General features: G+C 53.8%; 98 protein-coding genes and 1 tRNA gene (2 of these 99 running past the window's edge). 58 read left to right on the forward strand and 41 right to left on the reverse strand.

Annotation, left to right across the window (positions count from 1 at the left end; genetic code table 11):
• Nucleotides 1–402: the beginning of a transaldolase family protein gene (locus SH678x_RS18595; protein WP_496919950.1), read on the reverse strand. Its footprint begins 654 nt before the window's first position; 402 of the gene's 1,056 nt are visible here — the first part of the coding sequence; it begins with the start codon at nt 400–402; its stop codon lies beyond the left edge, outside the window.
• 298 nt (nt 403–700) lie between these two features.
• On the opposite strand from SH678x_RS18595, the gene SH678x_RS18600 reads away from it, so the two are divergent.
• The 4 genes from SH678x_RS18600 (at nt 701) to SH678x_RS18615 (ending at nt 8,028) form a co-directional block, all read left to right on the forward strand.
• Nucleotides 701–1,987: a hypothetical protein gene (locus SH678x_RS18600; protein ID WP_496919951.1), complete on the forward strand. Its 1,287-nt coding sequence runs from the start codon at nt 701–703 to the stop codon at nt 1,985–1,987.
• Nucleotides 1,988–2,091: 104 nt separating this feature from the next.
• On the forward strand, nt 2,092–5,280 hold the full coding sequence (locus SH678x_RS18605) for an efflux RND transporter permease subunit (protein WP_496919952.1): 3,189 nt from the start codon (nt 2,092–2,094) through the stop codon (nt 5,278–5,280).
• 64 nt (nt 5,281–5,344) lie between these two features.
• Nucleotides 5,345–6,673 (forward strand): S41 family peptidase, encoded by a 1,329-nt coding sequence (locus tag SH678x_RS18610; protein WP_496919953.1) that lies wholly within the window; start codon nt 5,345–5,347, stop codon nt 6,671–6,673.
• Nucleotides 6,674–7,272: 599 nt separating this feature from the next.
• Nucleotides 7,273–8,028 (forward strand): DUF2071 domain-containing protein, encoded by a 756-nt coding sequence (locus SH678x_RS18615; RefSeq protein WP_496919954.1) that lies wholly within the window; start codon nt 7,273–7,275, stop codon nt 8,026–8,028.
• Nucleotides 8,029–8,068: 40 nt separating this feature from the next.
• Here the strand turns inward: SH678x_RS18615 and SH678x_RS18620 are convergent, their stop codons facing one another.
• The 4 genes from SH678x_RS18620 to rsfS all read right to left on the reverse strand — a co-directional run bounded on the left by SH678x_RS18620 (nt 8,069) and on the right by rsfS (nt 13,651).
• Nucleotides 8,069–9,322, reverse strand: coding sequence for a tetratricopeptide repeat protein (locus tag SH678x_RS18620; protein WP_496919955.1), 1,254 nt, complete (start codon nt 9,320–9,322; stop codon nt 8,069–8,071).
• Between the two features lie 79 nt (nt 9,323–9,401).
• Nucleotides 9,402–10,748 (reverse strand): AAA family ATPase, encoded by a 1,347-nt coding sequence (locus tag SH678x_RS18625; protein ID WP_496919956.1) that lies wholly within the window; start codon nt 10,746–10,748, stop codon nt 9,402–9,404.
• Between the two features lie 133 nt (nt 10,749–10,881).
• The gene (argS, locus tag SH678x_RS18630) at nt 10,882–12,858 is read right to left on the reverse strand and encodes an arginine--tRNA ligase (protein ID WP_496919957.1); all 1,977 of its coding nucleotides are present in this window, start codon (nt 12,856–12,858) and stop codon (nt 10,882–10,884) included.
• A 181-nt stretch (nt 12,859–13,039) separates the two neighbouring features.
• Entirely contained in the window at nt 13,040–13,651 is a 612-nt protein-coding gene (gene rsfS, locus SH678x_RS18635; RefSeq protein ID WP_496919958.1) for a ribosome silencing factor, read from the reverse strand.
• Here rsfS and bcp point away from each other — a divergent pair.
• Nucleotides 13,612–14,085, forward strand: coding sequence for a thioredoxin-dependent thiol peroxidase (gene bcp, locus SH678x_RS18640; protein WP_496919959.1), 474 nt, complete (start codon nt 13,612–13,614; stop codon nt 14,083–14,085). The genes rsfS and bcp overlap by 40 nt on opposite strands.
• A gap of 589 nt (nt 14,086–14,674) precedes the next feature.
• On the forward strand, nt 14,675–15,046 hold the full coding sequence (locus tag SH678x_RS18645; RefSeq protein ID WP_496919960.1) for a hypothetical protein: 372 nt from the start codon (nt 14,675–14,677) through the stop codon (nt 15,044–15,046).
• A gap of 130 nt (nt 15,047–15,176) precedes the next feature.
• Here the strand turns inward: SH678x_RS18645 and SH678x_RS18650 are convergent, their stop codons facing one another.
• The 6 genes from SH678x_RS18650 to SH678x_RS18675 all read right to left on the reverse strand — a co-directional run bounded on the left by SH678x_RS18650 (nt 15,177) and on the right by SH678x_RS18675 (nt 22,246).
• A complete protein-coding gene (locus SH678x_RS18650; protein ID WP_496919961.1) occupies nt 15,177–17,405 on the reverse strand; it encodes an ABC transporter permease in 2,229 nt (742 codons plus the stop codon).
• Between the two features lie 36 nt (nt 17,406–17,441).
• The gene (locus SH678x_RS18655; RefSeq protein WP_496919962.1) at nt 17,442–18,758 is read right to left on the reverse strand and encodes an efflux RND transporter periplasmic adaptor subunit; all 1,317 of its coding nucleotides are present in this window, start codon (nt 18,756–18,758) and stop codon (nt 17,442–17,444) included.
• 11 nt (nt 18,759–18,769) lie between these two features.
• Entirely contained in the window at nt 18,770–19,264 is a 495-nt protein-coding gene (locus SH678x_RS18660) for a MarR family winged helix-turn-helix transcriptional regulator (protein ID WP_496919963.1), read from the reverse strand.
• Nucleotides 19,265–19,409: 145 nt separating this feature from the next.
• Complete coding sequence (locus tag SH678x_RS18665) at nt 19,410–21,002, reverse strand: efflux transporter outer membrane subunit (protein ID WP_496919964.1); 1,593 nt, start codon at nt 21,000–21,002, stop codon at nt 19,410–19,412.
• Between the two features lie 618 nt (nt 21,003–21,620).
• Nucleotides 21,621–21,821, reverse strand: a complete 201-nt coding sequence (locus tag SH678x_RS18670; RefSeq protein WP_496919965.1) for a hypothetical protein — start codon at nt 21,819–21,821, stop codon at nt 21,621–21,623.
• The gene (locus SH678x_RS18675; RefSeq protein WP_496919966.1) at nt 21,779–22,246 is read right to left on the reverse strand and encodes an SDR family oxidoreductase; all 468 of its coding nucleotides are present in this window, start codon (nt 22,244–22,246) and stop codon (nt 21,779–21,781) included. Before SH678x_RS18675 ends, SH678x_RS18670 begins: the two co-directional genes overlap by 43 nt.
• Nucleotides 22,247–22,568: 322 nt before the next feature.
• Between SH678x_RS18675 and SH678x_RS18680 the strand changes: the two genes are divergently transcribed.
• The 6 genes from SH678x_RS18680 to SH678x_RS18705 all read left to right on the forward strand — a co-directional run bounded on the left by SH678x_RS18680 (nt 22,569) and on the right by SH678x_RS18705 (nt 28,526).
• Entirely contained in the window at nt 22,569–23,306 is a 738-nt protein-coding gene (locus SH678x_RS18680) for a hypothetical protein (protein ID WP_496919967.1), read from the forward strand.
• A gap of 10 nt (nt 23,307–23,316) precedes the next feature.
• Nucleotides 23,317–24,213: a formylmethanofuran--tetrahydromethanopterin N-formyltransferase gene (fhcD, locus tag SH678x_RS18685; protein WP_496919968.1), complete on the forward strand. Its 897-nt coding sequence runs from the start codon at nt 23,317–23,319 to the stop codon at nt 24,211–24,213.
• Between the two features lie 243 nt (nt 24,214–24,456).
• Nucleotides 24,457–25,950 carry a 30S ribosomal protein S1 gene (locus SH678x_RS18690; protein WP_496919969.1) on the forward strand — a complete coding sequence of 498 codons (1,494 nt, stop codon included), beginning with the start codon at nt 24,457–24,459 and terminating at the stop codon, nt 25,948–25,950.
• Between the two features lie 154 nt (nt 25,951–26,104).
• Nucleotides 26,105–27,202 carry a DUF1570 domain-containing protein gene (locus SH678x_RS18695; protein WP_496919970.1) on the forward strand — a complete coding sequence of 366 codons (1,098 nt, stop codon included), beginning with the start codon at nt 26,105–26,107 and terminating at the stop codon, nt 27,200–27,202.
• A 112-nt stretch (nt 27,203–27,314) separates the two neighbouring features.
• Nucleotides 27,315–27,387 (forward strand) — tRNA-Lys (locus SH678x_RS18700).
• A 110-nt stretch (nt 27,388–27,497) separates the two neighbouring features.
• Entirely contained in the window at nt 27,498–28,526 is a 1,029-nt protein-coding gene (locus SH678x_RS18705) for a tyrosine-type recombinase/integrase (RefSeq protein ID WP_496919971.1), read from the forward strand.
• Here SH678x_RS18705 and SH678x_RS18710 read toward each other — a convergent pair.
• Nucleotides 28,483–28,773 (reverse strand): helix-turn-helix domain-containing protein, encoded by a 291-nt coding sequence (locus SH678x_RS18710; protein ID WP_496919972.1) that lies wholly within the window; start codon nt 28,771–28,773, stop codon nt 28,483–28,485. The two genes, SH678x_RS18705 and SH678x_RS18710, sit on opposite strands and share 44 nt — an antisense overlap.
• 191 nt (nt 28,774–28,964) lie before the next feature.
• On the opposite strand from SH678x_RS18710, the gene SH678x_RS18715 reads away from it, so the two are divergent.
• The 10 genes from SH678x_RS18715 (at nt 28,965) to SH678x_RS18760 (ending at nt 38,646) form a co-directional block, all read left to right on the forward strand.
• Nucleotides 28,965–30,014, forward strand: a complete 1,050-nt coding sequence (locus tag SH678x_RS18715) for a hypothetical protein (protein WP_496919973.1) — start codon at nt 28,965–28,967, stop codon at nt 30,012–30,014.
• A gap of 126 nt (nt 30,015–30,140) precedes the next feature.
• On the forward strand, nt 30,141–30,773 hold the full coding sequence (locus SH678x_RS18720) for a winged helix-turn-helix domain-containing protein (protein ID WP_496919974.1): 633 nt from the start codon (nt 30,141–30,143) through the stop codon (nt 30,771–30,773).
• 41 nt (nt 30,774–30,814) lie between these two features.
• On the forward strand, nt 30,815–31,774 hold the full coding sequence (locus SH678x_RS18725) for a ParB/RepB/Spo0J family partition protein (protein ID WP_496919975.1): 960 nt from the start codon (nt 30,815–30,817) through the stop codon (nt 31,772–31,774).
• A 448-nt stretch (nt 31,775–32,222) separates the two neighbouring features.
• Nucleotides 32,223–32,522 (forward strand): hypothetical protein, encoded by a 300-nt coding sequence (locus SH678x_RS18730; protein ID WP_496919976.1) that lies wholly within the window; start codon nt 32,223–32,225, stop codon nt 32,520–32,522.
• A 3-nt stretch (nt 32,523–32,525) separates the two neighbouring features.
• Nucleotides 32,526–33,800, forward strand: a complete 1,275-nt coding sequence (locus SH678x_RS18735) for a hypothetical protein (RefSeq protein WP_496919977.1) — start codon at nt 32,526–32,528, stop codon at nt 33,798–33,800.
• Between the two features lie 240 nt (nt 33,801–34,040).
• On the forward strand, nt 34,041–35,180 hold the full coding sequence (locus SH678x_RS18740) for a hypothetical protein (protein ID WP_496919978.1): 1,140 nt from the start codon (nt 34,041–34,043) through the stop codon (nt 35,178–35,180).
• Nucleotides 35,181–35,343: 163 nt separating this feature from the next.
• Nucleotides 35,344–35,727 carry a hypothetical protein gene (locus SH678x_RS18745; protein WP_496919979.1) on the forward strand — a complete coding sequence of 128 codons (384 nt, stop codon included), beginning with the start codon at nt 35,344–35,346 and terminating at the stop codon, nt 35,725–35,727.
• A 200-nt stretch (nt 35,728–35,927) separates the two neighbouring features.
• Nucleotides 35,928–36,638 carry a hypothetical protein gene (locus tag SH678x_RS18750; protein WP_496919980.1) on the forward strand — a complete coding sequence of 237 codons (711 nt, stop codon included), beginning with the start codon at nt 35,928–35,930 and terminating at the stop codon, nt 36,636–36,638.
• Complete coding sequence (locus SH678x_RS18755; protein ID WP_496919981.1) at nt 36,635–37,999, forward strand: TraM recognition domain-containing protein; 1,365 nt, start codon at nt 36,635–36,637, stop codon at nt 37,997–37,999. Before SH678x_RS18750 ends, SH678x_RS18755 begins: the two co-directional genes overlap by 4 nt.
• The gene (locus SH678x_RS18760) at nt 37,996–38,646 is read left to right on the forward strand and encodes a hypothetical protein (RefSeq protein ID WP_496919982.1); all 651 of its coding nucleotides are present in this window, start codon (nt 37,996–37,998) and stop codon (nt 38,644–38,646) included. Before SH678x_RS18755 ends, SH678x_RS18760 begins: the two co-directional genes overlap by 4 nt.
• A 349-nt stretch (nt 38,647–38,995) precedes the next feature.
• Here SH678x_RS18760 and SH678x_RS18765 read toward each other — a convergent pair whose 3' ends face one another.
• Nucleotides 38,996–39,214 (reverse strand): hypothetical protein, encoded by a 219-nt coding sequence (locus tag SH678x_RS18765; protein ID WP_496919983.1) that lies wholly within the window; start codon nt 39,212–39,214, stop codon nt 38,996–38,998.
• 46 nt (nt 39,215–39,260) lie between these two features.
• On the opposite strand from SH678x_RS18765, the gene SH678x_RS18770 reads away from it, so the two are divergent.
• The 6 genes from SH678x_RS18770 (at nt 39,261) to SH678x_RS18795 (ending at nt 44,142) form a co-directional block, all read left to right on the forward strand.
• Nucleotides 39,261–39,722 (forward strand): hypothetical protein, encoded by a 462-nt coding sequence (locus tag SH678x_RS18770; RefSeq protein WP_496919984.1) that lies wholly within the window; start codon nt 39,261–39,263, stop codon nt 39,720–39,722.
• Between the two features lie 31 nt (nt 39,723–39,753).
• Nucleotides 39,754–40,692, forward strand: a complete 939-nt coding sequence (locus tag SH678x_RS18775; protein WP_496919985.1) for a hypothetical protein — start codon at nt 39,754–39,756, stop codon at nt 40,690–40,692.
• 367 nt (nt 40,693–41,059) lie between these two features.
• Nucleotides 41,060–41,488 carry a DUF6573 family protein gene (locus tag SH678x_RS18780; protein WP_496919986.1) on the forward strand — a complete coding sequence of 143 codons (429 nt, stop codon included), beginning with the start codon at nt 41,060–41,062 and terminating at the stop codon, nt 41,486–41,488.
• Nucleotides 41,489–41,493: 5 nt separating this feature from the next.
• Nucleotides 41,494–42,078 (forward strand): hypothetical protein, encoded by a 585-nt coding sequence (locus SH678x_RS18785; RefSeq protein ID WP_496919987.1) that lies wholly within the window; start codon nt 41,494–41,496, stop codon nt 42,076–42,078.
• A gap of 313 nt (nt 42,079–42,391) precedes the next feature.
• A complete protein-coding gene (locus SH678x_RS18790; protein WP_496919988.1) occupies nt 42,392–42,664 on the forward strand; it encodes a hypothetical protein in 273 nt (90 codons plus the stop codon).
• A gap of 503 nt (nt 42,665–43,167) precedes the next feature.
• The gene (locus SH678x_RS18795) at nt 43,168–44,142 is read left to right on the forward strand and encodes a tyrosine-type recombinase/integrase (RefSeq protein WP_496919989.1); all 975 of its coding nucleotides are present in this window, start codon (nt 43,168–43,170) and stop codon (nt 44,140–44,142) included.
• Between the two features lie 464 nt (nt 44,143–44,606).
• Here the strand turns inward: SH678x_RS18795 and SH678x_RS18800 are convergent, their stop codons facing one another.
• The 5 genes from SH678x_RS18800 to SH678x_RS18820 form a co-directional block, all read right to left on the reverse strand.
• Entirely contained in the window at nt 44,607–45,929 is a 1,323-nt protein-coding gene (locus SH678x_RS18800) for a trypsin-like peptidase domain-containing protein (protein ID WP_496919990.1), read from the reverse strand.
• 199 nt (nt 45,930–46,128) lie between these two features.
• Nucleotides 46,129–46,587: a hypothetical protein gene (locus SH678x_RS18805; protein WP_496919991.1), complete on the reverse strand. Its 459-nt coding sequence runs from the start codon at nt 46,585–46,587 to the stop codon at nt 46,129–46,131.
• A 180-nt stretch (nt 46,588–46,767) separates the two neighbouring features.
• Nucleotides 46,768–47,556, reverse strand: a complete 789-nt coding sequence (locus SH678x_RS18810) for a hypothetical protein (RefSeq protein ID WP_496919992.1) — start codon at nt 47,554–47,556, stop codon at nt 46,768–46,770.
• A gap of 49 nt (nt 47,557–47,605) precedes the next feature.
• On the reverse strand, nt 47,606–50,797 hold the full coding sequence (locus tag SH678x_RS18815; RefSeq protein WP_496919993.1) for an efflux RND transporter permease subunit: 3,192 nt from the start codon (nt 50,795–50,797) through the stop codon (nt 47,606–47,608).
• Nucleotides 50,798–50,821: 24 nt separating this feature from the next.
• Nucleotides 50,822–52,138 carry an efflux RND transporter periplasmic adaptor subunit gene (locus tag SH678x_RS18820; RefSeq protein ID WP_496919994.1) on the reverse strand — a complete coding sequence of 439 codons (1,317 nt, stop codon included), beginning with the start codon at nt 52,136–52,138 and terminating at the stop codon, nt 50,822–50,824.
• A 1,062-nt stretch (nt 52,139–53,200) separates the two neighbouring features.
• On the opposite strand from SH678x_RS18820, the gene SH678x_RS18825 reads away from it, so the two are divergent.
• Both SH678x_RS18825 and SH678x_RS18830 read left to right on the forward strand, forming a co-directional pair.
• Nucleotides 53,201–53,539: a hypothetical protein gene (locus SH678x_RS18825; RefSeq protein WP_496919995.1), complete on the forward strand. Its 339-nt coding sequence runs from the start codon at nt 53,201–53,203 to the stop codon at nt 53,537–53,539.
• A gap of 133 nt (nt 53,540–53,672) precedes the next feature.
• Nucleotides 53,673–54,482 carry a hypothetical protein gene (locus SH678x_RS18830; RefSeq protein WP_496919996.1) on the forward strand — a complete coding sequence of 270 codons (810 nt, stop codon included), beginning with the start codon at nt 53,673–53,675 and terminating at the stop codon, nt 54,480–54,482.
• A 454-nt stretch (nt 54,483–54,936) separates the two neighbouring features.
• Here the strand turns inward: SH678x_RS18830 and SH678x_RS18835 are convergent, their stop codons facing one another.
• The 8 genes from SH678x_RS18835 to SH678x_RS18870 are packed head-to-tail and all read right to left on the reverse strand — an operon-like array spanning nt 54,937 to nt 64,557.
• A complete protein-coding gene (locus SH678x_RS18835) occupies nt 54,937–56,343 on the reverse strand; it encodes a TolC family protein (RefSeq protein ID WP_496919997.1) in 1,407 nt (468 codons plus the stop codon).
• Nucleotides 56,344–56,374: 31 nt separating this feature from the next.
• Nucleotides 56,375–58,585: a heavy metal translocating P-type ATPase gene (locus SH678x_RS18840; protein WP_496919998.1), complete on the reverse strand. Its 2,211-nt coding sequence runs from the start codon at nt 58,583–58,585 to the stop codon at nt 56,375–56,377.
• 41 nt (nt 58,586–58,626) lie between these two features.
• Nucleotides 58,627–59,769: an ABC transporter permease gene (locus SH678x_RS18845; RefSeq protein WP_496919999.1), complete on the reverse strand. Its 1,143-nt coding sequence runs from the start codon at nt 59,767–59,769 to the stop codon at nt 58,627–58,629.
• 2 nt (nt 59,770–59,771) lie between these two features.
• Nucleotides 59,772–60,482 (reverse strand): ABC transporter ATP-binding protein, encoded by a 711-nt coding sequence (locus SH678x_RS18850; RefSeq protein ID WP_496920000.1) that lies wholly within the window; start codon nt 60,480–60,482, stop codon nt 59,772–59,774.
• A gap of 21 nt (nt 60,483–60,503) precedes the next feature.
• Nucleotides 60,504–62,153 (reverse strand): efflux RND transporter periplasmic adaptor subunit, encoded by a 1,650-nt coding sequence (locus tag SH678x_RS18855; protein WP_496920001.1) that lies wholly within the window; start codon nt 62,151–62,153, stop codon nt 60,504–60,506.
• Nucleotides 62,154–62,172: 19 nt separating this feature from the next.
• Nucleotides 62,173–63,342, reverse strand: coding sequence for an ABC transporter permease (locus SH678x_RS18860; RefSeq protein ID WP_496920002.1), 1,170 nt, complete (start codon nt 63,340–63,342; stop codon nt 62,173–62,175).
• A 31-nt stretch (nt 63,343–63,373) separates the two neighbouring features.
• Nucleotides 63,374–63,907 carry a hypothetical protein gene (locus SH678x_RS18865; protein ID WP_496920003.1) on the reverse strand — a complete coding sequence of 178 codons (534 nt, stop codon included), beginning with the start codon at nt 63,905–63,907 and terminating at the stop codon, nt 63,374–63,376.
• Nucleotides 63,904–64,557: a heavy-metal-associated domain-containing protein gene (locus SH678x_RS18870; RefSeq protein WP_496920004.1), complete on the reverse strand. Its 654-nt coding sequence runs from the start codon at nt 64,555–64,557 to the stop codon at nt 63,904–63,906. The genes SH678x_RS18865 and SH678x_RS18870 overlap by 4 nt, the downstream gene beginning before the upstream one ends.
• 1,043 nt (nt 64,558–65,600) lie before the next feature.
• On the opposite strand from SH678x_RS18870, the gene SH678x_RS18875 reads away from it, so the two are divergent.
• The 7 genes from SH678x_RS18875 (at nt 65,601) to SH678x_RS18905 (ending at nt 71,747) form a co-directional block, all read left to right on the forward strand.
• A complete protein-coding gene (locus tag SH678x_RS18875; RefSeq protein ID WP_496920005.1) occupies nt 65,601–65,912 on the forward strand; it encodes a hypothetical protein in 312 nt (103 codons plus the stop codon).
• 67 nt (nt 65,913–65,979) lie between these two features.
• A complete protein-coding gene (locus tag SH678x_RS18880; RefSeq protein WP_496920006.1) occupies nt 65,980–68,637 on the forward strand; it encodes a methyltransferase in 2,658 nt (885 codons plus the stop codon).
• 425 nt (nt 68,638–69,062) lie between these two features.
• On the forward strand, nt 69,063–69,926 hold the full coding sequence (locus tag SH678x_RS18885; RefSeq protein ID WP_496920007.1) for a transporter: 864 nt from the start codon (nt 69,063–69,065) through the stop codon (nt 69,924–69,926).
• Between the two features lie 112 nt (nt 69,927–70,038).
• On the forward strand, nt 70,039–70,698 hold the full coding sequence (locus SH678x_RS18890) for a 3'-5' exonuclease (protein WP_496920008.1): 660 nt from the start codon (nt 70,039–70,041) through the stop codon (nt 70,696–70,698).
• A 57-nt stretch (nt 70,699–70,755) separates the two neighbouring features.
• Entirely contained in the window at nt 70,756–71,055 is a 300-nt protein-coding gene (locus SH678x_RS18895) for a hypothetical protein (protein WP_496920009.1), read from the forward strand.
• Nucleotides 71,052–71,252: a hypothetical protein gene (locus tag SH678x_RS18900; RefSeq protein WP_496920010.1), complete on the forward strand. Its 201-nt coding sequence runs from the start codon at nt 71,052–71,054 to the stop codon at nt 71,250–71,252. The genes SH678x_RS18895 and SH678x_RS18900 overlap by 4 nt, the downstream gene beginning before the upstream one ends.
• A 135-nt stretch (nt 71,253–71,387) precedes the next feature.
• Nucleotides 71,388–71,747: a hypothetical protein gene (locus SH678x_RS18905; RefSeq protein ID WP_496920011.1), complete on the forward strand. Its 360-nt coding sequence runs from the start codon at nt 71,388–71,390 to the stop codon at nt 71,745–71,747.
• Between the two features lie 72 nt (nt 71,748–71,819).
• Here the strand turns inward: SH678x_RS18905 and SH678x_RS18910 are convergent, their stop codons facing one another.
• Complete coding sequence (locus SH678x_RS18910; protein WP_496920012.1) at nt 71,820–72,578, reverse strand: hypothetical protein; 759 nt, start codon at nt 72,576–72,578, stop codon at nt 71,820–71,822.
• A gap of 900 nt (nt 72,579–73,478) precedes the next feature.
• Here SH678x_RS18910 and SH678x_RS18915 point away from each other — a divergent pair.
• Complete coding sequence (locus SH678x_RS18915) at nt 73,479–73,766, forward strand: hypothetical protein (RefSeq protein ID WP_496920013.1); 288 nt, start codon at nt 73,479–73,481, stop codon at nt 73,764–73,766.
• Between the two features lie 412 nt (nt 73,767–74,178).
• Here SH678x_RS18915 and SH678x_RS18920 read toward each other — a convergent pair whose 3' ends face one another.
• The gene (locus SH678x_RS18920) at nt 74,179–75,612 is read right to left on the reverse strand and encodes a replication initiator protein A (protein WP_496920014.1); all 1,434 of its coding nucleotides are present in this window, start codon (nt 75,610–75,612) and stop codon (nt 74,179–74,181) included.
• Between the two features lie 686 nt (nt 75,613–76,298).
• Here SH678x_RS18920 and SH678x_RS18925 point away from each other — a divergent pair.
• The 4 genes from SH678x_RS18925 to SH678x_RS18940 all read left to right on the forward strand — a co-directional run bounded on the left by SH678x_RS18925 (nt 76,299) and on the right by SH678x_RS18940 (nt 78,971).
• The gene (locus SH678x_RS18925; RefSeq protein ID WP_496920015.1) at nt 76,299–76,973 is read left to right on the forward strand and encodes a division plane positioning ATPase MipZ; all 675 of its coding nucleotides are present in this window, start codon (nt 76,299–76,301) and stop codon (nt 76,971–76,973) included.
• Nucleotides 76,974–77,001: 28 nt separating this feature from the next.
• Complete coding sequence (locus SH678x_RS18930; RefSeq protein WP_496920016.1) at nt 77,002–77,379, forward strand: hypothetical protein; 378 nt, start codon at nt 77,002–77,004, stop codon at nt 77,377–77,379.
• A gap of 111 nt (nt 77,380–77,490) precedes the next feature.
• Nucleotides 77,491–78,099 carry a type IV toxin-antitoxin system AbiEi family antitoxin domain-containing protein gene (locus SH678x_RS18935; protein ID WP_496920017.1) on the forward strand — a complete coding sequence of 203 codons (609 nt, stop codon included), beginning with the start codon at nt 77,491–77,493 and terminating at the stop codon, nt 78,097–78,099.
• A 119-nt stretch (nt 78,100–78,218) separates the two neighbouring features.
• Nucleotides 78,219–78,971 carry a nucleotidyl transferase AbiEii/AbiGii toxin family protein gene (locus SH678x_RS18940; RefSeq protein ID WP_496923085.1) on the forward strand — a complete coding sequence of 251 codons (753 nt, stop codon included), beginning with the start codon at nt 78,219–78,221 and terminating at the stop codon, nt 78,969–78,971.
• 126 nt (nt 78,972–79,097) lie between these two features.
• Here SH678x_RS18940 and SH678x_RS18945 read toward each other — a convergent pair whose 3' ends face one another.
• Complete coding sequence (locus SH678x_RS18945; protein ID WP_496920018.1) at nt 79,098–80,402, reverse strand: TolC family protein; 1,305 nt, start codon at nt 80,400–80,402, stop codon at nt 79,098–79,100.
• 935 nt (nt 80,403–81,337) lie between these two features.
• Here SH678x_RS18945 and SH678x_RS18950 point away from each other — a divergent pair.
• From SH678x_RS18950 to SH678x_RS19000, 11 genes are all read left to right on the forward strand, one after another.
• On the forward strand, nt 81,338–81,886 hold the full coding sequence (locus tag SH678x_RS18950; RefSeq protein WP_496920019.1) for a hypothetical protein: 549 nt from the start codon (nt 81,338–81,340) through the stop codon (nt 81,884–81,886).
• Between the two features lie 658 nt (nt 81,887–82,544).
• Nucleotides 82,545–83,054, forward strand: a complete 510-nt coding sequence (locus SH678x_RS18955) for a hypothetical protein (protein ID WP_496920020.1) — start codon at nt 82,545–82,547, stop codon at nt 83,052–83,054.
• Nucleotides 83,055–83,143: 89 nt separating this feature from the next.
• On the forward strand, nt 83,144–83,653 hold the full coding sequence (locus SH678x_RS18960; RefSeq protein WP_496920021.1) for a hypothetical protein: 510 nt from the start codon (nt 83,144–83,146) through the stop codon (nt 83,651–83,653).
• Nucleotides 83,654–83,761: 108 nt separating this feature from the next.
• Nucleotides 83,762–85,768, forward strand: coding sequence for a hypothetical protein (locus SH678x_RS18965; protein ID WP_496920022.1), 2,007 nt, complete (start codon nt 83,762–83,764; stop codon nt 85,766–85,768).
• Nucleotides 85,769–85,858: 90 nt separating this feature from the next.
• A complete protein-coding gene (locus SH678x_RS18970; RefSeq protein WP_496920023.1) occupies nt 85,859–90,202 on the forward strand; it encodes an efflux RND transporter permease subunit in 4,344 nt (1,447 codons plus the stop codon).
• Nucleotides 90,203–90,226: 24 nt separating this feature from the next.
• Complete coding sequence (locus SH678x_RS18975) at nt 90,227–90,577, forward strand: hypothetical protein (RefSeq protein ID WP_496920024.1); 351 nt, start codon at nt 90,227–90,229, stop codon at nt 90,575–90,577.
• A gap of 14 nt (nt 90,578–90,591) precedes the next feature.
• Nucleotides 90,592–91,149, forward strand: a complete 558-nt coding sequence (locus SH678x_RS18980; protein ID WP_496920025.1) for an RNA polymerase sigma factor — start codon at nt 90,592–90,594, stop codon at nt 91,147–91,149.
• Nucleotides 91,150–91,221: 72 nt separating this feature from the next.
• Entirely contained in the window at nt 91,222–93,699 is a 2,478-nt protein-coding gene (locus SH678x_RS18985; RefSeq protein WP_496920026.1) for a heavy metal translocating P-type ATPase, read from the forward strand.
• Between the two features lie 86 nt (nt 93,700–93,785).
• Nucleotides 93,786–95,117, forward strand: a complete 1,332-nt coding sequence (locus SH678x_RS18990) for a PQQ-binding-like beta-propeller repeat protein (RefSeq protein WP_496920027.1) — start codon at nt 93,786–93,788, stop codon at nt 95,115–95,117.
• A 79-nt stretch (nt 95,118–95,196) separates the two neighbouring features.
• Nucleotides 95,197–96,099 carry a hypothetical protein gene (locus SH678x_RS18995; protein WP_496920028.1) on the forward strand — a complete coding sequence of 301 codons (903 nt, stop codon included), beginning with the start codon at nt 95,197–95,199 and terminating at the stop codon, nt 96,097–96,099.
• Nucleotides 96,100–96,183: 84 nt separating this feature from the next.
• Nucleotides 96,184–97,461, forward strand: coding sequence for an aminotransferase class V-fold PLP-dependent enzyme (locus tag SH678x_RS19000; protein WP_496920029.1), 1,278 nt, complete (start codon nt 96,184–96,186; stop codon nt 97,459–97,461).
• Nucleotides 97,462–97,584: 123 nt separating this feature from the next.
• On the opposite strand, the gene SH678x_RS19005 is transcribed toward SH678x_RS19000, so the two are convergent.
• The 11 genes from SH678x_RS19005 to SH678x_RS19055 form a co-directional block, all read right to left on the reverse strand.
• Nucleotides 97,585–100,035: a multiheme c-type cytochrome gene (locus tag SH678x_RS19005; protein WP_496920030.1), complete on the reverse strand. Its 2,451-nt coding sequence runs from the start codon at nt 100,033–100,035 to the stop codon at nt 97,585–97,587.
• 57 nt (nt 100,036–100,092) lie between these two features.
• Complete coding sequence (locus SH678x_RS19010) at nt 100,093–100,896, reverse strand: anti-sigma factor (protein WP_496920031.1); 804 nt, start codon at nt 100,894–100,896, stop codon at nt 100,093–100,095.
• A gap of 44 nt (nt 100,897–100,940) precedes the next feature.
• Nucleotides 100,941–101,534 carry an RNA polymerase sigma factor gene (locus SH678x_RS19015; protein WP_496920032.1) on the reverse strand — a complete coding sequence of 198 codons (594 nt, stop codon included), beginning with the start codon at nt 101,532–101,534 and terminating at the stop codon, nt 100,941–100,943.
• A 342-nt stretch (nt 101,535–101,876) separates the two neighbouring features.
• Nucleotides 101,877–102,947 (reverse strand): tellurite resistance/C4-dicarboxylate transporter family protein, encoded by a 1,071-nt coding sequence (locus SH678x_RS19020; protein WP_496920033.1) that lies wholly within the window; start codon nt 102,945–102,947, stop codon nt 101,877–101,879.
• Nucleotides 102,948–102,966: 19 nt separating this feature from the next.
• Complete coding sequence (locus tag SH678x_RS19025; protein ID WP_496920034.1) at nt 102,967–103,197, reverse strand: DUF6755 family protein; 231 nt, start codon at nt 103,195–103,197, stop codon at nt 102,967–102,969.
• The gene (locus tag SH678x_RS19030) at nt 103,194–103,733 is read right to left on the reverse strand and encodes a QcrA and Rieske domain-containing protein (protein ID WP_496920035.1); all 540 of its coding nucleotides are present in this window, start codon (nt 103,731–103,733) and stop codon (nt 103,194–103,196) included. Before SH678x_RS19030 ends, SH678x_RS19025 begins: the two co-directional genes overlap by 4 nt.
• Nucleotides 103,734–103,744: 11 nt before the next feature.
• Nucleotides 103,745–104,401 (reverse strand): 4Fe-4S dicluster domain-containing protein, encoded by a 657-nt coding sequence (locus tag SH678x_RS19035; protein WP_496920036.1) that lies wholly within the window; start codon nt 104,399–104,401, stop codon nt 103,745–103,747.
• 12 nt (nt 104,402–104,413) lie between these two features.
• A complete protein-coding gene (locus SH678x_RS19040) occupies nt 104,414–106,660 on the reverse strand; it encodes a molybdopterin oxidoreductase family protein (RefSeq protein WP_496920037.1) in 2,247 nt (748 codons plus the stop codon).
• An 11-nt stretch (nt 106,661–106,671) separates the two neighbouring features.
• The gene (locus tag SH678x_RS19045) at nt 106,672–107,748 is read right to left on the reverse strand and encodes a hypothetical protein (protein WP_496920038.1); all 1,077 of its coding nucleotides are present in this window, start codon (nt 107,746–107,748) and stop codon (nt 106,672–106,674) included.
• 117 nt (nt 107,749–107,865) lie between these two features.
• Complete coding sequence (locus tag SH678x_RS19050) at nt 107,866–108,201, reverse strand: cupin domain-containing protein (protein WP_496920039.1); 336 nt, start codon at nt 108,199–108,201, stop codon at nt 107,866–107,868.
• The gene (locus SH678x_RS19055) at nt 108,201–110,423 is read right to left on the reverse strand and encodes a nitric-oxide reductase large subunit (protein ID WP_496920040.1); all 2,223 of its coding nucleotides are present in this window, start codon (nt 110,421–110,423) and stop codon (nt 108,201–108,203) included. Before SH678x_RS19055 ends, SH678x_RS19050 begins: the two co-directional genes overlap by 1 nt.
• 420 nt (nt 110,424–110,843) lie before the next feature.
• Between SH678x_RS19055 and SH678x_RS19060 the strand changes: the two genes are divergently transcribed.
• The 3 genes from SH678x_RS19060 to SH678x_RS19070 are packed head-to-tail and all read left to right on the forward strand — an operon-like array spanning nt 110,844 to nt 112,453.
• Nucleotides 110,844–111,302: an Rrf2 family transcriptional regulator gene (locus SH678x_RS19060; protein ID WP_496920041.1), complete on the forward strand. Its 459-nt coding sequence runs from the start codon at nt 110,844–110,846 to the stop codon at nt 111,300–111,302.
• A 3-nt stretch (nt 111,303–111,305) separates the two neighbouring features.
• On the forward strand, nt 111,306–112,121 hold the full coding sequence (locus SH678x_RS19065; protein ID WP_496920042.1) for a class I SAM-dependent methyltransferase: 816 nt from the start codon (nt 111,306–111,308) through the stop codon (nt 112,119–112,121).
• A complete protein-coding gene (locus tag SH678x_RS19070; protein WP_496920043.1) occupies nt 112,118–112,453 on the forward strand; it encodes a cupin domain-containing protein in 336 nt (111 codons plus the stop codon). Before SH678x_RS19065 ends, SH678x_RS19070 begins: the two co-directional genes overlap by 4 nt.
• 99 nt (nt 112,454–112,552) lie before the next feature.
• Here SH678x_RS19070 and SH678x_RS19075 read toward each other — a convergent pair whose 3' ends face one another.
• Nucleotides 112,553–112,933: a putative zinc-binding protein gene (locus SH678x_RS19075; RefSeq protein ID WP_496920044.1), complete on the reverse strand. Its 381-nt coding sequence runs from the start codon at nt 112,931–112,933 to the stop codon at nt 112,553–112,555.
• Between the two features lie 481 nt (nt 112,934–113,414).
• Between SH678x_RS19075 and SH678x_RS19080 the strand changes: the two genes are divergently transcribed.
• Both SH678x_RS19080 and mobB read left to right on the forward strand, forming a co-directional pair.
• The gene (locus SH678x_RS19080; protein WP_496920045.1) at nt 113,415–114,809 is read left to right on the forward strand and encodes an alginate export family protein; all 1,395 of its coding nucleotides are present in this window, start codon (nt 113,415–113,417) and stop codon (nt 114,807–114,809) included.
• 453 nt (nt 114,810–115,262) lie between these two features.
• Nucleotides 115,263–115,343, forward strand: the 5' portion of a protein-coding gene (mobB, locus tag SH678x_RS19085; protein ID WP_496920046.1) for a molybdopterin-guanine dinucleotide biosynthesis protein B. It continues 435 nt past the right edge of the window; 81 of the gene's 516 nt are visible here — the first part of the coding sequence; the start codon lies at nt 115,263–115,265; its stop codon lies beyond the right edge, outside the window.

Consider the following 115,343-nt stretch of genomic DNA (forward strand, 5'->3'; position numbering starts at 1 on the left):
GCCTCGTGACCATTTTGTTCCTTCGGCCACGTAGCGAGCCACTCGCTCAACGTGCGGCAGATCTGCCGCGGGATCTTCCAGTAGCGGATCAACTTCAAAACTCACGTAGCCGTCATCGCCAGCAGTTTGTTCCCAAACGGGCAGGAACTTTTGCTGCGCCGCGCCCACGACTTCATCGGTTAACTCCCACGCAGCAGCTTGCGCCGTGCTCCCTGGTTGCTTGGTGAGTTCGGCCAGTTGCGCGTCAAAGCGACCTGTTTTCACGAGGTCGCTAATAATGATGGGATTGGAGGTTGCCCCCGTCGCGCCGAATGCCAAATTCTCGATAATCAGGTCTGGATCTACCGAGTCGAGCCACAGTTTCGTACCACACTGAACCAAGGATGCGAGTGAAGAAGCCATGCTTCGATCATCTCCGTCTTATAAGAGGAATGCGTGCTAGCGATGCAGACGCTAATCGTCGCCGCCATTCTAACAATTCCCGCCTCGTTAGGCTGCTAGCGGATGCGACTCGCTAGTTTAGCAAAACTGCGAAACTTAACGACCGCTTTTCTGAATGGGAGACTTCTGACGATTTTTCCGATTTTGACGGATATTCCTGCATCTCTGCGGCCCGGAAGTCGATGATTTCCCTGTCCGAGAATACAGACGCGCCCGGTGCGCAACGTTGAGCATTTCGTTCGTGTGGGAGGTTTCTCCAGTGAAAAAGTTCGTTGTGATCCTGATGATGGTGGGACTGGTGGTTTCCAGTCGAGGGGCAACCGCGCAGGACCTATTCGAGTCTCAGACTTTGGGCGAATTGCCGCCTCAAATGATGATGCCCGACCCTGCCGAACCAATGTCGATGTCCTCGAGCAAGCTTGAGTTGCCGAGCGAAGGCCTTGAGCCAGTTCCCGCGCAGGAACCGCTTTCGTTGCCATCCACGAATTCCGACGATTCGGCGCCAGCCTGGGACTACTTCACTGGGCAAGATTTGCAGCTTTTCAGTTGCCAACCGGCAATCTTGGAAAGCACGGGAACTTGGCTCCGGCGCGGCTTTTGGTCGGCCGAGGTCGATGCCGTCATTATGAACCGGACATTTGAGCGCAATCCGATTATTCTGGTTTCTGATGATACGGCAAATCTCAATACACTGGGTATTCGCGGGGATATCCCTGGTGCCGAAGGAACTCCACGCCTCACGCTTAGTCGATTTCTGTTCCGTGATGATGCCAACCGCGACCACAACCTTGAGTTTGTGGCTTGGGGCGGCGGTAACTGGAGCCAACAGGGCCAGTTGACCGGCGAAGATCTTAGTGTTCCCATTCAGATCGATGGATTCAACCCTTCATTCGATGGTGCGCAATCGACAAACTATAAGTATGACAGCTGGTTCAACAATTTTGAGCTCAACTATCACGTCAAACAACGCATGCTCAAAGATCGCATGGAACTTGAACCGAGCGGGCACTGGGTCCGCCGAGCCAACCCGACACGATCCAACGCTTTCTTGGCTGGCCTTCGGTTGTTCAACTTGAGCGAGCAACTCTATTGGAATGCCTTTGGCATCCCCGATGCGAATGACGACAATGTGACCGAAACAGGCAACTACTACGTCAACACCAACAATTTGCTAATCGGCACTCAACTTGGTGCCAGCAGCACTTACGAAACAGCCCGGTGGAGTGGAGGAGTATGGTGTAAGGGAGGCATGTATCTCAATATTATGGACCTTCAATCAGACTTTGCTGTGACGAATAACGTGACCTCAGGAAATGCCGACCTGCAAGGCGATAATATTGCGTTCATCGGACAAGCGGGCGTGCTTGGCAAGTATCATATTCGCCCCAACTTGTCATTGCGAGTCGGTTTGGAAGCCATGCTGATCAACCATCTGGCCGTTGCTCCAAAACAACTCGACTTCGTCCCGAGCGGCAACACCACGATCTCAAGTGGTAGCGACAACTATTACCTGGGTGGAAGCCTTGGCTTCGAGAGCTATTGGTAGACCGCAAAACGAACGGGGTGTCTGTGGCCAACCCATACCGTTTGGCCCTTTCAACTATTCATATCTTCTTCGTGACGGATTACGAAAGACGAGAACCTAGCTCAGTGACAGCTCCCCAAAACACATCGCGAACTACCATTCTGGCGCGCAGCACGTTCGGCCTTCCCAATTATTTGGTGTTGTCGCTGGCAGCCGCGTTCCTGATCGCCCTGATACCCGTGGGCGCTAGGCGTGCGATTCAATCGAACGCCAATCGAGTTGAGGACTGGCTCCCTAACACATCTTCTGAATCCGCAAATCTCCAGTGGTTTCGTAACCATTTCACGGGAGAGCAGTTCGCCCTCGTAAGCTGGGACGGTTGCACCCTCGCCAACACCGAAAAACTCGATCAACTTTCTCGCAAACTCGCGCCGAGTCAGGACGCTATTTCGACTGCGGCTGAGAATTCCGACCTTCGTCAACGAGCACGTTGGTACAATCAGGTCGTCTCGGGTCCTAGTGTTCTTGCGCAACTCACTGCTGCTCCACTTAGTTTGAGCTATGCCGAAGCTTCATCCCGATTGGAAGGAGCGTTGGTTGGGCCCGTGCGACGCGATGCCGAGGGCCGCTCGCTGGGAGATCACACCCGCACGACTTGCTTGGTAGTGTATCTCTCTGCCGAAGCAACCAAAGACAACAAAACGATGCGGCAAGCTGTCGAGAAAATAACCGACATTGCCGCCAACGAATGTGCGATTCGCCGTGAAACGATTCACATGGGGGGACCGCCCGTCGAAAATATTGCCATCGACTTCGAAGCCACACATACCATCGTACAGCTTTCCAGTTGTGCCGGTTTATTCGGCTTTGGACTAGCCTTCATCTGTTTCCGCAGTTTCAAGATCGCAACTCTTGTCTTTGCCGTCGGCGTTCTGAGTGCTGGCTTGAGCCTGGCCATTGTGTTCTATTTCGGTGTTGCGGAGATCGCACTACTGAACTTGGGTGAGCCTCATCTTGGTAAGATCGATGCGATTCTGATGTCGATGCCCGCCGTGGTTTATGTCCTCGGACTGGCCGGCGCGATTCATTTCATCAATTATTATCTCGATGCTCGCCGTGAACAGGGAACGACTGCCGCAGTGGAAACAGCCGTTCGCAGTTGCTGGTGGCCCAGTATGTTGGCATCCTTGGCGACTGCCCTCGGATTAAGCACGCTCATTGCCAGCGACATCTTGCCGATTCAAAAATTCGGCCTATTTACGACAGTCGCCGTGTTGGCAATGGTGTTGGTCCTGTTCTCGATCTTGCCAGTGGTTCTGTATCGCTTTCCGCTCGACGATCGCAAAATCCAACGCTCCAGCAGCACGAACCTGCCAGATTGGCTCCTTGATCTGTTTGGTTTTGTCGTGGGACGGCACGCCCTCGTGAGCGTGATTTGTGTGATCGTGACGGCTATCTTTGCGCTTGGCTTCACGCGGATTGGCACTTCGGTGCAGCTCTTGAAACTCTTCAGCCCTAAGACGGACATCATTCAAGACTACGCCTGGCTGGAAGAAAACCTGGGTAATCTCGTTCCCATGGAAGTCGTTGTAACCGTACCGCCCGAGAAAATTCGCAACGCTGATGTCCATGCCGAACAAGACGGCAAGCAATATCGGATGACGATGCTCGAACGGCTCGAAATGATCCGCGAAATCCAATTCCGCGTCGAAGCCCTTCCGGAAGTCAGCCGCGCCATGTCGGCCGCGACGTTTGCTCCGACCAATACTGATACAGGAATCAGCATAGCTGCGGATCGCAGCAACGATTATTCGATCAATAAAGGCATCGAAGAGCAAAGTGCCCTGCTGTTGACCGGCGATTACTTGCGCAAAGAGAGGCTCACCGACGCTTATTCCGAATCCGGCCGCGAATTGTGGCGGGTGAGCGCCCGGGTCGAAGCTTTGGCTAATCCCAAGGGGCGCGTTAAGGAAATTGACTATGGCCAATTCGTGGAACAATTGAAATCGGCCGTCGATCCGGTACTCGTTGCTTATCAACAACGGGATATCATCGTCGAACAATTGCACAAGCAGGGCAAAAAACTCGACGGGGCGCAGATATGCATTCTCTATCGCACACCCGATGCTGCTCCGGAACCGATTCTCAACAGCCAAGAATCGGTGCTAGCGAATTTGCTACTCAAAAGCGGCGTGCGGCCCAGGACATTACCTGATGGGCAGCGCTTGCGCGGCGTGACGTTCTTCAATCTGACGCCATTCGATACGCAGATGGAAGAACCTCATTACCTGGACAAAGCCGTAGAAGCCCTGGGGGCTCAGGATGCCCTGATTCTTGTGTCGGCGGGAAGTGACCCTACTGCCAAGAAACTTGCTGACGGTGGCTTCAACATGATTGACGTCACCAACGTGGAGGTTAGCAATTTGTCTGCGGCTGTCGACGTGCAAAAATCCGTCGAACCGCGGCCGATTGGTTCGGTTTACACGGGCGTAGTGCCGGTTGTTTACAAAACGCAGCGGCAACTGCTGCAAACACTCAACTACAGCGTCTTCTGGGCCTCGGTTGGCGTGACGGGAGTAATGATCATCATCCTCCGCAGCGCTGTGGCCGGTCTCACAGCAATGATTCCGAATATGTTCCCGTTCGTGGTGATCTTTGGAACTTTGGGTTGGCTCGGCATCAAAGTCGACATCGGCATTATGCTGAGTGCGAGCATCGCACTGGCACTGGCACTGTCTCACACGTTTCATTATTTAACTTGGTTCCGTCGCGGTACTGCCTTGGGACTCAATCGCATTGAAGCCGTCATGTTTGCCTACGATCGTTGCGCTCCGGCCATGTTGCAAACGGCAATCATCGGCGGGCTCGGTCTAGCCGTATTCGGCCTGAGCGGCTTTACACCGACGCAGCAGTTCGGCTTCTTGATGGTCGGCACACTGGCGGTGGCTTTGGTGGGGGATCTCATTCTGTTGCCCGCTTTGCTAGCTGGTCCGCTTGGTTACTATTTTGGCGGCAAAGAGTCCGTGACCGATACGGCTGCCTTGGCTGTGCCTGGTGCCTTCGCCGAAGCCACCAAGCGAGTCCTGAAAAAGCTCCGGTTAACCACCGAATTCGAGTTGCCGTCGACTGCTGAAAAAGCCACTCCCGTGTTCGTCGATGTTCCTGCTGAACCTGCCCCCACGGCCGCGTTTGCGGCTCGTATGGCACCCGCAACGGAGCAACGCACGGACGTCATCGACGGTGCTCACGCCGATTTGCACGCCCGTTTGCGTAATCTCCGCCGCGAATCTTCTCCCCGTCGGCACCCTTCATAATCTCGTAGAACACTGATACGATACGAACAGCATTTGTTCGCACCGTGTTCTTTGAGGCTGAGTCGTGTCGCTCCGCAACCTGCTTTTGTTCATGACGATCGCGGTCGTCTCCTATGCTTGCTACGTGCGGGCCGAACAAAACCCGTTCGCCCGTTATGTTTCTTCTAGTTATTCGGTCATCGATCGCTGGTCGTTGGTGAATCCTTCCGATCAGGAACTCTTCGACGGCGCCCTGAACGGCATGGTCGAAGTGCTGAACAAGCGGGGGGACGAGCATTCGATGTTCGTCGACGAGACCGACCGCGATCTGTTTCAGGAAGATCTCATCCAAGAATTTGGTGGCATCGGGGTTCGTATTTTGCAACTGGGCGACCCTCCGCAGTTGACCATCGTCGGTCCTCCGGAACCGGGAACTCCCGCGTTCAACGCCGACATCCGCTCGGGCGATCTGGTCGTGGCCATCGACGGCAAGCTCACCGAAGGCCTTGAGATGCAAGAAGTGCTCGCACTCATGCGCGGACCCATTGGTTCGGCGGTCATTCTCACGGTGATCCACCCTGACGAAGACGAACCGGTCGACATCGAAATCGTCCGCGACGTCATTACCGTCGAATCGATCCTCGGCGATTACCGCGATGAAAACAACAAGTGGCAATATCACCTCCTCAACGATACTCGTATCGGTTACATGCGGATCACCAAGTTCGGCGATAAGACCGAAGAGGAACTCACCCGCCACTTGGCCGAACTCATGGCTGAAGGGGTTCAGGCCCTCATCTTGGACGTCCGCGACAATTACGGTGGCGCGCTCGACGCGGCGGTAGGCATTAGCGATTTGTTTCTCCGTGCGGGACTTCCCATCGTGACCACGCGTGATCGCGATGAGCAGATTCGTGAACGGTATGTTTCAACTGGCCGCGGAGGATACCTCGATATCCCACTGGCCGTATTAATCAATCACAACAGCGCCAGCGCCAGCGAAATCGTCGCCGCGTGTTTGCAGGACTACAAACGTGCGGTTATCGTTGGTGAGCGCACTTATGGCAAAGGGACCGTCCAGCGGCTGATGCCAATCCAATCAGGTCGTAGTTTGTTGAAACTCACCTCAGCCACTTACTGGCGGCCAAGCGGCGACAACATTCACCGCATGCCCGGCGATACCGACGCCGATCCTTGGGGCGTGAAACCGGATGAAGGGTTCGACATTCCCATGGATGACGAGCAGTATCTGCTATGGCGCAAGTATCGTTATCGCCGCGACTTGCTTGGCCCGCGTCAGGAAGGCTCGCTCGCCGAACAGTTCGACGAGCAGGACGGCAAACTGCCCGAGAATTTTACTGATGAAGCTCTCGAGCAGGCCGCTGGCTACTTGCAAAGTCAAATTGGTGAGTAAGGATTTGATTTTTTCCCTCCCTTCAACTTGGCAAACTTTGCCAAGTTGATTTCTCACAGTGACCCCCGTATTTCTCGGGAAAAACGTCAACTCTTCCAACTTGGTCAACTTGGCAGACTTTTTTGCGCACTTTTGAAATGATTGTGTTTTTTTCATCGTGATTGCCTTCTGTCTGGACCTCCGGCGTCGCCAGTGATGAAGCCGTACAGATTTCATCGCTGGTGGAGCGTTAGTATTATCCCCCTCCCGGTACCCCGGGAGGGGCTAGGGGAGGGTCTATGAGAACTGGTCTTAAAATTTCTGCCCGTTCGTAACTCCCCCCGCTTACGCGGGAGGCTCGCCATATTTTTATTCCGTAATCCGAAATTGAATCACTCGCTCCGCGTTGCTTCGCAGCACGTCGCGGCTAACGATAAGACCCCATTATCGTGATTTGCGAGCGCGATGTTACCACGATTTTTGGCCATCAAGGATTTTCACGCTGAGACGCAGTGAGCGCGGAAGCTTATTGGCATTCAAAAATCACGAAAGAAGTTAATTTCTTTGTGTAGTTCCAGTTTATCGACTATTCTTTGTTGCCCGCCTATGCCGAGGTTGTCATGCGAATTCCGATTGTGCGAGGAGTCATCGCGAGGCGAATTCTCGTTAATTATCGTATTGATCCAGCAATCTTTGCTCGAGTTCTGCCTGCTCCCTTTCGCCCTCTTCTCGTCAACGGCTACGCGTTAGGAGGCATTTGCCTTATTCGTCTTCAAGGGATCCGGCCGCGATGGATTCCTGGGCAGATTGGACTCACCTCGGAAAATGCTGCGCATCGGATCGCGGTTGAATGGGAAGCGGACGGCCAAACGCAACACGGCGTTTACATTCCACGACGTGATACCAGCTCGCGAATCGCGGTATGGGGAGGAGGCTCTATTTTTCCCGGCCTGCATCATCGGGCCAAATTCAATGTGCAAGAAACGAGCAATCGATTTTTAGTTTCGCTCGACAGCAGCGATGGCGAAACTCACGTTCAGGTGGCTGCCAACATTACCAGTGGTTTAACGGCCTCGGTCTTTGCCAGCTTGAGTGAAGCGGTGGAATTTTTTCAACAGGGATCGTTGGGATATTCGCCAACACAAATCGAGGGAGATTACGACGGGCTGGAGCTCCGCTGCCAGGATTGGTTGATGGAGCCGCTGGCCCTCGAAAAATTGTCTTCAAGCTTTTTCGAGAATGAAGCCATGTTTCCCAAGGGATCGATTGAGTTTGATTCCGCGCTACTCATGCGTGGTATTCACCATGAATGGCACGGGAGAAAAAACTTGTGCTGTGAAACCCAGGTTCCTCGGACCGCGTGGCAGTCCGGCTAGGGAAGATATGTCAAATTGTCATTTTGGTAGTGTGTGCATTTCAACGTTTGACGGTCACTCCCGCGAGGGCGTTGGCGATCCAGGGTGTGGCGATGAAGCCCAGCAGGAACGCGATCCCCAACGAAGAGGCGACTTCCAAACCGGCTGCGTGGGCTGCAATCCCTGCGGCACCGACCAAGGCCATTCCCGCCGCAAACATGGTCATGCCTTTGCGCGGCCAGCCGGCTTCCACATTGAAAATCGTCACCAATGGCAAGGCCAAGCCTAGCCCATAGCCCGCGATATACAGGCCGATGTCGTGGCCCGACAATTGGACGATGATTCCTCCCACAACAACGGCCAGACAGGCGGCGAACCAGTTGGACGAGGTTCTTTGCTGGCGTGATAACGCATGTCGGCCGAACTTGTTGAATCTCAGTAAGAGATTGAATAACGGAACCGCAAACCAGGTTAACAGGACAAACACAAAGTACAGGATCAACAAGGGAGCGATCCAGGGAGCCAGCTCAGGAGAATTTCGAGCAATCCGACTCAGAGATTTGGAAATGAAATATAAAGCTAAAATCACGGCCCATTTCGCGCGATCGCTCAGCCGAGACATCCACAGGAAATATCCCAACACCCAACGGTAGATAATGTTGCGGGCCTTGAGTGCTTCGACAATTCCCGCTTGGGCATATTCGAAGTTGGGATCGAGGCGCAGGGCTTCGCGAAAATGCTCCAAAGCGGCATTCGGTTGTCCTTCGTGCAGGAGTGCCCAACCTTTGTTCGCGTGGGCATACTCATCATCGGGATCACGGGCGAGTGAACTGTCGACCGCGTTGATCGCATCCTGTTGGCGCCCCAGTTGGGTGAGCGCCGAGGTTCGCAGATTGTTGCAGCCGGCATGGTCGGCATCAAACGACAAGCCCTCGAGGCCCATCTCCAGGGCGTCTTGCCATTTTTTTTGGCGGAACAACACAAGGCCGAGTTGCGCGTAATAATCGGCGTTGGCCGAGTCGAGTTGCAGGGCTTCGCGAATCGAAGCCTCGGCCTCGGCATAGCGACGGCGATGCTCCAGCACAACCGAACGGCAATAATGAGCGTGCCCATCATCGGGCGCGAGCGCAATCGCCTGCTCAACTTCAGCTTGCGCCTCGTCGAGCTTGTCTTGCCGCATCAGGCACAGCCCTAGGAGCGAATGAGCCCGCGCATCGTGCGGCGTTTGGGTCAGCACGGCGTGCAGTTCTTGCGCCGCAAGATCGTAGCGCGATTGATTGTAGAGAAGTACGGCGCGGTCGAAGTGGGAAGGCATGGCGTGTTTGTCTCATTTATTGCGTGTGCTAGAAATTGCTACAACTGGCCGCGATTGAAATGCTGTCCCATGCGGTGGCTCACGCAAGCTTGAGATACTTGAGAATATCGTCGTAAACACCCCCTTGATTGCTGTAGAGGGCGTAGTTGCGGGCCGTGGCGAACCATTCACGGGTCGAAGGTTTCACTTGGCCTGCCGATGCGACCAAATCTTTGGTGCGCAGGGGTTCGAGCTTGCCCGATTTCATCGCGTCGCGGAGTTTGGCTTCCACGGCGATGTCGACCACCGCCTTGAGGTCAGCCCCTGAAAAGTCATTCGTCTTTTTGGCCACTTGGTCGAAGTCGATCCCATCGGCAGGCTTGCCGATGAGCATGAGCTTGATGATGTTCGCGCGGGCTGCCTGATCGGGCGGCGGCACAAACAGGATTCGATCAAAACGCCCTGGGCGGCGAAAGGCGTTGTCCAAATGCCAGGGGGCGTTCGTAGCCGCCAGAATCAGGAGACCATCATTGGCGTCTTCGATGCCATCGAGTTCCGAAAGAAACTGATTGATCAGGTGCCGGCCCCCTTGATGCCGCATGTCGCTGCGGCTAGCCCCGAGCGCGTCGACTTCATCGAAGAAAAGCACGCAGGGCTTATTGCGACGAGCCTGCTCGAAAAGTTCGTGCAGGTTTTTTTCGCTGCTGCCAATCCACATGTCCAGCACGTCGCTAATGCCCACGGCCAAGAAGCCCGCTTTGACTTCACCCGCCGTGGCACGTGCGAGAAATGTTTTGCCGCAACCAGGCGGACCGTACATGAGAATCCCACCGCCAATTCTTTTGCCGTAGGCCTGGAACAATTCCGGCTGCGACATGGGCAGAATGATCTTCATGCGGATTTCGTCTTTGACTTGATCCATGCCCCCCACTTCGGTGAATGTGGTCGAAGGGCGCTCCAAGTCGTATTCCTGAGGACCAGTGGGAATTTCACCTGCTCGAGCACGAACGCGACCGTCGAGTTCGTCGCTATCTTCGTAGGCAACGATGCCTAATTCTCGCGAGAGTTCAGCATCGGCGACATCGGCATCAATCTCAATCGCTTCCCGATATTGATGGGCGGCCCGTTGCGGCTCGCCTGCTCGCAGCAGCAAGCGAGCATGTAGAAGATAGGCTTCTGCCGGGGGATCGCTTTGGCCGATCATGTCTTCGACAATCACCAAGGCTGGGGAGTTCTTTTGTTGCTGAAAGTAGGCGTTGGCCAAACCCAGCTTAAAATCGACATGGTGGGGAGCAATCGCCAAAGCTTCACGAAACGCGGTTTCGGCTTGATCGAATCGACCCATGCGCAACAGGCTTTCGGCCAGATGTTTATGCAAGGGAATATTAGTGGGTGACACCGCCAGCGATTCACGGAGCGCTGCGATCGTTTCGTCGGAGGGAATCAAGGCCAGACTCGCAATAGAGAAAAAGTTCGTAGGTGCGTTTAGTCTAACCCATCGCGCAACGAAGAAAAATCTCAGAATCTCGATTTTTCGAGCGATCGACACCGGATCAGGATAGTTCGGCTATGCGTATCGCCTACATCCGCTCAACGACTTCAATACCCAATAGGTTCAAGCCATGGGCAATCGTGCGGGCGGTGAGATCGCAGAGGAGTAGGCGGCTCGTGCGTGTTTCTTCGCTCGCGGCTTTGAGCACCGGGCAATTTTCGAAGAACGATGAGTACTTGCTCGCCAGATCGAAAAGATAAGCCGTAAGATGATTGGGGCGATAATCGCCGGCGACCCGCTCGAGGGCTTCGCTCAATTGGAGCAGCGACAAGGCCAAGGCACGCTCGGCGAGTTGGTCGATTTTTACCTCCGCGGCTTGCTTACGGAGTGCGGCCACATCGACGGAGCCTTTCGCAAAAATGCTGCGCACCCGGGCGTAGCTGTATTGCATGTAGGCTGCGGTGTTGCCTTGCATGGCGAGCATTTTGTCGTAGCTGAACACGTAATCGCTGGTGCGATTGTGCGACAGATCGGCGTATTTGATCGCACCGATGCCCACGCGCTCGGCGACGAGTTGCCGTTCTTCGATGGACAAAAGCGCCGTCTCACGGGCATCGTCGTTGGCGCAAACAATCGCGTGTGCTCGTTCGACGGCTTCGTCGAGCAAACCGTCGAGCCCCACGGCGGTGCCGGAACGTGTTTTGTACGGCTTGCCATCTTCGCCGAGCACCGTGCCGAAACTGACGTGTTCGAGTTCGATCTTGTCGTAGCCCCACTTACGCGCGGTGGCGAAGAGTTGCTCGAAATGGAGCGACTGCCGATGATCGACCACATAGGCAATCGCATCGGGCTGCCAGGTTTCAACGCGGTACTGAATCGTGGCCAGATCGGTCGTGGCGTAGAGAAACGCGCCATCCTTTTTCTGCACGATAAAGGGGGCGTCGATCCCCGGCAGAAAGACGCACTTGGCCCCGTCGCTTTCCGTGACAAGACCTTTCTTCGTGAGATCGGCAACGACACCCGCCAAGCGATCTTCGTAAAAACTTTCGCCGAGCGTGTGGTCGAACGTCACGCCGAGCCGACGGTAAATCCGTTCGTTGGCTTCAAGGCAGGCGGGCAGGAAACGCTCCCACAGGCCGCGATTTGTTTTGTCGCCTGCATGCAGTGCAGCCGTCTCAGCCAGCACGGCGGAGCCAATTTCAGGGTGCACCACAGCGAGTTGTGCGAGCTCGGGATTTTCGTCCACCGTTGCCAGTTTCTTGCGCAGCTCGTCGAGCGTTTCGCGCAAGGTTGCCAGTTGATTCTCGGCGAGCTGAATCTTTTTGTTGTGGTCTTTGCGCTGCTTAGGATCCTCAAGCTCCGTGCCGTCGTGCAAATTCTCCAGCCGATGAGCTTCTTCGACGATCTGCTTTTCGACGGTAGGGAGCTTGTGCCGTTTGGTTTCTTGATATTCGACCAGCTGATTCACGAGCCGATAAATGCGGCTCAATTCAGCGACGGGTTCTTTGGCAATGACCTCTTCATCGGCGAAATGCTTATAGCCGTAGATGATCATGCCGAACTGCGTGCCCCAATCGCCGACGTGATTATCGCTGATCACGCGATGGCCCAATTCCTTGAGCACGCGATAGAGGGCCGCCCCGATGACGGTTGAGCGAATGTGGCCGACATGCATCGGCTTGGCGACGTTGGGGGCGGAATAATCGAGGACGATAGTTTTCGGCTCGGACTGCGGCGTGACGCCCAGATGCTGCTGGTCGGCGAGCATCTGTTGGAGCTGATCGATCAGGAATTGCGGCTTCAATCGCAGATTGATAAACCCAGGGCCAGCGATCTCGAGCGTTTCGCAAAGGTCGTCGAGCTTGAGGGAGGCGACCAGCTGCTGGGCAATTTCGCGCGGCGGTTTGCCAAGCTGTTTACCCAGCGGCATCGCACAGTTGGCTTGATAGTCGCCGAACTTGGCGTCCTGGCTGGGGAGCACCATCTCAGCGAATTGGCTGGCATGAGGATCGAGCGCCACGAGCGCCTGGCGAAAACGGTTGCGAAGTTCAGCCTGGATATTCATGCAATTCGCTGATGGGGAAAGAGTTTCACGCAGAGACGCAGAGGACGCGGAGAGTAGCCACGGAATATCACGGATTAAACACGGATGAGGAGAAGCTATTTCTTTCTGTGTTCAATCCGTGGCTCTATAATTTGAAATTTTTACTCACCGCGATCTCTGCACCTCTGCGTGGAATAAAGTTTTAGTTTGCGGATTCCTCGGAAGACTTTCTGGTTTCAAACGGCAGTGGCACTTTTTGGGCGGCGCCCCAGAATTGTTCGAGCGCGTAGAAATCACGCGTCTCTTCGTCGAACAAGTGAATCACGACCGTGCCGTAGTCCAACAGAATCCAGCGGCTTTCGCTATAGCCTTCGATGCCCATCCGCTTGTCGCCGAGCTCTTTTTCCAGGCAGCGGTCGATCTCTTCGCTGATGGCGTGCAACTGGCGGCGGCTGTTGCCGGTGGCAATCACAAAGTAATCGAAGACGGGCGTGATCGAACGCATGTCGAGCACGACGATATCGAGTCCGCGGTTGTCATCAGCCGTGCGCGCAGCGGCCATGGCCAGTTGTAGGCTGCGCTCAGCGGCACGTTCGGCGTTGGGTAAGGTTTCGACGATGGTTAACTCTACTCTCGTTCTAGCGGTTATTGGAGCCTCCCATTTTAGTCGGTCCCGTGGCCCATCGACAGGGGGCTTGTCGGGACGAAAAATGTGCTGCAAAACATGCTGGTTACGATGCTTACAGACACGCGGCTGGAAAAAAGGATCACACAATGAGCGAATGGCTTGAACCGGGTCAGAAGGCCCCCGCATTTACCCTGACGTCCGATGATGGCAGCAAAGTCCGCCTGAGCGATTTTGCCGGGAAACCGGTTGTGCTCTATTTTTATCCCAAGGATGACACTCCCGGTTGTACCAAGGAAGCCTGCGCATTTCGCGATGCCCAAGCGCCGCTGAAGAAAGCTGGCGCGGTTGTGCTGGGGGTGAGTGCCGACGATACGGCCAGCCACGAGAAATTCCGCGACAAGTACAAGCTGAATTTTCCGCTGCTGTCGGATGCCGATCATAAGGTCGCGGATAAGTATGGCGCTTGGCGCGAGAAGAACATGTATGGCAAGGTGTCGATGGGCATACAGCGGAGCACCTATCTGATTGATGCCAACGGCAAAGTGGCCAAGGTTTGGAAGCGGGTGCAAGTTGACGGGCACGATGAGCAGGTGCTGGCGGCGCTGAAAGAGTTAGAATAATCGGTTCAGCGCAAAAGAAGTGCAACAAATTGTCATCCCCGCGCAGGCGGGGATCCAGAAATCTCCCGGACTGGATTCCCGCCTGCGCGGGAATGACAGACAAATCGATCGGCATCGGGACGATGCCGGCTAACGGTGATGCGCGCGTTGATTTGATTGTGATGCGTAGTCGCACAATCGGCGTGTTCGTTCGTAAATACTTGATCGCACCACGATTTGTTAAAGCCTGACGGACCTGTCGGTTGTTGCTCGCGGCTTGAATAAATTTCGTTGCGAATTCTCAAAATATCTCCGCCGCGCTTTTCGTTGCCGTGTAGATTTGCTCAGAACACAGCAGCGACGCAACGAACGAACTTTAGAATGGCTCCTCTTAATCGTTCGCATGCGTGGCTAATCAACGCAGAGTCTCTTTGTCGCTTCGTGCTCGAGCGGCAAGCGGGTTGGCAACAACTCAAGAGCGATGCGTGAACTTGGCCTGCCGATGGGATGGGGGTCCCGTCGGCAGGCAACTTTTAACTTTCACGACAGCGTGTTTCCAAACAACTGTCGCTTTTCCTTGACTTATCGTTTTATGCTTGAGGGCAGCCGTATGACTCACGATGATGATTGCTGCGATGTCGATTTCGACACGGATCAAGACCAAGAAGCGGGCTTGATCAATTTGACCGAGTTTCCTCAACAATCGCTGCCCAGCAGTGCGTTGCGGGCACGGGTCACACCACTCGACGAACTGGGCCGCCCCGCGGCGCCGTGGACGGTGGTTGTCGTGGAAATCGACGAACGCACGATCGCTTTCAATCATTTGGTGCCCCTCACGGCAAGACACGTCATCGTGACGTTTGAGAAGCGCGGCATGAGCACCCACTCGGTGAAAGTGGAGCTCACGTGGTGCCGCTTCGATCAACGTCATCGCTATACCAGCGGCGGACGATTTATCCTGCCGCTTGGTCGAACCGCTTAGTAAGCAGACGGCGCGTGCGGTGTGCGTGGCACTGTGCGAGTCGGGTTTCTCCCCTCCCTCAGAGCGGGTGGTTGCCAAAGGCGACCGCCCGCTTTGTTTTATTGACGATCTCAATATCTTTGGTTTAGAACTATTCGTAGCGCAGTGCTTCAATCGGGTCCAGCCGCGACGCTTTCCAGGCGGGATAGAAACCGAACGCAACTCCGATTGTCGCGGAGACGATAAAGGCGGCTGCAATCGCGGGGAGTGAGGCAGCGATCGGCCAGCGCAGAAAATACCAGACTGCGAATGAGGCCGTGCGACCGATAAGAATCCCGATTGCCCCGCCGGCCACGCAAAGGACGATCGCTTCGATCAGGAACTGCCGCAGTATATGATAGCTGCGTGCCCCGACGGCCATGCGTAGGCCAATCTCTCGGGTGCGCTCCGTAACGGAGACGAGCATGATGTTCATGATCCCGACTCCGCCGACAGCGAGGGAGATCAGGGCCACGATTAGCAGCAGACCTCCCATCATCTCTGACATCGAGCCCATCATTTTGACCATCTCGGTCATATCGCGGAGATTAAAATCGTCACTTTCTTCGGGCCTAATGCGATGGCGCTGGCGGAGAGTCGATGTAATCTCGTCCATCGCTTGGGCAACTTCTGCCGCAGACCGGGCTTTGACCATAATCTGATCGACATTCGTAAACCGGACCGGCTGTGGTGTATTTGCTGCTTGGGTCGCCGATTGCTGCGGGTAGAGCGATGACGAGCCCGGATAAAGTTCGCTGAGGGAGTTCACCGCTTGCGAGGTAGCATCGCTCGTGGCTGCAGCGGTTTCGGCCGTCGCAGCCGAATTGTCAGCAATCCGATATTTGATCGTGGTCCATGGTGCGATGAGCACGTCGTCCTGATCCATGCCCATCATATTCGAGCCTTTTCGGGAAAGAACGCCGACAACTCGCAAGGAAACATTCTTGACGCGTAGATTTTCGCCGATGGGGGACTGTCCATCGAACAGCTCGCGGGCCAGGGTCGTCCCAATGACACAGACTTTGTTGGCGTTGCGAACATCGCGGTCAGTGAACATCTCGCCTTCTTCCATCGTTTCCCAATCGCGAACGCGCAGGTAAGCACCAGTGGTCCCCATGGTATTCATAGGGATCCAGTTGCGATTGCCGTAAACGACTTGACCTTGGATTTGTAAAACGGGTGCCGCCGCCTCGACGGCAGACGCCTCCGCAATTTCGTCCGCATCGCCAGGCGTGAGCGTCAACAGGCTGCCTTGTCCAAAGCTGATACCGCCGCTCGCTGCCGCACCCGACCGGACCATGATGTTGTTAGCACCCATGGTGGACATCGATTGCATGAGCGACGTGCGCGAACCTTGGCTGATCTCGACCATGGCGATTACAGCGGCCACGCCGATGATCACGCCCAAAGCGGTCAGGGCCGAACGCATTTTGTTGCGGCGAAGCGCCGTGAGTGCCGTTCTCAGCGGGGCGGGCATCATGCTCATTGCACTCCAGCGGCGAATCGGAGACTTCTCTGAGGCTGTTTTCGTTTTAGCCGGCTGCGTTGTGACACGTTGCGGCGCAACAAGCGTGGCGACTCCTCCCGCCTCATGGGTTTCTTGAATAGCAGGCGCCGAGCCATTGGTTTCCAAATTCAGGCCGACGTTGATCGTGCGACCTCCGTGATCGTCTTCGACGATCAAACCGTCGACGACGCGTATAACCCGGTCTGCATAAGCGGCCACCTTCGGATCATGGGTGACCAACATGACGGTCAGGCCCGAGGCGTTGAGTTCTTGGAACATTTCCAAAATCTCGATGCTGGTGTGTGAGTCGAGATTCCCCGTTGGTTCATCCGCCAGAAGCAATTGCGGATCATTCACCAGCGCCCGAGCGATGGCCACACGTTGCTGTTGTCCACCGGACATTTGGCTGGGAACATGGTCGATACGATCGCCTAGACCAACGCGTTCCAACAGAGTACGACCTCGTTGAATGGCTTCGACGTCAATCGTACCGCTGGAATAGTCCAGCGGCATAAGGACGTTATTAAGGGCCGTTGTTCGTGGCAAAAGGTTAAAGCTCTGAAACACGAAACCAAGCTTCGACGTGCGGACGAGTGCCCGCTCGTTCGATGACAAGCGACTGATGTCTTCACCATCCAGCCAATATTTGCCAGCCGTCGGCCGGTCGAGACAACCAAGCACATTCATCAGAGTGCTCTTGCCTGAACCCGACGCCCCCATCAGTGCCACGAGCTCGCCCCGTTGCACCTTGAACGAAATCCCCTTCAAAACGGGCACGTCGATCTCACCAAGATGGTAAGTCTTCGTTATGTTTTCGAGCTTAAGGAGATCCACGGCAAACCTTTGCGTGCTTGGAAAGCCACTGAAGACCTACGAACGGGGGCGTGAACGTGGCATGCGTGGCGCAAACGGATTGTTGACTTGCTCGGTGGCTTGCCCCGCTTGAATTTCGCCCATGACAATCTCGAGGCCTTCTTTCAATTCGGGCGACTCGATTTCTGTCTTCGTGCCATCGGTCACGCCCGTCTTGACCTGAATCGGCGTGACGCGTTCTCCACGACGAACCCATACAATTGCGTCATTGCCATTGGAATCATCGCTTTCATGAGTTTCGGAATGCTCTGCCGAGGGGTCGCTGTATTCAACGAGCTCCGCTCGAGGCTGATATCGCAGGGCCGCGTTGGGAACCGTGAGAACTTGATTTCGGCGGTTGACTTCAAAACTCACATCGGCTGTCAAATAGGGAAGCAGCTTAAGGTCAGAATTATCGGTGGCGACCACGACGGTGTAAGTGACCACGTTCTGCGTCATCGAGGCATTCAGACGAATTTGTTTGACGTTTCCTTCAAAATAATCATCGGGAAATGCGTCGACGGTGAACGTCACGGGCGCTCCGAGTTTGAGTTGTCCGATATCCGCTTCATTGACGGAGGCCCACACTTCCATGCGTGTTAAATCTGTCGCGATCAGAAACAAGCTTGGAGCGTTAAGGCTCGCCACCACGGTTTGGCCCATGTTAACTCGACGGTCGATAATCGTGCCTTTGACGGGCGACGTGATTACGGTGTACCCAAGATTGGTTTCTGCCAGATCGAGTGCTGATTGGGCTTGTTGCACCGAAGCCGTACCCAACTTGATATTGGCCTTAGCTACTTCAAAGTTGGATTTGGCCAGCACGAAATCAACGTCTGAAATACCACGAATCTGCACGGACAAATCCTTGGAGACTGGTAATTTTCCTGTCGCTTTGGGTTTCGTGGACAAATCCTGGAGTCGCTGAGCACGATTCCATTCGGCTTCGGCCTGGGCAAATCTGGCGTGCATTTGCAGCAGATCCGCCTCAGCCCGTTCGAGCGCTGCCTGCGCTTGATCACGCTGCGCAACATAAACGGCGTCGTCGATCACTGCGAGAACGGTTCCTGCCTGGACCGTAGAGGTATAGTCAACTCTCTTACCAGATGGATCGGTGCCAAATTCCTTGATCCGGCCGACGACTTGGGCGCCCACATCAATCAACTCTTCAGGCTCCAGCGTGCCCGTCGCGGCGACGGATTCGACCACATCGCCGCGCTCGATCTTGGCCACGCGAAATTGCACGGTGGAACCAGATTTCTGATAAACGCCGTAGAGCTTTACGCCTCCCGCGACGAGGGAGATCAAGAGGATTGTCGTGATAAACGTCTTCATGGAGGTGATCTTCAGGATTGAGTTTTTGTGGACGCCCGCAGGCAGACGTCTTGGAAGAGCTTTAATCCGGCAATGATTTTTGTGCGAGTTGCTTCGTCAACTCCCTCGAACACGCTAGCTAGGCGTTTCAGGCGAGTTGCATCGTGCGTTTGAAGTGCACGACGGCCCTTCGCGGTCAAACTTAAACACCGAACACGGCGATCCGTATCGTCGGAAAGCCGAGTGATTAAGCCGGTTCGTTCCAAGCGGTCCGCGAGCTGTGTCGCGGCACTCATCGAGCAGCGCAGCTTTTCGCTAAGCTGCGACATCGAGAGGGGACCGCGTGTGAGAAGAATACATACGTGAAATTGTCGAAGTGGCAGCTGAGCGGCCTTATCGCCGACGTCAATGATGTTCCCCAAAATGATACGTAAGAGGTCATCAACCTCGACGACACCCGTCGGAAGGATTGTGCTGCCTCCCAAGCGCCGATTGGGAGCATTGACTTTGGTAGAGGATTGTTTCATGCCCCTATAATATTCATGGGCATAAACTAAAAGTAGTCTGGGCCGATGGCTTGTGGGGAACCACAGGCGGCAGCATCGCGATGATTGAGCGGTTTCCAGCCTATGCCACAGTGACGAATCTCACTCTCCTTTGCACACCCACAAATTATTCGACCGGTGGCAATTCCTCGACCTCGACAGGCAGGTCGTCGCCCTCGATGGCTTCCGGATCAGGACCCAACGGCGACAGTATGCCCTGCTTGTCTGGTGGTGGAGCCAGTCGGATTTGCCAGCCGCCGCCAAGCCCGCGATAGACATCAATCAAACCCTGGGCGATTTGGCCGCGCGATTGGGCCCATAAATCCTGCTGTTGAATCAGCGACTGCTGGAGAACCGTGTAGCGATTAAAGTCGACCGCACCTTCCTCGTACTGTCCGATCACAATCCGCAAGGCGAGGGCCGATTCCTCGACGCTGAATTTCAAATTGCGGGCACGGTCCTGAGAATTGAGGAACGTGACGATGGCATTCTCAACCTCGAGATCAGCTTGCAGCACGGTATTTTGGTAAGTTGCAACTAAAGCCTGGAACTGGGCCTCTTGGAAACGAACATTGTTCTGAATACGGCCATAGTTGAGAATGTTCCACTGAAAACCAGGACCGACGGCGGCATTGAGGGACGTATCTTTGAACAGATCAGAAAAATTAGCAGCCTGCCAACCGAGCGTGCCGGTTAACGTCAGGGCAGGATAGAAATCGGCCTCCGCGATACCAATCTGTTCGGCCTGAGCAGCCGCGATCCGTTCGGCCTGTCTTACATCGGGTCGTCGCCGCAGCAGGTCGGCGGGTATACCCACGACGACATACTCTGGTGTGGTGGGGATATTTGTTTTTTCATTGTCGTCGCCATCGAGCAGCAACGTCAGATCTTGAACCGGCATGCCGAGCAGGATGCACAAAATGTTGGCCACTTGTCGACGCTGAATTTCCAACTCGTCGAGCGCAGCACGGCTCTGAGCGAGATTGCTACTGGCTTGGGCGCGATCGACCTCGGTGATTGCTCCCGCTGCCAACCTTTCGGTAATGAATGAAAGCACGTCTTCTTGGACAGCGATGTTGTCTTCGAGCAGGCGAATTCGTTCCTGTGTTGTCCGATACAACACGTAGTTGTTCGCCACGTCGCCAAGTAGCGTCACAAGCACGGCATCGTAGTTCTCGACCGAGGCATCAAGCGTGGCTTCTGCTGCCCGCACGGCTCGGCGGAAGCGGCCCCAGAAGTCGAGTTCCCAACCGAGATTGAAACCAAAATTCCATTGGTCGAAGAACTGATCTCCTAGGCCGAACCGTGTATATCCACCGTCCGCGGTTTGGAATTGTGGAAAGACGTTTCCGACGGCAAAGCCGAGTTGAGCACGCGCGGCCAAAATGCGAAAACCAGCTTCTCTGAGCGTCAAGTTTTGCTGGTAGGCCGTATCGACCAAATAGTTGAGTTTGGGATCACCCAGCACGGTCCACCATCCGGCCAGATCATCTCGATCGTTCCGCACGCGTGAATCGGTGGCAGCATCAATCCAGTTTTCTGCAACAGGTGCGGCTGGCTGACAGTACTCGGGCCCCACCTTGAGGCCATTCCGCACGTAATCTCTGAAACTGGTGCAGCCCGTGCAATCGAATAACAAGGTGAGCGTGACGACCGCGACAATAAATCGAGGAAGCCACGCTGAACCGTGTTGATCGAATGTTTTGGAGATTCTTCGCATAAATTTCAGCCACTTCCCACAGGCCTGGGCGAAGTGACGGTCAGCAGACGGGTCAATTTAGCGCGATAGTGCGTTGGGGGCGCAAACCGACTGGGGGAAGGTGCAAGGCAAAGGTTTACGGCAATAGGCCCCGCATGTGCATTCCGCGGCAAGGGGACAGCACGGGAGAGGCTTGGAGACATAGCAGTCACACGTGGGGCGATAACCGCATTGAATGCAGGGCTCAGGCTTAGATGCGTAGCAGGACCTGCAACACAAATAGCGTGGAGCAAACAGCACAAGTCCAGGCTGAGTGCTATCGCATGATCCTGCTTGTTTTTGCTCAGTGGCAATGGGGTCCAAATTGTCCTGAGCCTGCACTCCACTCAAACCGCTAGCAGTCAGTACAAGGCCGACTGCTACTATGAAGCGCCATAGAACTTCCATGTAACAACTCGCCGGTTGTGAAGGTCGTACCGTTTATGACTTTGGTATCGGATACTCCAGCGAAGAGAAGTCAGCCTGTCAGAGTTAGAACGAAAAAAGCGGTTATTCCACAGCCGTAGAAGCGTCATATCCGTCAAAGTTTGACAGTCTGTCGTCGGAAATAGGAAAGTAAGAAGTGGAGTATTTGTTACCTCAACGGTTGCTGTACCACTGCTCGAAATTGATTTTGCCGATGCGGGCACCTTCGTCGGGGACGAGCGACCGTTTTTCCAGCTGCGTGCCGAAGTAGCGGGCGTTGGGATCGGCGACAACTTCGCGATTGTCGTTCGTCGCGGCGAGGCAGCGACGAATCAACTCGTCGAGGGGGGTCGCTTCGGGACCGCCGAGTTCCACGATTTTATTCTGCGGCTTGTCGAGCGCGATGTTCGCCACCGCAGAATCATGTATGGAATCTCACCTGCTTTGATCAGCTCTTCTTGAGCGACTTTCGCGCGCATGTACCCGCTGTCGGGGAGGCGATCAGCTCCTACGACCGACAACGCAACGTGATGTTTTACGCCAGCGGTTTTTTCCGCGGCGAGCAGATTGGTTGTCGAGGCCTTGAAAAACTCGAGCACGTCATCATCGGCAAATGGCGGCGAGTTCGACACATCGACCACCACATCAGCGCCAGCAAGCGCGGTGGCCAGGCCTTCGTTGGTGACGGCATTAACGCCTGACCGGGGCGAGGCGGCCACCACCTCATGACCCAACTCGCGGAGCTTGTTCACGACTTGGGAACCAATCAAACCACTACCACCAACGATGACGTACTTCATGACACACTCTCCTTACCGCCCGCGAACGGGCGGCGAATACGTTAAAGATTTCAGTGCTGAGAGTAAGACGGGCTAGGTCCTACAATTGTGACAGAGTGCGATAAACTTCTGCCGAGTTTTTAACGGAGGTTTTGGGGTCGATTTTGGTAAGCCTGGGGGAAATGTTCGGGAACTGCAAGGTTCATTAAAAGTCCTCGAAATTTCTTTGACACGAACACCCTACCGGGAGTAAGCTATCCGGCGCTGCAGGCTGCGTGTCCGGAACCACGCGCCGAATTTTTCCCGACGTTCGCGCAAATCTAGCGCGAGAGAGGAGCGATGTATGTCGCGGGTCTTAATGGGGGCTTGGTTGGCGGTTGTTGTTTTGACTTTCTCATCGTCGTTACGAGCCGAGTCCGACAAGGATTCAAAATCAGAGGCTCTATCGTTCGCTTCGCCGGAAGATATCGAGGTGCTGCTCGATTCACCACTAAAATCGCCTCTTCAATTTTCGGAGATACCCATCAACGAGGTAATGAATCATCTTCAAGAGGAATATCAATTTCCAATTGTTTTTGATTCAGCGGCGCTGGATGAAGTCGCGATCTCTCCTGAAACAGAAGTGACTGTCAATCTTCGAAACGTCACCTTGCGTTCGGCACTCAACCTGATGCTTCGCCAACCTGGACTCGAAGACATCACCTATATGGTCAACGATGAGGTGCTGATGATCACAACGCAAGAAGAGGCAAATTCGCATCTCGTGGTCGCGGTCTATCAAGTCGATGACTTAGTCGACAATACCTCGCCGCGAAAGAAGGCTGAAAAGAGCCCTTACACGTCGCTCGTGAAAGTGATCACCGATTGCGTGGAGTACGACTCTTGGATGACGAACGGGAGCGGGGAAGGGGTTGCCCACCTCGTGAAGCCGGGAATGCTGGTGGTTTCACAAACTCAGCCTGTTCAGGATAAGATTGCCGCGCTGCTCGAGAAGTTGCGGACTACTTCGGCGAGCATGCCGAAAGCCGAGCCGGCAAATCGGGCGATCTCGTCTTTGCCGCTCTCACCAAACGTGCGATGATGCACGGACTATGCTGCTCGGTTCCACGCTGATTGTAGACACCTTTGCCGAAGCCTTTCGGATGCGGTACGTTCGTTTGATCGTCACCGCGACGGATGACTATTGGCTGGATATTGCGCTCGGCGAAGTGACCGGTTATGGCTCGTCGGTGATTGGTTGCGATGCCGAGATTGGCCTCGAGCAATTGCTCGCCCCCCACGAAACCCCCGACGGTCGGCCGGGCGCGGCGGTGTTGGCGTTTGGATTCAGCACGCAGGCATTGGCCAAGGCGATTCCCAACCGTGTTGGCCAGTGTCTGATGACTTGCCCCACGACGGCCGTGTTCGATGGCTTGGCGGAGGGGGAAGAACAAATTCCGCTGGGGAAATATTTGCGCTATTTCGGCGATAGCTTTCAGAAAAGCAAAGTCCTCGGAGAACGGCGGTTTTGGCGAATTCCCGTGATGGATGGAGAGTTCATCGTTGAAGAGCAGATCGGCGTCGGCAAAGGGGTCGCCGGGGGCAACATTATCTTGCAGGCAACCACCGCCGAGGTGGCACTGGCTGCGGCGCGGCGTGCCGTCGAAGCGATTGGCGTTCTGCCCGGCGCGATCACGCCGTTTCCGGGTGGGGTTGTGCGGAGCGGCAGCAAAGTTGGGTCGAAATATCAAGGAATGGTGGCGTCGACAAACGATGCCTTTTGCCCGACGCTGCGTGGCCGCGTGACAACCGATTTGGTCGAAGGGGCCAACTGTGCTTACGAAATCGTGATCGACGGCGTCGATGAACTGGCCGTGGCCGACGCCATGCGTGCGGGGATGCATGCAGCGGTAGGGGAGGGCGTGCTTGCCATTTCGGCAGGCAATTATGGTGGTAAGCTCGGTAAGTTTCATTTTCCGCTGCGGGGATTGCTCGCCACGGCTTCATAAAGCTGTCTATTTCTGGAACACAGCAGGGCCCAACTTGCGTGACTGACACGCAAGTAACATAAAATCTTCAAATTTGGCAGGCAAAAGTACCGTTGGTTAGCCCGTGGCCCCTAGAAAACCAGCCCGGGGGTGGTCAAGATAAACGCTGAAATAGTTGCGTCGCGTCGGCAAGGGTTGGTAAACTTGCGACTTTGGTTACCGCCGACGTTAGCGTGAGATTCTCCTCAGGACTTTGTAATTAGTATGACTTCGAACACCGATGCCCCCCAGTCAACCAGCCCCGCCACGGATACCGCGACAAGTTTGTCGGAGACCGAGACTCAATCAGCGGCTGTTGATGTTGTGACTGGCGAAAGTTCCGACCGCCCGAGTGAGCGGATTCAAATTGGTTCGCAGCGCGAGAGCGAAGCCGATGCGCAGCCGAAGGCCAAGCCAATGCATCCGGGGTCATCGACCACGCCTGAACCCAAGAAGTCGAACTTTCCCCCGCCGAATGTGCGCGATGCGCTCACGCCCGAATTAGAAGCCGAACTTGCCGCGGCCTTGGGTGGCGAATCGCTCGACTCGATCATCGATAACACGACCGGCCCCACGGTGACCGGTGCGGAGCTGGCTTCCGACACACGACTGACCGGAACGGTGGTGAGCATTCACCGCGACGATATTTTTATTGATTTGGGCAATCGCAATCAGGGCGTCTTGCCGCTCAAGCAATTTGAGAAATCCACGCCGCCTGAAGTGGGCGCGCAGATGGAAGTCGTCGTCGCGCGTTTCAATGCCGAACAAGGTTTCTACGAGTTGTCGCTGACCAATGCGGCGGTCGACGTCGGCAATTGGGATGAAGTGCAAGCGGGTCAGGTCGTCGAAGTGGCCATCACCGGCGCGAACAAAGGGGGCTTGGAATGCCAAGTCGCCAACATTCGCGGCTTTATTCCGATGGGTCAGATTTCGATCTATCGCGTTGAGAATCCTGAGGAGTTCGTTGGCCAACGACTCACCTGTGTCATCACCGAAGCCAATCGCAGCCGCAAGAATCTCGTGCTCAGCCATCGGGCATTGATGGAGCGCGAACGCAAAGATCAGAAGCAAAAATTGCTGGCCGAACTCGCGCCAGGACAAATGCGTGAAGGAACCGTCCGCAGCCTGCAAGACTTTGGCGCGTTCGTCGATCTGGGCGGCGTCGACGGCATGATCCACGTGAGCCAATTGAGCTGGGATCGCGTGACGCATCCCAAGGACGTACTGACAGTTGGCCAAGCCGTAAAGGTGAAGATCGAAAAGATCAACACCGAGACCGGCAAGATTTCGCTCGGCTATCGCGAACTCGCCGCCAATCCTTGGGACGATGCCCAACAAAAGTTTCCCGTCGGTGCCCGCGTGAAGGGGACGGTTTCCAAGCTGATGCAGTTTGGTGCGTTCGTGAGATTGGCCCCCGGCGTCGAAGGTTTGATCCATATCTCAGAAATGGGCCACGGCCGGGTGCAGCGTTCCAGCGACGTAGTGAGCGAAGGCCAGGAAGTGGAAGTGAAGGTTGTTTCCTTTGACCGCGATGCCCAGCGGATTGGGCTGTCGCTCAAGGCCTTGCTGCCCGCTCCCGAAAGGCCAAAGCACGAGCCCAGAGAGCCGGACCATCCGCCCGTGGAGTCGCTCCAACGTCGTGAACGGGAATCTGATAAGAACCTGAAGGGTGGGATTAGCGGCCCCAGCGGCGGCGAAAAGTTCGGGTTGAAGTGGTAATACCGCCGTCTTTTGCCGGTCATCGGCCAATGGTGCGAACCACACGGGGCCGAGCGGGGTTACAATAGAGATGGTGAATCCCTGCACTCCTATTCGTCGGCCCATGTCCTTGCGATCGACTCTTATCTTGTTCCTGGCTGTGGTTTGTTGGCACATGCCTCGCGCGCAGGCCCTCGAAACCGTGTTGGTGAACGTTGAGGGCCGGTCGAAGCAGTATTCCGGCAAGGTCGTCGTTGAAGACTCTGTGGGGAGCATGCTGCTGGAAACCGACGAAGGGGCCATGGTGCAAATCATGGCCGACACGATTCAGAGTCGTGAAAGCAACGCTGCAGAGCTCAAACCGCTCGACAAGGACGAATTCGCCGAGCGATTGCTTAAAGAAATGGGGCCCGGATTTCAGGTTTATCAATCCAAGCATTATGTGGTTGTTTACAACACAACCCGTAAGTATGCCCAGTGGACGAGCTCGCTGCTTGAGCGTTTGCAAAAGGGCTTTCTGGCTTATTGGAAGAAAAAGGGTTGCGACATCAAAGAACCCGAAGCCCCCTTGGTGGTTGTGATCTTTGCCGACAAGGCGAGCTATCTCAATTACGCTCGTGAGGAACTCGGCCCAGCCGCAGGGTCGGCCATCGGCTTTTACAGTTTACAATCCAACCGGATCACGATGTACGACCTGACCGAAGTTCAGGCACTTCGGCGCGAAGAAACCCGGCGTGGATCTTTAGGCGATATCAGCGCGATGTTGAGCGATCCCGCCGCCGCGCACCTGGTCGCCACGATCGTTCACGAAGCGACGCATCAGATCGCTTTCAACTGCGGTCTGCAAAAACGGTTCGCGGACAATCCCATCTGGCTGGCCGAGGGGCTGGCCATGTTTTGTGAGACACCGGATTTGTTCAGCAATCGGAGTTGGGGGGGCATCGGAAAGGTTAACTACGACCGCTGGGACCGCTATCGCAACAATGCCAATGCCGACAAAGTTGGCACGCTGCGGAGCTTGATCGTCGACGACAATGTTTTTCGCAACTCGCGGACTGCCGTGGACGCTTATGCCGAGGCGTGGGCATGGACCTATTTTCTGATCACGTGGCACACCGACGAGTATGTGGCGTATCTCAAAGCGATCGCCGAGAAACCATTGCTCACCCCGTCGGATAAAAAGCAACGTCTGGCCGACTTCACACGGCACTTCGGCAACGATTTTACCAAACTCGAAGACGAGTTTTATCGCCGCATGTCGCGGATCGAGTAAAAAAGCACGTCTCTCACGGCATTCTCACCCCCTGTCGCTCGGGGCGAAGTTCGCTAAAATGCTGAACTCGGCATGATTCTTTGTGTCGATCATCTGGAAAGCATTCTTGCGAGCTCCCTTAGCTCAATTGGCAGAGCAACTGACTCTTAATCAGTAGGTTGTTGGTTCGATTCCAACAGGGAGCACTGATATAATACCCTTGCCGCAATTGCACTTGCGACAAGGGCTCTGAGAAACAGAAGCCTCAAAAGAAGCCCCTGGTCAGGAATCAGGTCAGGATTCGTGAGGTTTTTGTATGTCTCGACGTGCGCAAGTTTGGTGGAACGACCACAAGGGAACATGGTGTACCGAGCTTGGCGGTACGCGCCATACGCTCGCCAAAGGCAAGACCAATCGTCGGCAAGCGGAAACGGCGCTGCGACGGCTGCTCGATGAGCGCCAACTTCTGGCCGATGTCAACGGCGCAATCTCGGTTGCTGGACTCTGCGAACATTTCTTGCAGGATGCCGAGCAACATCTGGCCCGCTCGACTTATGTTTCCTACGCCTACTCGCTCCAAAAGCTGGTCGACGTATTTGGCCTGCGGCTCGCCCATACCATCGAACCACTCGACATCGCCAAGTTCACGCGCGAATTGCAAAGCACCCTGAATCCCACCTCGCAGGCCATCGTTTTGCGTGTTGTCCAGCGATGTTTCAATTGGGGCGTCGAGAATCGGTTGATCCCGCCCCATAAGCTCGGTCGGATTCGAAAACCCCGACCGCTTCGCCGAGACCGCTTTCTGACCGACGCCGAGTTCCAGACACTGTTGCGATCGACCAACGGCAGCAATCATCACCGCGACGGAGCTGCGTTTCGGCGATTTCTCTTGGCAATGGAGTGGACATTGTGTCGGCCAGGCGAGCTCGCGCGTTTGGAATGGAAGCATATCCATTTTGATCAGCAACTTGCGTTGCTCCCCGAACACAAAACCAAGCGTACCGGTAAACCCAAAGTCATCCCTTTAATCCCCAAGTTCGAGCGATTGCTTCGCTGGCTGCAACATCATCAAACAGGTGATCAGTGTTTACTGAACGCTCGCGGCAAGCCGTGGACGCCCAGTTCTCTCAACCTTCGCATGCGACGGCTCCGGAAGCGGACTGGGCTTGCCGACGTCGTGCCGTACACGCTGAGACATCGTGGGGCGACGAATGCTATTCTCAAGACCGGTGATCTCAAGATGACCAGTCTCGTTCTGGGCCATTCGTCCGTTGCGACCACCGAACGCTACCTCCACCTCGCTAACGAGGCACTCGTCGAGTTTTCGCGGCGAGCGCTCGGCTAAGGTTCACATGTCGAAACGCCGTGACACGACGCTTTTGGAATTCGCTCGGCGCTTGGGCAGTAATTGTGTCCGGCTGACGCGATCCTGCTAGAAACCTTTCCAGATCGGTCTGCGAAACGCGGATGCCTCCGCCATGGGGACCAATCCGATGTGCACGTAACTGACCCGTTGCTACGAGCTCGTAGAGCGCGCTGCGGCTCAGCTTCAGAGTCGAAACGAGTTCGGTAATGGTGTACCAAGTGTCCATTGGGGCGGTCCGCAACAATGCCAGTTGATCCACTGAAGATAGTCTCGCTTGTCCTACACAGTCGATGACCAACTAGTGACAAAGTCGTTCCTTCGTGGCCCTTTCCGCACAGGATCACGTCCTGGGGGTCGATGTGCTAAACTGTCGCAAACGACCTGTGATCCACCGAAGATGACGGAAGGAGAGTCTTTATGGCCCATCAACCCATCAAGCGTTCGCGAATTCGCGCGTCGGCTCCCAAGCCGTCCCCCAATAGAGCCAATGCCGAGCGAACATTTACCGTCGAGGCCCACGACAACTTCTTCACATACGTTGATCATGCGATTGAAGCACGGCTTGTCCAGGAGCGCCTGGAGAAGTTATCCGAGAATCCGGTCCTCGCAGAGGCGATGCACGCCCTGCGGGACACGATCTGTACGAAGGGGCAACGAAGCTTGGCCGCGAATGCTGAAAACTTGACGACACTGTTTCAAGCCGTTCCGGAATTGTTCGATCCCTTTCCACAAGCCGAGAGAACGTTGCTTCGAGCAAGATTAGGATTTCATTCCAAGTTGCCAAGTGACCCCGCTAAGCTCGCGAAATACTTCAAAGTCGCCAACGACGAAATCGTCGTCGCAGAATGCAACTCACTGGCGGCGTTTCTGCAATTTCTCCCGCCGACGGAAAAATTGACTTCCGCCATGCACTCGCGCTACGCTCCTGAGACAAATAGAACGACAACGTCCAGGAGAACGATGCCTTCCAAAGAGCAGCGCAGAAAAAGCACCGATGCTGAGACCATTGAAGAAGGGGGAGGTGATCTTTCCGATTTGAAGATCCCAACGATCGTTCGCCGGCCTCACACTCCATCCGATGTGGATATTTCCTCCGCTACGTTAAGTCGGGAAGTCACCGACTACCTCGAGTGGTACCGAATACAAGTCGAGGCGATCGTCAATAGCCCCTTACTCGTCTCCGAGCAGGAACAACTACTCAAGATCCTCGCACGTGTACCCGCTGAACTGAGCCAGTTCTTGATTAGAGAATTTCATGATTCCGTAGTTGATGATTTGCCGCGACGCCAACCCCGCCTTGTCGGCATTCTCGACGCGAAGCGGGAAAAGAACTGTGCCCGCACCACGCTACACCGCTATGTCAACAGCGGCGAAGTGGGGATCAAGCTCGGCGAGACCCATTATTTTCTGGGTTACGAGCTGGAAACCCTGAAAATCCCCCAACGGGGACGCCCGAAGACTTCTTAAAGGTCGCCCCCAAAATTTCATTTGACAGAAAATGTGGCACGGTCCTATTATAAATGTGTCAACGTACCATTTAATGGAGCGTGTAACATCCGGGACTTTGAGGCTCTCGCCGCAGAAGGCATTACCATGCACTCGACCGAACGACTTTCCCGCCGCCACACCCATCTTGAGTTAACTGGGCAACTGCTCAACGGCCGCCATGTAGTTAAAGTCGACGATGCCCCGCGTTATGTCAATCAAACTCAGTACGACTCATTATTGCTACTGACCGAAGCTGCCATCCTGGGTAGCGGCGAAGGAGTGTCACTGGACGACCTCTTCTCTGATCGCGACGACCTCAATGGGAGCCGTAAGTACATTCAGCGGCTACGACAAGAATTACGCAATCCTGAGCTCATCGTTAGCTCGGCCAAACGCCGTTATCGACTCAATGTCGAAGCGCACCATATTGCGATCCGAAAGTCGTTCTGGCAGCTGGGCCCGTCTTCTGTTCCTGTCAAACTCCGAGATCGACTCCAGCGCGCCTATGCTGATCGCGCTGCAGTTTACCCAGAGGTAGATTCCGCTCAGCTTTGCTTTTGTCTTTTCGTGGTCACACCTTTGTCTTCGACGGCGCAATTCGGCTTAGATACGCTGCCAATTATGCCACAGCAATTGCCATCGTCGACCGGTCAGATTGTGCCGCTTCCTACTACAGCAATCTCGGCTGACAACAGTAACTCGGCTCTTGCATCGTGCATTATTGCCTGCCCGTCCTGATCGAGATTGCTTACATCGCCGCTTCAGTCCCAGGTTCCGCCATGAGTAATGCGAAAAACACCTTGCACGCAGTTGAATCGGCGAACCTTCCCCTGAGCTCGCCGGCAGGTACCGGTGACCGCGAAGAAGCACGTGTCGTGCATATTCTCTCGCCGGAGAGATTGTCTTTACTTCTCGACAATGTCCATCCCGCGTGCGAGTGCTTCTCGATTTCAGACGGCGAAATTGCGTCGATGGTGGAGAGCTTAAAACTATCCGGGCCACGCCACCCCATAGAGGTATTGGACGACCAACTGCTCGATGGCCGCCGACGGATTTATGGCGCCCTTAAGCTTCAGCGATCGTTGCCAGCAATTTATCTCTGCCATGAAGATCTTGGGCAACTTTCACCGTTTGAGTATGCCCTGAAGGCGAATCGTGCCGCCGGCTGCGGTCGCCAGCTGACTCCTATCCAGATCGCCCTTGCAGCGGTGCGCTACCACGGTAAGTGGATCGACGAGCTCAAAGAATCGGCTCTCCAGCGGAAGAGAAAAGGAGTGGCTGCTTCGCCTGAGGAAAAAGGGGAAACACTCGAACATGCCGCTTCCAAACTCGGCGTCTCAATTCGTGCCTTGAGCATTGCGCTGAAGGTGCTTCGTACAGCCGATCCGAGTCTCTACCTAGCGACCCACAATGGGCAAATATCCCTCGCTGAGGTGGAGAGACTCGCAGCTCTGTCTAACACTGCCCGCCAATCGCGTCTCGCAGAACTTCACGCAGATGCAACCCGCACACCTCGCACCCGTCCGCTGAAGGCAAATCGCACGGGTGCAGAAGTCGCTGAAGATCTTCAGCGCGAATCTGAATCGATTCGCAAATATCTGCAGCGAGTAGAAACAGTGATTGCTTCCAATTCAGACGTGGCCTTCGATCTAACATCCCTCAAGAAAGAACTTGGCAGATTGAACAGTTTTATAGCACATCTGGCGGTACGGTTTTCTTCATCCAACTCAGGAGCCTAGCATGAACTTTCTCACTCCCTATCGATCAAATTCTATGCCATCCCACGCCGGGGATGTTCCCGCTCTATCCCCGAGCGTTTTGCGTCGCCCGAGAACAGACGCCCAGCACATCGTGCTGACAGGTCTCGATAATTCTGGATCTGTATTCGGCTCTGGCGCCATCACTGAATTGAAGTTGGTACTCCCGAAGTACATAGCCGATTTGCAACAAGACCCTGCCATCCGTTCTTCAGTCCTAGCGACATTCTCTGTCTTTGTCGATCCAGACAGCTGGTGTGTGACGTCTCCGTTTTGTCCAGTCATGGAGTTGGTGCCCCCATCGCTTACTTCGACCGGCCGCTCACCCGTCTGCACACGGTTGATCGAATCGATCAAGCTTCTTAGAGCCCGCCGGCAACTCGTTCAATCGGTGCTCCACGTCGATCAGCGGCATTCATGGCTGATTGAGATGACCGATGGATTTCCTTCCGACAGCCATCGTGCTGATGAGGCCCGACGTGCAATTCAGGAAATTGCAGTGGCAGAGGGTATCGAAGTTTACCTGTTCGGATTGGGGGAGGGCGCCGACATGCGTTTCTTGCAATCGATCGCTCAAGAAGGGCGGCCTGCGGAATTGCTTAACTCGGATCGGGACTTCGCCACGCTGTTCGCATGGCTAAAGAAATCACTGCGCATCGTTAGCCGCAGCATCATGGGAACGGTCACAGAGTTCGAATCCTTGAGCGGGCGGATAATTCGGACGGAGTAACAGATGGCAATCCTAATCGGTTCAGATCGCGTTCTGTTGTCGAAGGTAATCGGGCAGGGTGGAGCAGCGACTGTCTACGAGCACCCGCTCTACAACGATCAATGCGTGAAGATTCACAACGACGCGGACAAGGTCGAAGCAGAAAGAATTCGCTTTCAGATTGCCAATCCTCCTCCTCAACTTGTCGTAAGCGGTATTCCGCTTTACGCATGGCCACGTGCAGCGGCTTACGACGAACAGTCCGGCGCCTTGGTAGGCTTTTCAATGCCCCGCTTGCATAAAGTGCTGCCGGTACAGGCAATCATCGATCCGAGCTCATGCGGCTCCGCAATCACGCGCCGGTGGCGGTGGAAAGTGGCAATCAATATTGCTGAGTTAGTACACACGCTTCATTTGATGCATCCGCCACACATCATGGGGGATGTGAATCTGGAAAACTTTCTCGTACACCGTGATGCCCGAGTCACAGCGATTGACATGGACTCCACGCATTTCACGATTCCGGGAATTAAAACATTTCTTTGCGACCGGCATCGTCCAGAGATGCAGCCACCGGAACTCGTGAGCGCTACCGCTCCCGTGATCGAGCGCGATCAAGATCAAGACGCGTTCTCTGTATTCATCCTTGTTCACCGCTTGCTTCGAGAAGGCATCCATCCATTTGATGCCATTTACACCGGCTCCAGCTCGCCACTGCGGTTGTATGAACGCATCGAGCAGGGGATTTGGCCTGACTCAGGGTTACATGCCGATTACCGGTCTAAAGCGGGCACCATTCCATTTACGTCACTGCCAACAGACATCCAAGACTTGAATCGGCGGATGTTTTTGGACGGAATTACCGACCGATCGAAACGTCCGAACGTGACCGAGTTGCTAACAGCGCTCCAATTGCACCAACCGCTCCGGAGCCGCTACGCACGAATAAGCCGCCGAGCGTGGCGACGCGAGATTCACCCCAATCCCAAACCATTTACGCGATTCCATCGAAGCGCTGAATTCTGTCGTGCTCACATTCACAAGGCGGGGCTATTGGCACTGTTAGGAGTAGCTATTGCTACAAGAAGTCTGCCATCGGATGACCATGAGGGTCTCAACAGGCCGACAAAACCACAGCTGCGACACCCAGATGCTTTACCGAAAAGCGTCGCTCCGGTGATCAAGCCGCCGACAACCTACAACCAGGTTCTGCCGGAGCCACCACGACCTTCCCAATTCACCCGTCCCTTAATGGAGACGCCACGGCTTTGGCGCCTCGCCGAAGGTAGCAGCGATTAAAATCCCGTCAATCTCACAAGGAGATAAGTCATGAACTGTGTTAGTCCCTTCCTTAAGCAACACGTCCTTTACCCTCTAGTCGTCATATCCGCAAGTCTGCTCGCAACTTCGTGTGCCCTCGCACAGTCGAACTCGCATGACCGGGACGAGATAGCTCAGAGCCTAATTGCACAGATGCAAGCCGGTGTGGAGCAAAGGACAACCCCTTCGACACTTCATCATGAAGCTCCGGACCCATTCATGAAGGCTTATCAACTGAAGTCCGAACTGGAACAAAAACAAAGAGCCTACGAACGCAGTGAGGCAGAGTTGCGACAGGCACTTGAGGCAGCGATTGATAACATCCCTAGCGACGAACTACTGACCGATTTTCACTTCGAGCGTGAGGCACTTCACCACCTAGAACAGCGGACCCGCCAACTAACATACAATGCGGACATGCTGATTTCAAAAATTGATCAGCATCGTAGGGTCGGTGGTGTTTATCTAACGGCACTTACAAACACAACACCAACCTACGCAGCATTGGCGGTCCAGTTCCGGCAGTATGCAGCGGAGGAACAATATCAAGACCGACGCGAGGACTATCTTGTACTCGCTTCCGTCTTCGATCAGCTGGGCGAGCGCTTCCGGACCGCTCCGACCCTCGTGACGGCGGATGTGAACGCCATTGATGAACTCTATCCGTATTTGAAAAGCACACACTTACTGCTGAAACGGACCTATAGTGTGCTCACTGTGCTGCCGACAGATTCGCATGCGGCGACGGGCTCGGAACTGGACGAGCAGTTGCGGAAATTTGTGAATACTTTCAATGGTTTTCGCAGTGAAATTCGTAAGTTCAACGAACGGTTGGGCGGACAGTCAGCTAGTGATTCCATCGACTCGCAGGAGTCTTCTCCAGCTCCTGCAACAAATCGAAGCACCGATCAAACAGCTTCCTACTACTTTTACAGCCCTGCTGAGCGACGAAAGCCAGCTGAACATCGCGGGGTGAAATCGAGCTACGCGTCCTACCACCAGCCTCTCACCTCAGAACGCAACGCGCAACTTTCAACTCGCCAGTCATTCGCCGCTGGGGCGCCGGGTACAACCCCGTCGGCATGGACAGCAGCGGAGCATTTTCATGAAAAGAATATTCTTGCCTTTCACGTCCCCGGAGTTTCTGGCAACGACATGTTGCGACGAGAGGTGACTAGCCTCTCCGTCGTGCAAGAGGGCGACCTTTTCTCCATTTCGTTAAACACAGGTGGGAAGATTACTGTTGAGGTAAAGCGGCGAATGCCGACTCTTTCGTCGCGTTACGAGACGGTATGGCTGGCAGAAGTGGTTCAATCGAACAGATCGCAGGTCGCTAGCAGACTGTCATCCCGTCCATAAGCAAAGTTAGTGGTTGATGTTGGCTATGTTGCGTGAAATGCAATCCATGGTGAGTACTGCAGCGAGAGCATCCGTGCCCTCGCTGGAGCAATCAACTCGCCGTATCTCGCTCCAGATTCCATGCCGGAATTGTTTTGAGAGCGGCGAAATCTATGGAGAACTTATGTTCACAGCATTACGCAAACATGCTCGCTTTGCCTCCCGCCAACCGGACCACGTGGCTGCACTCACGCCCACGTTGTCGGTGTCGGTCTGGCAAAGCGTTGATTCGGAGACCGGTGGCGTTCGCATGCATTGGGATGTCAGTCGGATTGGCAGCGAGGATCCTTCGCGTACCTATCGAACGTTGAAGATCGAATCGCTGCTGGAATTTCCGGCGTTCCTGTCACGCGTTGCTACCGGTTTTGCTCAGACGGACGCCGTGGGACCGCAACTTCGCAACGAGCTGCTGCAGTTCGCCAAAGACATGGAACTGCTGGCCGTGCGACGTGACGCCAATGGCGTTGATCGAGCGGAAAAGAAGGAAGCGGAGCCCATCCACTTCTAGCACATCGGCATCAACCACTTGGGGCGAGGGCTGCGACGGACCTGCGGGTCTACTCGCAGCCCTCGGGCCCACTTGCGGTCGGTCGAAGTACGTCCGTCGGCACGCACGTGACGTGACGACACAGTCGAAGTCACAAACGTGCTCCACGCTGTAATTGTCGAGTCAAAAACCACATTCCCTCTTCCGAGCGAGACCTACCTATGCCGACTTATACACCAGCCCAATATGCTCGCCGCGATGATTGCGTGCTTCGCATGACCGCGTGTCATCGCATCCTCTTGCCCCGCTGCGCCGCTGCTGCGCTCACAGATCACAAGCCCCTCACACATGCCCTCAACCGCCTTACCGACGACGGATCTCTCGTCCGTCACGAACGGCTCCTTCCCGGCGGTCTGACCATCTACACGCTATCGCCCACATCCGCTACCCGCCTTGGCCTCCCACGTGAACGAGCTGAACTGCCGACCGCAGCCGCTCTCGACGCCGCCATAGCTGTACAGGTCTTTTGTCACCTCGGTCGTCGCGCACGTTTCCGATTGACGGCTGATGAGGTAGATGGAATCTTCCCGAAAGCGGCACCCAACAACGTGCCGTTTGTCATCTCCGGCGAATTTGGTTCCGTCGCCATCTTTCGCGCTCTGCTGGTCGCTGACCGATCTCCCGCAGAGGCTATTCGTTACTTGCGCACCCTCATCGAGCAGGCGGAACGCCACAAGACACTTGCCAGCGAGCTGGCCGAGCGGCAGCTAGGCTTTGCGCTGTTGGCGTCCACTCCTCAGCAAGTTGCCGCATTGGAGAAAAGTCTAAACCGCTCCGGACTCTTGCAGCGGGCAGCAGTCATCATTGATATCGGTCCCGACGCCGAGCATCTGGCGGCAGCGCTCAAAGCACAGCATGGGGCGGGTGCATGAGCCAACCTCTCATCGAACTGGGAAAAGATGTGGTCACGGGAAAGTCTGTGAGCCTACCGCTTGCGCTCTTCGAACGTCACGGCTGGATCCAGGGAATGACCGGCGCTCGCAAGACGATTATTGCCACTAAGATCTGCACGCATCTGATGCGACTGGAGCCCCAAGCCGCTCTTGTAATATGCGATCTTGGAGGAGACCAGTACTTCTTTAACCAGATGCGGGAGCATGCTCGCCAACTCGGCAGGCCGTTTCAGTTTCTCTCAGTGAATCGGGACGACGACTGGGATGCACTCGATCCCATGGCAGCGATTACGCCGCTGCAGGATCTGTCTGTCGCAGTCTCCTATCTGCACACGATTCTTGGCGGTGATCATGGCGAAGGCTACGGGGCAGGGTACTTTGGCCGTTACTCGTACGTCTCTATCCAGCGCATTTTGATGGGCTTCGTCGCCGAGGGACTGCATTCGCCAACGCTCCATGACTTTGCCAGGCGGTTCGCCGGCAACAAAGGTAAGCTTTCCGATCAGAGCGAAGCGCAGTTGGCTGCGGAGATGATGCTTAGCTACGACCAAGTGCAACCGAGCGCGTGGGGACACAAGCAGATCGACGTACCGACGGCCGTCGAGCGCGCGCAGGTGACGTATGGGTTCTTGCCCACGTTGATGCATCCGGGCGCGAGAATGTTGGCCTCTACGCTTGTTTTTTCTTTCGTGCTCGAAGCGATGCGGCGTCACTACCTAGGATTGCCCGTACGCCCCATCTTCTTGATTATTGATGAATTTCCTTCCGTAGCGCAGTCCAAGCAGTGGTCCGACCTCATCACCCTGGCACGCAAATATCACATCCGAATTCTGTGTTTGACACAAACTAGCGAACAAATGAAATCTCGCGATCGCGATCTGCTGCCGGTGCTGTTTGACAACACGGCCATAAAGATCTGGCTGACGCCCACGTCCCAGGAGGACATCGATACGTTGCGGAATCTTTCCAAGGATCAGCTCAAGCAGCGCGGCGTCACGCAAGGTTTTCGCGCCGGTGTTTCCTCAGTCTCGATGAGCGAAGTCTATGAATCACGTCTGGAGGCCAATGAGATCCGTGACGTGGCCTATGCCGGAGACCAGGGATTCTTGATCGTGAACGCCTTTCAGGGACACACCGAACCGATTCGCTTTCGATTCACTTCTGATTCGTCGCCAGAAGAGTACGCGCGGCTGGCTACGCTCCCGCTTCCTAAGCGTGAACCATCAGTGCGACGTTCTCACTTGGATATCACGAATCCCGACCGCGCACCCCGACAGGCGCGATTGGATCAGCTTCTGGCGGCAAAACAGTCACAACTTCTATGGGAACAATCACCATGAATGACCGAATTGAACGCGCCAGCGAAACTGCCCTGCAGAGTGATTCCACTGCCCAACTGCTGGAGGCGGCCACCATCGTCCAACTTCTGACCCAGTGCGTGCGAGTGCTTGGCGCTCACCAACTTCGAGGCTTGGATGAGCGGCAATCGATCAGGCTCCTCAAACGACTACATACACTCGGTATGGTCTCGGTGCGAACGGTCATCGTGCCGCCCGATCTCTCGCTCATAGCTCCGCTCTTTCGCTGGCAGCCCGGGACCGCTCCGCCCATGTTTGATCGGCTCGCCTGGCAATTGGCGGCCCGCTGGCGAGGCAAGCCACATAAGGCGTTTATCGCCAGCGCGACCGCCGAAACATGTTACTCCGTGGGGAGTTCCTTTGCCGGTCGTGTGCCACGACGTACCGAAGTCAGCCACGATCTCCACGTGACGGCAATCTACCTAAAACTGGCGCGTGAGGCCCCCGACCTCGCCCGGAAGTGGATACATGAAGATGCGCTCCGTGCCACGCGCGAAGCCGGACAACTCATTCCCGATGCAATGATCGGCGACACCGCGATTGAGTTTGGCGGGCGATACCGAGCGGACAAACTACGAGCCATTCATCGCGGTCATGCAATCGCAGGCCGCCCCTATGAAATTTGGTAATGACACGCAGAAGTGATTTTCTTTGGTGCTCCACAAAACTGCTGAGGCTGTGACAGGAACACTAACGATTGTTCGGCTTTTCGTTGCAAAGGGCTGCGGCCACGAGCATAGCGAAAGCCAATCAAGGAGGAACTTATATGGAACGGAGAACAAGAAAGACCCACCGAAGACGGGAAGTTGAAAAGCTACTCAATGAAATTGCCTTTCGCAGCATGATCATCATGTTGCTGGGATTCTTTGCAGTACTTTGTGCGACTCGTCCGTGGTGGGCCGTTAAGACAGTGCGCCTGCTACTTGACGCTGCAAAGGGCGTAGGGACCTATCTTTAGGTCCCTCGCCCCGCGCGGGTTTACCGCCAGAAATCGTCATCCTCAAAGTCAAAATGAGAGTACGCCTCAAGCAGCAACAGGAAAACTACTACGCCCACAGAAAATCCAAACACCAACACCACCAGACCCGTGTCTCCAGTTGCAAAATACACCGCCGCCATCACTGCCGACGCAACCAAGCAATCTTTGACATGCACAAAGTAGGAACTAGAGCGCGACATTCGTTCGTTCTCATCCATGGCACATCGCTATCACATGAAAGGATCGTAAACAAGGAACTTCTTTATGACCAAACAGATCATATATCTCAGACATCCCCTGACCAGCGTTGAAGAGGGTGCCTACCAGACCTTTGGTGACATGGTGTTCTATCCCAATGGAGGAGTCCGCCTCGGGCCCGCATGGTTTGCTTACGGCACACCGATTCATCGCCATCGCTTTGGGGCAAATCTGATTGCCGTGCGCAGGATCCATGACCCCAACCTGCTTGAAATCGAAATGCCCGCAGGTGGACAGCTGAGATTCCTTTATCGGCCACTATTTCGAAAGTGGTATCAAATGGTTGAAGCAAATGATCCCCGGCTCTACCTCCACCAACAGCGATACGGCACTCATGTAGCCGTTGTCTTGTATTACGTCCGCTGGAGTATTTGCTGGGGCTTTTTCGAGACAATCAACTTTCTTGGCTTCATGCTGCTAGCCTTTCTTGTAGTGCTGGCCTTTTGTCTGGCAAATGCGATGTTTTGACTAGCACAGGAGAAGCAGGCAGGATCGACCTATGAATCCTATTTCACAAGCTGATTCGAGTCTGGCACCGGAGGTAAGAGAATTCGTGGGCACGCTCTTTCTCCCAGAAGATCTGGTCGAACTTCGGCTGATTGAAACATGGACCGAATCCGGTAAACATCGTTCAGAAGTTGTGGAACGTTTGTGGTTACAAGCTGACTCATTGGTTGCGTCGTATCCTACTCTTCACCAAAAGAATCAGCTCGGAGCAAACATCTTCTACGGAGTTAATCCAAGAAGTAGTCGCGGCAGTACAAAAGCAGATGTCGCGATCTGTCGAACTCTATGGGCGGACTTAGATGACGCCAGGCCAGATGACGATCAACGCTGGAGAATGCTTCCATCGCCGTCGCTCATCGTCGACTCAGGACGAGGAGTACATCTCTACTGGCGACTCAGCCAACCCGTTGTCATGAATTCACAGGCGACTCAGTTCCAATTCGAATCGATTCTTCGAGGAATGTATCGCGAGCTTACGTCGGATTCTGTGCAGGACGTTTCACGTTTGATGCGGTTGCCAGGATTCAATAATGTTCGCAACTTTCGAAATGGCATACAACCTTCGATCTGCAAACTGGCCGAAATCCATCCTGATCGTGCTTATGAGTTGTCAGAGTTCCAGCACTTTGCTGCAGACGGTCACCGAGAAGGGCAGGGCGAAGAAGGCACTAGCGATTGGCCACCGAAGGGAATGTATTATTCTGCCAACCGTGATATGCGCCGAGTGCGAGGACTGGTGCGACTGCTTACAAAAGATTCCATCGATCGTTCAAAGCGTGACTACTTTGTCGTCACTAAGCTTTTGGAACTTGGCTGTTCCCAAGATGAAGTTGCTTCCATGGTGTCAAACTACTCAAAATTTTGCGGCAATGAAACCTACCTCCACCGAACCATTGAAAACGCCATGCGCGCCGTCAGACAAAAGCAATGATCTGCGGTGGTACTTTGTTTGCATCGACTGCAATGCTAAGTGGTTTTGTCGGCTTGCAACAGCTAAGTGCCCACGCTGCCATGCCACCTGCAAGTCAACTGAGCAAATCACTCCGCCATGGAAAGGGCCGATAAGTTCAAACGCCTCAAATGTCACACACTTGTCATTTTAGACACCTGATAATGTTAAGTAGGATTCGTTAGTTTCGCTTTCAAGCAACTTCATTCTTGGATGTCTCGTGTCGCTTCTGCTCAAGGAGCTAGGCAGCACGAATATATTCTGTGGAGCAACTGCGGTCGCACCACAGCGTTGAGTGTGCATGAGGCATTACCCAACGTAAAAAGACCGCAATCATGGAGGAAATGCGATGACTACTACCACTAATAAACCCACTGACAGAAAGGAGGAAAATGCTGGACCGGAATCTTGGCCAATTATTGACAGCTATTCAAGAGCCGAAGCACTAGACGATGGAGTTCTGATAGCCGTCGATGCAGACTTGGCCGCAAATGCCGGATTTCGCGCGCCAGTGGCTTTGACGCATGCCGTTTTTGAAACATGCGTGCGTGTTCCCAATGGTGTGCATTGCCAGGATGAGACAGGCCGGTTGTTTGATGTCCTATGGATGGCGTCCCAAGCCTTCCGTGATGTCGACAGGAAAGAGTCGAGAGTCGGCGTGCAGCTCTATGTCCGAAACGACAATCAAGCCCCACGTCTGATTCGCCTGACGGCAGACATTGGTCCAGGTGACAACGGCGAGCCCGTGGTCACGATCGGCTATCCCGATGAGATGTAGTACCGATGGGCAGGCCTTATCATGGGCCTGCCATCGCCTTTCAAATGTATGTCCTTCTCCCTGAGATGACCTTTCTTCGACGCGACGGAAGTGGCGTGGAAGAGGGGAAATTAACCATCAGCGTCTCCCTTCGATTCTGCGACGCTGATGATTTAATGGGAGGAATGCTTATGGGCATGGATGTATTTGGAATTGATCCAGCGGGAGATGCTGGGCACTACTTTCGGGCGTCAATCTGGCAATGGCGACCGTTATGGGAGCGAATGAAGGAGCTGTGCAGTGATTTTCTCAGTGCGGAATTGCTTGCGGCAATGGCCTTTAACGATGGGGCTGGGCCACAGGACCAATCCACCTGTACGAAGATCGCCGATCGGTTGGAGCAGTGGCTTCACGCCGAATCGCGTGCTGAATACAGGTTGGAGGAAACCGCGTCCGCTCTGCGAATTACGTCCGATGGAACATTGGTGAATTGCGTAGAACTCAAAGCCGATGCGGCCGGCTTGAGTAGATCACCATATTCGGTCAGACGGGACGAGATCACTGAGTTCATCGAGTTCCTGCGAAACTGCGGTGGATTTAGCGTGTGGTAGTGCGGTTGGTCTGTCCCTGCGGGGGCAGACCGCCGTTTTTCTTCACCTCAAGCATGTCACGTCATAAATATCGTCATCGATAAGTCACATTCATATCGTCTTACCCATAACGTTTGTATTGGTTCCTCTGAGGAGCCCGACGAATAGGGGTAGAAGCTCAACCATCTGTCCTCGCTGACGCGACACATCGCCGCGCGAGCGAGAGACTGGTGGCGCCATTTCACGGTCTTTTGTTTCTGGCAAAGTGCCCGAGCGGATTTGTGTCCGAACGGAGTATGACTTTGCTTCTGTTTCTTGGAAAGGAGATAGCCCTATGGCTACAGCTCAAGCGACCGCTCCTGCGGTCAAACGTCCCGTGCATGAGATTCGTTTTGGTCGGGTTAAGGCAGCAATCTGGGAAAATGAAACGTCCCAAGGCGTTCGCCACAACGTGACCTTCCAGAAGATCTACCGCGATGCAGATACGTGGAAGATAAGCGACAGCTTTGGTCGCGATGACTTGCACTTGGTTCAAAAGGTGGCAGATCTTGCCCACACTTGGATCTATGAGCAGGCCCAGGAAAGCAGCGAGCGCAGTTCTGAATAAGAACCAGCGACGCTCTACACAGAGAGAGGTTCCTTTGATGGTTGGCGCCACCGGATCTCTCTTTTGTGTGCGTGGTTAATCAGGCTTCTTGCTGCGGCGCCAGCCGCAAGGAGGTGTTTTGATGTTTTTTGTGCAGTGTCCGCAGTGCGGTGCTGTTGTCGAGCTTCCCGCAGATTCTGTTGGAACTGACCGCAGCGACCCGTGGAATGTGGCTGAGTGCTTGGAGTGCGATGCATCGTTCGATTTCGACGATGAAGAAGTGCACTTTGAGCCCGATGTTAAAAACGCGTCCTAAGGTTACTTCACACTCCGCTTGCCCGTCGGAAAGGAACGGGCTCCTTGGTCAGATTAGAATAGCCATTCTATTGCGCTCGATTTTAGTTGCTCCCTACTCCTAACTTAGTGCATCATAAAGGACGTTATGATGCACCAACGGATCGGTAGGGACTCTAGTTCAACCGCTGTTTGTGCATTGCAAATGAGGCTGACAAAGTACGGACTGAATGGCAAAAGAACTTGTCGCATACTCTCAAAAAGAACTGACTCGCATCGGACTAGTTTCCCTGCCGTCAGCGATTCAATCCTCTGGTGACTCAGGCATTCGCCGCTTCCTTGAGTTCTTTGCCGTCACCATTCGCAACAAGAACACGCGGCTTGCCTACGCTCAAGCCATCAAGCAGTTCTTTGATTGGTGCCAGGCACGCGGCGTCACGAAGCTGGATCGGATTCAACCAGTCATCATCGCAACCTACATCGAGCAGCACGGCGACTCACCGCCGACAGTCAAGCAGCATCTCGCCGCTATTCGCATGCTCTTTGATTGGTTAGTCACCGGGCAAGTTGTTCCAAGTAATCCATCAACTTCTGTTCGTGGTCCAAAGCATGTCGTAAAGCGCGGCAAGACCCCTGTTCTTACTGCCGACGAGGCTCGCAAACTGCTCGACTCGATTGACACATCGACTGCAATCGGGCTAAGAGACCGTGCTTTAATCGGTGTAATGGTTTATTCATTCGCTCGCGTTAGTGCAGCAGTCACAATGAAGGTTGAGGATTTTTACGCCGAGGGGAAGCGGTGGTGGCTTAGGCTCCATGAAAAAGGTGGCAAGCGACACGAAGTCCCTGCCCATCACAACGCCGACGAGTATCTTGATGCCTATCTCAAAGCCGTTGGGATTAATGAGCAGAAGAGGTCTCCCCTCTTCCGCACCATGGACCGAAATGGGCGACTGACCGAGCGAGGACTCACTCGCAACGATGCGCTTCGCATGGTGAAGCGTCGTGCAGCCGCCGCCGGGCTTTCAAGCAAGACTTCCTGTCATTCTTTCCGAGCGACCGGAATCACCGCCTATCTGGAAAATGGCGGCACTATTGAAAATGCCCAAGCGATTGCCGCGCATGAATCGCCCAGGACAACAAAACTCTACGATCGGACGAGCGATGAAATTACGCTCGATGAAATTGAACGTATAATGATTTAAAAGTTAATTGATAGTGATTGATACAAGGCATTTGTAACCAGCCCGAATCTACGGCAAGCATATTTTGACATTCTCACGGTCTTTTCAGCTGTCGACAATTAGTTTTCACCTTCCCTATTGCGTATGTGCCTCGCTTGAGGGCCCCGCAGGACAAAACTTAGTAAAGATCCATAACTGAGCAGCTAGCCATGCTTACAGCGAGCTGTTCAACGAAAATGATGTTGCACTGCACGCACGACTAACATCATTACTGAGGAGTCAACGCCAAGGATAAACACTCACACAGAATAGCTTGAGAGCACGCAACATTCTTTTCAGCTCAGTGTAGCCTGCTTCTCCACGAGCTTCTTTGTATGCATCAAAGGCTGATTTGCCAGTCGTCAGTAATTGCTAAAACTTCAGGGACTTCGCCGGCATGTGTTTCTACAACGCTCATGGCTTCGCCTAGTACAGGGTGGTTTGCGCTATTTTTGCAGTAGTACAAAATGCTGTTGCTGTGGAGTAGCGACCAAAATCAAAACTCGCTTTGCGTTGTTATTCGCCTTCATCGCCTCTTCAAAGTCTTTGGTGCTCAGTACTGTCTTACTGCCAACACGCAAGACGATCATGCCGGCACATACACCTTCTTTAGCCGCCTTGCTATGTGGTGATACGTTGGTAACAACAACCCCTTGCGAGTGATGGTCGAAACCAAGTTCGTTGATTTCGACTGCCGATCTTTCGTCGACTGTAAGGCCGTATTGCAAATCGTTCAGAGCGGACTTTTGATTAGCAATATCCGTTGTTACTTGTTCACCGGTGCGAATTTCAAAAGTTTCAGGAGATAGTTTTACCGAAATAGTTTCTCCAGCCCGATTGAGTATGATTGGTAGCAGTTGGCCGGGCATTGCTTTCTCGATGGCAGTCACAACATCACAACTTTTGTGAATTGGCGTGTTGCAGATATTCGTAACGACATCACCGACATCAATGCCTGCCTTCTCCGCCGGACTGTCCGGCACCACGGAGCAAACTAAGAGCCCGTCATCGGGTTTGAGGCCTAGATAGTCAGCCACTTTTCTTTCCAAGGGTTCCGTATCAAAGTCTAGGCGGACATGAGTAACCGCGCCTTTGTTAATAAGCTCCTTAGCAGTTTTCAGGGCTGCGTTGATTGGTATCGCAAATCCGATCCCCTGAAATCCTTCGTGGCTGCCATAGCCTCCTTCGCTGATGCCTACGACTTGCCCCTGCAAGTTAACTAAGGCGCCTCCCGAATTTCCTGGATTTGAAGCCGCATCAGTTTGCAGCAAATGAGTTCGTGGTGATGTCGGCAGATGACGATCCGTTGCGCTTATAATCCCAGCACTAATCGACAGTCCCAATTCATAGGGATTCCCAATCGATGCAACCCAGTCGCCGATATGTAGTTCGTCGGAATTGCCCAGTGGAGCTTCTGGTAAAGTGTCTGGACTCGCAATATGTATGATGGCTAAGTCGATCACTGGATCGGCCAAGATTTTAATCGACTCGAAACGTCGTCCATCAGCAAGCCGGACAAAAACATGGTCCGCAGACTCGACAACGTGATTGCATGTGAGAACATAGCCACGCCGGTCGATAATAATCCCGGAACCTGAACCATCATGTGCAAAATCTGTTGTCTGCTCGCTTGGGTCATGAGGATGTCCTGAGTGAGCCGATTCATTCCCATTCCGCCATGGCGGAAGATTTCGCGGTCCTCGTTGCACCTCGACCGTGACTACAGCCGGCAGGACTGCTTCAACCGAACGTCGAAATCCTTCGCTCAACTCAGGCCGATTCTCATTAGATTGCCGTAAAGTTGCTGGTGATTGGCATCGCGCGTGGTCAACATAGACTACGCAGAACATAATTACCCAATACGGCATCCACCACTTCGTTGAACAATACATCATGAATGGTGCTCCGAACATTCGCAGGAAGCTTCTACTAAATTCGACGAACTAGGTAATAGGTTAGATCGGCCAGCTAGGGCGTCTCTTCACTTCCATGTTCGTGACTCTCATGCTCGTGACCTTCATGATCATGCTGGATGTCGCCCCGATACTGCTTACCGTTAATCGCCACAACTAGCTGTCCCTTAGCGTGTTCGTGGCACAATTCTTCACAGACTTCTGCGTCCGTCGAAACGAAACGTGATGCCTTACCAGCAGTGTCAGATTCCTGTGGACTAGCAACTAAGGCAAACTGCTCTGCTTGTCCCTCATGACTCAAATTGACTTTGAGTTCAGTTGCCTCGATAGGCACAAGTTCCTTGGCGGCTGAGTCAAGTAGATAGATAGTGACCGTTTCGGCCGCGTCATCATGCACCAACTCGGCGTGGTATTCCTCACTTCCAAGCTCAATGAGACTGCCTCCATGGGGACCCTCAGCGGGGTGGTCATGGTCGTGTCCCGTCTCGACTGTAGCGGGTGGACCTGCGGTCACGGTGTTTTGAGAGGGGGCAGATTTTTTCGTTGGAGCCTCACCGCACCCGACAAGTCCGGCTACAACAGTTGTGATTAATAAGAGCAACGTATTAGAAAAAAGATAATGGTTCATTTTTGAACTCCGGTTGGAATGAAAGCAGATTGATTTACGTAAAACGCTCGGACAAAGCCGCGTCATTTAATCTTCGTGTTTGGTCTCAAAACCGGCTTTGGTGAGCCATTGCTGCCATAATTCGGCAGCCTCATGGGAAGGCAGCTCTAAGTGCTTCCATTCCGAACAGCGAACAGTGAGTATCGGCTCGCCGCCTTGCTGAGACTCTTGCACTTCACAGCCGAGTGCTTTGACAATCGCAATGAGTTCCTGAGAGTCAATTCCGTCTTGAGGTGGCAAATTCACCCAATTTACTAGACGAAACTCGACTTCTTCATGTTCTTCGCCGTGGGCATGCTCCTCGGCATGACCTTCATGTTCTGGGTCGTGCTCTGCTTCGCTGAGGGCGTGGGGATGTTCCTCGGCGTGATTTTCTTCATGCTCAGCATGGTCCTCCTCGGAATGTCCATGCAAAGTTTCAAATCCGGCCGCCTCAAACCATTCTTCCCACTGATGCGCGAGTTCATCAGTCGCAACCGTCAGAGACTTCCATTTCGGACAGCGATAAGTAACATCGTTATGCCCATCATGCCCGGCAGGAGCGACCTCACAACCCAACTTCTTAACCGCCTCTAGGTGCTCGCTGGCCTTTTGCAGTTCATCAAAGTGCAACGTCTTATTTTCAGGTAGACGATAGGCGATTGTCGACTCTGTATGAGGTTCTTGCCCGAAGGCTCTTGTGTTTATTCGAAGCGCGGCGATCGCAGCTAGTCCGGCGACTAGGTAAATCAATATAAATCTGAGACGGCGTTCGTGCCGACGGAAACGCTCTTGAGGGCGTTGGCTGCTGTAACGGTAAAAGTTTGCTTTTTGCATGTTCGATTCCTTTCATAAATTTCAACTTAAAAGTTATCCCGAGTGATTGTTAGTTTGTTGGGTATGCGAACGTCTCCTTATCCACGAGCGAGATATGCTGCTCCTCTGCTTCTACCACGCGGCGCGCTGATCCCAGGCCCATCGTCCAGAACAAAGCGGGGTGAACAAAGAAATCGAGCAGTGTTGAGCTAATGAGACCACCGACGATCACTGTCGCAACGGGATACAAGATTTCTTTTCCCGGTTCCCCTGCTGAAAGAGTTAACGGAATCAGCGCGATGCCGGCGGTAAGTGCCGTCATCAGCACGGGGGCTAGTCGCTCCAGCCCGCCGCGGACAATCATTTCTTTTGTCCAGCCTTCACCTTCGTATTTCACTAGGTGCAAATAGTGATTCAACAAGAGGATTCCGTTCCGAGAAGCCACGCCGACTAGGGCAATAAACCCGACCATTGCAGCGACTGTCAAAGTCTGCTGAGTAATCACAAGGGCTGCTACGGCCCCGATGAATGCCATCGGCAGCGCGGCCATGACTTGCAGTGACAGATTGACCGAGTGAAACATCGTGAATAGCACCAGGAAGATGCCCACCAGCGATGCCAGAAATAGTAAAGCAATGGTTCGTGATGCCGACTGCTGACTCTCGAATTGTCCGCTGTATTCCAGGAAATATCCGACGGGCAATTTGGCCTCAATCGGTGCCAAGCGTTGCTTGATTTCTTCAACCACGTCGACAAGCCCACGGTCACGAACATTGCACTGCACCACAATTCGGCGGCGAACCTGCTCGCGGCTTACCGTGTTGGGTCCGCCTGCTTTGTAAATTCGAGCAACATCCTCAAGTTTGACTGAGCCCCCCGAGGGGGTTTCTAGGACTAATCGCTTGAGGGCCTCGATGTCTTCGCGGTACTCTTCATCGAGTCGCACAAGTAAGTCGAATGTTCTTTGACCATCGAGAACCTGCGAGACAATTTCTCCTTGCATGGCTGTTTCAACGAAATCATTGATATCGTTTCGTCGCAGGCCAAACTGTTCCAGTTTGTAGCCATCGGCTTCAATACGCAGCTGCGGAATAATGACTTGCTGTTCGACTTGCAAATCACGCACTCCTTCAATCCCGGCAATCGCTGCCTGCATCGTCTGCGCTTGCCGTCGGAGAACATCGAGATCGTCGCCGTAAAGCTTGATCGCCACCTGCGCTTTCACACCAGAAAGCATATGTGAAATCAAGTGTGCTAACGGTTGCTCGACGGCGGTGACTATCCCCGGAATGTCTGCCAGGGCCTCGCTGATTTCCTCGATAACTTCTTCGCGAGAGCGTTCGGTTTGGGGAGAGATTGTGGCGATAATCTCCGTGACATTCACTCCCTCGGCATGTTCGTCAAGCTCCGCGCGTCCGGTCTTGCGAACGAACGCCGTGATATCGCCAATTTCTTGAAGTCGCTTTTCGACTTGGCCCGATACTTCGTTCGATTTTTCCAGGGAACTTCCTGGTGGCAGCAATACGTTGACTTGGATGGCACCTTCGTTGAAAGGCGGCAGGAAATCCCGGTCGAGCCGCAGCAAGGCCAGCATCGAGATAACGACCATCGCAACCGTGACTAGTAGAATCAGTTTGGGGACACTTAAGCTGAACCGAATCACTCTCGCCGCGAGCCACTTCAAGCCGCGTAGGACAAAGCTATCTTTTTCGTGCTCTACAAGTTTCGAGTTTCCGAGAAGCCAATAGGAAAGTACGGGAGTCACTGTCAAAGAAACGAGCAGTGATGCCAGAATCGAGACGATGTAAGCGACTCCCAATGGCGTGAACAGTCGACCTTCCATTCCCGAGAGAGCAAACAACGGGACAAACACCAGCACTACGATCATTGTGCTAAACACAATGGAATTACGAACTTCGACGCTGGCCTGAAAAACGACTTGCAGTGGATGCTTAGGATTGCGGCTATGCCTGTTTTCTCTCAAACGCCGGAAGATGTTTTCTACGTCGACAATCGCGTCGTCCACGAGTTCGCCGATAGCGACGGCCAACCCGCCGAGTGTCATCGTGTTGATCGATAACCCGAAGGCGGCAAAAATAAGTGTTGTCATCACAATCGAAAGCGGAATCGCGGTCAAAGTGATGAACGTGGTACGGAGATTCCAGAGAAACAGAAACAAGATAATCACGACTAGTATGGCACCGTCTCGCAAGGCCTCCATAACATTCTCGATTGCCAAATCGATGAACGTCTCTTGTTGATAGAGTTCTGGCAGAATTCTAATATCAGCAGGCAAAGACGGCTTGAGTTCTTCCAGAGCAGCGACGACAGCTTGTGTTACCTGCCGCGTATCGGATTTGGGTTGCTTATTGATCGTCAGGACGACCGCAGGACCACCGTCAAACGTGCCGTCCTCTGAGCGGTTATAAGCCGCGCTATCTCCCCGCTTAACTTGGGGCCCCTCCAGAATTCGAGCGACTTGCGACAAGGTGACTGATTGTCCATCACGATGGACCACAACAACTCTGCCGATTTCCTCAATCGTTTTGATCCGCCCCAGTGCTCTGACAAGGAATTCGTTGGGACCTTGCTCATCAAGATATCCGCCAGCGGTATTCTGATTGCTTTCACGGAGGGCCGTCTTCACCTCTTGCAAGGTGACGCCAAAACGTAGCAATTCATTGGGATCGACCAATACCTGGAATTGCTTGCGCTCTCCTCCCATCACAACCACTTGGGAAACACCGGGGATTGTGAGCAGCCTTTGGCGCACCACCCAGTCCGCCAGTGTCCGAAGTTGCATGGGATCTGTTTTGCCACCCTCGCTATACATGCCGACGATATGAATCTGGCCCATGATCGACGAAATTGGAGCCAACTGCGGCTTAATACCTTCGGGAAGTTGATCGGCGACAAGTGCCAAGCGTTCGTTAACAATTTGGCGATCATTGAAGATGTCGGTTCCCCAGTCAAATTCGACATAGACCACGGATAGCCCCACTCCCGACGAACTCCGCACGTCTTGCACGCCGGTCGCTCCATTCAGGGCAGTTTCAAGGGGAAACGTGATCAACGTCTCTACCTCTTCAGGGGCCATCCCGAGCGCTTCGGTCATAATAACGACGCGAGGTCGATTGAGGTCGGGGAAAACATCGATGGGCAACTGCGTAGCGTGCCAGCCACCATACACCACGAGGAATATGGAAATGGCGATAATGAGCAGGCGATTCTGTAACGAAAAACGTATGACGGCGTTTAGCATTGCCGGGCTTCCTTTCTCGGCAAATTAGTGATTGTGGCCGGCATGGGGATCTACTCCACCACCGGCCTTATTCTTGAGTGCCAGGTGCATTTGATAGGCACCTTCTCCCGCAATAATGTCACCGGGAAATAGCGAGCCATTGTTAGCGACAACGACCTTGTCGCGATCACGATGCTCGATGTGGACTGACACGCGATCAAAATGGTCACCGTTTTGCCGATAGACATAAGCTTCGGCACCTTCATCGACAATCGCTTCAACGGGCAGAACGAGTTGCTTTTCCCAAGTCTCCACGGGAACGCGAAGTTCCATGCGTTGCCCAGGTTTAAAGCGCCACTCAATAAATCGCCGACCGGGAAAGGGTTGCTGGTCAAGGACAATTTCATTGGGAAGACGTAGATAGAAACGAAAAGCACGCGATTCGGGGTCGATATGGTCCGCCAAATATAAGAGCTTCAGACCATTAACGACTTCCTTTTGCTTATCGCCCACTAAGAGCACTCCTTCAACATTCCAACCCTCTCTGGCTGCTTCGCGAACTCTCGCTGCATCATCTTCAAACGCACGTCCTTCGACAAAGAGTTCGCAATGGTCTGCGAGTACAGCAAGTTCTTGACCTGTGGCGACTTGTTCGCCTTGTGACACAGGCAAAGACTGGACATGAAAAAGGTGCTCTCCTTCACAGCCGTCGTCCTCGTGTGTGTGATCGGGTGCAGAGATCGTGATAGCGCGAAGCAATTGACGAGTGTCAAGGATGTTTTTGACTTGCTCCTCGCTAAGTCCGTGGACGACCAAAGCTTGTTGCTCGGCCAGGAGTGAAGCTTCTAACTTCTGCTTTTCATACTCTTGATCGAGAATTCTTTTGCCCGGAATGACACCTTCGGGAAGAGCGTTGAGTCTGGCCAACTCTCGATTAACCACGTTGAGATTCTCTGACGTGCGAAGAAAATCACGTTGGGCGGTGACAACATCTTCATTGGTGATGCGCAGCTCGAATAGCGGACTATCCTCCTCCACGGCTTGTCCCTCGACTGCAAATATCTCTGTGACAACACCGGTGATAGACGCCGTAATGTGGATGCGGCTTCGTCCCGGACGCTCGGCCACAATCGCTGGCAAGGTTAGTTTCTTTTCAAAGTTGCTTATCGTGATTTCGAAGGGTTTGAAGCCAATGTTCTTGAGACCGTTGGCGCTCAGCTCAATCGAAGTCGCTTCATCGTGGCCGGCATGATCGTGATTGTGCTCGTCCTCTTGTGCAACCTCGTGCGCGTGAGGATCTTCAACAGCCGAAGTCGCTGATAAGTGTGCGGAATCATCTTTCGCGCCTAGAACCAACGGCAACCATTTATCGCGAGTTATCCCAGCCAGCACAGCGAAACATAGGAGACCTATTCCAACTACTAGAGGTTTGTAGTTTTTGGGTTTTAAAGGCGTGGTTTTAGACATGCGAGTGAGTTCCCCTCGAAGCATGCCGCGATTACAGGCATGTTACGAGGAATGAGGAAAGCTGATGCAAGGAGCACACTACGCAGACCAACTGCGCGGGTGTCGTGAGCAAGGGCACTAATTTGCCCGAGGCTCGGTAAAACGGTGAAGAACCACCGTCATCAGATTAAGAGAATGCCGAGCGCTAAATGCGAGCGCACCGGTAGCGGGGGTGGAGATTCCGCGGCTGATGACAAACTCTGCGTCACAACGGCGGCAAGTGGGATTGAATTGTCATCATCCAGAACTGAGCTGCAATGAAATGGCGACGCAAATTCAAGGTTGACGCCGACCGTGGAAGCTAACCACTGGCACTGGGAGTGCCGACAATCGTGGTCCTCACCCGGAGCATGATCACAAGGTGGTGCTCCATCGTGGCTGTGATGATGATGACTGTTTGATGCCTCATGCGCACTGTGATCACTCGTCGTTGAGGCAGGTTCGTGACAGGCAGCAAAATGCACTGTATGCGAACAACATCCCAGTAAGGCATGTGCCAGCACGTTGGCAGAGATCAGAGTGGCAATCAATCGGCTCATACGGCCCTTTGTAATCGGTAAACGCAATGCCAAAGTATTCCCTCGACTGTCCGCCGGGTCTACAGCAGTTTTCTCTGACCCGCACTTGGAATGCCAAGCTTCGCTAACTCTATATCTGTCGTTTGATAGTGATCTAGCCCTCAAGTTAGGTGACCTGGAATGCACTCAAATTGATCCGCTTCGGGTCAATTTGACCTCACCTGCCATAGTGCTGTTGGTTGCTCGGCATTGCCGAGTTAATTCTTTAAGTCTCTTTCCCAAAAGTACTTACTGCATCCTCAGCTAGCTGACGGTATGGGATTCGCCATCATAAGATTTCGACTCACTGGAGTCTATTGCTTGGCCCAGAATGGTTGGTTCTTTGAGGGGAGTAGTTGAGATGAAAAGGATTTTGATTTCGTTAACGGCGTTTGTCGCACTTTTAAGTTTCGGTGCGATTGCTCAAGATGCCGATGCCCAAGGCTTTCATTTCCAGACCCGTCGCGTGCATGTCGATATCGGTAATTCGCATGGATACTACGGCGGAGGAAACAACTGGGCTGGCGGATATGGCAGTGCGTACGGCGGCGGATATCGATCGCATGGACACAACGATTGGCACGACACGACTCACCTCGACTACCATCAGGGCGGCTATCAACGCCACTACAACCATTTTGATTATGTGCCTCAGCACTATGACGTGCATTCCAGCGGTCACTGGGACCCCCATTTTTAGTCCAATTTGAATGACACGTTCAAGCTCACCTCTCACTACCGATCCTCATCGGCATGCGTGAGCTGCAATTAACAGATTCCGTTTCGTGCCTTTGTTCATTCCAGTCGATACTCATAGTAAAAGGAGAAAGCGAATGAACAGGCGCTGGTTGGTAATGTATGGACTCATGCTGTGCTGGCAATCTCCCAGCGCTTGGGCACAACATGGTCACGGCCATGGCGGTCACAGTGGAGGTCATGGGCATGGAGGACATGGCCATGGGAGCTTTCACGGTCACTACGGCGGACATGGACACTATGGTGGGCATGGCCACGGGTTCGGCCACGTTGATATCCATTTGGGGCACCATTACTTAATTCCGCACATCAGCCACCACCACCATGGCAGCTATTGGGTAGATTCCGGGTTGTACTACTACCAACCTCGCACGTTTGTCACTGGCTCGAATGTTTATGTTGCTAGCAGACCCACCGCAATCGAATTTGGGAGCTACGCGCATGTCGATGACCTCACGGGTCGCTTGAGCCTGCTCGCCAATGATCTCTGTCTTGATATGCACTACAACTATCAACACAATCTGGGCTTTGCCGACATATATGGCGAAGCATATCAAATTCTCGACTTATCCAAGTCAATTCAAACGCTTTCTCAGAGTGGCGATCGAGCGGAGCTTGTTCGCTTGGTTCAGGATCTCGATCCTTTGTTTCATCATGTGCAGAGTGAGGTTGTGAGTTGGAACCGCCGGCATCAACGACAAGTTGGTCAATCCGGTTTGATGACCAAAATCGAAGTGATGGAGTCCTTGTTACACCATCTGATGTACGATGTCGGTATACAGCCACACAGTCCATCCATGGAAGAAGCGCCTTCTCCTGCTTCTAGCGAAGTCGCTCCACCGCCAGTGTCTCGTGCAGTCAGTACCCCTCCTCCAGCTTTGCCTTGACCATCACAGATTTCCAGGTTTGCTGTAGTATCCCCGTGTCGCTTCTAACGACAGCAACCTCCCTGACAGCCAGACGAGCCTCCACTGGCACGCGATGAATTGCCGAAACCTCTCGATGAAGTTGACTGCGTTGGATAGTCGTCTACCGGTTCGTCAATTTCGTTTTTGTTTGGTAGATAGCCTGCAAGATTCGCTTCAACGGGTTGGGCCGTTGCCGTTTCCGATCTTGCGGAAACATTCGATAGAGCTTGTGACTCTAGGCCGGACAAGGCCGAGGTGGAAGGTTTTGTTCCACGACAACCCGCCACAAGAATCAAACCCATCGTACCTACTGCGATTTTGCTGATCGTTCTCATTCTCTAAACTCCTTTCTAGGCAATACAACCGCTGATTTTTTTGGGCACTAAGCACCTAGACCAAGACAATTGTGTTCCTTGGTTGTTGGCCGCCTTAATTACTCTGGAGGCAATGCCAAGCTGTCCGACAGAAGCAATCCATCAATCTTGATGTGGCTTTCCCAGAGTGAATTGAGCGAATCAAGGTATGCCAGGTTTGTCTGGGTGTAAGTCCGTTGGGCTGTGAGTAAGTCTAGGTAACCAACTTCGCCTTGAGAGTACCCGAGCCGCACCAAGTCAAATGTTTGTTGTGCACGGGGAAGTATTTTGGTGGAGTATGTGTCAGCCTGGGAGTGAGCATTTGCGTAGTCACGGAAAGTTGCCGCGAGCCGGTTCTTCAGATCGAGTGCCACTCGGTCGATGTTCTGCGAAGCGGCGGAGATTTCCGATTGGGCTTGGCGAATCCCTCCTTGATTTTTATTCCAAAGCGGTATTGGGATTCCCACCTGGATGCCGCCGATTGTGTCTTCAGTGCTATTGTCATACTGAACCATGAATTGAGTGTTGATGTCTGGCACTGGTTCCGCATTAGCGCGACTGAGGGTCCGTCGAGAACGCGATAAGTCAGCCATTGCTACCGCCATTTCAGGGCTCAGCATGGTGATCCGTGCCAAAGTTTCATCCCAATCCAGTTCTGTTGGTAACATGGTTGGATCACCGACCAGCTTTTGCGGTGGCATCTCCATGTCTCCCACCACGGCAGAAAGTTGTTGCCAAGCTGCCGAGAGTTCATTCTCGGCATTCCGTAAGACAATCTCAGACGTTTGCAACTCGACTTCCACCTGCAAAAGCCCTGCTCGGGTAATTTCTTCTGCCTCTAACAGTTCCTCTGAAGCTTTCACGGCTTCACCAATGAGTTTCACCAAGGACGTGGCCAACTCGACCCTTCGCTGAGCAACCATCGCGCGATAGAAATTGGTGCGAACGTCCGTCGTGACACGTGTTCGGGTGGCGGCGAGCGTCTGCTCCGCCTTGTCGATCTCGGCCGCGACGATGGCTCGATTCTTATCCAGTTTTCCGCCGGTGATAAAATCTTGGCCGGCGAATGCCCCTTGTTGTCCGGCCCGCCCTTCGTTGCCAATCTCACTGGCGACGTATCCGACAGAAGGGTTGGGAGGCAGCCCCACCTGGACATATTTGCCTCTGAGCGCGCGGACTTTCGCCGCTGCTTGTCCCACGGCTGGATTGTTTCCTAGTGCAAGTTGCTCCAAAACTTCCAGTCGTAGGCCATCCTCTGTGCTCGGCTCGGCCTCAGGCGGTTCGATCAATTCAGCTTCCTGGTCAACAAGGACTGAAGGAGGCTGAGTGATTTCAGGCACGATGTCAGTGTAAGCAGTTTGCTCAACCTTCTCACGCTCAGCAGAGGTTACGGCTTTAAGTGGCGTGGGTACGGGGCCTTTGGACACGGAAGTACACCCAGCGAGCAAGACCACGAACCAGATTAGGTATTTGCAATTGCGAGTCATCCTTGACTCTCCTATTAAAGTATCGAACTCACTAGGTTTGTGTGCGGAGCAAACGCAAGCCGTTTGCGATCACGACAAATGAAGCTCCCATGTCAGCAGTGATCGCTGCCCACAGCGAAGCGTATCCGGCCATGGTGAGCACCACGAAAACTGCTTTCACCGCTAATGAGCAGCCGATGTTCTGATGAATAATTCGGAGTGCCCTTCGTGAGTGCCCAATGAGCCATGGTACTTTCGCCAGATTATCTGCCATCAAAGCAATGTCCGCCGTTTCAATGGCGGCATCGCTCCCTGCGGCTCCCATGGCGAAGCCTACTGATGCCCTGCCCAGTGCCGGAGCATCATTGACGCCGTCTCCAATCATGGCCACGTTCTTGTATTTCTCAACTAGGAAGCCGACACGTCGCACCTTGTCTTCGGGAAGCAACTCGGCGTGAACTTCGTCGATGCCGACTTCCTTCGCTATCGCTCGGGCAGTTCCCTCGTTATCACCTGTGAGCATGACAACGTGCTGGATGCCCAATTTGTGAAGCTCATCCAATGTTGCCTTTGCTGCGGGACGAACTTTATCGACCAAAGTAATGAATCCGCAAACGTGAGAGTCGTTACCAACCACAACGACAGAATTTCCTGCTCCTTGCATCACTTGCAGTTGATCGTGGACCTCGCTGGTCTCTTGTTTTCGCTCTTCCAAGTAGCGGTGGGACCCTAGCCAGTAGAGCTTCCCGTTGAGCCTACCTTGGGCCCCCTTGCCTTGGATGATTTGAAAATCCTCCACAAGAATCAATTCGAGCTTCCGCTCGGTAGCGGCGGCAACGATGGCTCGTGCTAGTGGGTGATCGCTTCGTGCTTCAAGCGATGCTGCACGGATGAGCAATTCCTCCACACTATGATCGTTCAAGGGCACGATCTTGTTCACAGAAGGCTTACCTTCTGTGAGCGTCCCCGTCTTGTCCATGGCGATGGCCTTAAGGTGGGCGGGAGCTTCCATGAAGACACCGCCTTTCACAAGTACGCCGTTACGTGCTGCTGCGGTCAACGCCGCAACTATAGTGACCGGTGTTGAGATAACTAATGCGCAAGGGCAAGCGATGACCAGCAAGACCAATGCGCGATAGAGCGAGCCGCTCCAGTCAGCGTCAAACAGTAGCGGAGGTACAGCCAACACGAGCAGAGCCAGGACCATAACGGCCGGCGTATAGTAACGGGCGAATTTTTCCACCCACTGTTCCGAAGGGGCACGGTTGGCTTGTGCTTCCTCGACAAGATGGATGATGCGGGCCAAGGTTGTGTCGCTGGCAGGCTTGCTACAGGCGACTTCCAAGGCCCCATCGCCGTTTATTGTTCCGGCAAAGACTTCATCACCGGGTTCTTTATTAACGGGAACACTTTCCCCCGTAATCGGGGCTTGATTGACGCTACTCGATCCGCTCTTGATCTTGCCATCCAAGGGAATCTTTTCACCGGGCCGAACATAAAAAGCCTGTCCAACGGCGACATCAGCTGGGGCAACCTCTTCTTCAGTTCCTTGGGCGTTGCGAATTCGTGCTTTGACGGGTGTCAAATCCATGAGTGCGGCTATTGCCCGGCGGGCACGACCGACACTCCAAGATTCCAACAAGAGAGAGACCGAAAACAAAAACGAAACGGTGACCGCTTCAAACCACTCTCCAATGAGCGCGGCACCACAAACGGCAATGAACATCAAAAGATTCATGTCCGGCGTCAAACGCTTCACCGAATGCCAAGCACGCGGCGCCACATACCACACGCCGGCCACGATACCCGCCACATAGAGGATGATGGCCGGGATAGGAACGGGAGTATTGAGCCCCATGCCTTCGGAGCCGAGCGCATCAGCCAATCCACCGGCTAGCCAGGCGTGCAGTGCCAACCCGCCAAATCCTAATGCACCCGCTAGTGCCGTGAGAAGCGTTCGTGACCTGCTCGCGTGCTCGTGATTCGACTGACGCTGGGAGGCCTCATCCGCCCACGACTCGGCAGTCATGCCAGTTTGATTTATGGCATCGATGACTTCCGTGATTGAAACTTGGGGAGTTCCGTGTCGAACTGTCAATTTCCGATTGAGAACATCGAATTGAAGTCGTTCCGGGTCGACCACCAACGGCACGAGTTCTCGCTTAAGGATGCCAACTTCTTCGGCGCAATCCATCCCTGCAATCCGCAGACGAACGTCTTCCGCTGCGGTTTGTGAGTTCATGTTGTGCGACGATGAAGACATTGAAATATGCTTTTGTAATTTCTTGATTTTCTGAAATACTTCTAACCGTGTCTCAACGCGGTCACGATCTGCGTCTGAGACGCCTGCCAGCCAGGGGCGAGTCCGGCGATCAATCCAACCACAAAGGCGATGAGAATTCCTTGAGTGGCCAACTCCCACGATGGCCTGAAGGCAATCGTCACGCCTTCGGCTGCGACCGAAAGACCTGTCGAGGAGAGAAACGCCATGCTACCCACCACTCCCAGCACCCCGCCGATCACCGTCAGTAACAGGCTTTCGGCGATCACCAATCGAAATACTCTGCCGGGGCGTACTCCCAGTGTTTGAAGGACGGCGTGTTCCTTGATGCGATCTTGGACTGCCATCACGGTGGTCGTTGCCACAAGAGAGAGGACCAAGCCAACGCAGGCATAACCAAGCCAATGGACAAATCCAATCAACTCGGCAAGATCTGAGACCGTGTCCGCTTGAAACATTCCCTTAGTTCGGGTTGTCGTCGCCACGGGACCGGAGTGAAATTCCGCGTCGATCTTGGCAGCGACTGCTTCGGGATCAGCATTGTCGGTTAAGTGAACTTCAAGCTGCGTAACCGTGCCGGCTTCATTAGTGCCGCGAGTCCGTTGCAAAAAATCGAGATGGGTAAAGACCAAGTTGTCTTCTGCCGCTACCGTAGATGCAAAGATTCCTTTCACGACGACCGAGACATCACCGATGGTGAATTTGTCGCCGGCAGCAAGACTTCGGCGACCGGCCACCGCCTGACCGACAAAGGCTGCGTCATCTTGACGCTCAAAAGAACTCCAATCACCGCTCTTCAGAGACAGCTCTCGCCATTGCTTCAATTTGTCGGCAGGTAAGCCTTGAAATACTATGGAATCAAGGCTGGCCCGGCAGTTGTTGGTGAACACCTTAATGGGCACGACATCGGCCACACCCGGGAGCTTCGCAATCGTTGAGGCGTAATCCTGAGGCAACTTGCTGCTCTGCGGGCAAAAGCGGTTCTCTTGAAACACAATCAGCGTGCGACCGGCTTGCTGATCCTCAGTCAAGGCCAGCAAACCTTTCTGCACGGAACCGATAAAGCAAAACACCAATAGGGCGACTGCCGTACCGCTGACGGTCAGAATCGTACGGGCACGATGCCGCCAAAGACTCTTCACAACATAAGGAGCGAAGGGAAACATTGTTATGCCGTCCTTAAAGTGCGGGTGGATGTTTCCTGACCGTTCTCAATGAGCCGGCCTCGTTCAAGCCGAATGCGGCGTTTAGCTCTCGCGCCGGCATCAGCGTCGTGAGTCACCATCAACAGTGTCATGCCCAGTTCCTGATTCACTCGTGCGAGCAATTCCAGGATTTGCTCGGTGGTTTCATCATCGAGGCTTCCTGTTGGTTCGTCCGCAACCACAATCGTGGGATTAGCCACGATGGCTCGGGCGATGCCGACACGTTGTTCTTGTCCACCCGACATTTGACGTGGATAGTGACGGGATCGTGAAGTCAGGTCGACTGCTTCCAAGGCGATTTGCACACGCTTGTGGCGCTCGGCAGCGGACATCGGCAAGAGCACCAGGGGCAATTCGACGTTCTCATAGGCCGTCAGGACTGGGATCAGATTATGCGTTTGGAAGATGTAGCCAATGTTCGCGGCACGCCAGTCGGCCAGCTTCCCTCGTGACAACCGAGTGATATCGGTGTCGGCGATGATGATCTCACCAGAGGTCGCGAGGTCAATACCGGCAATGAGATTCAAGAGCGTGCTCTTCCCCGAACCGCTCGCCCCCATCAGTGAAACATAATCCCCTTTCTCGACGGTGAGACTTACTCCGTCGAGCGGCCGAATGGTCTCTTCGCCATTGGCATATTCTTTTGTCACATTGATGACTTCCACGAGCGACATATCTTCAGTTCCTTGTGATGTTCAATTCTCGACGGTTGGCGCTTGGGCGGTTCGATCCGTCGCTGGGGGTCCGAATGATGAACTCGGAGAATTAAGCTGCATGGTGGTGTCTTCGCCGGCAATCCGGATTCGCGCACCATCGGTTAGTGATTCACGACCGCCAACAATCAGTTTGTCTGTAGGGGTGAGACCATCGAGCACCTCGACGAGCCCGCCGTCGGTGGCTCCGCGACCGATCTCCACCGGCTTCAAACGCGCGACACGCGCCGATAAATCAGCGACCCACACGGCGGGACTACCATCATCGCCGGCCACTAAGGATTGAGGCGCAAATACTCTCAGCGGCTGTTGCCCGCCTGCCAATTCAGTGATAGGTGACTCATGTGCCAAAAAAGTCACCTTGGCCAACATCTCAGGCTTGATCACTTCGGGGGGAGTGTCGATGGCCACCTTAACTTGCAACGTGTTTTTTTGGATGTCGGCCCGCGTCGTGACAGAGAGCACGGTGCCCGTGATCGGGTCTGGTAATGATGCCGTTTGAATCGTCGCCTTTTGGCCAGCTTGGACTTGGGGGACATCTTCCAGTCGGACATCGACGCGAACCTGCAAACTGGCCGGATCATAAAGGCTGACAACGGCACTCGACCCTTGTTCGGCCAGCGGATTATTGCCGCTCAATCGTTGCCCAGGTCGAGCTTCCAAACTGAGGATGCGGCCTGCCATTGGTGCTCGCACCGTCATGCGATCGCAGTTCAGTTGAGCAGTCTCGACGGCCAAACGCGCTTGGTCGGCGACAGCCTGGGCTGCGGCAACTTCTGCCTTAGCGACCGACACCGCTCGATGTTCATTCGTCATAAGTTCAAGGCGTTTATGCAGGGCAGCATCCTTGCGAACTAGGGCCGCCAGTTCCGCTTGAAGGGTCGGTTCTCTTGCCTCCAATTCTTTCAAAGCACTGCTTGCAGCAGCCAACTCAGCGCGGGCTTCGCGAACGGCCTTGCCTGACACTGCTTCGCCAACTTGTTCTTTACGCGCTAAATTCTCGGCGGCGAACTGTTGGCGAGCGCGGGCCGCTTCTAGCTGGAATGGCAAGTTATTCAACGTCAAACGCGTGTTTGCCAGTTTCGCTTCCGCATCAGCGTGGTCAGCTTGTAGCTGGCTAGGTTGTTCCAAGTTGGCTTGGGCAGCGACGAGAGTCGCTTCAGCGCGTTCCAGCTCCGCTTTGCGAAGCTGCAATGTCGACTGGGCTTCCCGAAGTGCGATTGTCGCATCGGCTGCAATCAATTGCGCGACGGGCTCGCCTTTTTCCACCGTCTGTCCTTCAACGACTAAGAGTTCTTCGATGACACCAGGCGCGAGCGACGAAGCGATGACGGCCGTTGGTCGCGGCTCGATCCAGCCCGCCGCTTGAAAGAGAGATGTCCCTGCTTGTTTGATTTCCGCACGACTCACGACGACGGGCGTCACAGTAACGGAAGTCGCCGGCAAAAACGTGTCACGGGCAGCCCAGGCGAATAACGAAACGAAAGCCACGAAAATGCCACCTGGCAAGACGTACCGCGTGAGCCATGACCGGCGGGGAGCCGTCGCGTCGATAGTCTTCTTGGGACCTCGATCCACGGCCAATTGGCTCAGATCGAGTTTTTCAGTGGAGTGTGGTTGAGTGTTCGACATGATCATTTGTCCAAATCGCTTAGATCGATTTGATGGCCTCCACGACAGGGAGTCTCATCGCCTTGATGGCGGGTGGCAACGCTCCCACGACACCAAGCAGCCCTGCCACGCCGCAGGCGATGGCAATCGCCAAACTATCAATCCGCAACATGAAGGCTCCCATCGTGAATCGCACGGCGGCACCATCAATCGTGCTGATGGCTATCGCGCAAGCGGCCAGCGCTCCTAGGCAGGCCATTAATGTGGCTTCTTGAATTAAGGTCAACAGAATCGCTCGGCGACGAAAACCCAACGCTTGGAGAGTGGCTAACTCACGGATGCGTCCTACGACGGCTCCATACATTGTGTTGAGCCCCGCGAAGATCCCTGACCCTGCCACTAAGGCTACTACGATCCACCCGAGCATCCGCACGGGTCGGTAATGCTTTTGGAGGGACGCATAGTAGTCGGCTTCGCCCACGGCCTTTAATTCGAGGTCGATGCGCTCCCGACAGAACAAGTCGACATCCGCCACGCGATCTGGCGATTGCATCGCCACGGCCACTAGGCTCAAATCTTGCCGCTTGAGTGCCGTTTGCAAATCCGCCAACGGGCACCAGACTTCTGATTCGAACGCTGAACCGGCAGCCGTGAAACGACCGCTGATCGTCCACGTCTGCCCGTCGAATTTGACTTGGCGACCGAGAGCCAAAGCGTCGGAGTCGGCACCGAGCTTGGAATGCACCAGCCGTCCAACCATCACTTCACCGCTCTGAGGCCAAGTTCCTTCCACGAGTTGGACTTGTTCACGTACTAAGGGTGCAGAAGTTGTCACGCCACGTACTAGGCCCAAGCCCGGTTCGCTCATTCCCTCTGCCGAAATCCGGGTGCCTAAGTACAACTCAGGGGAGACATACTCTACACCGTGGTTCTTGCGCACCCCGTCGACGCTCGCCGTCAACAAGGTCGGCGTACTGGCGGGAATCGCGGAATTCTCGATGTCGGCAGCAGACGATAGCGAGTACACCAACACCACATTGGGATTACCGGTCGCGCTGAGTGACGCTTCGAGTCCACGGATAAATCCGACGACTACCAGCACCAAAAGCACCACGATCGTAAGTCCCACTAGGGTGAGTGCGCTTCGCGATGGGCGGCGAAACAGATTCCGCACCCCATAGTCCCACGGCAGTAGTTTCTGACCGAACATTTAGGTTCTTTCTGTTATCAACATCGAACGGCTACCGACGGATGTAGACGCGGTTCGCCAGCATCACAAAATTTCCGGCCTTGTCCTTCTGAGCTTTGCCTTCGACCACAACCATGTCGGCTTCCTTGACGCCGAGCAATTGGCGGGAGTCCACGGCTATTAATTGGCCATGAGCATCCACAATTCTTACAACGGCCGTGCAAGCCAAGCGTTCGGTGGCGCAACAATCTTCCGTACAGATGGCTCCTTCAGTTTCTTCACCTTCCGCGACAACCGTCATGGAAGCATCGAGCAGTGTGAAAGCCGCACGGCCATCGATCCAAGGATTGGCCGCACCGCCGATCCGTCCCACCATCACCAGTGGCTTGCCATCCTCGGCGGACTCGCGGGCGGCAATCACGCCCACGGCACCATCGGGCTCTTCGTTGAGTAAGAACTTGCTGCCATCAATATTGACGGCCGTCGCATGGGCGGCAGTCGCGTTGGAATCAATTCCCTTTCCGCAGCCGACGGCGAACGGCAAACTGGCGACAGCGAGCAGAGTTAATATTTGAAACGATCTCATCTTTGAATTCCTCCATTATTGGATTGCTGGGCTTGTTGATTTGAATTGCTAGGTTGGTGATTTGACCAAGCGATATTCATTAGTCCGTAAGCTCCCACGATGGCCACCGGACGTTCTTGGGCTCTAGCGACAGCGGCAATGAGTGCCCATGGCGAAATCGCCTGTTGGCTGGTCACAATCAAGGCATTCTGCTGCGCGTCGGCACTCACCTTGACGACTCCCTCGGTTGTGTAGAGCTGATTGGCAATCTTTTGTGCACGGCCTTCAAAGCTAAGATTTTCAACGATGATGTGACTTTTGGTTGCCGGCAGGATTTGGTTCTTTTCGAGTGAGGCGGGCGGGGTGAGCGTGAAAGTGGCATCGCTGGTGGTGAGTTGGGTCGGTCCACCTTTTCCTGCTGCCACCGCATGCCACAATTGTTCAAGCGTCGCGCCCTTTTTCTGGGAAACCGTCACAACGACAGTCCTGTTTTCTAAGTTCGCACTGACTTCCATGACTCCAGGAGCCGCGTAAAGTTGGCCGGAGACTTTCTGCACGCAACCCTTGCAGCACATATCCGCTGCCACAATTTGGACTTGGTAACTGCCGGGCGGGACGGCTGCTTGGACGTAAACGCCCATGAGTCCGGTCAGGCAAATGGTCAATAACATTAACTTGGTTTTCCGTTGGCACATAGTGTGTACTCCGTTTCCTATTTCTGGGATGGAAAATCCGTTTTCGTCTGTGCGGGTGCAGACAACTTTTGATCGCGCAATCAAAATGATGATTGAGTGGCGCGAATCGAGGATCAGTTGATCGCACAAAAATAGTGCGACGAACTTAGTGGAGAGGAAATGTCGCTCATCTAGAGCGACATTCATTTTGCCGCGGCATCAGATCCGAAAGCGGCAAAGCTGCACACAGAATTGGGCAGCAGAAAGTGTGTCTAGTTCTCTGAAAGCACTATCGTCAAAGGAGGTCACGACGTGCTCGTGAGAAACGCTCATCAAATAGACACCTGAATCTAAAGCGGACGCCGCCAGCAACTCTTGAGCATTGCTCGATCCGTCTTTGGGAACACTGACAGGCTCCGAAGCTCGGCAGCACCAGCAACTGTCCTGACAAGGGACACGATGGTGGTCAGCAACCTCGGCACAGCCACAGCAAACTTGCTCAACGGTAGGGAGTTGCTCGTGTTCATGTCGATGACAGCAAGCTTTCTTAGCCTGACATGACTGGCATTCTTCCCGGTCGCTAGCAGTCTCACATTCCGTCCAATGACAGAAGGCGTGGCACTGCTGCAAGCTGCCAAAGAGCGATACGAGAATCGCTAGGCTGCTTGTCAGGCGTCGTAGGTAAGAAGTGCGAACGAACATGAATTGATTCGAGATGCGTGTGTACGGCTTTCCGCTCTATCTAGCATAATCGTCACTTTACTCCGATGGCTAGAGCGAAATGGGCCAAAATTAGGTATCGAAAGTGCTGGCATTTCAGCCTAATGCGTCGTTGCCGTATAGAAATCGAACTTCTGCGAATTCGCAATCTATCCAATCGATCATCGGAGCGCACTCATTAAGACTATCTTACCGAAATCCCTTGTCGGCCATATTTGAGTAGCCTCTGCGAACGCGCTACACTGGGGTGTTCTTGTTGATAGGGTGAAATTCTTCCTCCATCAAAGCTTCCCGCCTGCGCGGAGAAGAGCAGCTCGCTCTTGTCCGAGACCGGCGACGTGCTTATTCAGGTTCTTCAAATCGGCAGCCGTGTGGCTGTTAGTGAGGAGGTTACCATGGGAAGAATTCGCTTGGGATGTCTGTTCTGCGACCGCGATGATTTCGACGGAGTTGAGCAGCTTCCGACGGACTGGTATGCGGTGGATGAAGTGCAAAGCTACGAACAATCGTATGCCGAAGCAGTTGAGAAAAGTGACTCGGTGTTTGATTGGCAGACACATATCGGCGTCTGCCCGGATTGTGAGACTGACCAGTGCCGCTTGTATGATCACTCCCAACAACAGGAGAGTTGAGTGCTTTTTGTGAGGTCGATTTTTTTACGCGTCGTCGGCCTCATTTTCCATGAGTAAAGGAGTAAGGATGCAGCAAAGACAAGTTTTGTTTGATTTTGAAAGTGTAGCGACGGTGCCCCTGGAAAATCTTAAGCTTGCCAAGAGCGATCACATCGCCGAGGCGACCTCTCTTCCACCCCCTCCGCCGCTTCAACGGCCCGATCGCCAACTCACTTTTGGCGGCCTTCCCCACTACGAATGGCCAGCTCCCGAACATGATCGGGACAGCATTACCGTCGACCGAATTCGGGAGGACATCGACGGGCCTTCTCACCGCTTTGTAATCTGTCGCGGCGACACCGTGGAGGTGTTCTTCTCTCATCAAAAGACAGACATCGGCGAGGTCACCGGCGTCAGTCATCGGAACAACGAAGTACGCGTCTCCTTTCAGGAAGGATCGGAGGGTATCTGGGTTGGCACAGGTTGCGTCTATCCCGCACCTCCCAAAGTCGAAGTTCGCACCGGAAAGGGTGTGCCTCTGTCAAAAGTGATAGCTGAGTGTAGAGTCGAGCCGCCAAACGGCTTCGCAGACGCTGATCGAGTCCCATCGCCAACTGCTCCTTACTCGTTTGATGAGTACAAGGCGTTTCGCCTTGACTTCGCAAACGGGTCACTCTCCTACTCAGACTATCAGGCGCAGTTTGAAAGGCTCTGCCAAAGCGAGGTCGCGATAGTTTCTGAATTGAAGTCTCGATTTAAAGCGATCGAGCTTGCCCTCATCGCCAGCCGCATGGGCTCTTATGACGCGAAGCGATCAACGAAAGAACAGAACGCCGAGTCGATCTATCGAAGGATGCTCTCCTCATTCGTTCTCGATGGCACAGTTTCTTACTCAATGGGAGATCGCTATGAAGACGCTGTCAAAACGAAAGTGAGATCGGTTACGGAAGATGCTTTTGCCACTGCACTCACCGAGCGGCAAGCGGCTGCGGATGAACGTTACAAAGCCTTGACGGATCCGCAGACATTTTTTGAGTTTCGCACTTTTCTGCAACAAAAGAGCGAAGCGGATCTGAGTGACGAACAGCTATCGCGCTACGACGCACTACATGCCGACATGACCCGCGAACGACGGGCGGCAGCAAAGCCTGTCACCGTGGATCGATTTCAGAGCGAAGAGCTTTCAGGTCACGAGTTTGTCATCAAAGAGGGATTTCATGACAAACGGCGATGCCCGCTTTGGATTGTTACTCTCACCTCGCGGGTCGAGCGAGCCACTTTTGATGAACTCAATCGGAAAGCAAAGATGCTTGGCGGCTGGTTCAGCTCGTTCAAGAAATCAGATGCTGGTTTTCAGTTCCTAGGTGAGGATAAAGCCCAGCGATTCGCAAGTCTCCTTACAGGCGACGTTGACCGTAGTGATGTTTTGAGTGACCGCAAAGAACGAAGGGAACTCACTGCGGCTGAGAGGCTCCACGAATTAGGCTCAGCTCTTGCCCGTCGATCTGAGGAGACACTGGAGGCGAGCAACAGCAGCCTGCAAAATACCGCAAGACGTGCTGACATACAGGCTGGCGTTCGGGGGAGAGCATTCGCCGAAGCGGCACTGGCTCGCACTATGCACTCGATCGCCGAAGCACTATCACGAGGTGAAGCGAAGTATCTCGACGGCATTCGTCATCGCACACAAGTCGAAACGTTGGAGACGATCCTGTACCTTGCCAAATGGGCTCGTGTTCGAGCATGGCGACAGCAGGACGCGGCAGGCGACCACGTTCGTCGCGTGGATCGACTCGAAGACCAGCTAATCGGGGCACACGATATTCGATTCGCAGAGTATCCCCACCCTTCCATCTACAAGCGTCATCTTGAAGAGGTGGTTCAACACTGCCGCTCGACAAAGGGATCTAAACAAGCCTCTGAAAAGATGGCGAAGCGCCTTGCCCGCGAAAAGGAAGACTTTGTCACTTTCCGACACGATCACGACATCGAAGCTCTTGCCGATTTTCTGTCCCGCGCAAAGGGTGCAGGTGCTAACGTCGAGTGGATCGAGCGGGCATTGGAAAAGCACAACCGTCTTCAAAGAGCCAACATCACCGACGTTCACGAGCTGCGGTCCGCACTTCGCGAATACATGCACCACCGCGCTGAGGCTCGCGGCGATGACCCAGTTAAAGTTGCCGAACGTGAGTTAATTGGCAAAGACCTGCCGGGGTTCTTTCCGACTCCAAGGCCGATCATTGAGATGCTGCTTGAACGTGCAGACATCGGCGAACAGCACCGCGTGCTGGAGCCATCATGCGGCAAGGGAGATATTCTTGATGCAATTCATGATGAATATTCTGGCTGCCAAGTTCACGCCATCGAGCTTAATCGGTCTCTTTCAGACATTCTTTCGGCGAAAGGGCACGAAGTAGAGTTCGCAGATTTTCTGGAGCACCGCGACAAGTACGACCGGATCGTTATGAATCCGCCCTTTGAAAACGGACAGGACATCGAGCACGTTCGCCACGCCTACGAGTTGCTTTCACCGGATGGGCGCCTTGTGGCAATCGTCAGTGAGGGTCCATTCTTCCGAAGTGATAAGAAGTCTGTTGCCTTTCGGGAATGGCTTGATGCTGTAGGTGCAGAAGTCGAGTCACTGCCGGATGAAGCCTTTAAGGGAGTGGAGGCGTTTCGCCAGACTGCTGTTCGTACCCGTCTGCTGACGGTTGGTAAAGAAGGCACTGCCATTCTGGGTAGCTGAAATCGTAAGTTTGAGTAGCGATTCGTTCCACTTCAGAATTGGCTAACCTCCCACGATGGCCAGCGGACGTTCTTGGGCTTTACCGATTGCGGCAATGAGTGCTCATGGCGAAATCGGCTTTGGCAGGTCACGATCGATTGCATTCTGCTGCGCGTCCGCACGTGCCTTGAGGCCCCACTCGGTTGTGTAGAGCTGATTGATAATACTTTCCGCACGGCCTTAAAAGCTAGATTTTCCACGATGGCGATTGGCGACGTTTGGGACATGTTCCATTGTTAGTCGCGGCGGAAATGTGATCGAAAAGGAAAGTCGGCGAAAGCTAAATTGGAGTGTAGCTGCGGCTACACAGTAACCGATTCGGACATTAGCGTTTATGGAGTATTACGAAACTGCAAGCGTATTAGCTGACCGACGCCGATGTCCCCATGAAAACCCGCCTCATTACATATCGTATTTTTCATTTAACAGCGATGCTAGCGATACTGCTGCCCAGCACGAAGTTGTGTCACGCAGACTCGCCGACGCTCCTCCGTTGGGGTGCTGCACCTGAAGTTGAGGGAGGCCCCGATCTCGATGCGCCCTTGGTGACCGACCGGCCCGACTTCACTGAGGCCAGTTCTACCGTGGGGCTTGGCGTGGCTCAACTAGAGGTTGGCTACACCTACACCTTAAACGACGGAGGGTCTACCAGTACGAAGTCACATTCCTATCCGGAACCACTGTTGCGTATGGGGATGATTGCTGAGTGGTTGGAATTCCGTGTGGGATGGAACTATGCCGGCGAAGATGACGGCTTCCTAGAAAACAACGGATCAGAAGATCTGTATCTGGGCTTCAAGATTGGCCTAACGCCTCAAGACGGCATTCTGCCCGAAATGGCTCTCATCCCGCAAATGACCGCGCCGACTGGTCACAACGCGTTTTCTGCAGACGAGGTCTTGCCTGGCGTGAACTGGATCTACGCGTGGGATCTCACGGACTGCGTCAGCACGGCCGGAAGCACCCAGTTCAATCACGCCATAGATGAAGGGTCGAATGAAGCTTACACGGAGTGGGCTCAATCGTGGACCATCGGCTACTCCTTGGCGGACAAGGTTGGTGCGTACACGGAATGGTTCGCCCTCATCCCCCACAGCGCCGACACGGCACGGAACCAGCATTACTTCAACGGCGGTTTCACGGTGCTGATCAACAATGATGTGCAGTGGGACATTCGCGCCGGCGTGGGCCTCAACGACGCCGCAGACGACTACTTCGTCGGCACCGGCTTGTCGCTACGGTTTCGGTGAGCAGAGGTATCTCGCCAAACCTCTGTGCGTACCCGTCTGGTTACCATTACCAAAGAGGGTTTTGCCAGTTCAGGGTAAGACCCCTTAGCCAATTTGAGTAGCGATTGGTTCCGTGGCAGAATCAGCTATGGAGCAGCGACTCGTATTCTTTGACTTAGAGACCGGCGGACCCGATCCAAAGCGACACCCCATCATTCAGCTTGCAGCGGTGGCAATTGACCACGCAGGAGAAGTGCTGGAGGCGTTTGAGGCAAAGCTTCGTTTTGATCCAAAGAAGGCCAACGCACATAGTCTGAGAAAGAATCACTATCATCCCGGCGTTTGGGCGAAGGAAGCAGGCGACGCAAACGAGACAGCCAAGAATTTCGCCGCATTCTTAAGACGGCACGCCACGACCCCAATGCTATCGACTGAGGGAAGATCGTTTCATGTGGCCCAGCTGGTCGCCCACAACGCGGCGTTTGACGGGCCTTTCCTTTCGACATGGTACGACAGGCTTGACCTGTATCTCCCTGCCCGTCGCCTTGTGCTCTGCACCCTCCAGCTTGCGCTGTGGCACTTCGCACTGACGCAGGCTAAGCCTCCATCTAACCACCAACTTGCCACTCTCTGCGCTCACTTTGGCGTCCCGTTTCATGCCGCCGCTGCGCACGAAGCACTTGCCGATGTCACCGCTACCGTGCAGTTGTTTCGTGCCCTTAGTCGAGTCGCACATCCGCTGCTCGCTATGCCACTGCGGGATGAGAATGTCACCGCTTTGTCATTTGAGTAGCGATTGGCTTTCTGGCATTATTCAGTGAGAAGACTTTATTCGAGGAGGTACATCATCATGACAGATAAACAGGAAATGAAACGAAAGAAAACAGTCGCTGCTGAATCGCCGATACACACGATCCATGCAGGCTCGGTCTCGGCGTCAATTTGGAGACGCCAGTCGCCAGCCGGATACGTGTATCTTGATTTCTCACTCTCGCGATCATTTGAAAGCCTATCGAGCGGCAACACCGGCCATTCAAAAAACTTCTTTGCCCGCAATCGCCATGAACTTACGCAAGTAATCGAACAGGCAACAGCCTGGATCGAACAACAGGAGACGATCAGCACTGCCAAAGAGAAGATAGCCGCATGAACCCAGAGATCAATCCAGACAACGAGACTTTCACTTGCCCGAGTGCCCAGACACCCGAGGCTCAGTCGCTCAGTCCGGCAGAGCAAGAGCAATTATCCGATGCTGCTACACAGGAAGAATATCGTCGTGAATACCTTGCGCAGTTGCGTCGGCGTGCCTGCCCGGGCTGCGGCGAAAGCGACGATCCACTAATCTAACGCAACTCATTGAAAGCTTCCTGTCTAAAGACGCGCTACTGGATTGCCGTTCTCAGCAGGGAGTTTCATAATTAAAGTCAATCACGCCAATCCTCTCACCAGGCGAATTCTGTTAGCTAACTTGCGAGGTTCAATATGGCCACCAATTCTAATTCCCGTGCAGTAAAAATTGCCCAAGTTCATTTCGAGGACGATTTTCACAGCAAATGGGGGGTTGAAGAGCTTATGGCCGAAAACGCATTTTACATCTTTAACAATATGCCTTACCGGAAACTACTCACAGCCCGCGATCGCCAGCGGGACGAAATTCGTCGACAACTAGCCATGCTAGGGCTGATCGAAATCGGCTATGGAGAGTGGCCACAACAAGGAAAGGAAGAAGGATATAGCTGGGTGCTCATTTTTGAAGGCAAAGACAGAACTGACTTGAATTCCAATCGCGCTTTATGCTTAGAAATCTTTTCAAGCGACATTGGATGGGAAGAAAGTGATTGAACTTTACGGCCCAAACTTGTTTAGCCGACAGTCGGAGTTGACTATGCGACTCGCTGACTTGGCGCCGATTTCTTAAAAAACATCTTGCGGAGCCGGTTCGGGAGACAGTGAAATTCGTGACGCTGATCGACTGCGACCGTCCCATTCGGTTGTCCAATCCGGCAACTTTACGAAAGACTTTACGATCTCACGCTTAAATCGCAAGCACGTTGGAGGGATTCGCGAGTATCCTGCAGCCTGACGCTTTGCGTTAATAAGCCGAAGTAGCTTTAAGAGTTGCTTCCGCACGGGCGCGTATGGAACGTAAGGCAGTGAGTGAAGCTCTTCCGCCAGAGTTTCCATTCGCCTATGGCAGGCGATGGACAGAAAGTAAGCACACAACTCACGGTATGGCTCCCGGGCAATGAGCACTCGCACTCTCCATTGCCCGTCTGGCCGAGGAGGCTCCTCGGCCGAAGATTTCTTCAGATACTCTCCCCGCTTCACATACACCGAGTAGTCACCAATGCGAATCGGTGCGCGACGGACATCCTTGAGGTTATCTCCCTCACCTTCCCGAATAGAGTGGTGGCCGTGCGTTGCCATGAGAATCCATGAACTCTTGAATCGCACGTACTGAACATTTCCTAACCCCTGACTCTTTCGCCAGCGACGAGCCCCTTCAGTCTTTACCACGTCATACTTGGCAAGCAGCTTGGCATCGAGTGCTGCGGGATCTTTGCCATCCGGCACAGTTCCCTGCACAAAGAAGTAATACCCTTTTGGCAGCAGGTGCGTTGCGACACGTTGCAAGAATCCCACAAGACTTGTGACTTCGTATTTGTACTCCATGCTGATGCCCTCCTTGGTGACTGCTCGCCTCGTGCGAGCGGTCGCAAAGAAGGGCGAACAAAATCTTTGTTGTTCGCCCTGAAAATAAAATCCTTCACGCCTTGGCCGCAATCCCTTGAGACTCTCAGCAGGCTTTCGAGAACCTCTCGAAAATCCTTCTTAACCTTGCTCTCAAAAGCCATTCGATATTGGCGGCAGCAGCGGCGTGGCTGCTAAATTCTTAGCAGCCACGCGCTCAATTGCATGCCACCGTCGTACCGAAAACCTCAGGGTGAACGTCAGTGTGAAATAAATACACGCTGCCTGTTCACCCTCGATTCGCTGCCAAAGGACTCCTCTTCTCCCGAAGAGAACTCGTTTGACTCACTATGCTTCCAACCAAGGAAAGCCGTTCGCGGACTGACGGGAAAACAAATCCCGCCAGCCGCACCAGCTTGTCCATCCGTTTGGCCTGATGGCCAGTCGCAACTTTCGTCGTGGCTTAATGTCTTGGTGCCACCCAAGATGCCAACGAGACCGGACTGCCTTGCCCGGCGGTGCCGCGTGCATCATGCACGCGGCTTCCGTCTTTGCCTTCGCAAAGATCATCGCCCGACGCACACTGCGGCTTCCGCCGCCGAGCACATCGGCTGTCTACTGATTGCCCACTCCCCCACTACGGCGTTTTGATCACGTCGCTGACGGCGACGCACCGGTTACCAATCCGGCGGCCGTAGTGGTTCCTGCGTTATTCAGTTCCTTCGCTTAGTCACGAGAGTTCCGTGGGTGAGCTGGTTGCCCAGCATGGCAAACACGTTTCTAGGTGCGGCCTTCCGGCCGTCCTACTCGACGCAAGGCATTTAACCTTATCGGTCAATCGCCTTGTGGTTTCAGGGTACGAATCTAGAAGATCCCCTTACCGTGAAACGGTTGCTTGTTCCCAGTGCCATCGGTCTATCGAACAACGGCACAAATCTCGGCATCGACTCTCTCGAAGCTTACCGGCAAGCGATTACTCGCCTTTCATGGTTGAGCTATTCACGTTCAAGGGCTTACCTTGATACCCGAGGATGTCACTCCCCGGCACGGTCCATCGCTGGACTCGTGGCTCCCCACGCCGGACAACGTCGTACGCCCCTTAAGAAGGAAGCGAACCCCGTGTGTGGATTACGCCATGCTAAGCATGGCCTCACCGACTTTGAAAACTGACGGCTTGCGGCAGAACACCACCGCAAGTTTTTCCGCATCGCCCCCATTCCGGAGCGAAAAGAAAATTTGAAGTACTTATTCTATAGGATAGAAATCCAGGATTACTCTGTGTTGTGGGAACTGCATTACAAAAGCAGTTCGGTCCGACAGGATTACTCTGGAAAGCCTCCTTCGAGCACGGACAAACACGTTTCCGCGTATCCGGCTCTACCGGCAAGCGATCATGACGGGTGGTAATCTCCGTCCCCTTTCGACATGGCTGGCGGCCATGCTCCTCGGGCGATCACTTCCAAACGGATGGATCTTGTCAAAGCGTTTACGATCATCGACAGTCGAAGGGCCTATCCTGACGCCCCTCTAAGGCGTTCTATAACACAGTTTTAGGACTGTTAGCAAATCAAATAGAAAGTAATCAGGCAGCCGACTTGGTTGGCTCATCTGGCCTGAAAAGACGCCGCTTCGCTCCACGCTCAAGAATCATGCGGCGATAAACTGAAAAGGCTGCGCCACCTGATTTGCGTGATCGCTGATAGCCCTCGGCAATCGTGCTCTCTACATGCTGCAGCGACTCACGCTCCAATTCATCAAGTTCGATCTTACTGAGCGAGTGAAGGTAAGCGTTGACCTGGTCCTGCAGTGGATCTTTTGACGGCATGACTTCGACTTTCGGAGCAGTCACATTTTTTGGAGATGTCTTCTTTGGAAATAGATTTTGTGGCGGACTAAAACCTTCGCGAATCGACTTCACCAGATACCCTGCTGGATTGCGAATCGATTCCCGCTCTTTCATTTGCTGCAATCGATCCAGAACTTCAATCTGAGTGTCAATCAGTTCCTGCGAATAATCTCTGACAAGCTCCATAGCGACGGAAGGTGTAACGCCACGATCAGACAATCGTTTGATCAACGAAGCAAGTTCTGAGCTTGGTTTTTCAATTTGCGGAACCGCTTTCTTGACGAAGATGATTCTCCAATCACCGCGAGAAATCTTTACGTAGCGTTGTGCGACCGGCAAGCTCTCCAAGAAACCGACAGATTCAAGTTCATCAATTGCCGGTTGCAATCTTCGTTTAAGCTGCCCCGTGTCGTAATTTCGGCTAAGCCCGATATGTTCGCAGGCAAATTCAGCCAGCGAGAATTCCCACCTTGACTTGTGATAGAAACGCTTATCGAGAAAGCGATACATGCGTTTGGCAGCAGCATACTCAAGCTGTCTGAAGACGCTTAGATCGATGGCTTTGAGGTAGCCAGACTTGAAACTACGAAAGACAACTTCGTTCCAGGTGAAAGACGAGAGCGGCAATTCTGGATTGCTGCTGCGCAGTCGCTTAAGTCTGCGTTCCTGATCGTAGAGCGTGACTTGATCGAGGATGTGAAAGTTTTCATCGACCCAACTTTGCTCGTCTTTGTCCCACCAAGCTTTGTCGTAGTAGAGAGTGACGCCGAGCCAGCGCTTCAGCGATTTTTCAAGGCGATCGTAGCTACGCCCTTCGTGTCTCCAGCCGAGGATCTGAATCAGTTGGTAGCGACTGAAGTTGACTTTGCGCTCAGCGAACCGATTCTGTTTCGCAAGTTGAATCAGTCCAAGAATAACTTCGTCGTCGAGTGAGGTTGGAAGCCCAAACTTGTCGGATGCTGAGATCGTCAATCGCCGCGTGATCATTTCTGATCTTCCCGAATCAAACATTCGATCCTCAAAGACCAACGTTTTCTGATTTTCAGGAACACGGTCAGCAATAGCGGCTAGCGGAAACTCAGCCAGATTCAATTCATCACGGCCATCTTCAAGATCAAACGGCAACGGAGTTGTGTTGCTTAGCGAATCGTTCTGAGTACCATCCTTCATCAATCCTCATCTAAAAATACACCAACATGTCTCTGTTGATGTAAGTTACTTAAAGTTATTAACACAAGAGTTACGTTCTGAAAAGCCTTTTTTTATCGCGCACTTAGGACTGCTTTTTCTGTCTCATTTCACTCTAAAGGCGAATGGTTCCCTGTCTCATTTCCCTTGAGTCCCTGCTTCGTTTCACAGTAATTGGCTACTTCGTTTCCCCGTGTTGAGTACTGATTTCCTGTCCCGTTTCACCGTAGCTTCCTGCTTCATTTCACCGCAGTCAAAAAACTCGTTTTGCTGATCGCTTTTTGCCTCGGCAGAGATCATCTCTGTCTCAGTTCACCGTAGCCAGGGATCGATTTTCCGAACTCTGTTTGGAAACTCTGCTTCGTTTCACTCTAAAAGACAAGCGTTTCCTGCACTCATTCCCTGTAAGGCCTGCGCTGAGTATCCCGCTCGTCGCGAGGAGTCTTTTGGCGCAATCGGATTGTTGGCTGTTTGTAAGTCAGCAAGCATGTCAGCAAGCTTGCCGGAATACCGACAGACCTACAGCGTTGAAGGCAGGCATTCTTGCCGTGATGCTTCACGAGTGACTGACAAACCGGCAGACAAGCAGGATTGTCAGACAGGAAGAAAGTATCCCTGCAAAAAAACATGCTTGTCAGTCAGGATGCTTTCGCGCTAGGGTCGAAAACATGATGATCGTTTGCGCAAACTCCAAAGGCGGCGTGGGCAAGAGCACCCTCGCCACGCACCTTGCCGTGTGGCTCTTCGACCAAGGATTTAGAACGGCGTTGCTCGACACCGACAAACAGCGTTCGAGTTCAGAGTGGATCGCTGAGGTAGAACCTAAAATCACCGTTCGGGTGGCAGACACACCGGAAGAATGCCTGATAAAAGCCCAAGAATTGATTTCAAGCCATGATTTTCTAGTCGGGGACGCTCCGGGAGGGCTTGAAGACCTAAGCCGCACATTGCTCATTCTCGCCGATCTGGCCGTTTTCCCAATTTCGCCTTCAATTCTTGATGTGCGGTCGGTCGCCGGAGCTACTCAAGTGCTTCGGTACGCCCAAGGAATCAACGGAGGCAAACCCGATGGCAGACTTGTCCTCAACAAGATGAAGACCCGCGACACCATCAGTCATGAACTTCGGGAAGGTGCGCCAAAGCTTGGATTACAGGTTGCACAGAACGTCATTCGTGATCTTCAGGCGTACCGGGACGCGGCTCAACAGGGGACGGTGGTAGGACGATTCGGTCGCAAAGGTGCGCAGGCAGCTGCCGACATGGGTGCACTGTTTAGCGAGTTAGTTGGCGATGTCGTGGCAAACAAGCAACAAGCAGGGAGGCAAAAGGTAGAAAATGGTTGAGAGAAGATCACTAGGAGCAGCAATGGACATGACGCCGGAGAAACTGGCGTTCATCAAAGGGCAATCAAAGACGACTGCATCGCCGACGGTCGCGCCACCCGCGAAGGCTGACGAGAAGACTATCGAGGTTGAAGTATCGCCGAAGGAAAATCAAATGGCGAGTGAACCCGTGCCCGCCAGGACTCGACGTTCCGCGAGGCGTTCCAATCAAGAAACGCCCGGTGCGAGCGAAGTGCTCGATCAGGTGCTTGTTCCGGTAACGATTCGACTACCACACCGCACGGCTCAGGCACTCAGGCGGGCTTATCTGGAGCAGCGGCTTAAGCACGCCAAGCCGGATACTCAGCAGGATATCGTCGAAGAAGCCCTTGGCGATTGGCTGTCGCGGCAGGGGTTTTTGGAATAGCCGTCAAATCCGGGCTTTTCAGCGAAAATGTTTGCGGTGCAGACATAAGAACGTTTGCTTTCGCCCTCAGACAATTGCATAATACCTCAAATTATTTGAGTGTCTATGCAAATGCAATATCGCCCAACCAAAGCCGCACTTCGGGAACTGACCGCTCTGGCTCAGAGTCAGGCTGGCTATTTCACGGCCAAGCAAGCCGCCGAACTTGGCTATCTCTCCCAGCACATCGACTACCACCTGCAACGAAAAAACTTCAAGCGGGCCGGACACGGGTTCTATCGCCTGCCGGAAATTCCTGCGAGCGAATACGACGATCTGGTGAAGCTGTCATTCTGGAGTCGTGACCGCAATGACCGTCCGCAATCGGTGGCCTCACATCAAACGGCACTCGCAACACACGAACTTTCAGATCTGCTGCCAACAAAAATCCACCTCACAGTCCCGATGACTTTTCGCAAAGCGGCAGGAAAAGGAGTTGTACTCCATCGAGCGATTCTAGTTCCAACAGAAATTGAGGAACGACAGGGATACTCCGTCACCACGCCACTTCGAACGCTTGTCGATGTCGCAGTCGACAAAACAATCGCGGATGAGCACCTGAAGAAAGCCGTCCGTCAGGCAATTGATCGCGGACTGGTTCGCAAATCTCAACTTGCCACAGCAGCCAAGGCATCGCCCAACCTAAGCCGCCTTTCCCGAATGATCTCCGCCGTGCGATAATCCCCGCCATGGGTAAATCGTACAAGGCTGCTGCTGCATTTCGCACATCGCTTGAAGAACGGCTGAAGACTCTCCACGCCGAAACGGGAGTGCCGCTGAATTCACTGCGATTGAAAGTAGTGATCGAGCGGCTGCTCGCCCGCTTGTTTCATACGGCGAATCCGCCGTGGCTTCTTAAGGGAGGGTACGCCATGGAACTGCGATACCGTCCCCGGGCCAGGACAACGAAGGACATAGACTTATCGGTCAAAACCATTGACGCCGTTTTGAGTGAACGCCTTCGGCAGGTTCGCGAACAGTTGCAGGCCGCAGCTGATCACGATCACGGAGACAATTTCGTGTTCCAAATTGGTGAGCCGAGTTCCGAGCTGCAGGGCGCTCCGGATGGTGGAGCAAGATTCCCGGTCAATGCGCTGCTGGCTGGACGAACCTTTGCGAAGTTCCATCTCGATGTTGGTTTTGGCGATCCTGTGCTGTCGGATCCCGAGGAATTGGTGGGGCAAGATTATCTTGGCTTTGCAGGAATTCCTCCGGCACGCGCTTCAGCGATTCCAAGATCGCAGCAGTTCGCTGAGAAAGTTCACGCCTACACGCGACCATGGTCTGACCGCCCCAATACTCGGACCAAGGATCTCATTGATTTGGTCCTCTTTCTAACAATTGACAATCCACTACCTGAAGAGATTCGCGCGGCTGTAACACGAACGTTTGATCTCCGTGCGACACATGCCATTCCCGCTATGCTGACTTCTCCACCAGAAGGGTGGGCCTCTGTCTACCAAGAGATGGCGTTCGAGGCCGGACTGAACCCCGCCGACATGGATAGTGGATTCCAACTTCTTAGTCAATTTTGGAGTAAGATTTTCGGCTAGTTTTCATTGATTCAGCAATGACCGTTCCGCTCAGGATGTTCACTGGTTTCTACAACAACATGGCACTTCAGAAGTCGCGTAACTGGCGCAGATGATCAAGAGAAAACTACGACTGCCCTTGATAAGCTACTCGACGGGTGCAAGAGCGTAAGGGGATACACCGATCACACGTTCCAATTCAGCCAAACGCGCATGATATTCGGCGACTGCTTCAAAATACCGGTCTTGCAACAGGAGCAGCTGTCGTTGGGATTCGATGAGCCTTAAGAGATCAAGTTTGCCCGCAAGATAGCTGGCACGCGCCGAGTCGATGCTGTGACGCGCCGTAGGGAGAATCTTTTCTTCATAAAGCGCAATGGTCTGCTGGCTTTCTTCTACTCGTCGGTAAGTTTGTTCGACCTCATAGGCGATTTCAACGGTCTTGGCGTCATAGTCGGATTGCTCTTTAGCAATTCTTGATCGTGCTTCAGCCACTGCTGCAAAGCGTTTGTCCTTGTAGATGGGCAGGTTGAGATTCATCCCCACCATGGGACGCAAGTCATCTTCCGGCACCTGCCAGAAGGCATCATACCGTCCGACAAATTCGAGATCAGGATAGAACTCCTTACAAGCTAGGGATAACTCGTAGCGCTCTGCCCGAATGCGAGCGGCTTGGGCAGCAAGTTCTGGCCGTTGAGCTATCGCGATCCCACGGAGGTCTTCGGCGGGGATCAAAGTTGCTTCTGTGGGCAATTCGACTGGAGGGGGTGCCAAAGTCGCATTTGGAGCGGTGAGTAACAGAGTATTGATCCTCGCCCGCGCGACCTGTTCTTGACGCGTTAACTCCAGAAGTCGTCGCTGCTGCTCGGCAAGCTCGACATCAATTAACAGAACGTCCTGCTGCTCAACACTAGATGATTCATACTTGCTTACGGCGATTTCGCGAAAATCCGTGAGCAATTGGGTTGACTCGTTGAGCACGTCGATTTGCCGGTAGGCGAGGTAATACTCGTAGAACGCCAGTCTCGCAACTTCCGCGACGCGGAGACGTTCTTCAGCGACATCATGAAAGGCAGCATTTGCTTCGGCTCGAGCTTTGTTGCCTCGTAACTGTCGCTTACCGTGCCAAGGAATCTTTTGAGAAATCTCTACCATGTACGCATCATCGACATCGTCACTTCCCCATGAACCAGGCCCCAATAAATAACCGAACATCGGGTCATCTAGGGCGACTTCTTGGGGATAGCGACGAGCTGCTGCCCGCCAAGCTGCCGAGGCCGAGCGGACATCGGGGTTCACGGCGAGTACTTCCGCAACCAAAACATCAGCGTTTAACTCTCCGGGTGATGAATCCAGGATGGCAGAGTCCGGTGTAGGAATTTCTTCCAGGTCGGGGTCCACGAACGCGACGGAATGAACAGCCTGCGATTCAAAGTCTTCAATAGGTGGCAAAGGGGCTGCCTCATCTGAAGTACTTTCGACAGTAGCTGCTGAGACAGTGGGCGTAGCCGGCGTACTCGTTGGTAGAACAACTGACTGCTGCCCGCTGGGGGACTGAGAAGTCGATCGCCTATTAGTGGCACCGTTGCAACAGCCGTTGAGCAAAACTAACAAAACGATGGCACTTACCGCGCATAGTGCTTTAGGGCCCGTGGACATTGCTGTTCCAAACTGAGGGATTTCAGGGGTCGGAAGCGGCGGGTTAGCAAGGTGGGCTTCGGACATGTCGTGCGAAACGACTGTATCGATTAATCGGCCTAATGCGACGAATTCGGCTACTTTTGCGTGGAGCGGCAGCTAGAGATTACCGGACCGGAAAAGTCGATGAGTGGGCTATCAGGAATGCCGGTAATCAGAGCAGACCTTTGCCGCGCTATTTAGCAGCGTTGACGACTATCTGCCAATTAGGCATTTGCTGCGACACGGTAAAGCCATAGCACCACAAGGCTTAGAGCGTAAGCAGATTTTCCGGAAATCGGCGGAATGAGGGTTGCTTCAGGTGCAACTGATCAACTCATTCTTTAATGCACCACGAGTCCATGCACCAACTCCTCATCCCACCTCTCTTACTATTGTCGTTGTTAAGTGGGATCTCATCGAGCTGGGTCATCGCATGTGACGCTACCTCTTGTACCTGCCAGGAAACGCATCGCCTGACGCAGACTCGGCAGCAAGGATGTTGGATCGCGACAAGCACCAATTTCCAAGTGCGCTCGTTTCAAAGTGACGATGAAGCCAGGCACGTCGCTTTGCACTGCGAAGAAGTTCGCGATTTGCTAGCCGCTGCCCATGGATTTACTGCGGAGAGCACCTGTTGGAGCCCGAAATGTGAAGTTTTTCTTTTCTTGAGCAAACACAAATATGGCGCTGTCGTTGGAAGGGAAGCCATGGAAACGCTCGGCTCGTCTTTAGTTAGGCCAGAAACTGGGGCGGTGCAAAGTCGGCGAATTGATCTACGTACCGATGTACCTAATTACTTGCAGGAGGTTTTAGCCCACGAGCTGACGCACGTCCTAATCGCGGATCACTTTCGCGATGGCCCTCCTCCCTTATGGTATGACGAAGGATTGGCCCTCTTGGCGGATTCGCAGTCCAAACAGTCACTTCATCAACGCGACCTCCGTAACGGGCTAAATCAGGGCTCAGCTTTCTCCCTCGCCTCCCTGCTGACGGCGAAGTCTTATCCGGCGTCAGACAAAGTGGGCGTCTTCTATGGTCAGTGTGCGTCCGTGGCACGCTGTCTGCATCAAGTGGGACCACCTGAGAAAATCCATGAGTTTGCTCGCCGAAGCGATCAGATCGGCATAAATCTTGCGGTTCAAGAGACTTATGGTATTGCCGGCACTACAGAGCTAGAGTCTTTGTGGAGAAAAAGCCTCAATTCCCAGGCCACCTTCTCACCGGCACACTATTCGCAAGTTAATAAGCCAAAGTGAACCGTCTCTGCGCAATGAGCGATGAGATTGTATGCCGGGATAGCCCGGCTTTCCCCTATGACTTATACTTGAATCATGACACTCGCCTCCCGCTACTTCCGATGGTTTCTGGTGGCCAGCCTTTCGCTGAGCCTCACAGCCGGGGGGTTCTGTTTTCCAAGCGCGATGGCGGATTGCCCAGTCGCTAATTCCATTAGCCATGTGATCAAGCATTGCTGCTGTGGAGCGAATTGCCACTGCGGGCCGGTTTGCTGCGAAAGCACCCCTCAAAAGAGCCAACAGCCGACCAAGACGACCGAACAAGATTTGCGTGATCTCGTGAAGATCACTCCTGCCGTATCTTGTGCGGTCTGCGAACTTACGTTTGGACAGCGGCCTTCCATGCCAGCTTCGGATCTCTGCGGGGACACTCATACTCCGGAAACTCTTGTCACGAAGCACACCTGTCTTCAGGTCTGAGTTAGCGCTCTACGTGCGCGCTTAGCGTAATTGCTAGGTTTCTTACGCACGACAGGTTTCATTTCCTATAGGTCCTTAGTTGTAGCACTCTGTACCTGTGCCGCGACTTACACAAAGAATCCTGCCACGAAAGCCCAACATTTTGTCATCCGATTGGGTGACAGACTTTCGACGGCCATTTTTGAGGCGGAGGTGTTTGATGAACGCTCGTAAAGTATTTATCTTGATTTTGGCAATCAGTCTTGTGGGACCGAGTGTCGGTCAGGCCGGAGAAGCCTTGGGCACGGCGAAAGCGCGGGGCGACTTTAGGCCTTACAGCCAAGCGCAGCAATCGACTTCGCGGAGTGTGAGACGATCTCAGCCTGCCTATCGATACAGTGCTCCTCGCAGTGCCCCAGTGATTGTCGAATCACCGGTCATTCGCGATGTACCGGGCCCGGTTGTGGCGCAGGCCCCAGTAGCGGAAGCTCGCAGATTCTCTCAAGCTCCTGTCGCTGAGCAAGAAGCTGCCGCAACTTCTAACAACAAGCCTTGCCAGCAAGCAACTGCGACAGCGGCTCCCACAAGTTCCGGTCGTCGGTACTCTTATGCACCGGCACCTGCAACTTCGGGTAACTACAGCCGTTCGTATTCCGGTAATTCTAGTCGGTCCAGCATTCCGACTTGGTCACTGCCGAAGACGGATTCACGGAAGTACAACAGCCGTTAATGAGTTGAGTAGCCCTGGCCACGTATTACGCCTAGGCCAGGGCTTTTACTTCACAGGCGGTTCACATGATTACTTTAGGGAGATTTTCGATGAAAAAAGTTTTAGGAATTACAAGTGTAGCCATTTTGATGTTGTCGGTTTTTGTGGCCAATCACCTGACCGCCGCTCCACCCGTGAATAGGAAAGCTGCCGGTGATTACAGCACGCCTTTCTGGGGCAATTCCGCGGGGCGGTCGATTCGCCATGCCCGCGACTACTCCGGCGGGTATCGCACGTACGCCCGTCAAGCGCCCTCGGTCAACCAACGGATTGCCCAACATGAAGCCGACGGTGTGGGCCACAATATTACGGCTGCGAAAACTCAGTATGCAGAGATTCGCAAAGTCAGCAGTGACAAGGAAACACTAGCCGCTTTGGATGCCATCGAAAAGAATTTGGCCGACGCCATGAAGGCTCACGCGCAAATGGATGAGATGTGCAAGATGGAAATGGTCGATGGAGCTGGGACGATGAAGTGCTGCGACGATATCGACGCCGCACTAGAAAAAGCTTTGGCCGAGCATGAAAAGCTCATGGCGAAGATTGGGGCCGAAAACTAGGTCCACGTTTTCCAAATTGGTCGTGAAGACCTTTGACTCTGATACCCGGCTCCGTGAAAACGGGGTCGGGTTTCTTCCGTAATACAACAAGCCGTTGGAAATAGTTCGATGCCTGTTAACGATGACCAAAAACCGTTGCTTAATGCTCGCGAGAACGATCCAAGTACGATAGTTCAGCCCCCTGAAGCTGCGGTGCCAATTGATCCGAAGAGCGATAGCCAATCTCGCTGGAAACGCGCGAAATTTGCTTTTCGAGCTATCGAGGTGAGGCTGCGTTTCATCGGCCTCTTCATCGGCATCGGCATACTGATGGCCTACTGGACGACCCTGGAAGCTTATTGGGATCGCTGGACGCGACCAGATGTTATTTCTGCTGCTGGTAGTTCTGACACCGAATACTATTGCCCGATGCATCCCACGGTGATTCGGCCAGGGCGCGAACCTAACGGTGCGGTGCCAAGCTGTCCGATCTGCGGCATGCCTTTGTCACTCCGCAAGAAGGGTGAAGTGCCGGAACTTCCCGAGGGAGTTTTGACGCGAGTGCAACTCTCTCCCGAGCGTGTCCAATTGGCGGGCGTAAAGACCGTCCCCGTGGGTTATATGCCGCTAGTGAAAGAAGTTCGCACCGTTGGATACGTTCAATACGACGAGGCTCGTCTGTCAGAAATTGTCACGCGGGTGGGCGGCTATCTGGAGAAGCTCTACGTTGACAAGACGTTTGAGCAGGTCGACGAAGGGCAACCCTTGGCTGAAATTTATAGCCCAGATTTGTACAGCAGTATGCAAGAACTCCTGCTGGCCAAGAAGCACAGTTCCACGGATCTGATCGCCAGTTCTCGTCAGCGTCTTAAATTGCTTGGCGTTGCCGATGCAGAAATCGACGAAGCCCTAGCGAGTGATGAATCCGTGGCAAAATTATTGATCCGCTCTCCCCTCGCAGGCCAAGTGATTGAAAAAAATGTGGTCCAAGGGGCTTCGGTCGAATCTGGCACTGTGCTGTTTAAGATTGCAGATTTGTCGACCGTTTGGATTGAAGCCGATGTCTATGAGCGCGATCTCCCTTTCTTGCAAGCGGGCCAAGAAATCGAAGCCTCTGTTGAGGGAGTGCCGGGCAGGACTTTTGTCGGTGAGATTGCCCTCATCTATCCGGAACTGAATGCGGAGAGTCGCACGAATCGGATACGGGTGTTGCTAGATAATCCTGAGCTGCTATTGCGACCGGGAATGTTCGCCACGGTTTTCGTGCGAACCCCCATGAGTGAGACAGAGCCGTTTAAGAGCGAATTGGCGAAGTCCACCGAGAAGGCAGATTCTACAGACGATGCGACACTCATCGCCTTTCAGAAGATTTGTCCAGTCACGGGACTGAAGCTTGGCAGCATGGGCGATCCCATCAAACTCACTGTCAATGAGCAGACGGTGTTTATCTGTTGCGCGGGATGCAAAACGCCATTGCTTGATAGCCCTGAAAAGTTTCTGGCTAAACTCGCCCCACCTCCAGTGGATACCGTGCTGAGTATTCCCGAGCAAGCGGTGATTGATACGGGAATGCATAAGGTCGTCTACGTCGAACGTGAGCCAGGAATGTTCGAGGGAGTGGAGGTCAAGCTCGGGCCGCGTACCGGGGGCTACTATCCGGTCATAAGCGGACTGACGACCGCGGACAGAATTGTCGCTGCCGGTTCCTTCTTGCTCGATGCCGAAACAAGACTCAACCCGGCTGCTGCCTCGGCCTATTTTGGCGCGAGTAGCAATGCGGCTGGAGATGACGGCAGTAGTTCAAGCACGGCCACTTCATCAACGACGCGGGCAACCGCCAAAAAGTCGGGCGGGCTTTCGACGGCTCAACTGGCGCAAATTGAGAAACTGTCTCCCGCAGATCGCGAGCTGGCCGTCCAGCAAGTGAGCTGTCCCGTCACTGGTGAACCGCTAGGTTCGATGGGTGTGCCGGTCAAAATTGTGGTTAACGGACAGCCCGTGTTTCTTTGTTGCATCGGGTGCGAAATGGAAGCCCAGGAGCACCCTGACGAGACGGTGTCGAAAGTCGACAAGTTGCGGAGTAAGAGCAGAACACAATCAACGACCAATCCAGCAGCAGCAAGTCATCAACATTAGCAGTCGTGGCGAATTGGCGGGTTAGCACTCGATTTCGGTCGAGCCGAACAGCGCCACGACTGCCTCCATATTTATCCGCGACAAGACACCATGATTGAAAAAATCATCGCCTATTCGATCCGCAACCCTTTCATAGTTATCGCTGCGGCACTTTTAGTCGCGGGGTGGGGAGTGTATGCGCTCTTTCACACGCCGATTGATGCAATTCCCGATCTCTCTGAGAACCAAGTCATCGTCTTTGCTGACTGGATGGGTCGCAGCCCGCGTGAAGTTGAAGATCAGGTCACTTATCCGTTGTCGGTGAATCTCCAGGGTTTGGCGGGCGTGAAAGCCATCCGGGCGACTTCGGAATTTGGCTTCTCGATGATCAACATCATTTTTGAGGATGACATCGATTTCTATTTTGCACGGCAGAGAGTGCTGGAGCGACTTTCGATTGCGGAAACATTTCTCCCCACGGGAGTGAAACCCTATTTGGCACCCGATGCGACGGCGCTCGGTCAAATCTTTTGGTACACGGTTGAAGGAGACGGTTACGATATTGGTCGATTGCGGGCAATCCAGGACTGGTTTGTACGTTATCAACTTTACAGTGTGCCTGGTGTCGCCGAAGTGGCCTCCGTCGGCGGCTACCCTATTGAATATCAGATCGATGTCGATCCGGCTAAGTTACGGGCCTACAACATCACGCTTGGCGAACTTTATTCCGCCGTTGCCAAGTCGAATTCAGCCGTGGGGGGGCGAGTCGTACAAAAAGGCGGCAGCGAGTTTCTGATTCGCAGCGTCGGCTGGATCGAGTCGTTGCGCGATGTCGAGAATATTGTTTTGAAGCGGGTCAATGGTACGCCTGTCTATGTTTCCAATGTGGCCACCGTTCAATACGGTTCGACCGCGCGTCGTACGAGCCTTGAAAAAAATGGGAATGAAGCCGTCGGTGGCGTGGTTCTCATGCGCTATGACGAAAATCCTCTGGAAGTTACGGAAGCGATCAAAGACAAGATCGCCCAACTACAACCGGGACTTCCTGAAGGGGTGCGTATTGTGCCGTTCTATGACCGGACCCGACTGATCGAGAGTGCCATTGATACGGTCACTGAAACGCTCTTCGAAGAGATTACGGTCGCGAGCCTCGCCATTTTTTTCGTGATGCGTCACGTGCGAAGTGCCCTCATTATCTGTCTAATTTTACCGATGACGGTGCTGGTGGCCTTCATCCTCATGCGGCTGTTCCACATTCCTTCCAACATCATGTCATTATCTGGGATCGCAATCTCTATCGGTGTCTTGGTCGATGCCGCGATTGTGATGGTCGATCAAGGGGCGCACACGCTGCACAAACATTTTGGCAAAGCGAAAGTGCATGGGGATACCAAAGAGCTATTGATCCCTGCTTTGCAAGTTGTAGGCCGGCCGATCTTTTTCTCGCTACTGATTATGGTGGTGAGCTTTCTGCCCGTGTTTGCCCTGGGGGGCATGGAAGGCCGGATGTTCCATCCCCTGGCGTTTACAAAAACCTTTGCCCTGTTGGGGGTTTCAATTCTGGCCATTACCTTAATCCCTGCAGTCATTCCACCTTTGGTGCGCGGCCGTATTCGTGGTGAGGAAGAAAACTGGTTGGTCAGGCGTGTGATCGAGATCTACCAGCCGGTACTAAACTTTCTGATGGATCATCCATGGCCAATCGTCTGGATGACCGGTGTGATTCTGATTGTCGGACTCATTCCAGCAATCACCGGGGAAGGATTCTTCTGGCTCTTCTTCCGCATCGTGGCTGCGATCTCGATGCTCTCCGCCGTTTGGGCGGTCGCCAAGGAGGAACAAGGTTTTTCGCGGCTCTGGCGCTTGGTAGCGGGAATATGGGCGTTGGCCCTGTTTGGTTTTGCGTTACTGCTGCCGTCGACGGGAATCAATTTCAATCTTCACGACGGCGGTCCAAGCCTGCGCGCGCCCTATGCCATGATGCTGGTTGTAGCTCCGATCGTGGCCGTGGGTTGTAGTTGGATTTTGGGCCGCCGTCGCCTGCTTGGTCGCGCCACGATGGTGATGAGCCTTTTTCTAATTGCGTTTGTTGCTGATCGCAACATGTCGCGGCTGGGTCGTGAGTTTATGCCGCCGCTGGACGAAGGCACAATCTTGGATATGCCCGTGACGATCCCACGCGCAAGCATCACCCAAGTGGCGGATGACTTAAAGGCCCGCGATGCCATCATCCGACTGTTTCCCGAAGTCGAGTTGGTCGTTGGTAAAGCCGGTCGGGCTGAGACTCCCACCGACCCTGCGCCTCCTGACATGGTGGAAACTGTCATCAACCTACTGCCTCATGAATTTTGGCCCAAGCGTGAGCTGAATTACGCCGATGCGTTAGCGCAAACGGATATCGTCCTGGGCCAGATGGAGCAGGAAGGATTCATCAAAGTCAAGCCAGACTCGCGAGAAGGACTCGTCAATGATGCCACAATGTATGCGGTCGGCAAGTTTGACGAAATCATGCGTGCCCATGCTCTACGTCAGCTTCAGTCGTTTGAAAGGGAACTCGCCAGTCAACTGACAGCAGCGACAGTCGAAAAGACGGTTGAGCTTTTGAAAAATGAAGGACGGCTTTTGAAGCCGCTTTCGAACGACGATATGCAGGCGATGAACGGTGAACTGGTGGCCAAGTATGGCAAGCTATTGGTAGGTCGCCCGGATCTTGTTGCCGTGACTCGATTGACCCAAGGTGTTGCCGACCTGCTTGCTCAGCGGCAGGTGGTTAAGCCAGGCGCGGATCTGCTACTCCTCTCCCGCTCGACTCCGGCAGAACTATTTGCCAATCTTCAAGAACTTCTCGGCGAAAAACGCGAGACGTTCTTCAGCCAAGTGCTTGACCATGTCCATCAAACGTACGACGGAGCGTGGAGCGAACGGGTTAAGGTATTGAATTGGGAACTGATCGACATGGGAGGGGCGGCTTATACATGGCAGGCGGTTACTCAGTTGGTAGAACTGAGCCAACAAAAGGGTCTGTGGACAGGTGGCGAAGTTTCGATGGAGAAACTCCAGGATTTGCGACGCGAGGCCGAGGGCACTTTTGCTGAGAATCTTTTCCTCTGGCAGCGAACGAAAGATGGTCTCATCAAGGAGATGGATACGGTCGTGCAAATGCCTGGCTGGGGCAATATTTGGACGCAGCCGATTATCAATCGGGTGGACATGCTCGCGACCGGTGTTCGTACCATGATTGGCGTGAAAGTGTATGGTGATGATCTCAATCAGATCCAGGGCGTCTCGGAGCATGTCGCACAAGTGCTTAAGGGAATTCGCGGTGCGGTGGATGTGTTTCCCGACCAGATTGTGGGCGAAGGTTATTTAGAAATCGATATCGATCGCGAGAAAGCCGCGCGCTACGGCATCAATGTCGGCGACATTCAAGATGTCATCGAAGTCGCGCTGGGAGGTCAAACCATCACCACGACCGTGGAAGGGCGCGAACGTTTTCCCGTCCGTGTTCGGTACGCTCGCGACTTTCGACTCGACGAAGAATCCATCAAGGAATTGTTGGTGAGTGGTTCACCCAACCAGGGAATGAACGATGCTTCCGGCGGGAACTTAGGAAAGGAGGCGACTCCGCAACAGGTGCCACTGGCGTCAGTGGCTGACATTCAGATTGTTGAGGGTCCTTCGATGATCAAGAGCGAGAATGGGCTCTTGCGTGCCTATGTTCAACTCAATGTGCGTGACCGAGATATCGTCGGCTTTGTCGAGGAGGCACAACGCGCTGTCGCGGAACAAGTCGAGTTACCGGCAGGAATGTATTTGGAGTGGAGCGGTCAGTTTGAGCATCAAGTCCGCGCGAGGCGAACTTTGTCGATTCTGTTTCCACTCGTGATCGCCCTGATTTTCTTAATTTTGTATATCACTTATCACGATTTCGTGGACACCTTGTTGGTTATGGGACTGGCCGTGCCGGGAGCTATTGCTGGTGGCGTCTTGTTTCAGTGGCTCTTTGGTTTCAATTTTAGCGTTGCTGTGTGGGTTGGTTACATCGCTTGTTTTGGATTGGCGACTGAAAACGGTTTGGTCCTGCTCGTGTACTTGCGTGAGGCTATCGAAGAGCGGGGAGGCCTTGAGAACATGACACTTGCTGAACTGCGTCAAGCCGTTATGGACGGTGCCGTCCACAGGACCCGGCCCAAATTGCTCACAGAGCTAACGACCATGGTTGGACTTGCTCCGATGCTGTGGGCTACCGGCACTGGCTCGGAAATCATGCGTCCCATGGCAGCTCCCGTCTTAGGAGGAATCCTCGTTTCCGACGAGGTTGTCGATCTCTTACTCCCTGTACTTTTTTACCAAGTGCGCAAATATCGGTGGAAGAAATTGCATAGGCAAGCGATTGAGAATTCTTGGTCTGAAAAGTCAAGCAAAATGTCTGATCCTATTTTAGCCCAATCTTAACAAACTTAACTGGAGGTTTAGCAAATGTCTCGATTAGTACTTTGGGGAACAGTCGTTGTTTATTCATTCGGATTTCTGCTCGGCTGCGGCTCCGAGAAGGAAGTCAGTCCGGTCACGGCCGAGGAACATGTCCAGGATGAACACATGAGTGAAGGAAAAACAGAGATGGACGAAGCCTTAGCCGACCTTTCTGTTGCTGATCGGGAGGCAGTTGAAGCCCAGAAGATGTGCCCTGTGAGCGATCAAGCACTCGGTTCGATGGGAACGCCGATTAAAGTCACTGTCGACGGTCGCGATGTGTTTGTGTGTTGTGCAGGTTGCGTCGACGAACTGAAGAACAAGTTTGCTGAGTATGAGGCGAAGATTGAGAAATAGACCACAAGCTAACTATGAACATCGAACACGGAAAACCTGATGCAGAAGTTTTGCAGAAACTATTAGTAAGCCACCAAAGGTTTCTGGCCTTTCTGGAAAAGCGAGTAGGCTCACCTGAAGACGCTGAAGAGATTCTTCAGTCTGCGTTTGCTAAGTCTGTGCAGCAGGAGGACTCACTCAAAGCGGAAACGGTTGTCGCTTGGTTCTTCCAAGTTTTAAGAAACGCATTGATCGATCATTACCGCCACAAAGATGTCGAGAAGCGCGCCATTGAACAGCATCGAGCTGACGTTGAGTTGCAGCGAAACGACTTAGCCGAGCTGCAGAATACTGTCTGTGAGTGTTTCAAAGATTTGATTCCGACCCTTAAGCCGGAATATGGCGAACTTTTGACAACTGTTGATTTGGGTGGCCAATCAGTGACGGAGGCCGCGACTCGACTGGGAATCACTCCCAACAATACGGCCGTCAGACTTTATCGGGCCCGGCTGGCGCTCAAAAAGCGTCTCGAAGAAACGTGTCGAACTTGTGCGGATCACGGATGCTATGACTGCACTTGTGGAAAGAATTGATTTCCCGAGTGTAATAGTTTGAAACACTCTTCGTATCCCTTGGTGTATTGGAAACGTCATAGGAGAACGAAAATGGCTAAGACAATTGATCCCGTTTGCGGAATGACCGTCGAAACAGGCAAGGCGGCAGACCAAGCGGATATTGGTGATACGACCTACTTCTTTTGCAGCAAACACTGCGGAGAACGATTTCGTGCATCTCCTGAAAAGTTCCTTGCCAAAACAGCCGTAAAAGTCGCGGACGAGAGCTGCTGCGGTGGGAAAAGCAGTTGCTGTGGCGGGCAGCAGCAAGTTCACGAAATCTCGTTGACCACACACGCTGCGGATACCGTTTACATTTGTCCGATGCACCCCGAAGTGCGACAAGTGGGGCTGGGCAGTTGTCCTAAATGCGGCATGGCTTTGGAACCGGAAGCTCCCGCTACTCCTGCCGAGCGTATCGAATACACCTGTCCGATGCACCTGGAAATTGTCAGCGACAAGCCGGGAAGCTGTCCTAAGTGTGGCATGGCACTGGAGCCACGAACCGTCATCGCTGAGGAGTCCAATCCTGAACTAGCCGACATGACTCGCCGGTTTTGGGTGAGTGCTCTGCTAACAATTCCTTTATTTCTGTTAGCGATGTCACGGATGGTCTTCGCCGAGCAGTTTGCTCACTGGTTTGACCCGAGCACACTTGCCTACGTCGAATTTGCATTAGCGACGCCCGTCGTATTGTGGGGAGGATGGCCTTTTTTCGTCCGGTTGTGGCAGTCGGTCCTGAATCGCTCGCCAAATATGTTCACGCTGATCGGAATTGGAACTGCGACAGCCTACATTCACAGCACGATTGCTACCTTTTTCCCCGAAGTGTTTCCAGCTTCTTTTCGCTCAGGACACGGCGGCGTCGACCTCTATTTTGAAGCAGCTGCGGTCATTACCACCCTAGTCTTATTAGGCCAAGTGTTGGAACTGCGTGCTCGCAGTCAGACGGGGGCTGCTATTCGCACACTCCTGGGACTTTCGCCGAAGACTGCCCGCCTAGTGAGGGCCGATGGAACGGACGAGGATGTCTCACTGGAGCAGGTGCAAACGGGTGACAGACTCCGTGTGCGGCCAGGTGAAAAAGTGCCCGTGGACGGAATCGTGGTAGAAGGTAATAGCTTTGTCGATGAGTCGATGATTTCAGGTGAGCCGGTTCCCGTCGAAAAAGCTGTCGGTGACAAGTTGATCGGAGCAACCGTCAACGGTGCGGGCGGCTTTGTCATGCAGGCGGAAAAAGTTGGCAGTGATACCGTGCTGTCGCAAATCGTAAGAATGGTAGCCGAAGCCCAACGTAGTCGCGCTCCGATTCAACGTCTGGCGGATGCCGTGGCCGGATACTTTGTACCGGCGGTACTGCTCGCGGCCGTGTTGACCTTTGTACTTTGGGCAATTTTTGGTCCAGAGCCTCGTTATGCCTATGCACTCATCAATGCCGTGGCCGTCTTGATCATTGCTTGTCCGTGTGCGCTGGGACTTGCCACGCCAATGTCAATCATGGTCGGAGTAGGTCGCGGTGCTGCGGCGGGCATCCTCGTGAAAAATGCCGAGGTGCTGGAGGTCATGGAAAAAGTTAATACGTTGGTCGTCGACAAAACTGGTACTCTGACGGAAGGAAAGCCTCGACTAGTCACTGTTCTCCCGCAGGCAGGTTTTACGGATCTCGAAGTATTGCGCTTCGCAGGCAGTTTAGAACGGGCGAGTGAGCATCCGCTGGCAGCTGCCATCGCCAAGGGGGCTATCGATCGGGGGCTAAAATTGGCAGATGTTAGCGACTTTCAATCGATCACTGGGAAGGGAGTGACAGGTACCATTGATGGCAAGAAAGTTGCGATCGGCAATCGTCAATTGATTGAGAATCAGGAGGTCAATGTTGAAGATTCATTCAAACTAGCGGAAGACCTACGAAGCCAAGGCCAAACAGTCATGTTCATGACGGTTGACGGCAAGTTGACTGGGCTCTTAGGCGTGGCTGATCCCATTAAGGAAACGACTGCCGAAGCTTTGCGAATGCTTAAAGATGAGGGAATTGAAGTCGTCATGCTAACCGGTGACAGCCGCACAACAGCTAACGCGGTGGCAATGAAACTTGGTATCGAGAGTGTAGAGGCTGAAGTGTTGCCTGAGCAAAAGGTGAAAGTTATAAAAAGACTGAAATCTGAGGGCCGCATCGTCGCTATGGCGGGTGACGGCATCAATGACGCTCCGGCACTTGCTGAAGCACACGTTGGTATCGCGATGGGCACGGGAACAGACGTAGCGATGGAAAGCGCAGGGATTACACTGGTCAAGGGTGACTTGAGGGCCATCACGCGCAGTCGTCGGTTGAGCGAGGCGACGATGAAGAACATTCGGCAAAACCTTTTCTTCGCCTTTGTCTACAACGTCTTAGGTGTTCCTGTGGCTGCCGGGATTCTTTATCCGGTAATGGGGCTACTCTTAAACCCAATGATTGCCGCTGCCGCAATGAGCCTGAGTTCGGTGAGCGTCATAGTCAATGCACTCAGACTGCGGAACTTGAATTTGTAACTATCTGCATCGGCGGGCTACTTTGCTTTGACCGAGCCTTAAAGTATCTTACGATCCAGATGTCAACTTGGTGGGGAGCTCAACACATGCAGCCGGTGCTTAACGCGTTCGTCCTAGTCGCCGTTCTTGTTTCACTCGCGCGGGGCGATGATTGGCCCCAATGGCTCGGCCCTGAGCGGGATGCCGTGTACCGAGAGTCAGGGATTATTACGTCGATTCCGCCCGAGGGTCTGCCCGTCAAATGGCGCGTCCCCGTTGGCTACGGCTATAGTGGTCCAGCAGTCGCGGCTGGACAGGTCTATGTCATGGACTACCTGGTAGAGTCAGGAGAACTGGCGAACAATCCCGGCGGCGTTACCAAGCTCACCGGAAAGGAGCGAATCCTCTGTTTTGCGGTGGATACGGGCAAGCTGCTGTGGGAGCACTCCTATGACCAGCCTTACAGTATCTCGTACGCCGGTGGTCCGCGTTGCACCCCGACGGTTGTCGATGGCAAAGTCTACGCGCTCGGCGCTGAGGGCAAACTTACCTGCCTAGATGCGACCTCGGGAAAGCTCGTTTGGGAAAAGTCACTGCCAGCCGCTTACAAGACCGCCACGCCTATCTGGGGATACGCGTCCCATCCCTTGGTGGAGGGGGACTTGGTCTATACCCTCGCCGGGGGTGAGGGCACGGTCTGTGTTGCGCTCGACAAACTGACCGGCAAAGAGGTTTGGACGGCACTCTCCGCCCCTGAGCCTGGGTACGGTACGCCGACCATCATCACCCATGGCGGTACCAAGCAGCTACTTATCTGGCATCCGGTTTCTCTCAATAGCCTCGATCCCCTTACCGGAGCTGTTTACTGGTCCATTCCGTTGGAGCCCGCCGCGGGCATGTCGATCATGGGACCGCGGAAATTGGGAGGCTTGTTATACACGAGTGGCATGGGAAACACTTCGGCTCTGATTAAGCTGGACGACAGAGAGCCAAAAGCCGAGGTTGTCTGGCGCGGGGAAGCCAAAAACAGCGTTTACTGTTCCAATAGCACGCCGTTCCTCGAAGATGGGGTTATCTACGGCTGCGATGTCGAAACGGGGGCGCTCATTGCCGCCGACATGACGGATGGCACACGGCTGTGGCAGACGACACAGCCCACCAATGGAAGCGAGAGGCGTTCGCGGCACGCCACGGCATTTCTGATCAAGCACGAAGACCGCTTCTTGCTGTTCAACGAGCTGGGGGATTTGATTCTCGCCCAGTTGTCACGTGAGGCTTACTCCGAGCTGGGGCGGTTTCATGTTCTGGAGCCTACCAACGAGGCCTTTGGTCGCAAAGTTGTCTGGTCGTGTCCGGCGTTTGCCGAGAAGTGTATGTTCGCAAGAAACGATAAAGAACTGGTGTGCGTTGACCTGGCGGCGCACCATTCCCAGGAATAATCTCTAGCCATTTGGCCAATATCGTTGCCACACGCTATCCCGATTGCGAACCTGTAAAAAATGCGATAGCGTCTCAAGCATGACTCGTCTTCAAAGCCCGTTCTCCAATCCCAAGTTCTTGGCGACATCGTTGCTGGGATCTGTAATTGTTGGCGTGGCCTCAGTGGTGACACCCTTAGCGGCGCAGATCGCAATTCTTGGTGTCTTGGTCTCTACTCTGGCGGGCCTTCTCGTAGCATGGCTCGACGAACAGGCACAGCGAGACGCAAACCGAGCGGAACTGAGCGCCATGGGTCGCGTCGTCGACGCGCTAGAAAACGAGCCCGACTTGGCCCGCGAGTTTCGCCGAATTGGCAACGGTTTTCTAGCGCTCACTGAGCAGACAGAATCCGTGCTGCGGTCGGCAGCCGCAACGAAATTGCTGTCTGTGGCAGGCGAACTCGAACAGATTGCGCGGGGAACGATTTCCTTTCGCGAAACCGAGTCGTGGCGAACTGCTTATCGCGACCTCCTACAATCTGACAAGTTACGGACTTACCGCTCGGTGGCATGGGTCAAGTGTGCGAACTATTGGCAAGATACGCCGGGCCGACAAAGCATGCGAGACAACTATGACGCCATCAATCGGGGAATCATTGTCGAGCGCGTTGTCATCCTGCCACGAGAACTATGGCCTGCTGATCAGCTTCTACCGAGCGACAGCGTACTCGCCTGGATTATAGACCAGCACAACCATGGTGTCTGGGTCATGCTGTGCCTCGAAGCGGACGTGGAGTCGGAGCCCGACTTGCCGCGCGACTTTGGAATTTACGGCGACTTGGCAGTAGGCACACAGATTCTGGACGACCAATGCCGCACGCTGGAGTTCCAACTGGAATTCAAGCGAGAGGCGGTGCAGCTGGCCAACGACCGGTGGCGTCGCTTGCAATTGCACGCGACTCCACTCCGGACCCTGCTAGACACGGAGGAGAAACCGGTTTAAAATACTGTACATACGAGCATCTACTTCTCTTAGTGGTGATCAGACAAAACTATGCCTTCGCCCTTGTACCTCGACACTGCGAGGATGGGCAGAATTTCGCCCACAGCGATGGCGATCCAGGCCGACTATCTACGCTTTGCTGCTGAGAGAGGGTGCCCCTCGTCGCTTCGCGACTTGCTGACGAACGGCGGGCGACTCTGGCCGACGAAACTGCGGCAGAGATTTCCTAGCCTTGCTCGCTGGCATGGGGTGGGGCATCTCAAGCGCCGGCTTGGTGAAATTGCCGGCGCCAATAAACAAGCAACGATCATGTTGGCAAGTCGTTCGCACTCTCACATGCTATTGGCGGCGCATTTACTTTGCAGGAATTGCGCGACGATTCTGACGGCCGACCTGGGTTGGCCTCGGTATCACGAGATTCTGTGCGACGTCGCCCGCAAGCTCAATCGTCACGTCGTCCAAGTATCTCTTCGGCATCTCGCAGAGAACAATTGTAGCGAAGCGTTGATAGTCGATGCCGTTACAAAGGCATTTCGCGTTTCTGGCGCGTCTGGGCTATTTCTGCCTGCCATCAGTCACGATGGCGTGCAACTTCCCCTGGGGCACATAGCCCATTCCGTACGAGCTTCGAATGAACTGAGGTTCTTTGCAGTCGACGGAGCGCAACACCTTGCCCACGGCAACGGTCGGTTCACGGAGATGGATTGTGACTTTTACGTCGCCGGTACGCACAAATGGCTCCGCAGCCTCTATCCACTCGGTGTCGCCATCTATGGGCTACGTCGGTCGAAGGAGATGATCGAAACCACCGTGCAGGAACTGGCAAAGGTTGGTTCGATCGACGATCCGCTCTTGAAGTTTACCGCGCAACTTGAAAACTCCGAATTGGACGGGATCACGGAAACCGTGAATCTCTCTGCCTTGCTGTCGGCCCACGGGGCCGCGTTGGATGCCTATCCGTCCCGGCTTCGTAGTAAGATCATGTCTATTCAATTGAAGAATGCAGAGTGCATCAGTACAGTGGCTGAAGATGCTGGGTGGCGACCAATCCGCCGATCATCGACGTTGGGTTCAGGGATTCTTATGTTGCGGCCGCCGATATCCATCTTTGGACAAGGAGAAGACCTACGAGACCATTTGGAAAGCCATGGTGTCATTGCCACGACTTATGCAGACGGCGCAGTCCGCTTCTCCATGCCCCGTCGTTCCCTCGAAGATGCAAGAGTTAACGTCATCCGCCTTGCCCTGCACTCTGTGAGCGGGCATCTCAGGCCGTGTGAACCGCGAGAGGGACTCTCTCAGAATTGTGCCAACATCGGCGGTATAGCGATTCGGGAAGGGCGTCCTCGTCGCCAGTGCTAGATGCGAAATATCGGTTCGACATTGGCTAAGTGCTTAATGAAGCCCAGTCTAGCTGCGCTTGCTAATGCCGACCTTAGTCGGCGTCGCGAAAAAATCCAGCAGCTGAGCTTTCCTGTTGTCTTGTCAAGCTCCGCCTCGCCGCTTACTTCTCCGCCACTTCCAGAACGCAATGATGGCAGTCGCTCCTAGAGTCACGGCCACGAGTTGCGCCCAGGCACTGGTAAGCAGGATTTTGTGGAGTAGTGCGTTGTGTTCGTCGGTCGTTTCGGGAAGTTGTCCGGTATACTTGGCGACATGTTGCAAGAAGCTGACGGCTAGCGATTCCTTGGGAATTTCCTGGTGACAGGCGAGGCAGGTTCCCTCCCGCTTGATGAGGGCAATTTCCTTGGCGTTGAATGCTCGCGATAGTTGGAAGTGATGGCCCACCGTCGCCAGCTGGTTACCTGACTCATCAACAATTTGCGACCAATCATGGTTGAGCCCGTCGATCGGCTCCATTTGCGGTCGTGCTTGATTCGAAAGAATCTTGCCATCGACCGTCTCAAGGTCGACATAATGCTGCTCGTCCCATGGTCTCGTCGAGCCGATGCCGAGACCAAGGGCTTTGGACGTAGCGTGGCACGATTCGCAGGTCCGCGCGTTCTTTGTGATGGTGTGCGGCTGTGTCGGACTCATGTCGATCGACAATTGTCCTTCGTCGCCAGCGCCTTCGCTGTCGGCTTGCGTGCGGAAGATGTGATTGAGGATGATGGGCTTGCCATCTTCCCCAATGACCGTGACGGCCACTTGACAGCCAGGCGCCAGCGGCGAAACACGCCCTTCGCCGTTGACTCCCAGGACCGGCTCTTCCCAGCGGGTATAGGATCGCTGTTCGGAGACCTTGCCGGGGATGATCGTATCGTACCCAGCCTCGCCACGATCCGCGCGATGGTTCTCCTCCTGATGTTTGCGGCCGGCGGCGACCCAGTCAAAGGCCTGGAGTGAGTCTTGGCACTCGGGGCACTTGTCCTTTTGTGAAAAATCGATCTTCACATGACACCCGTAGCATTGCGGCGTCCAGCTCGCGTGACAGGTGTAGCACTCCATGCGATTCATGTGGCTCGCGACTCCTTGCATGGCAACCACCCCTTGGAGCGATACCTTTTTTTCCTCAAAGAGCTTTTTCAGCGGCTTCATCCGAATGTCTTTGCCGGCTGCCGTGTGGACAATGATTCCATCTCCATCTCGGACCACGTTTTCATAGGGATTGCCCCGTGCAGTGAGCAGATATCCGTCTCGAACATCAACAGCGGAACCTTGTGACGTAAACGGCAATTGCTCCTGAGTCACACCTCGCGCGGCGCCATCGGCAGGCGAGACGTCAAACTCGTCCATGAAACCCAACGGGAGTTCCCAAGGATACTTGTCAGGTGTGCCGTGGCAGTCCGAGCATTCAATCTGTACCGCCGCCAAATTGGCCGCTGCCAGAAACCCGTCGCTATGCACGTCGAGTGATGTATGGCAGTCCTGGCAGGTCATTCCCTTCTGATAGTGAATGTCTTGCTCCATCGCGAGGTAGTGTTTGGTGTGCAATTCCGGCTGATTCCCGCCGTCAGCCGCGTATGGCGACGCATACGGCGACTCCATCAAGCCTTGGAACGAAACTCCGATTCGCTTGCCACGATCGTGGCAAGTCGTACATGTCTCCACCGGGATGCCGCTGTAAGTCGTATCGTGGACCGTAACCTTCGCTTTGCGGGTACCCTGAATTGAATGCACGAGCATATGCCCTGGTTCATCACGCGGAATCGACGGGTCGCCCCCTTCATAGAATCCCTCGTTGCTGTAGGGGGTATGGCACGAAGCGCAGCCGATACCGCGATAGTCGCCCCGCTCTTGGCGACCTTTTACAGCGTGGTGACAGCGTTGGCACTCCTGTCGGATATAAGTGAAGGCCGCCAAGCTAGGGTCATCCTTGAGCCTGGCCAGTTCATCTGCCTTGAGTGCTTCGGGGAGCGGATCGTGATGATCAACGAAAACGTTCGGTTCGATTCGTTTGAGTTCCTCCATATAGGCGCGGTAGGCATCAGTGCCGAGCCGGGCGTGAGGGTCGTCAGGATTCTTGACGGCGTAGTTCGCCCAGCGGTGCTTGTAGCCTTCGGGTGAACCAAAAGCCCAAGCGGTTCCCTGTATTTTTCCAGCTTCGGTCATCATGAGGCTGTGCCACTGGACGCGGACGTGGTCTTCATGACACTGTCCGCATGTCTTTTCGTTCACCCACGGGCTAGCTGGAGCGGGATAAAAGTCTCCTCCGTGGGCCTTCTCCTTGTCGTCGGTGACTGTGGGGTCGCCGTTGTGGCAGACGATGCAGCCGGCCGGGTCGCCTTGCTCGCGGCCACGTTCCATGATTTGTCGAAGCATCTCGGAACCGGGCTCGCGAATGAGTTCAATCCCGGCATGGCACTTCATGCAGCCTGACTGAGCTGCTTCGGGGTAGTGGTCTGTCACTGGGTCAGCGAAGGATGGCTGGCTCCACGCCAAGATAATTCCCAGAGTGAGAAGACGGGTGGATACGAGTCGCTGAAGTACATCCATGCTGGCGTCCGTCTCAAATCCTAATGACTCAATTGTTGTTGGCGACGACTCTAGTCGTCAGGCAGCATCCTGGGCTGGGGTCTCCGGATACGTCCCGTAGGCCCGCACCACTCTTTCCAATCGCATGGAACTCTGCTGTCCAACAACAACGACAATGTTTTGGTCGACCGCTGCGAATACCACCTCGAATTCGCCGACTCGCTGATGCACCACTCGCGAATGCTGAAGGGCGTCCTCGTCGAGTCCGAACTCGGCAATTCGCTCACGTGGCAAGATAAAGACAGAAACCTTCTCAGCTTCCACGAGGCCGTGAACATAAGCGGCAGGCGCGTCACCCATGGTGCAGACGCCGCCGCCACGCACCGCGAATCCGGCGTTTTGCCGGGGCGGGCAGCGAACCGGGAAACTCACGCGATTCTTCAAGTACGCTTCCACCGCCAAGTCCGACTCACTCTCGAACTGCAAGGGGTCGCTGCCACCGACCAACCGCTCGTGACAAACCGATACAAGGCGCGTCAGGTTCGACTCCCTGGAATGTGCATCTCCAGCGAATCTCCAGAGCACGCCCATAAGTACGATACTGGCGGCGACTGCGACGTATCGCAGCAGCGACGACCAAGTGCGTGAAGTCGCCGACGTTGTTTTGCAAAGCTGATCTTCAAGACGCGTCCACATATCGTCAGACCGCGAATCCCCGCGCAGCCGAGCTAGCAGTGACGCCTCAAACGACCGCTGGCGCTCAAACCATTCCTGGCACGAGGCACACCGCGCCAAATGGTCGTTGATCTCTAGATAGAGCTGGGCATCCCCTTCGGAATCGTGGTACAGTTCCCAATGCTCTTGTGCGGTTGCGCAGTTCATTTCATTCTCCATCGGGTTGACGCGCTACGCGCCGACGCTCGCCTTCACGCGCTTCCCGGCTCTCGCTGACGGACAACATTGTGCTCTTTTGACCACTCGCCAAGTCGTTCCCGCAGTTGCTTGCGAGCCCGCGACAAGTGACTCATGACAGTGCCAATTGGCAACTCAAGAATTTCCGCAATTTCCCGATACTTGAATTCGCCGATCGCATGCAGCAGCAGGCTCGACCGCTCCAGCGGGCGCAGGTCCCACACTGCGGCGGCGAGCGCGTCGTCACAGTGTTCAAGCGCAACCTCAGGTGCGTCGGCAAGTTTGCGCGGGTGCAACTCCTCGAATCGCAATATATCTGTCCCGTGCGATACCGTTTCCGTGGCCAACACTTCGTGCGTCTGTCGGACGATGTCGCGATTTCCGGCAAGGATTTCCAGAGTCAGATATTTGAATATCCAGGCGCGAAAGCACGTTCCTTCCGCAAAACGGTCGAAGTCTCGAAATGCCTTCATGAGAGCATTCTGTAAAATGTCCTCAACCCCGGCCGCCCGAAAAACGCTTCGCCGACAATAGGACTCCAAAGCTCCCTGAAGAGGCTTCAGGTGCTCCAAGAATCTCGCGTTTTTCGGTCGGTAGCTATCCGGCACAGCGCAGCCTTGCGGATCCCGTCGTGGCGCATCTGTCGCCAACGCTTCATTAAAGTAAAAGATACAGCCAGGCTGAATTATTGCAGAATTCGCTGAGCCCCACGAAAATGCACCGACGGGCAGTTTGTCAGAGTGAAATTCGCTGTGGCCTTCATTTCTGTAGACGTCTCATAATCAAGAAGTTGATGCCACATTAAGGATCGCGATTTGTGTACCAGCGCTAGGTAACACTCCAACGGAAATCGGCGTTGAGGCGCGAATGGCTGTGGCCTCTGGCAAATTGGCCAACCGTCTGAATGCGGCAGCACTTGGTGTTGAAGTTTCCATACATCATAAGAGTGATTACGAAACTCGTTTCCACGGAAGAGTCAACAATGCGGAAAGCATTGCACCGAACGTCAACAGCCAAGCTGCAAGGGCAAAATAAACAACGCACTTGGGGATAACCAGTAAGAATGGCAATTCGATTGCATGGGCTAGTCGGAAAGTACAAACGGTGTACATCCCCAACGGAAACACAACGCCCCAGTACTGTGGATCGTAGCGCAGCGGAAATCGCTTGTAGACATGCCGCCAGACTCCCAAGATTACCAACATCGGAATCCACCAGGTTGCGGTGGCCCAGTAGAATAACGTGAAACCTTTGAGAAATGGGAGTAACTGGCTCAAGAGTGCAGAGTTGTTGGCTTCTGAAATAAGAACAGTACCCGCAACGGTCGAAATCGCCATGGCCCCCATGTTGATCCAATATGGGGGGGACAGATCGGCCGGGCTCATCGGAAAAAATGTATAACGATAAAAAATCAGTGAGATGATCCAAATGTAGAGCATGCCGCCGCCTAACCACATCACCAGGGCGAAGAACAGGACCTGCTCTCGATAGGGGCCAAAGCCTTCCGCCAAAAAACCACCAAGCAAAGAAACGGACTGCGCGGCGACGACTGAAACTAGCCATCCGCCATGTATGCCATCCTGGAGCAGCGGCTTAGTCTCTTTCACTGAGAGGCTGGTGAAGATGGTATAGGTCAGTACCAGCCAGAGCATACATCCGACGCACCACAATACGACGGCTACAAGGCGTGCCTCTCCGATTTGCAGACACTGGCTTCCTAGAACGCAGGTTGCCGCAACCATCGTAAAAAAACCGACTCCTCGCTTGTGATCAATCAGGTCTGCAAAGAATGCCTGAGGAAACATGGCCAATCGCGCTCCCGTCAGTGTCACAAGAATGACATAGGCCAGGATGTTAAGCCAGAACAAAGGCAGCGCCAACCAGCGCATGTCTAGCAAAAGGCAAGCGGTTGATACGATGCCGGTCGCCATTACCACGGCGAAGTACGATGGATTGAGCGTCGCAATGCTCTGCAAAAAAGAAGGTCCGTCGGATTTTGCATGGCCGGTAGACTCGCTCACGTGACCTCCCTTCATTGCACTATCGATCGAGTAATACCAAGTAGCGCAGCAAGCCTGCATTCAGCAATAGACAAACAAGACTCGCTGCTGCGGCTGGCCAAACGATGGCATTGTTGCCACCTAAATAGGCGTTCATTGTGGCAGTGAGCAGCCATAGCTGCATTGCAACCAGAACCAAAACAACACAGAGAATGCCATAGACGATCGGCAATCGTTGTCGCCGTGTACGCGACGGATCGTGCTCGTTCATGACGACCGCTCCTCGATGGCCGTGGCATAGACTGCACCGCGTTCGATCACCAACTCAATCCTCGGCAGCGGTCGACGCGGTGGGCCTGCGGTCGGTTTGCCGGAGGCCAAGTCGAAAAAACCTTCGTGACACGGACAGTGCAGTTGGTTACGTTTTAAATCAGGGCGAACAGGACACATCAAGTGAGTACAGAGGCTGGAATAGGCCAGGAAGATGTTTTCCGACTTCCGAATAAGCAAGCACGGATCGCGGTCGGTTGGGTAGTGAAAGCTCATGGCCTCTCCGATGGGCACGTCTGCTACCGCAGCGATGCGTTTGCGTGAGATCTTGCGGCCGCGGAATAGGCTTTGCAAGGCGATCCAGAACTGGCCGCAGGCGAAGGCTGCGCTGGTCAGCACCATAAACTTGGTGAAGTCCCGGCGGGCACCATATTCGTCTGCTTCAAGGTCGATGGGAAAATCGCGACGCCATTTCGGTTGCTCGGATTCAGGTCGACCATCTGGAAAGGCCGTGCACGGGGAGTGTTTATCGTCCATCAGAGCAAACCTCAAAAGTTTGATATAATTGGCAATTCATACAACGCCTCAGCCAGCATGACATCGTCTGCGTCAGAGTGCTCTTCACTTTCGAACATGGCGTCCGCCACGTCGATGTGCGATACGGTCGCCTCGCGGGGGATCATCATGCGAACTTTCGTGTGGATGGTTTGTGCCCCAAAACGAAACTCATTGATCGGGCGCGATCGTAGCCGCAGGCGGTCGATTTCCTCGTGCGTCCCGAAAAAGAGGGCCTGGCTCGGGCAGACGGTCGCACACATTGGTCTTTTTCCCACCGACGTGCGGTCATAGCACATGTCGCACTTCATCATGAGTTCGTAATCGGTATGCATTTTCGGTACTCCAAACGGGCACGCCAGCACGCAGTTATTGCATGCGATGCAGCGCGGCTTGCGTGCCGTTTGGACCACTCCATCCTCCGTACGTTTGATGGCATCTGCGGGGCATACCTCGGCGCAAGTCGGCGAATCGCAGTGCATGCAAACGACCGGTAGTGTTTGCGGTGACTCACGGCGATTCACATATTCGAGATGGATCATCGAGTGCCCTTTGTGCGTATCGCACTCAGAACATGCCTGCACGCACGATTCGCAGCCGATGCATCGGTTGGGATCGATGAAGAAAATCTTGTCCTGAGCGACGGGCATCCGACGAATTCCTTATTGCTTCGATACCAGTTGGGTAGCGTACTCGGGCGCGGCGGTCGCCTTGGCTAATCGCACTGCACAAACCTTATACTCAGGGATCTTAGAAATAGGGTCCTGGGCCGCAATTGTCAGGCGGTTGGCGCTTCTGACCCCTGGCCAATGATAGGGAATGAAGACAGTATCGGGCCGAATTGTTTTGACGACCTGCGCACGCAGTGTGATTTCACCGCGACGCGAAGTGGCAGTCGTCCAATCGCCATCGGCGATATTCAGACTGGCGGCCAATTGCGGATGAATCTCGATACGCGGCTCCGGATATTGCTCGACCAACGGGCCGATACGTCGCGTTTGGGTACCGGAAAGAAATTGACTCACCACGCGTCCCGTCGTCAAGATGATGGGGAACTCTTCGTCAACGACCTCGGCAGGCGCTGCATACTCGACCGCGTTGAATCGCGCCTTGCCATCAGGGAAATAGAACGGCCCTGACCCTTTGGCAACGGGATTGTCAGAGCTTGGCTCGAATAATCGGGGGGTGCCTAAATGGTCTTCAGTAGGACAGGGCCAGCACACGCCGTTTTGTTGTTCGATCTTTTCCCACGTGATACCGGAATAATCAGCAATACCACCTTGGCTAGCGCGTCGTAGCTCCTCAAAAATTTCACGAGGACTCTGAAAAGTGAAGCCGTGTGGTCGCCCAAGCGCTGAGGCTAGATCCTGAATGATCCGCCAGTCTTGTCGCGCGTCGCCGGGAGGATCGACCGCCTTGTTAATCTTGATGACTCGGCCTTCGATCTGGGTGACAGTTCCTTCATCTTCTTCGTGCAGAGAACCTGGCAGTACAATGTCCGCGTAGCGGGCCGTATCATTCAGAAAGAAATCGATGGCCACGTAAAACTCAAGCTTTTCGAGCATGCGGGCGATGAAACCATTATCCGGCAATGAAACGAGGGGGTTAAAGCAAATCGACAGCAGTCCACGAATTTCACCACGGTCGATCTTGCGGAACAGTTCGTAGGCATCCACTCCCGGTGGGGGCAGTTCGTCGGGCGAGACATTCCAGACTTTGGCGACGTGCGCCCGGTGTTCGGGGTTAGCTAAATCGCGGGCGCCTGGAAGTTGGTCACACTTTTGCCCATGCTCTCGTCCTCCTTGGCCGTTGGCTTGGCCCGTGATCGTCGCATAGCCACAGTTTTCACGTCCAATGCGTCCTGACGCGAGTACTATGTTGATTGCGCCTAAGACGTTCTGCACACCATGGGTGTGATGTTCAATCCCTCGCGCGTGCATTAAAAAGCTCGTGGCTGCTGTGCCCCACCATTCGGCGGCTTGCCGGATCGAGCGCTCAGCGATGCCGGTGACTTCCGCCGTACGGGCTGGAGTCCACGCTTGCACGGCCGCCGCCACTGAATCAAATCCGACAGTGTGCTGCTCGATGAAGGCATGATCGAGCCAATCGTGTTCGATCATCAAATGCAGGATGCCGTTGAAGAGTGCCACGTCGCGTCCAGGTTTGACGGGCAGGAAAAGATCACAAGTGCGTGCTAGTGGCGTGATGCGCGGATCAACAACGATGATTTTCGCGCCATTCTCTCGGGCCTGCCAAACATAGTTCGTGGTTATCGGTGCACATTCGGCGACATTCGCACCGCTAATCCATACCACGTCAGCACCCACAATATCTGACCACGGATTCGCCGCTCGATCGACGCCGAAGGCCTTCTTATTGGCTGCACCCGCGCTGACCATGCACAAGCGTCCGTTGTAGTCGATAAACGGCGTCTTGAGGCAAACACGGGCAAATTTGCCCATTAAATAGGTCTTCTCTGTCGTTAGGCTAGCGCCGCTAAGCACTCCGATGGCACCGTTGCCGTGTTCCGATTGAATTTGAGCAATAGCCTGCGACGACTTTCGGATCGCCTCCTCATAGGGTAACGCACGAAATCCACCAGATATGCTCGGATCGCGTTGATATGCGCTGATGAGGCGGTCGGGATGCGACCCCTGCAAGTAGCGTTTGACACCCTTCGGACAAAGCATACCCCGATTAAAGGGGAAGTCCTCCCATGGCTCGAAGCCAATGACTTCGTTGTCTTTGACCTTCAGCTGTATGCCGCACTGCTGCCCGCAAAAACAACAATGCGTCTTAACGAGCTTATCCGGCTCAACGCCGCGATCGAGGCGTGTTCCTGAGGCGAACGCCAAATGCGGACCGAACTGCTCGATGATCTCAAGTGTGCTTGTGGGTTGTTGAGCCATGTAGTCGTCCGTCAAGTTTCAAGAGGCTGTTTCGCATTCCAGAGTTGTCCCTGCGCTAGCGCGAGGGAGACGCGTCGACAACGGGGGCAGATTCGCTGGTAGTGGTCAGCAGGTCCGTTAGGCATCTCATACCGGTAGCCCAATTGACGTTCAACTTCAATCAAGTCGTCGACCTGCATTTGCGATGCGTAAGGCTCGTGGCACCGAGCGCAGTGGGCCTGCTCACCGCGAACCCCGGCATCCTTGTAGAACAGAACACCTAGTTGTGCGGGCCGCTGGAACAAGTGAAATAACTTCCCAAACGGCAACCACAACAGCGTGATGATTACCGTCAGTGCATGCGTAATGGACAGGAATTCATAAGCATATCCGCTCATCCATTCGTAACTCACGACGAGCATTAATCCGGTGACACTCACGGAAAACAGCAGGATCAGCGGCAGAAAGTCTTCGCCAAAACGCTGTAGCGCGAGTGCGTCGCGTACCCGCATACGGCGTCGCATGGCGAGCATCACGCCAGCGATCACTAAGAACGACGCCCATACCAGTCCGTGGAAAATCAGAAAACCCAGGAGCGAATGCACACCAAATGAAAACGTCGGAAAGCCAAATACAAACGCTCGATACGCATCAAACCCCGTTCCGGCGAACTCGAAGTGAATCCAGCCGAACACGAGCGGAAAGGTGATGGCTGAGGCAACTAGGCAGCCCCACATCACTAGCCAATGCGCCGCGCCGCGTTCCAGGCCTCGCTTCCAGATAAAGCTGTTCGCGAAGAATACGGTGACGAGGCGCTTGATCCAGAGCACAACGTTGCGCGGCCAGGATGGCGGGTGGAAAAAAACTTGCCAGCCACGCTTCCAGTACAACGCTGTCGGCGGGCGCTGTAGCCACATCGTATACCGATAGGTGATGCCAAACGTTGCGAACAAGGTGGCAAATGTGTAACCCACCAATGCGGCGTCGAAGTGAGACAACCGCCGAGATCCTAACAGAATTAGGCTGCCAAGTATTACGGTAGCGGCGACACCGCTCGCTGCTGCGACAGCGGCATGATAGTTATCGCGGTTCTTTTTAATGCCGCCCATGGTTACCTGCTTTCCGTCGATCCAAAATCACCGAGAGTTGGGACAGAAGCTGCAATCGCTGAAGCTTAACGTTTATGATGGGAAAAGAAATAGTACAGGCGATAACTGCAGATAAACTCAGGTCTTGTGCTTCAGCACAATAGTGACGAGCAGAGATGAATCTTCCTTAGCGCGTAGCGAATGTTTGCAGCCACCCTCCACGTACAGAAACTCGCCCGCCGTCAGTTCGCGAATCAAATCGCCAACGCCAAATTCGACCTTGCCTTCCAAGCACTGTACGGTGATGTCGCCTGGCACTTCATGTGGCGGAAGCTCATTGCCGGCAAGCAGTACGACTCGAATGACTTCGAGATCATTGGTTTTGACAATCGTATGCGTAATTGCCGTTGCAATTGATTTGTCCAGGGGTCGTACCTCAACGACTTGACCCGATGCTGCATGAGAAATGGCCACTATTCTGATCTCCTAAAGGAGTGACCGGTTTTCAAGCCCGCCACGAAAATGACAAGTGCTACCGCACCCAGAAAAAATATCGTGTCACCTGGCACACGCATCCAGCGTAGATTCTGCATCAGTGTAGATTGCATGAACTCCGCGCTGCGGGCGTACCAATATCCGTGTTCCACGGACGCCCAGGTCTGCATCAGGCCGACGGGCAGCAAGCTGAGAAGGCACATGGCCATCAAGCCGCCATTGAGTGCCCAAAACGAAAATCGCAGCAGACCGTCTTTCCATTCAACGCCCGGCACCAACACCCGCAGGCAGAGAAGCATCAGTCCGATTCCCAACATACCATAGACTCCGAAAAGTGCGGCGTGACCATGGAGCGGGGTCGTGTTGAGTCCCTGCATGTAGTAGAGAGCAATAGGTGGGTTAATCATGAAGCCGAACAAACCAGCCCCGACCATGTTCCAGAAAGCTACCGAGACAAAGAAGTAGATAGGCCATTTGTAGCGGAGTACCCAAGGTGAAGTTCTTGATCGCCGTAAGTCTTCCGTCGCGTCGAATCCAACCAGCACCAAGGGGACGACTTCCAAAGCGCTAAAGACAGAGCCCCACGCTAGAGCGACTGGAGGAGTACCTGAAAAATACAAGTGATGACAAGTGCCGATGATACCGCCCGCCAGAAAAATCGTCGCAGAAAGCAACGCAGCCGCCGCGGCAATCCCGGGCCGTATCAGATTCAGCCGCATAAAGACAAAGGCGATCACCGTCGTCGCAAAGACTTCGAAGAACCCTTCGACCCAAAGATGGACCACCCACCAACGCCAGTATTCGACGATGGACAGATTCGTGTGTCGGCCCCATGTGAGCCCGGCCCCGTAGAAGAGCGCAATTGCCGTGGAGGCAACGGCGAGTAGTGCGACAAGTTGCTTTTGCTCGCCTTGCTTACGCAATGCCGGCAGGAGTACTCGCACCATGAGGAACAACCACAGCAGCAAACCGATCAGCAAGCCAATTTGCCAGACTCGCCCCAAATCGACGTATTCATAGCCCTGGTGACCCAAATAGAACGAAACGGCATCTGACAGGTAGTTGTGGATGCTGAGCCACTCACCGATTAAGGAGCCAAACACGACAACCAGCAATGCAGCGAAGAGTATGTTGACGCCCAGTCGTTGCCCCTTCGGCTCCTGCTCGCTCACCAATGGCCCGATGAACAAGCCAGCCGCGAGCCAAGCCGTAGCGATCCAAAACAAGCCGATTTGAACGTGCCAAGTGCGGGCTACGCTGTAGGGAAGCCACTCCGAAAGGGGAAATCCATAGAAGCCGTCCCCTTCAACCCCGTAGTGTGCCACGATGACGCCCAACAGCATTTGCAATAGGATCAAGGCAGAGACCACCCAAAAGTATTTGACGGTCGATTGTTGCGAAGGCGTTGCCTTCCAAAGCTCAAGTGGATCGCTGGTGGGAGGGAACGATTCCTCGCTTTCGGCACGGCGCGAAGCATACCACCACGCCATTGCCGAGATCCCCGCCAGGAGCATGATGATGCTCACCCCGGTCCAAACAACCGCGTCACCCGTGGCCCGATTGGCGACTAAGGGCTCATACGGCCAGTTATTTGTGTAGCTCACATCGGAGTCGGGTCGGTTCGTCGAGGCAGCCCAAGACGACCAAAAGAAAAACGCCGAAAGAGCTTGTAAGCGAGTTTCTTCGGTGACTGCTCCCGCCGGGATTGCGTAGTCCGAATTGCCATTCGCAAAAATATCCGAGTAATGGGCAAGGTTGGCTGCAAAGGCTTCGGCGCGCAGTGGGTCGATGACAATCGTCTTGGTTGCCTGATCGTAGGTATTGGTTCGCAGCAGCGTCGTTAGTCGACCACTCAACTGTGCTTGTTGCTCGGCGCTGAGTGACTCAAAGTCGGATTGAAACTCAGTGTTCGACCAACGGTTGAGAATGAATATTGCTTCGCGATGCAACCAATCAGCTGTCCAGTCAGGCGCGACGTAGCTGCCGTGGCCCCAGATCGAGCCGACTTGCATCCCCCCCAATGTCTGCCAAACGTTCTGTCCTGCTTGAATGACGCCGGAATCCACGACCGTCACGCCGGCTGTCGTGACTACCTTATCGGCAATAGGCGGGGCCTCTTGATAGATGCGAGTCCCGATCCAGCCGAGCACGCTAAACGAGAGGATGATAACCACACTGAATAGGAGCCAAAGTCGCTTCATGGAAATGCTCGCCTAAAAGGGTTGAACCTAGCGTGAGGACAACAGGGCTTGCGCTTGGCAGCATTGTCGTTCACTTGAGTTGGTTCCAACGCTAAAGATAGCACTGACAAAGCTCTCTTCTGGCTGCCTGAACGCCGGTGCGCCGGATTGAAATAAGATTGGAATTCAGGGTAGGCCGCTAAGATTAGAACAAAAAAGCGGCGCGCGATTGCTTTGACGCTCTCTCCCATCGCCGGGAGCGTTGCGTCTGCAATTTCAAATGTTTCGGGGGCTAGCATGTATCTTCTTAGCGCCTGGAGCCAAACGACGTGATTGAATGATGCAAATAGGACAAAATAAGTTCAAGCCATCTAGTCAAAATATAGAGATTGATTCCTGTATGTCAAGGTATAGAATGATATTGTCAACTGAGGATTCATTATGTTGCCAAAGACTGCTGAATATGCGCTGCGTGCCGTGGTGTGGCTAGCGACTAACGTCGATCAACGTGAAGCGGCTGATGCGCTTGCTGAGCGCACCAAAGTGCCGCGGCGCTATTTAAACAAAGTACTCCAAGAATTGGTGCAGGCAGGATTGGTGACTTCACAATCCGGTCCGGGTGGGGGCTACGCCTTGGCTGTCTCTCCGGAGAAGGTCACGATTCTGGATGTTGTCAACGCCGTTTCGCCTCTAGAACGAATTCGTCATTGTCCCTTGGGGCTGCCGTCTCATACGCGATTGTGTCCGCTTCACAAGGAACTTGATCGAGTCTACGCCGAGACCGAGAAGGCACTAGATCAAGTGACCGTCGATCGACTGCTGAAGTCTACAAGTATCATTTTACCCCTCTGCGACGTATCGAAATTATCGAGTAAGCGGCAATCATCACAAAGGAAATGAGCCATGACTCTCTCGGCCCAAGTAGCAAAACTTCACCCTCCTGTAGAAAAGATGCCGGGGCACTGGTTGCTAGCTCGAATGGGGAAGCGAGTATTACGACCGGGCGGCCGCGAACTGACCCAAAGACTCCTGTCAAAACTGGACATCAATCACTCAGACGATGTCGTGGAGTTTGCGCCAGGCCTCGGTGTAACGGCTCAGCTGACTCTCGCTTGTCGTCCTGCCTCTTATACCGCAGTCGAACGAGATCGAGACGCCGCCGCTGTTGTGCAGAAAATCCTCTCTGGCCCAAACCAAGCTTGCGTCGTAGGAACTGCGGAACAGACTGGACTTGCGGACGCTTCGGCAACTGTTGTTTACGGTGAAGCCATGTTGTCCATGCAGCCACCTTCAGTGAAAGCGAAAATCGTTGCCGAGGCAGCCCGCCTTTTGAAGCCGAATGGACGTTACGGCATTCATGAGCTATGCCTTACACCTAATGATGTGCCCAACGAGGTTCGTGAAGCGATATGCCGTGAGTTGTCTGATGACATCCACGTAGGCGTCCGCCCACTCACAATTCAAGAGTGGGAAGAGGTACTCCAATCGGCTGGGTTTACGGTCGTTGCGAGTGAGAAATCACCCATGCATCTTCTGGAACCCGCTCGACTTATTCGCGACGAAGGGCTGCTGCGGGCTATACGTTTTGTTTGGAATGTGATGACGCACAGTCAGGCGCGGCGACGAGTGCTTGCCATGCGAAGGGTTTTCAGAAAATACAGTCAGCACTTGGCGGCGGTTGCCTTCGTGGCCGTCAAATCAGAAAGGCCTGGGTCATGAATATGCTTCATACGTTGATTGCAAACTTAAGTAACGAGATTGTGCCGCCTGACGATGGAACGCTCAGTCGAACGGTGTATCAGGACGACCATTTGAAGGCGGTCTTGTTTGGCTTTGCGGCAGGCCAAGAGCTTTCAGAGCACACGGCTTCATCCCCAGCGATCATGCATTTCCTCTCTGGAGAGGCCGACGTAACTCTTGGTCCAGACAGCGTACATGCATCGGACGGTACGTGGATTCACATGCCACCACAACTGCCTCACAGCATTTGTGCCCTGACACCTGTTGTCATGCTGCTTTTACTCTTGAAACATGGTGGACCCAAGGCATAGATATTGCGACGGCACTCAGTTTCAGAGGAGGTCAAATCGGGAGTCGCGAACTCCATACGTATCAAGAATGGAGCCGGAGTTTCATCGCATAAACCATCCTCATGCTGAAGCTCTTTTCATATCAATGTAAGAAAGAACTTTTTTAACAAAGTGGCCGAAAGCGTCATCATCAAGTTCTGGGTCGTTCTTGCGCACTCCCAGTTCATGTAGACGTATTACGACGTCAACATGTTGAAGTACTTGATCGAAGACCCCCACGGAACATTCCAATGGGCATCCATCAATAATCCAAACTTCTCTTGCTTGCAGTTTCTTCAAGAAATGGGTCTTGCCTGCTGCGATACCAGCTAGACAGGACATCTCAGCCAAACCTCGACGATTAAATTCTAAAGCTAGACGATTTGCCAACTGGCCAGCGTTAGAGCATCCAGAGCAGGCGAATACAATAGGGACTTTGGTGTCTATTGGAGCGCGTTTCATAGAAGCGTAGCCTCGCTAGCCTGTGTTTACTTAGCGAACAAGTAACGGCATCGTCGATCAGTCCCTACAGTATACAAACAAGCACTCTATTCGTCATAGACGTTACGGTCTTAAAAACCGACCTTACACACACTTCGTGGTTTAGTACGGACGGGCCAGCAGCAGCCCAAGCCCATGCCTAGCAAAGCAGAAAGCGAAAAACATTAAAAATAACACGCCGCTTCCACCGGATTCAGTAAAGTCCTGACGTCAAGCTAGCAAAATCTGTCTGACCGAAGCCTATCACAGAGCTTAGTGAGAGTTTTCCGGAAATACCGCATAATATGGTTTTATTGATAGCTTCGACATTTCTAATTGCACACCTAGGTATCTAGCAAGGATAGGTTTACGTCGAAGAGAAAGACTGTCTGGCTTGCTGCACGACCAGGGAAGGTTGGGAGAACACGCACGTTTCTTAAGCGGCGGCAAAGGAGTCATTGCGATGTTTGCCCGATTTGTTGCTGGCCTCACGCTCGTGATGAGGCTGTTTGCGGCAGATTGCACTGCCCAAACTCTGAGTCCCTGCGCGCTTTCTCATAAAGGTGTCTACTACGACAACGATTTTAGCTACCTTGAAGACCCAAACTATGGCAGTTTCTGCCTCGGTGACTCGATCAAACTACTTCCCGTTCATGACGGCCAGTGGGGCAGCATCGACATCGGTGGACAAATCCGCTTTCGAGTCCATGATGAACACGGCATGGGTCGCGTTCCGAACGCCACTGTTCCACGCTTTCAAAGCACCAACACGGAATTCCTCTTAAGCCGCGTTCGGTTGTACACAAATTGGCAAGTTAATGATGAGTTGCGACTCTTCGTGGAAGGCATCTACGCCGCTGTCACCGATGATGGTGGCCAATATGCGCCGCGTCCCATTGACCAAAACTTTGGCGACTTCCTCAATTTATTTGTCGACTTGTCACTGACAGACTCCTGCACCTTGAGAACAGGCCGCCAGGAGTTGCTCTACGGCAACCAGCGCTTGATTTCGCCATTGGATTGGGCCAATACGCGTCGTACATTCGACGGTGTCAGGGTTCTGTATCAAAGCGACGATTGGAACGCCGACACGTTTTACACCTGTCTGGTGAAAGTGATCCCTAATCGGCTGGACGAACCCGATGACGAGCAGCAATTCTATGGGACTTACGCGACTTACAGTGGGTTTGAAAATTTTGGAGTCGACCTCTACTGGCTGGGCTATGAAAACAGCCAGCCATTTGACTCCGATTTTCCCACGAGTACCGACTTCACCATCTTCACAACCGGCATGCGTGTGTTTGGCGAAATGGATAATTGGTTATGGGAATTTGAGGGTGGTCCTCAATTCGGTAAATACCATGGCGCCGATCTTGATCATCGAGCCGGTTTTGCCACGGCTGGATTCGGTCGCAAATATGTTGACCAAATCTGGCAGCCGACGGTTTGGTTGTACTATGACTACGCCTCAGGGCAAGCGAATGGGGGCGACTTCAATGGTTTCAATCAACTATTTCCACTCGGTCATAAATACTTTGGTTTCATCGACGCGGTGCAACGCTCGAACATTCAATCCCCCAACGTCTTGATAACATGTAAGCCGGCCAACAAATGGCAACTGTTAATGTGGTATTGGCACTTTCAATCGGATACATCTGAACCCGTGCCAAGCATCTTGAACACACCTCCTCAAAATGGGCGCAAGCATTTGGGCGACGAACTCGACCTTTTGCTGACTCACACAATTTGCCCCAGTTCAAACATTGCATACGGCTGGTCGCACTTCTGGAGAGGTGACAAAATTATCGGCACATCAGATGCGGACTTCTTATACTGCCAATGGGAACTCAACTTCTAAGCAACGGCTTTATGCAGCTTCTCCGTTCCGGTCAATAGAGCGCGCTTGAGGTAGCGTAGCGTTGCTAATATGCTGTTTTGCTGAGCGAACAAATCATGGCGTCGTCGATAATTCGCTCTATTAACCAGACACACGCTCTTGATACGTTTTCGCTCGACAAATCATTAGTCCTTCAAGCTGAACCCAGGGAAGTGAATTGAACATGTGGTCGCAATCACTGCGAAGACCTCGGCAGGATCGACCTCAAGATCGCTTACACGATTTTTTGGCTGTTCAGCACAACTTCACGCGGAGTGGTTCTTCTCAATCCCACTGGCGATCCCAACTGTTTTGGATTTACCATACAGTGGACTCTATTGTGCATATTGACATATAGTATTTAATCCTTAAACTTCATCATTCTTGGGCCTGTCTAAATGCCTATCAGCTAGGATTTTCTGTGGTCACGAATCAATGCGTAAATTACACGTTATCGGTGGAAAGAATCATGGCAAAACCACACTAATTGTGGAGCTGGTGCGGGAATTCTCGCGG

This window comes from Bythopirellula superficialaquae (assembly GCF_059632245.1).

Coding starts and splice junctions, on each gene's coding strand:
- SH678x_RS18615 (WP_496919954.1), top strand. CDS start 7,273: ATGCGAATTCCGATTGTGCGAGGAGTCATCGCGAGGCGAATTCTCGTT.
- SH678x_RS18620 (WP_496919955.1), bottom strand. CDS start 9,322: ATGCCTTCCCACTTCGACCGCGCCGTACTTCTCTACAATCAATCGCGC.
- argS (WP_496919957.1), bottom strand. CDS start 12,858: ATGAATATCCAGGCTGAACTTCGCAACCGTTTTCGCCAGGCGCTCGTG.
- bcp (WP_496919959.1), top strand. CDS start 13,612: ATGAGCGAATGGCTTGAACCGGGTCAGAAGGCCCCCGCATTTACCCTG.
- rsfS (WP_496919958.1), bottom strand. CDS start 13,651: ATGCGGGGGCCTTCTGACCCGGTTCAAGCCATTCGCTCATTGTGTGAT.
- SH678x_RS18645 (WP_496919960.1), top strand. CDS start 14,675: ATGACTCACGATGATGATTGCTGCGATGTCGATTTCGACACGGATCAA.
- SH678x_RS18655 (WP_496919962.1), bottom strand. CDS start 18,758: ATGAAGACGTTTATCACGACAATCCTCTTGATCTCCCTCGTCGCGGGA.
- SH678x_RS18660 (WP_496919963.1), bottom strand. CDS start 19,264: ATGAAACAATCCTCTACCAAAGTCAATGCTCCCAATCGGCGCTTGGGA.
- SH678x_RS18665 (WP_496919964.1), bottom strand. CDS start 21,002: ATGCGAAGAATCTCCAAAACATTCGATCAACACGGTTCAGCGTGGCTT.
- SH678x_RS18675 (WP_496919966.1), bottom strand. CDS start 22,246: ATGAAGTACGTCATCGTTGGTGGTAGTGGTTTGATTGGTTCCCAAGTC.
- SH678x_RS18680 (WP_496919967.1), top strand. CDS start 22,569: ATGTCGCGGGTCTTAATGGGGGCTTGGTTGGCGGTTGTTGTTTTGACT.
- fhcD (WP_496919968.1), top strand. CDS start 23,317: ATGCTGCTCGGTTCCACGCTGATTGTAGACACCTTTGCCGAAGCCTTT.
- SH678x_RS18690 (WP_496919969.1), top strand. CDS start 24,457: ATGACTTCGAACACCGATGCCCCCCAGTCAACCAGCCCCGCCACGGAT.
- SH678x_RS18695 (WP_496919970.1), top strand. CDS start 26,105: ATGCCTCGCGCGCAGGCCCTCGAAACCGTGTTGGTGAACGTTGAGGGC.
- SH678x_RS18705 (WP_496919971.1), top strand. CDS start 27,498: ATGTCTCGACGTGCGCAAGTTTGGTGGAACGACCACAAGGGAACATGG.
- SH678x_RS18710 (WP_496919972.1), bottom strand. CDS start 28,773: ATGGACACTTGGTACACCATTACCGAACTCGTTTCGACTCTGAAGCTG.
- SH678x_RS18715 (WP_496919973.1), top strand. CDS start 28,965: ATGGCCCATCAACCCATCAAGCGTTCGCGAATTCGCGCGTCGGCTCCC.
- SH678x_RS18720 (WP_496919974.1), top strand. CDS start 30,141: ATGCACTCGACCGAACGACTTTCCCGCCGCCACACCCATCTTGAGTTA.
- SH678x_RS18725 (WP_496919975.1), top strand. CDS start 30,815: ATGAGTAATGCGAAAAACACCTTGCACGCAGTTGAATCGGCGAACCTT.
- SH678x_RS18730 (WP_496919976.1), top strand. CDS start 32,223: ATGACCGATGGATTTCCTTCCGACAGCCATCGTGCTGATGAGGCCCGA.
- SH678x_RS18735 (WP_496919977.1), top strand. CDS start 32,526: ATGGCAATCCTAATCGGTTCAGATCGCGTTCTGTTGTCGAAGGTAATC.
- SH678x_RS18740 (WP_496919978.1), top strand. CDS start 34,041: ATGAAGGCTTATCAACTGAAGTCCGAACTGGAACAAAAACAAAGAGCC.
- SH678x_RS18745 (WP_496919979.1), top strand. CDS start 35,344: ATGTTCACAGCATTACGCAAACATGCTCGCTTTGCCTCCCGCCAACCG.
- SH678x_RS18750 (WP_496919980.1), top strand. CDS start 35,928: ATGCCGACTTATACACCAGCCCAATATGCTCGCCGCGATGATTGCGTG.
- SH678x_RS18755 (WP_496919981.1), top strand. CDS start 36,635: ATGAGCCAACCTCTCATCGAACTGGGAAAAGATGTGGTCACGGGAAAG.
- SH678x_RS18760 (WP_496919982.1), top strand. CDS start 37,996: ATGAATGACCGAATTGAACGCGCCAGCGAAACTGCCCTGCAGAGTGAT.
- SH678x_RS18765 (WP_496919983.1), bottom strand. CDS start 39,214: ATGGATGAGAACGAACGAATGTCGCGCTCTAGTTCCTACTTTGTGCAT.
- SH678x_RS18770 (WP_496919984.1), top strand. CDS start 39,261: ATGACCAAACAGATCATATATCTCAGACATCCCCTGACCAGCGTTGAA.
- SH678x_RS18775 (WP_496919985.1), top strand. CDS start 39,754: ATGAATCCTATTTCACAAGCTGATTCGAGTCTGGCACCGGAGGTAAGA.
- SH678x_RS18780 (WP_496919986.1), top strand. CDS start 41,060: ATGACTACTACCACTAATAAACCCACTGACAGAAAGGAGGAAAATGCT.
- SH678x_RS18785 (WP_496919987.1), top strand. CDS start 41,494: ATGGGCAGGCCTTATCATGGGCCTGCCATCGCCTTTCAAATGTATGTC.
- SH678x_RS18790 (WP_496919988.1), top strand. CDS start 42,392: ATGGCTACAGCTCAAGCGACCGCTCCTGCGGTCAAACGTCCCGTGCAT.
- SH678x_RS18795 (WP_496919989.1), top strand. CDS start 43,168: ATGGCAAAAGAACTTGTCGCATACTCTCAAAAAGAACTGACTCGCATC.
- SH678x_RS18810 (WP_496919992.1), bottom strand. CDS start 47,556: ATGCAAAAAGCAAACTTTTACCGTTACAGCAGCCAACGCCCTCAAGAG.
- SH678x_RS18815 (WP_496919993.1), bottom strand. CDS start 50,797: ATGCTAAACGCCGTCATACGTTTTTCGTTACAGAATCGCCTGCTCATT.
- SH678x_RS18825 (WP_496919995.1), top strand. CDS start 53,201: ATGAAAAGGATTTTGATTTCGTTAACGGCGTTTGTCGCACTTTTAAGT.
- SH678x_RS18830 (WP_496919996.1), top strand. CDS start 53,673: ATGAACAGGCGCTGGTTGGTAATGTATGGACTCATGCTGTGCTGGCAA.
- SH678x_RS18835 (WP_496919997.1), bottom strand. CDS start 56,343: ATGACTCGCAATTGCAAATACCTAATCTGGTTCGTGGTCTTGCTCGCT.
- SH678x_RS18840 (WP_496919998.1), bottom strand. CDS start 58,585: ATGTCTTCATCGTCGCACAACATGAACTCACAAACCGCAGCGGAAGAC.
- SH678x_RS18845 (WP_496919999.1), bottom strand. CDS start 59,769: ATGTTTCCCTTCGCTCCTTATGTTGTGAAGAGTCTTTGGCGGCATCGT.
- SH678x_RS18850 (WP_496920000.1), bottom strand. CDS start 60,482: ATGTCGCTCGTGGAAGTCATCAATGTGACAAAAGAATATGCCAATGGC.
- SH678x_RS18855 (WP_496920001.1), bottom strand. CDS start 62,153: ATGTCGAACACTCAACCACACTCCACTGAAAAACTCGATCTGAGCCAA.
- SH678x_RS18860 (WP_496920002.1), bottom strand. CDS start 63,342: ATGTTCGGTCAGAAACTACTGCCGTGGGACTATGGGGTGCGGAATCTG.
- SH678x_RS18865 (WP_496920003.1), bottom strand. CDS start 63,907: ATGAGATCGTTTCAAATATTAACTCTGCTCGCTGTCGCCAGTTTGCCG.
- SH678x_RS18870 (WP_496920004.1), bottom strand. CDS start 64,557: ATGTTATTGACCATTTGCCTGACCGGACTCATGGGCGTTTACGTCCAA.
- SH678x_RS18880 (WP_496920006.1), top strand. CDS start 65,980: ATGCAGCAAAGACAAGTTTTGTTTGATTTTGAAAGTGTAGCGACGGTG.
- SH678x_RS18885 (WP_496920007.1), top strand. CDS start 69,063: ATGAAAACCCGCCTCATTACATATCGTATTTTTCATTTAACAGCGATG.
- SH678x_RS18895 (WP_496920009.1), top strand. CDS start 70,756: ATGACAGATAAACAGGAAATGAAACGAAAGAAAACAGTCGCTGCTGAA.
- SH678x_RS18900 (WP_496920010.1), top strand. CDS start 71,052: ATGAACCCAGAGATCAATCCAGACAACGAGACTTTCACTTGCCCGAGT.
- SH678x_RS18905 (WP_496920011.1), top strand. CDS start 71,388: ATGGCCACCAATTCTAATTCCCGTGCAGTAAAAATTGCCCAAGTTCAT.
- SH678x_RS18910 (WP_496920012.1), bottom strand. CDS start 72,578: ATGGAGTACAAATACGAAGTCACAAGTCTTGTGGGATTCTTGCAACGT.
- SH678x_RS18920 (WP_496920014.1), bottom strand. CDS start 75,612: ATGAAGGATGGTACTCAGAACGATTCGCTAAGCAACACAACTCCGTTG.
- SH678x_RS18925 (WP_496920015.1), top strand. CDS start 76,299: ATGATGATCGTTTGCGCAAACTCCAAAGGCGGCGTGGGCAAGAGCACC.
- SH678x_RS18930 (WP_496920016.1), top strand. CDS start 77,002: ATGACGCCGGAGAAACTGGCGTTCATCAAAGGGCAATCAAAGACGACT.
- SH678x_RS18935 (WP_496920017.1), top strand. CDS start 77,491: ATGCAATATCGCCCAACCAAAGCCGCACTTCGGGAACTGACCGCTCTG.
- SH678x_RS18950 (WP_496920019.1), top strand. CDS start 81,338: ATGGAAACGCTCGGCTCGTCTTTAGTTAGGCCAGAAACTGGGGCGGTG.
- SH678x_RS18955 (WP_496920020.1), top strand. CDS start 82,545: ATGAACGCTCGTAAAGTATTTATCTTGATTTTGGCAATCAGTCTTGTG.
- SH678x_RS18960 (WP_496920021.1), top strand. CDS start 83,144: ATGAAAAAAGTTTTAGGAATTACAAGTGTAGCCATTTTGATGTTGTCG.
- SH678x_RS18965 (WP_496920022.1), top strand. CDS start 83,762: ATGCCTGTTAACGATGACCAAAAACCGTTGCTTAATGCTCGCGAGAAC.
- SH678x_RS18970 (WP_496920023.1), top strand. CDS start 85,859: ATGATTGAAAAAATCATCGCCTATTCGATCCGCAACCCTTTCATAGTT.
- SH678x_RS18975 (WP_496920024.1), top strand. CDS start 90,227: ATGTCTCGATTAGTACTTTGGGGAACAGTCGTTGTTTATTCATTCGGA.
- SH678x_RS18980 (WP_496920025.1), top strand. CDS start 90,592: ATGAACATCGAACACGGAAAACCTGATGCAGAAGTTTTGCAGAAACTA.
- SH678x_RS18985 (WP_496920026.1), top strand. CDS start 91,222: ATGGCTAAGACAATTGATCCCGTTTGCGGAATGACCGTCGAAACAGGC.
- SH678x_RS18990 (WP_496920027.1), top strand. CDS start 93,786: ATGCAGCCGGTGCTTAACGCGTTCGTCCTAGTCGCCGTTCTTGTTTCA.
- SH678x_RS18995 (WP_496920028.1), top strand. CDS start 95,197: ATGACTCGTCTTCAAAGCCCGTTCTCCAATCCCAAGTTCTTGGCGACA.
- SH678x_RS19000 (WP_496920029.1), top strand. CDS start 96,184: ATGGGCAGAATTTCGCCCACAGCGATGGCGATCCAGGCCGACTATCTA.
- SH678x_RS19005 (WP_496920030.1), bottom strand. CDS start 100,035: ATGGATGTACTTCAGCGACTCGTATCCACCCGTCTTCTCACTCTGGGA.
- SH678x_RS19010 (WP_496920031.1), bottom strand. CDS start 100,896: ATGAACTGCGCAACCGCACAAGAGCATTGGGAACTGTACCACGATTCC.
- SH678x_RS19025 (WP_496920034.1), bottom strand. CDS start 103,197: ATGAACGAGCACGATCCGTCGCGTACACGGCGACAACGATTGCCGATC.
- SH678x_RS19030 (WP_496920035.1), bottom strand. CDS start 103,733: ATGGACGATAAACACTCCCCGTGCACGGCCTTTCCAGATGGTCGACCT.
- SH678x_RS19035 (WP_496920036.1), bottom strand. CDS start 104,401: ATGCCCGTCGCTCAGGACAAGATTTTCTTCATCGATCCCAACCGATGC.
- SH678x_RS19040 (WP_496920037.1), bottom strand. CDS start 106,660: ATGGCTCAACAACCCACAAGCACACTTGAGATCATCGAGCAGTTCGGT.
- SH678x_RS19045 (WP_496920038.1), bottom strand. CDS start 107,748: ATGGGCGGCATTAAAAAGAACCGCGATAACTATCATGCCGCTGTCGCA.
- SH678x_RS19055 (WP_496920040.1), bottom strand. CDS start 110,423: ATGAAGCGACTTTGGCTCCTATTCAGTGTGGTTATCATCCTCTCGTTT.
- SH678x_RS19060 (WP_496920041.1), top strand. CDS start 110,844: ATGTTGCCAAAGACTGCTGAATATGCGCTGCGTGCCGTGGTGTGGCTA.
- SH678x_RS19065 (WP_496920042.1), top strand. CDS start 111,306: ATGACTCTCTCGGCCCAAGTAGCAAAACTTCACCCTCCTGTAGAAAAG.
- SH678x_RS19070 (WP_496920043.1), top strand. CDS start 112,118: ATGAATATGCTTCATACGTTGATTGCAAACTTAAGTAACGAGATTGTG.
- SH678x_RS19075 (WP_496920044.1), bottom strand. CDS start 112,933: ATGAAACGCGCTCCAATAGACACCAAAGTCCCTATTGTATTCGCCTGC.
- SH678x_RS19080 (WP_496920045.1), top strand. CDS start 113,415: ATGTTTGCCCGATTTGTTGCTGGCCTCACGCTCGTGATGAGGCTGTTT.